The organism is Pseudomonas sp. fls2-241-R2A-110 (assembly GCF_030209165.1).
GTDB lineage: Bacteria > Pseudomonadota > Gammaproteobacteria > Pseudomonadales > Pseudomonadaceae > Aquipseudomonas.
On record NZ_JARVSN010000010.1, the window covers coordinates 168,197 to 282,654 of the forward strand.

Annotated in this window: 104 protein-coding genes and 2 pseudogenes (2 of these 106 running past the window's edge); 63 read left to right on the forward strand and 43 right to left on the reverse strand. The window is 58.7% G+C overall.

What is annotated here, in order from left to right; translation table 11 throughout:
• From QRN31_RS08985 to cfaB, 5 genes are all read left to right on the forward strand, one after another.
• A protein-coding gene (locus tag QRN31_RS08985) for a cation-translocating P-type ATPase (RefSeq protein WP_285431535.1) crosses the window boundary here: on the forward strand, positions 1–741 show its end. The gene continues 1,167 nt to the left of window position 1, outside the view; only the last 741 of its 1,908 coding nucleotides appear in the window; its start codon lies off the left edge, out of view; its stop codon occupies positions 739–741.
• A gap of 120 nt (positions 742–861) precedes the next feature.
• The gene (gene bufA2, locus QRN31_RS08990) at positions 862–1,116 is read left to right on the forward strand and encodes a BufA2 family periplasmic bufferin-type metallophore (RefSeq protein WP_090177703.1); all 255 of its coding nucleotides are present in this window, start codon (positions 862–864) and stop codon (positions 1,114–1,116) included.
• Positions 1,117–1,178: 62 nt separating this feature from the next.
• Positions 1,179–2,024, forward strand: a complete 846-nt coding sequence (bufB, locus tag QRN31_RS08995) for an MNIO family bufferin maturase (protein WP_285431536.1) — start codon at positions 1,179–1,181, stop codon at positions 2,022–2,024.
• Positions 2,015–2,803 carry an HvfC/BufC N-terminal domain-containing protein gene (locus tag QRN31_RS09000; protein WP_285431537.1) on the forward strand — a complete coding sequence of 263 codons (789 nt, stop codon included), beginning with the start codon at positions 2,015–2,017 and terminating at the stop codon, positions 2,801–2,803. Before bufB ends, QRN31_RS09000 begins: the two co-directional genes overlap by 10 nt.
• Before the next feature lie 84 nt (positions 2,804–2,887).
• Positions 2,888–4,075 (forward strand): C17 cyclopropane fatty acid synthase CfaB, encoded by a 1,188-nt coding sequence (gene cfaB / locus QRN31_RS09005; RefSeq protein WP_285431538.1) that lies wholly within the window; start codon positions 2,888–2,890, stop codon positions 4,073–4,075.
• On the opposite strand, the gene cls is transcribed toward cfaB, so the two are convergent.
• Entirely contained in the window at positions 4,072–5,511 is a 1,440-nt protein-coding gene (cls, locus tag QRN31_RS09010; RefSeq protein WP_285431540.1) for a cardiolipin synthase, read from the reverse strand. The genes cfaB and cls overlap by 4 nt on opposite strands.
• A gap of 131 nt (positions 5,512–5,642) precedes the next feature.
• Here cls and QRN31_RS09015 point away from each other — a divergent pair, with 131 nt between their 5' ends.
• Positions 5,643–6,164 carry a DUF3617 domain-containing protein gene (locus QRN31_RS09015; RefSeq protein WP_222589112.1) on the forward strand — a complete coding sequence of 174 codons (522 nt, stop codon included), beginning with the start codon at positions 5,643–5,645 and terminating at the stop codon, positions 6,162–6,164.
• Positions 6,165–6,225: 61 nt separating this feature from the next.
• Here QRN31_RS09015 and QRN31_RS09020 read toward each other — a convergent pair whose 3' ends face one another.
• The 7 genes and pseudogenes from QRN31_RS09020 to folE2 form a co-directional block, all read right to left on the reverse strand.
• Complete coding sequence (locus QRN31_RS09020; protein ID WP_285431542.1) at positions 6,226–7,131, reverse strand: His/Gly/Thr/Pro-type tRNA ligase C-terminal domain-containing protein; 906 nt, start codon at positions 7,129–7,131, stop codon at positions 6,226–6,228.
• Between the two features lie 32 nt (positions 7,132–7,163).
• Positions 7,164–7,499, reverse strand: a pseudogene (locus tag QRN31_RS09025) (amidohydrolase family protein); the annotation flags it as partial.
• A gap of 67 nt (positions 7,500–7,566) precedes the next feature.
• The gene (locus QRN31_RS09030) at positions 7,567–8,127 is read right to left on the reverse strand and encodes a gamma carbonic anhydrase family protein (protein WP_285431544.1); all 561 of its coding nucleotides are present in this window, start codon (positions 8,125–8,127) and stop codon (positions 7,567–7,569) included.
• Complete coding sequence (locus tag QRN31_RS09035; protein WP_285431546.1) at positions 8,124–8,999, reverse strand: metal ABC transporter substrate-binding protein; 876 nt, start codon at positions 8,997–8,999, stop codon at positions 8,124–8,126. The genes QRN31_RS09030 and QRN31_RS09035 overlap by 4 nt, the downstream gene beginning before the upstream one ends.
• An 11-nt stretch (positions 9,000–9,010) precedes the next feature.
• Entirely contained in the window at positions 9,011–9,877 is an 867-nt protein-coding gene (locus tag QRN31_RS09040) for a metal ABC transporter permease (RefSeq protein WP_285431548.1), read from the reverse strand.
• The gene (locus QRN31_RS09045; protein ID WP_285431549.1) at positions 9,877–10,545 is read right to left on the reverse strand and encodes a metal ABC transporter ATP-binding protein; all 669 of its coding nucleotides are present in this window, start codon (positions 10,543–10,545) and stop codon (positions 9,877–9,879) included. Before QRN31_RS09045 ends, QRN31_RS09040 begins: the two co-directional genes overlap by 1 nt.
• Positions 10,542–11,438, reverse strand: a complete 897-nt coding sequence (gene folE2, locus QRN31_RS09050) for a GTP cyclohydrolase FolE2 (protein ID WP_285431551.1) — start codon at positions 11,436–11,438, stop codon at positions 10,542–10,544. The genes QRN31_RS09045 and folE2 overlap by 4 nt, the downstream gene beginning before the upstream one ends.
• An 86-nt stretch (positions 11,439–11,524) precedes the next feature.
• On the opposite strand from folE2, the gene QRN31_RS09055 reads away from it, so the two are divergent.
• Positions 11,525–12,721, forward strand: a complete 1,197-nt coding sequence (locus tag QRN31_RS09055; RefSeq protein WP_285431553.1) for an N-acetylmuramoyl-L-alanine amidase — start codon at positions 11,525–11,527, stop codon at positions 12,719–12,721.
• Here QRN31_RS09055 and QRN31_RS09060 read toward each other — a convergent pair.
• Positions 12,718–13,095 (reverse strand): glutamine synthetase, encoded by a 378-nt coding sequence (locus QRN31_RS09060; RefSeq protein WP_285431555.1) that lies wholly within the window; start codon positions 13,093–13,095, stop codon positions 12,718–12,720. The two genes, QRN31_RS09055 and QRN31_RS09060, sit on opposite strands and share 4 nt — an antisense overlap.
• Positions 13,096–13,239: 144 nt before the next feature.
• Between QRN31_RS09060 and zigA the strand changes: the two genes are divergently transcribed.
• A complete protein-coding gene (gene zigA, locus QRN31_RS09065; RefSeq protein WP_285431556.1) occupies positions 13,240–14,448 on the forward strand; it encodes a zinc metallochaperone GTPase ZigA in 1,209 nt (402 codons plus the stop codon).
• A complete protein-coding gene (locus QRN31_RS09070) occupies positions 14,448–15,098 on the forward strand; it encodes a DUF1826 domain-containing protein (protein WP_285431558.1) in 651 nt (216 codons plus the stop codon). Before zigA ends, QRN31_RS09070 begins: the two co-directional genes overlap by 1 nt.
• Here the strand turns inward: QRN31_RS09070 and QRN31_RS09075 are convergent.
• Positions 15,095–15,451, reverse strand: a complete 357-nt coding sequence (locus QRN31_RS09075; RefSeq protein WP_285431559.1) for an NADH:ubiquinone oxidoreductase — start codon at positions 15,449–15,451, stop codon at positions 15,095–15,097. The genes QRN31_RS09070 and QRN31_RS09075 overlap by 4 nt on opposite strands.
• A gap of 27 nt (positions 15,452–15,478) precedes the next feature.
• Between QRN31_RS09075 and QRN31_RS09080 the strand changes: the two genes are divergently transcribed.
• Complete coding sequence (locus tag QRN31_RS09080) at positions 15,479–16,444, forward strand: CobW family GTP-binding protein (protein ID WP_285431561.1); 966 nt, start codon at positions 15,479–15,481, stop codon at positions 16,442–16,444.
• Here the strand turns inward: QRN31_RS09080 and QRN31_RS09085 are convergent.
• A complete protein-coding gene (locus tag QRN31_RS09085; RefSeq protein ID WP_285431563.1) occupies positions 16,441–16,854 on the reverse strand; it encodes a DUF3301 domain-containing protein in 414 nt (137 codons plus the stop codon). The two genes, QRN31_RS09080 and QRN31_RS09085, sit on opposite strands and share 4 nt — an antisense overlap.
• A 120-nt stretch (positions 16,855–16,974) precedes the next feature.
• Here QRN31_RS09085 and pdxY point away from each other — a divergent pair, with 120 nt between their 5' ends.
• A complete protein-coding gene (pdxY, locus tag QRN31_RS09090; RefSeq protein ID WP_285431564.1) occupies positions 16,975–17,847 on the forward strand; it encodes a pyridoxal kinase PdxY in 873 nt (290 codons plus the stop codon).
• Positions 17,848–17,960: 113 nt separating this feature from the next.
• Here the strand turns inward: pdxY and QRN31_RS09095 are convergent, their stop codons facing one another.
• A complete protein-coding gene (locus QRN31_RS09095; protein ID WP_208670802.1) occupies positions 17,961–18,443 on the reverse strand; it encodes an acyl-CoA thioesterase in 483 nt (160 codons plus the stop codon).
• 202 nt (positions 18,444–18,645) lie between these two features.
• On the opposite strand from QRN31_RS09095, the gene QRN31_RS09100 reads away from it, so the two are divergent.
• Positions 18,646–20,409: a cation:proton antiporter gene (locus tag QRN31_RS09100; protein ID WP_285431566.1), complete on the forward strand. Its 1,764-nt coding sequence runs from the start codon at positions 18,646–18,648 to the stop codon at positions 20,407–20,409.
• A gap of 18 nt (positions 20,410–20,427) precedes the next feature.
• On the opposite strand, the gene QRN31_RS09105 is transcribed toward QRN31_RS09100, so the two are convergent.
• The 4 genes from QRN31_RS09105 to uvrD form a co-directional block, all read right to left on the reverse strand.
• On the reverse strand, positions 20,428–20,835 hold the full coding sequence (locus QRN31_RS09105; RefSeq protein ID WP_008073570.1) for an SMI1/KNR4 family protein: 408 nt from the start codon (positions 20,833–20,835) through the stop codon (positions 20,428–20,430).
• A gap of 138 nt (positions 20,836–20,973) precedes the next feature.
• Positions 20,974–21,846: a Tim44 domain-containing protein gene (locus QRN31_RS09110; RefSeq protein ID WP_285431570.1), complete on the reverse strand. Its 873-nt coding sequence runs from the start codon at positions 21,844–21,846 to the stop codon at positions 20,974–20,976.
• A 178-nt stretch (positions 21,847–22,024) separates the two neighbouring features.
• Complete coding sequence (locus tag QRN31_RS09115; protein ID WP_285431571.1) at positions 22,025–22,465, reverse strand: EamA family transporter; 441 nt, start codon at positions 22,463–22,465, stop codon at positions 22,025–22,027.
• Positions 22,466–22,618: 153 nt separating this feature from the next.
• Positions 22,619–24,802 (reverse strand): DNA helicase II, encoded by a 2,184-nt coding sequence (uvrD, locus tag QRN31_RS09120; protein ID WP_285431572.1) that lies wholly within the window; start codon positions 24,800–24,802, stop codon positions 22,619–22,621.
• Between the two features lie 258 nt (positions 24,803–25,060).
• Here uvrD and QRN31_RS09125 point away from each other — a divergent pair, with 258 nt between their 5' ends.
• From QRN31_RS09125 to QRN31_RS09135, 3 genes are all read left to right on the forward strand, one after another.
• On the forward strand, positions 25,061–27,931 hold the full coding sequence (locus QRN31_RS09125) for an EAL domain-containing protein (protein ID WP_285431573.1): 2,871 nt from the start codon (positions 25,061–25,063) through the stop codon (positions 27,929–27,931).
• Between the two features lie 166 nt (positions 27,932–28,097).
• Positions 28,098–28,964, forward strand: coding sequence for a transcriptional regulator HexR (gene hexR, locus QRN31_RS09130; protein WP_008027445.1), 867 nt, complete (start codon positions 28,098–28,100; stop codon positions 28,962–28,964).
• A gap of 216 nt (positions 28,965–29,180) precedes the next feature.
• Positions 29,181–29,393, forward strand: a complete 213-nt coding sequence (locus QRN31_RS09135; RefSeq protein ID WP_090177774.1) for a PA3496 family putative envelope integrity protein — start codon at positions 29,181–29,183, stop codon at positions 29,391–29,393.
• On the opposite strand, the gene QRN31_RS09140 is transcribed toward QRN31_RS09135, so the two are convergent.
• Complete coding sequence (locus QRN31_RS09140; protein ID WP_285431576.1) at positions 29,335–30,297, reverse strand: LysR family transcriptional regulator; 963 nt, start codon at positions 30,295–30,297, stop codon at positions 29,335–29,337. The two genes, QRN31_RS09135 and QRN31_RS09140, sit on opposite strands and share 59 nt — an antisense overlap.
• Positions 30,298–30,487: 190 nt before the next feature.
• On the opposite strand from QRN31_RS09140, the gene QRN31_RS09145 reads away from it, so the two are divergent.
• On the forward strand, positions 30,488–31,903 hold the full coding sequence (locus QRN31_RS09145; protein ID WP_033059614.1) for an acetyl-CoA carboxylase biotin carboxylase subunit: 1,416 nt from the start codon (positions 30,488–30,490) through the stop codon (positions 31,901–31,903).
• Between the two features lie 11 nt (positions 31,904–31,914).
• Positions 31,915–33,738 (forward strand): sodium-extruding oxaloacetate decarboxylase subunit alpha, encoded by a 1,824-nt coding sequence (gene oadA, locus QRN31_RS09150; protein WP_285431578.1) that lies wholly within the window; start codon positions 31,915–31,917, stop codon positions 33,736–33,738.
• Positions 33,739–33,814: 76 nt separating this feature from the next.
• On the opposite strand, the gene QRN31_RS09155 is transcribed toward oadA, so the two are convergent.
• The 3 genes from QRN31_RS09155 to QRN31_RS09165 form a co-directional block, all read right to left on the reverse strand.
• Positions 33,815–36,034: an autotransporter outer membrane beta-barrel domain-containing protein gene (locus tag QRN31_RS09155; protein WP_285431757.1), complete on the reverse strand. Its 2,220-nt coding sequence runs from the start codon at positions 36,032–36,034 to the stop codon at positions 33,815–33,817.
• Positions 36,035–36,275: 241 nt separating this feature from the next.
• A complete protein-coding gene (locus QRN31_RS09160) occupies positions 36,276–37,112 on the reverse strand; it encodes an amino acid ABC transporter permease (protein WP_285431579.1) in 837 nt (278 codons plus the stop codon).
• Positions 37,109–37,930 carry an ABC transporter substrate-binding protein gene (locus QRN31_RS09165; RefSeq protein ID WP_285431580.1) on the reverse strand — a complete coding sequence of 274 codons (822 nt, stop codon included), beginning with the start codon at positions 37,928–37,930 and terminating at the stop codon, positions 37,109–37,111. The genes QRN31_RS09160 and QRN31_RS09165 overlap by 4 nt, the downstream gene beginning before the upstream one ends.
• Before the next feature lie 112 nt (positions 37,931–38,042).
• On the opposite strand from QRN31_RS09165, the gene QRN31_RS09170 reads away from it, so the two are divergent.
• Entirely contained in the window at positions 38,043–38,942 is a 900-nt protein-coding gene (locus QRN31_RS09170) for a homocysteine S-methyltransferase family protein (protein WP_285431582.1), read from the forward strand.
• Positions 38,943–38,976: 34 nt separating this feature from the next.
• On the opposite strand, the gene QRN31_RS09175 is transcribed toward QRN31_RS09170, so the two are convergent.
• From QRN31_RS09175 to QRN31_RS09185, 3 genes are read right to left on the reverse strand one after another with little or no spacing between them, the layout of a single operon-like run.
• The gene (locus QRN31_RS09175; RefSeq protein ID WP_285431584.1) at positions 38,977–39,648 is read right to left on the reverse strand and encodes a GNAT family N-acetyltransferase; all 672 of its coding nucleotides are present in this window, start codon (positions 39,646–39,648) and stop codon (positions 38,977–38,979) included.
• Between the two features lie 17 nt (positions 39,649–39,665).
• Positions 39,666–40,112 carry a GNAT family N-acetyltransferase gene (locus tag QRN31_RS09180; RefSeq protein WP_285431586.1) on the reverse strand — a complete coding sequence of 149 codons (447 nt, stop codon included), beginning with the start codon at positions 40,110–40,112 and terminating at the stop codon, positions 39,666–39,668.
• A 10-nt stretch (positions 40,113–40,122) separates the two neighbouring features.
• Positions 40,123–40,746: an FMN-binding negative transcriptional regulator gene (locus QRN31_RS09185; protein ID WP_285431588.1), complete on the reverse strand. Its 624-nt coding sequence runs from the start codon at positions 40,744–40,746 to the stop codon at positions 40,123–40,125.
• 91 nt (positions 40,747–40,837) lie between these two features.
• Here QRN31_RS09185 and pdxR point away from each other — a divergent pair, with 91 nt between their 5' ends.
• On the forward strand, positions 40,838–42,385 hold the full coding sequence (gene pdxR / locus QRN31_RS09190; protein ID WP_285431589.1) for a MocR-like pyridoxine biosynthesis transcription factor PdxR: 1,548 nt from the start codon (positions 40,838–40,840) through the stop codon (positions 42,383–42,385).
• A 12-nt stretch (positions 42,386–42,397) separates the two neighbouring features.
• Here the strand turns inward: pdxR and QRN31_RS09195 are convergent, their stop codons facing one another.
• From QRN31_RS09195 to aspA, 7 genes are all read right to left on the reverse strand, one after another.
• On the reverse strand, positions 42,398–46,915 hold the full coding sequence (locus tag QRN31_RS09195) for a dermonecrotic toxin domain-containing protein (RefSeq protein ID WP_285431590.1): 4,518 nt from the start codon (positions 46,913–46,915) through the stop codon (positions 42,398–42,400).
• 148 nt (positions 46,916–47,063) lie between these two features.
• On the reverse strand, positions 47,064–48,164 hold the full coding sequence (locus QRN31_RS09200; protein WP_285431592.1) for a polyamine ABC transporter substrate-binding protein: 1,101 nt from the start codon (positions 48,162–48,164) through the stop codon (positions 47,064–47,066).
• A gap of 12 nt (positions 48,165–48,176) precedes the next feature.
• On the reverse strand, positions 48,177–49,208 hold the full coding sequence (locus QRN31_RS09205) for a histone deacetylase family protein (protein WP_285431593.1): 1,032 nt from the start codon (positions 49,206–49,208) through the stop codon (positions 48,177–48,179).
• Between the two features lie 313 nt (positions 49,209–49,521).
• A complete protein-coding gene (locus QRN31_RS09210) occupies positions 49,522–50,514 on the reverse strand; it encodes an AraC family transcriptional regulator (RefSeq protein WP_285431594.1) in 993 nt (330 codons plus the stop codon).
• A 163-nt stretch (positions 50,515–50,677) separates the two neighbouring features.
• Positions 50,678–51,682: an asparaginase gene (locus QRN31_RS09215; RefSeq protein ID WP_285431596.1), complete on the reverse strand. Its 1,005-nt coding sequence runs from the start codon at positions 51,680–51,682 to the stop codon at positions 50,678–50,680.
• 104 nt (positions 51,683–51,786) lie between these two features.
• Positions 51,787–53,238, reverse strand: coding sequence for an alanine/glycine:cation symporter family protein (locus tag QRN31_RS09220; protein WP_285431597.1), 1,452 nt, complete (start codon positions 53,236–53,238; stop codon positions 51,787–51,789).
• 471 nt (positions 53,239–53,709) lie between these two features.
• The gene (gene aspA, locus QRN31_RS09225) at positions 53,710–55,134 is read right to left on the reverse strand and encodes an aspartate ammonia-lyase (RefSeq protein WP_222589076.1); all 1,425 of its coding nucleotides are present in this window, start codon (positions 55,132–55,134) and stop codon (positions 53,710–53,712) included.
• A gap of 180 nt (positions 55,135–55,314) precedes the next feature.
• Here aspA and QRN31_RS09230 point away from each other — a divergent pair, with 180 nt between their 5' ends.
• Positions 55,315–56,223, forward strand: a complete 909-nt coding sequence (locus QRN31_RS09230; protein ID WP_285431599.1) for a LysR substrate-binding domain-containing protein — start codon at positions 55,315–55,317, stop codon at positions 56,221–56,223.
• A 42-nt stretch (positions 56,224–56,265) separates the two neighbouring features.
• Here QRN31_RS09230 and QRN31_RS09235 read toward each other — a convergent pair whose 3' ends face one another.
• Both QRN31_RS09235 and QRN31_RS09240 read right to left on the reverse strand, forming a co-directional pair.
• Positions 56,266–56,940: a zinc metalloprotease gene (locus tag QRN31_RS09235; protein WP_285431601.1), complete on the reverse strand. Its 675-nt coding sequence runs from the start codon at positions 56,938–56,940 to the stop codon at positions 56,266–56,268.
• A gap of 320 nt (positions 56,941–57,260) precedes the next feature.
• Positions 57,261–57,968, reverse strand: a complete 708-nt coding sequence (locus QRN31_RS09240) for a zinc metalloprotease (protein ID WP_285431603.1) — start codon at positions 57,966–57,968, stop codon at positions 57,261–57,263.
• 478 nt (positions 57,969–58,446) lie between these two features.
• Between QRN31_RS09240 and purE the strand changes: the two genes are divergently transcribed.
• The 4 genes from purE to QRN31_RS09260 all read left to right on the forward strand — a co-directional run bounded on the left by purE (position 58,447) and on the right by QRN31_RS09260 (position 61,008).
• A complete protein-coding gene (gene purE, locus QRN31_RS09245; protein ID WP_017341565.1) occupies positions 58,447–58,938 on the forward strand; it encodes a 5-(carboxyamino)imidazole ribonucleotide mutase in 492 nt (163 codons plus the stop codon).
• Between the two features lie 11 nt (positions 58,939–58,949).
• Positions 58,950–60,032: a 5-(carboxyamino)imidazole ribonucleotide synthase gene (locus QRN31_RS09250; protein ID WP_285431605.1), complete on the forward strand. Its 1,083-nt coding sequence runs from the start codon at positions 58,950–58,952 to the stop codon at positions 60,030–60,032.
• A gap of 109 nt (positions 60,033–60,141) precedes the next feature.
• The gene (locus tag QRN31_RS09255) at positions 60,142–60,387 is read left to right on the forward strand and encodes a GlsB/YeaQ/YmgE family stress response membrane protein (RefSeq protein ID WP_285431607.1); all 246 of its coding nucleotides are present in this window, start codon (positions 60,142–60,144) and stop codon (positions 60,385–60,387) included.
• 84 nt (positions 60,388–60,471) lie between these two features.
• Entirely contained in the window at positions 60,472–61,008 is a 537-nt protein-coding gene (locus QRN31_RS09260) for a DUF3299 domain-containing protein (RefSeq protein WP_285431608.1), read from the forward strand.
• 68 nt (positions 61,009–61,076) lie between these two features.
• Here QRN31_RS09260 and QRN31_RS09265 read toward each other — a convergent pair whose 3' ends face one another.
• Together QRN31_RS09265 and QRN31_RS09270 are read right to left on the reverse strand one after the other, a co-directional pair.
• Positions 61,077–61,976 (reverse strand): D-hexose-6-phosphate mutarotase, encoded by a 900-nt coding sequence (locus QRN31_RS09265; protein ID WP_285431610.1) that lies wholly within the window; start codon positions 61,974–61,976, stop codon positions 61,077–61,079.
• Between the two features lie 56 nt (positions 61,977–62,032).
• Positions 62,033–62,437: an acyl-CoA thioesterase gene (locus tag QRN31_RS09270; RefSeq protein WP_007896491.1), complete on the reverse strand. Its 405-nt coding sequence runs from the start codon at positions 62,435–62,437 to the stop codon at positions 62,033–62,035.
• Positions 62,438–62,803: 366 nt separating this feature from the next.
• Between QRN31_RS09270 and QRN31_RS09275 the strand changes: the two genes are divergently transcribed.
• The 8 genes from QRN31_RS09275 (at position 62,804) to QRN31_RS09310 (ending at position 73,565) form a co-directional block, all read left to right on the forward strand.
• Positions 62,804–64,102 (forward strand): MFS transporter, encoded by a 1,299-nt coding sequence (locus QRN31_RS09275; protein WP_285431611.1) that lies wholly within the window; start codon positions 62,804–62,806, stop codon positions 64,100–64,102.
• 252 nt (positions 64,103–64,354) lie between these two features.
• Positions 64,355–65,356, forward strand: a complete 1,002-nt coding sequence (locus QRN31_RS09280; RefSeq protein WP_222589069.1) for a phosphate ABC transporter substrate-binding protein PstS — start codon at positions 64,355–64,357, stop codon at positions 65,354–65,356.
• A gap of 449 nt (positions 65,357–65,805) precedes the next feature.
• Positions 65,806–67,839, forward strand: a complete 2,034-nt coding sequence (locus QRN31_RS09285) for an ABC transporter permease subunit (RefSeq protein WP_285431758.1) — start codon at positions 65,806–65,808, stop codon at positions 67,837–67,839.
• Positions 67,840–67,854: 15 nt separating this feature from the next.
• Positions 67,855–69,525: a phosphate ABC transporter permease PstA gene (pstA, locus tag QRN31_RS09290; protein ID WP_285431612.1), complete on the forward strand. Its 1,671-nt coding sequence runs from the start codon at positions 67,855–67,857 to the stop codon at positions 69,523–69,525.
• Positions 69,526–69,682: 157 nt separating this feature from the next.
• A complete protein-coding gene (pstB, locus tag QRN31_RS09295; RefSeq protein WP_007942698.1) occupies positions 69,683–70,516 on the forward strand; it encodes a phosphate ABC transporter ATP-binding protein PstB in 834 nt (277 codons plus the stop codon).
• A gap of 71 nt (positions 70,517–70,587) precedes the next feature.
• A complete protein-coding gene (phoU, locus tag QRN31_RS09300) occupies positions 70,588–71,349 on the forward strand; it encodes a phosphate signaling complex protein PhoU (protein ID WP_090177873.1) in 762 nt (253 codons plus the stop codon).
• A 167-nt stretch (positions 71,350–71,516) separates the two neighbouring features.
• Positions 71,517–72,467, forward strand: coding sequence for a response regulator (locus tag QRN31_RS09305; RefSeq protein WP_285431613.1), 951 nt, complete (start codon positions 71,517–71,519; stop codon positions 72,465–72,467).
• Between the two features lie 201 nt (positions 72,468–72,668).
• Entirely contained in the window at positions 72,669–73,565 is an 897-nt protein-coding gene (locus tag QRN31_RS09310) for a peptidoglycan DD-metalloendopeptidase family protein (RefSeq protein WP_285431614.1), read from the forward strand.
• Between the two features lie 113 nt (positions 73,566–73,678).
• Here QRN31_RS09310 and QRN31_RS09315 read toward each other — a convergent pair whose 3' ends face one another.
• The 3 genes from QRN31_RS09315 to phoB all read right to left on the reverse strand — a co-directional run bounded on the left by QRN31_RS09315 (position 73,679) and on the right by phoB (position 77,200).
• On the reverse strand, positions 73,679–75,019 hold the full coding sequence (locus tag QRN31_RS09315; RefSeq protein ID WP_285431616.1) for a hemolysin family protein: 1,341 nt from the start codon (positions 75,017–75,019) through the stop codon (positions 73,679–73,681).
• A gap of 123 nt (positions 75,020–75,142) precedes the next feature.
• Positions 75,143–76,429 carry a phosphate regulon sensor histidine kinase PhoR gene (gene phoR / locus QRN31_RS09320; protein ID WP_285431759.1) on the reverse strand — a complete coding sequence of 429 codons (1,287 nt, stop codon included), beginning with the start codon at positions 76,427–76,429 and terminating at the stop codon, positions 75,143–75,145.
• Between the two features lie 81 nt (positions 76,430–76,510).
• A complete protein-coding gene (gene phoB / locus QRN31_RS09325; protein ID WP_008150066.1) occupies positions 76,511–77,200 on the reverse strand; it encodes a phosphate regulon transcriptional regulator PhoB in 690 nt (229 codons plus the stop codon).
• Positions 77,201–77,353: 153 nt separating this feature from the next.
• On the opposite strand from phoB, the gene QRN31_RS09330 reads away from it, so the two are divergent.
• Positions 77,354–77,737 carry a COG4315 family predicted lipoprotein gene (locus QRN31_RS09330; RefSeq protein ID WP_285431617.1) on the forward strand — a complete coding sequence of 128 codons (384 nt, stop codon included), beginning with the start codon at positions 77,354–77,356 and terminating at the stop codon, positions 77,735–77,737.
• 101 nt (positions 77,738–77,838) lie between these two features.
• Here the strand turns inward: QRN31_RS09330 and ubiA are convergent, their stop codons facing one another.
• Together ubiA and QRN31_RS09340 are read right to left on the reverse strand one after the other, a co-directional pair.
• Positions 77,839–78,729: a 4-hydroxybenzoate octaprenyltransferase gene (gene ubiA, locus QRN31_RS09335; protein WP_285431618.1), complete on the reverse strand. Its 891-nt coding sequence runs from the start codon at positions 78,727–78,729 to the stop codon at positions 77,839–77,841.
• Positions 78,729–79,292, reverse strand: coding sequence for a chorismate--pyruvate lyase family protein (locus tag QRN31_RS09340; RefSeq protein WP_285431620.1), 564 nt, complete (start codon positions 79,290–79,292; stop codon positions 78,729–78,731). The genes ubiA and QRN31_RS09340 overlap by 1 nt, the downstream gene beginning before the upstream one ends.
• Before the next feature lie 202 nt (positions 79,293–79,494).
• Here QRN31_RS09340 and QRN31_RS09345 point away from each other — a divergent pair, with 202 nt between their 5' ends.
• The 28 genes from QRN31_RS09345 (at position 79,495) to QRN31_RS09480 (ending at position 111,580) form a co-directional block, all read left to right on the forward strand.
• Positions 79,495–79,662: a rubredoxin gene (locus QRN31_RS09345; RefSeq protein WP_285431621.1), complete on the forward strand. Its 168-nt coding sequence runs from the start codon at positions 79,495–79,497 to the stop codon at positions 79,660–79,662.
• A gap of 20 nt (positions 79,663–79,682) precedes the next feature.
• Positions 79,683–80,831 carry an NAD(P)/FAD-dependent oxidoreductase gene (locus tag QRN31_RS09350; RefSeq protein WP_285431623.1) on the forward strand — a complete coding sequence of 383 codons (1,149 nt, stop codon included), beginning with the start codon at positions 79,683–79,685 and terminating at the stop codon, positions 80,829–80,831.
• 192 nt (positions 80,832–81,023) lie between these two features.
• Positions 81,024–81,299: an HU family DNA-binding protein gene (locus QRN31_RS09355; RefSeq protein ID WP_003213368.1), complete on the forward strand. Its 276-nt coding sequence runs from the start codon at positions 81,024–81,026 to the stop codon at positions 81,297–81,299.
• Between the two features lie 636 nt (positions 81,300–81,935).
• Positions 81,936–83,492 carry a type VI secretion system protein TssA gene (gene tssA, locus QRN31_RS09360; protein ID WP_285431625.1) on the forward strand — a complete coding sequence of 519 codons (1,557 nt, stop codon included), beginning with the start codon at positions 81,936–81,938 and terminating at the stop codon, positions 83,490–83,492.
• Between the two features lie 32 nt (positions 83,493–83,524).
• Entirely contained in the window at positions 83,525–84,028 is a 504-nt protein-coding gene (gene tssB / locus QRN31_RS09365; RefSeq protein ID WP_208670839.1) for a type VI secretion system contractile sheath small subunit, read from the forward strand.
• A gap of 28 nt (positions 84,029–84,056) precedes the next feature.
• Complete coding sequence (gene tssC / locus QRN31_RS09370) at positions 84,057–85,532, forward strand: type VI secretion system contractile sheath large subunit (protein WP_285431629.1); 1,476 nt, start codon at positions 84,057–84,059, stop codon at positions 85,530–85,532.
• Positions 85,533–85,545: 13 nt separating this feature from the next.
• On the forward strand, positions 85,546–85,953 hold the full coding sequence (tssE, locus tag QRN31_RS09375; protein WP_090177913.1) for a type VI secretion system baseplate subunit TssE: 408 nt from the start codon (positions 85,546–85,548) through the stop codon (positions 85,951–85,953).
• Between the two features lie 10 nt (positions 85,954–85,963).
• Positions 85,964–86,488: a PAAR domain-containing protein gene (locus QRN31_RS09380; protein ID WP_285431630.1), complete on the forward strand. Its 525-nt coding sequence runs from the start codon at positions 85,964–85,966 to the stop codon at positions 86,486–86,488.
• 11 nt (positions 86,489–86,499) lie between these two features.
• On the forward strand, positions 86,500–87,495 hold the full coding sequence (locus QRN31_RS09385; protein WP_285431631.1) for a DUF6402 family protein: 996 nt from the start codon (positions 86,500–86,502) through the stop codon (positions 87,493–87,495).
• Positions 87,492–87,875: a hypothetical protein gene (locus QRN31_RS09390; RefSeq protein WP_285431633.1), complete on the forward strand. Its 384-nt coding sequence runs from the start codon at positions 87,492–87,494 to the stop codon at positions 87,873–87,875. Before QRN31_RS09385 ends, QRN31_RS09390 begins: the two co-directional genes overlap by 4 nt.
• 67 nt (positions 87,876–87,942) lie before the next feature.
• A complete protein-coding gene (locus tag QRN31_RS09395) occupies positions 87,943–88,344 on the forward strand; it encodes a hypothetical protein (protein ID WP_285431635.1) in 402 nt (133 codons plus the stop codon).
• A gap of 24 nt (positions 88,345–88,368) precedes the next feature.
• Positions 88,369–90,156, forward strand: coding sequence for a type VI secretion system baseplate subunit TssF (gene tssF / locus QRN31_RS09400; protein ID WP_285431637.1), 1,788 nt, complete (start codon positions 88,369–88,371; stop codon positions 90,154–90,156).
• Positions 90,120–91,127, forward strand: a complete 1,008-nt coding sequence (tssG, locus tag QRN31_RS09405) for a type VI secretion system baseplate subunit TssG (protein WP_222589047.1) — start codon at positions 90,120–90,122, stop codon at positions 91,125–91,127. Before tssF ends, tssG begins: the two co-directional genes overlap by 37 nt.
• 13 nt (positions 91,128–91,140) lie before the next feature.
• The gene (gene tssH, locus QRN31_RS09410) at positions 91,141–93,789 is read left to right on the forward strand and encodes a type VI secretion system ATPase TssH (RefSeq protein ID WP_285431638.1); all 2,649 of its coding nucleotides are present in this window, start codon (positions 91,141–91,143) and stop codon (positions 93,787–93,789) included.
• A 10-nt stretch (positions 93,790–93,799) separates the two neighbouring features.
• Entirely contained in the window at positions 93,800–95,317 is a 1,518-nt protein-coding gene (locus QRN31_RS09415) for a sigma-54 interaction domain-containing protein (protein ID WP_285431640.1), read from the forward strand.
• 93 nt (positions 95,318–95,410) lie between these two features.
• The gene (locus QRN31_RS09420; protein WP_285431641.1) at positions 95,411–95,551 is read left to right on the forward strand and encodes a type VI secretion protein; all 141 of its coding nucleotides are present in this window, start codon (positions 95,411–95,413) and stop codon (positions 95,549–95,551) included.
• 17 nt (positions 95,552–95,568) lie between these two features.
• Positions 95,569–96,765, forward strand: a complete 1,197-nt coding sequence (gene tagH, locus QRN31_RS09425; RefSeq protein WP_285431642.1) for a type VI secretion system-associated FHA domain protein TagH — start codon at positions 95,569–95,571, stop codon at positions 96,763–96,765.
• A gap of 5 nt (positions 96,766–96,770) precedes the next feature.
• Positions 96,771–97,271, forward strand: coding sequence for a type VI secretion system lipoprotein TssJ (gene tssJ, locus QRN31_RS09430; protein ID WP_090177940.1), 501 nt, complete (start codon positions 96,771–96,773; stop codon positions 97,269–97,271).
• Between the two features lie 2 nt (positions 97,272–97,273).
• Positions 97,274–98,605, forward strand: coding sequence for a type VI secretion system baseplate subunit TssK (tssK, locus tag QRN31_RS09435; RefSeq protein WP_285431644.1), 1,332 nt, complete (start codon positions 97,274–97,276; stop codon positions 98,603–98,605).
• Positions 98,606–98,610: 5 nt separating this feature from the next.
• The gene (gene icmH / locus QRN31_RS09440; protein WP_208670851.1) at positions 98,611–99,486 is read left to right on the forward strand and encodes a type IVB secretion system protein IcmH/DotU; all 876 of its coding nucleotides are present in this window, start codon (positions 98,611–98,613) and stop codon (positions 99,484–99,486) included.
• A gap of 13 nt (positions 99,487–99,499) precedes the next feature.
• Positions 99,500–103,039: a type VI secretion system membrane subunit TssM gene (gene tssM / locus QRN31_RS09445; RefSeq protein WP_285431646.1), complete on the forward strand. Its 3,540-nt coding sequence runs from the start codon at positions 99,500–99,502 to the stop codon at positions 103,037–103,039.
• Positions 103,039–103,767: a PP2C family protein-serine/threonine phosphatase gene (locus QRN31_RS09450; protein ID WP_222589042.1), complete on the forward strand. Its 729-nt coding sequence runs from the start codon at positions 103,039–103,041 to the stop codon at positions 103,765–103,767. The genes tssM and QRN31_RS09450 overlap by 1 nt, the downstream gene beginning before the upstream one ends.
• Positions 103,764–104,780: a serine/threonine-protein kinase gene (locus tag QRN31_RS09455; RefSeq protein WP_285431647.1), complete on the forward strand. Its 1,017-nt coding sequence runs from the start codon at positions 103,764–103,766 to the stop codon at positions 104,778–104,780. Before QRN31_RS09450 ends, QRN31_RS09455 begins: the two co-directional genes overlap by 4 nt.
• Positions 104,781–104,808: 28 nt before the next feature.
• Complete coding sequence (locus tag QRN31_RS09460) at positions 104,809–106,881, forward strand: type VI secretion system Vgr family protein (RefSeq protein ID WP_285431649.1); 2,073 nt, start codon at positions 104,809–104,811, stop codon at positions 106,879–106,881.
• 11 nt (positions 106,882–106,892) lie between these two features.
• A complete protein-coding gene (tla1, locus tag QRN31_RS09465) occupies positions 106,893–107,699 on the forward strand; it encodes a toxin Tle1 chaperone Tla1 (protein ID WP_285431651.1) in 807 nt (268 codons plus the stop codon).
• Between the two features lie 74 nt (positions 107,700–107,773).
• Entirely contained in the window at positions 107,774–108,265 is a 492-nt protein-coding gene (gene tli1a / locus QRN31_RS09470) for a Tli1a family immunity protein (protein ID WP_285431653.1), read from the forward strand.
• 79 nt (positions 108,266–108,344) lie between these two features.
• Positions 108,345–108,965 (forward strand): Tli1a family immunity protein, encoded by a 621-nt coding sequence (gene tli1a, locus QRN31_RS09475; protein ID WP_285431655.1) that lies wholly within the window; start codon positions 108,345–108,347, stop codon positions 108,963–108,965.
• Complete coding sequence (locus QRN31_RS09480; RefSeq protein WP_285431657.1) at positions 108,950–111,580, forward strand: T6SS phospholipase effector Tle1-like catalytic domain-containing protein; 2,631 nt, start codon at positions 108,950–108,952, stop codon at positions 111,578–111,580. The genes tli1a (QRN31_RS09475) and QRN31_RS09480 overlap by 16 nt, the downstream gene beginning before the upstream one ends.
• 50 nt (positions 111,581–111,630) lie before the next feature.
• On the opposite strand, the gene QRN31_RS09485 is transcribed toward QRN31_RS09480, so the two are convergent.
• Positions 111,631–112,011, reverse strand: a complete 381-nt coding sequence (locus QRN31_RS09485) for a DUF6124 family protein (RefSeq protein ID WP_285431658.1) — start codon at positions 112,009–112,011, stop codon at positions 111,631–111,633.
• Between the two features lie 412 nt (positions 112,012–112,423).
• On the opposite strand from QRN31_RS09485, the gene QRN31_RS09490 reads away from it, so the two are divergent.
• Positions 112,424–112,807, forward strand: a complete 384-nt coding sequence (locus QRN31_RS09490; protein WP_222589035.1) for a helicase — start codon at positions 112,424–112,426, stop codon at positions 112,805–112,807.
• Between the two features lie 79 nt (positions 112,808–112,886).
• On the opposite strand, the gene QRN31_RS09495 is transcribed toward QRN31_RS09490, so the two are convergent.
• Both QRN31_RS09495 and QRN31_RS09500 read right to left on the reverse strand, forming a co-directional pair.
• The gene (locus QRN31_RS09495) at positions 112,887–113,651 is read right to left on the reverse strand and encodes a Fic/DOC family protein (RefSeq protein ID WP_222589034.1); all 765 of its coding nucleotides are present in this window, start codon (positions 113,649–113,651) and stop codon (positions 112,887–112,889) included.
• Complete coding sequence (locus QRN31_RS09500; protein WP_222589033.1) at positions 113,648–113,905, reverse strand: hypothetical protein; 258 nt, start codon at positions 113,903–113,905, stop codon at positions 113,648–113,650. The genes QRN31_RS09495 and QRN31_RS09500 overlap by 4 nt, the downstream gene beginning before the upstream one ends.
• Positions 113,906–114,006: 101 nt before the next feature.
• Between QRN31_RS09500 and QRN31_RS31545 the strand changes: the two are divergent.
• Positions 114,007–114,198 (forward strand): annotated as a pseudogene (locus tag QRN31_RS31545) (helicase); the annotation flags it as partial.
• 161 nt (positions 114,199–114,359) lie between these two features.
• Here QRN31_RS31545 and QRN31_RS09510 read toward each other — a convergent pair.
• Positions 114,360–114,458, reverse strand: partial view of an aminoacyl-tRNA deacylase and HDOD domain-containing protein gene (locus QRN31_RS09510; RefSeq protein ID WP_285431659.1) — the 3' portion only. It continues 1,302 nt past the right edge of the window; the window shows 99 of its 1,401 coding nt (coding positions 1,303–1,401); its start codon lies off the right edge, out of view — the gene reads right to left on this strand; its stop codon occupies positions 114,360–114,362.

Here is a 114,458-nt window from a genome sequence, read left to right on the forward strand (position 1 = left end):
CAAGGGCTAGGCGTAGTGGCGATGACGGAGCAGGGGGAAGCGGCACTCGGTCGCCCAGAGTTGTTTGCACAATTGGGCATTGTCACTTCGGCGGTTCCTGAACACGACGGCCCGATTGCCGGCTTGGCGCTCAACGGTGAATTCCTTGCCTGGTTGTTGCTCGCCGACAGTGTCAAACCTGAGGCACGATTCGCCTTGAGCGAGTTGCGAGAGTTGGGCTTGGGTCGTCAGTTGTTGCTCACCGGTGATCGGCAAAGTGTCGCGCATACGCTGGCTCGCGATGTCGGCATCAGCGATGTCGAAGCGCAGGCTTTGCCTGAGGACAAACTCAATCGTGTGCTGACGGAAATCGAAAACGGTTTCCGGCCAATGGTGGTGGGCGATGGCATCAACGACTCGCTGGCACTCAAGGCCGGGGTCGTGGGTGTGGCCATGGGCGCTGGCGGTGCGGACATCGCGCTGGCCTCTGCCGACATCGTGCTGATCGGCAGCGACCTGCGTCGGCTCGGCACCTGTGTGCGGTTGAGTCGCCAGTGTCGGCAGACGTTGCAGGTCAACGTGATCATCGGTCTGGGCTGGACCCTGGCGATTGTTGCCTTCGCGGCATTCGGCTGGCTCGGCGCCGCCGGGGCCATGATCGCTGCATTGCTGCATAACCTCAGCACGTTGCTGGTGCTCGGGAATGCCGGACGACTACTGCGTTTTCAAGAGCCACTGCTGAAGTTGGAGGAGGCGCCTTAAGCGGCCCGAAAACTTTTTTAATTCCTCTGTAACGCCGTTGGGGGCAGCGCGCTCTAGTGGTGTGTCGGGACTGAACAAACCGTCCAGCCGACCACCCTGACGATTACCGAGGATATAAATATGAACTTCAAAAACGCCACTGCCGGTGCCGCTCTCGCTTTCGCCGCAGCGACTTTGTTTGCCGGTGTTGCCACGCAGGCACAGGCTGCTGACGCTGTTCAAGTGCACTGCTACGGCGTGACATCGTGCGCAGGCATGAACGATTGCAAGACTGCGGAGAATGCCTGCAAAGGTCAGGGCGTTTGCAAAGGTCACGGCTTCAAGGCAATGACTCAGACCGAATGCATGAAAGCAGGTGGCAAGGTCGGCGAATAACCTACCTCCCGTGCCGCCGCAGTGGTGTGCGCCACTGCGGCTACTTTGCGAGGAGCCCGCAAATGTCTGCTTCCCTTCCTTGCCTGGGCTATGGCCTGGGTTTGCGCAGTGCCTACTATCAACAGATTCTTGAGCAGTCACCCGCCGTGGACTGGTTCGAGGTCGTCTCCGAAAACTTCATGGTTCAGGGCGGAAAAGCCTTGTACTACCTCGATGCAATTGCCGAGCGTTATCCGGTAGTGATGCATGGGGTGTCGTTGTCCATTGGCGGTCCCCATGCTCTTGATCCCGCGTATTTGAATCAACTCAAGCTTCTGGCTGAGCGAGTAAAGCCTGCGTGGATTTCCGATCATTTGTGCTGGAGCCGCGGCAACGCTCATCAGCTGCATGACCTGCTGCCGTTGCCCTACACCGAAGAAAGCCTTTACTACGTGGCTGAGCGGGTGCGCCAGGTTCAGGATGTTTTGCAACGGCCGTTGGTGCTGGAGAACGTCTCCAGCTATGTGCGCAGCGCCGACGATGACTTCAGCGAATGGCAATTCCTCGAAGCCCTCAGCCGGCTGAGCGGCTGCGAGCTGTTGCTGGACGTTAACAATGTGTACGTGAGCTCGCGCAATCACGGCTTCGATCCGTGGACCTTCATTCAAGGACTGCCGGCAAACAAGGTTCGGCAACTGCACCTGGCGGGCCACAGCGATTATGGCGATTACGTGATCGACACCCATGATCATCCCGTGAGCGATCCGGTCTGGGCGCTTTATCAACGTACGCTTGAGCATCTCGGCCCGGTGGCTACATTGCTGGAACGCGATGACCATCTGCCGCCCTTTGAAGAGCTGCTTGGGGAACTGCAAAAGGCTCGTGAACTGGGTGATGGCGTGCTGGCCCGGAGACTGAAATGCGCCTGAACGATTGGCAACTGGCCTTTGAAAGTTATCTGTTGGGGGAGCAGTCAGCAGCTTGTCCGGCATTGAGCGCCCACCTGATTGGCGGCCCGACACTGAACGTGAACACTGGCCTGGCGATTTATCACAACGCCTATCAGGCCCGGCTTTTGGAAGTGTTGCGTGGCGACTATCCGGTGATCTGGCATTGGTTGGGGGACGTTGAATTCGAAAAGCTCGCCGCTGCCTACATTCGTCAATCACCCTCAGCGCATTTCAGTTTGAGATGGCTAGGCGAAGGTTTTGAACATTTCATTCGCCAGCATCTGGTGCCAGAGCAAAGCGCGGCGCTCGCCGAGTTGGCAGCGCTTGAATGGGCATTCACCCTGGCGTTCGATGCACCCGAATGCGAACCGTTGACACTGCAAGACATGGCCAGTTTGCCGCCGCAGGAATGGCCGACGCTGCGGGTTTGTCCCAGCTCCACCGTGCAGTGGCTTGAATGTGCCTACAACAGTGTTGCGCTATGGCGCTCGGTAAAAGACGAAACCGGTTTTCCTGGCAGCGCCGCGTTGACAGGCCCTCATGTGGTGGTGATCTGGCGCAGCGAGCTGGTTTGTCATTACCGAAGCCTCGAATCTGGCGAGGCGAGGGCTCTAAAAGGCATGTTTGAGGATCACTGGAATTTTGCTGAACTGTGTTCCGATTTAGCAGTCACCTATGGTGAGGGCGCGCCACTTCAAGCTGTTACATGGCTGAAACAGTGGATTTATGACGGTTGGTTGAAGCGCCGCGAATCATAGAAAATGGCTATTAATTCGATAGGCAGCTAATTTTCTAGGATGGTCTACCCTCACATCAGACGTCTGAAACAAGGGGGATTCTCCATGCTCGCGCAACTTCCACCGGCCTTACAGAATCTGCAGTTACCGTTACGCCTGCGACTCTGGGACGGCCATGAATTCAATCTGGGGCCGACGCCCAGCGTCACAATTGTGGTCAAGGACCCACAAATGGTTACCCAGTTTACTCATCCAAGCCTCAACGCGCTCGGAGCGGCGTTTGTCGAAGGCAAACTCGAACTGGAAGGCTCAATCAGCGACGTGATTCGCGTCTGTGATGAATGGAGCCAGGCGTTACTCCGCGAGGACGGGGACAGTCAGCCTGTGCGCACTGTTCACGACAAGGAAACTGACGCCAAGGCCATTTCCTACCACTACGACCTCTCCAATGCGTTTTATCAGTTGTGGCTCGACAGCGACATGGCGTATTCCTGCGCGTACTTCGAGACCGGCAGTGAAAGCCTGGAGCAAGCCCAGCAAGCGAAATTCCGCCATCTGTGCCGCAAGCTACGGCTGCAACCAGGCGAATACCTGCTGGATGTCGGTTGCGGTTGGGGCGGCCTGGCACGCTACGCTGCACGAGAGTTCGGCGCGAAAGTGTTCGGGATTACCCTGAGTAAAGAGCAATTGCTACTGGCCCGTGAAAGGGTCTCCGCCGAAGGCCTCGATGATCTGGTCGAGCTGCAACTGCTCGACTATCGCGATCTGCCTCAGGATGGCCGCTTCGACAAGGTGGTCAGCGTCGGCATGTTCGAACATGTCGGGCACGCCAACCTCTCCGAGTACTGCAAGACGTTGTTCGGCGCAGTGAAGGAGGGCGGCCTGGTGATGAACCACGGCATCACCGCCAAACACACCGACGGTCGTCCCGTGGGACGGGGTGCCGGTGAATTCATCGAGAAGTACGTGTTCCCCAACGGCGAGCTGCCGCACCTGTCAATGATCTCCGCAGAGATCAGCGAAGCGGGGCTTGAAATCGTCGACGTCGAGAGTCTGCGTCTGCATTACGCGCGCACCTTGGACCACTGGAGTGAACGCCTGGAAGACAATCTGGAAGCTGCTTCCAGGCTAGTCCCTGAACAGGCTTTGCGGATCTGGCGCTTGTACCTGGCAGGATGCGCCTATGCGTTCGCCAGGGGCTGGATCAACTTGCACCAGATTCTCGCGGTGAAAGCTCATCCTGATGGCAGCCATGAACTACCGTGGACGCGTGACGACATCTACACGCCTTAAAGAATCGGTGAAATAAGCCGGGCGATCCGCATGCCAATGTGTTGCAGGCGATGGGTCTCCCGGCTTTCTTCTTTGGCGATTTCATGGGCCTGGGCAAAGTCGTCGTTAAGCATCTGTTCCACCTCGGCGGCAAACACGCTGTCGACCGTCAGCAGCATCACTTCGAAATTCAGGCGGAACGATCGGTTGTCCAGATTGGCACTGCCGATGGCGCTGATTTCGCTGTCGATCAACACTACCTTCTGATGCAAAAAGCCCGGCTGGTAGCGAAAAACCCGTACACCTGCACGCACGGCTTCGAAGGCGTACAGGCTGGAGGCCGCATAGACGATGCGGTGATCCGGCCGTGACGGCAGCAACAGTCGCACATCCACACCTCGCAAAACCGCCAGTCTCAAGGCGGCGAACACGGCTTCGTCGGGAATGAAATACGGGCTGGTAATCCATATCCGCTCTGTCGCTGCATGGATGGCTTCGACGAAGAACAACGAACAGGTTTCGTAAGAATCGGCCGGGCCACTCGCCAGCAATTGGCAGAGGACGCCGTCGTCTGGATAGGCGTCTGGCAGGATCAGCGGTGGCAACGAGCGTGCCGCCCAGAACCAGTCTTCTGCGAACGACTCCTGCATGCAGGCAACCACTGGCCCGCGCACGCGCACGTGGGTGTCGCGCCATGGCGCTAGCGGTGGTTTCTCGCCCATGTACTCGTCGCCGACGTTATGTCCGCCAACGAACCCCAGCACACCGTCGACCACGACGATCTTGCGGTGGTTACGGAAGTTGACCTGGAAGCGGTTGAGCCAGCCACTGCGGGTGGCGAAAGCTTTGACCTCAACGCCTGCATCGCGCAACGGTTGCACGTAGCTGTGGGGCAAGGAATGGCTGCCAATGCGGTCGTACAACAGATAAACCGCCACGCCTTCAGCCGCTTTCTTGATCAGCAGATTTTGCAGGCGTTGGCCGAGGCGGTCGTCGTGAATAATGAAAAACTGAATCAGCACCGCTTCCTTTGCGTTGTCGATGGCTGCGAAAATCCCGTCAAAGGTGGCTTGGCCATTGATCAGCAATTGCACTTCGTTGTTTGCCAGGCACGGCATGCGCCCTAATTTCGGCATGGCTCTCAAGGAGGCGTAAGCACTTGAAGCACGTGCGGTCAGCGCTTCTTCCACCCACGGACGCCAGTTAAGCTCGGAGATGGCTTTGCGCATTTCCTCGTTGGCCTGGCGCCGGGCCTTGATGTAACCATCGAAGGTGCTGCGGCCGAAGACCAGATACGGAACCAGCGTCAGGTAAGGAATGAATATCAACGACAGGGCCCAGGCGATAGATCCCTGGGCGGTCCGGACGGTGAGCACGGCGTGAATGGCAGCGATCAGGCCCAGCGTATGAAGCAGTGCAATCATGTAGCCGAAAATGTGCGGTCCAAAATAATCCATGGGGCAGCCTTGCTCCTGAAGATTCAATGCTTAACAGACCATGTTCCGTGCAGAATGTCGCTATTTAATTGGTCCATGAACCGAAGCCCATGGCTGACGTCTAACGGCCACTACTGATCAGGAGTTACTCGATGAACGTTCGTCTGCTGGGTTTGGCCCTGGCTTTTGGTTTAGCACTCCCCGTGGCCGCTCAGGCACAGATGCTGCAGCCAGGTTTGTGGGAGCTGACCACGAGCAACATGAAGGTCGATGACCAGAATCTGCCGGACTTGCAGCTGATCCTCGGCCAATTGCAGGGGCAGATGACGCCGCAACAGCGTGCGCAGCTGGAGAAGCAGGGCATCACCATGGGTGGGAAGGGGATTCGGGCTTGCCTGACGCCAGAGCAGGTGAAGTCAGACAACATTCCGTTGACTGACCCACAATCGGGCTGCAAACAGGAAATCACTGACCGCAACGGCAATCAGTGGAAATTCCGTTTCAGTTGTCCGAAAGCGCAGGGTGCCGGCGTAGCAACTTTCCTCAGCGACCGTGAGTTCACCACCAAGGTCAACGGCACATTCAACGCTACCGGCATTCAACAGAAGGGCAGTCTCGATACCCGTGCCGTCTGGTTGGGGCAGGATTGCGGAACAGTTAAGCCTAGAGCTTAAAAGCATCGCGGGCAGGCTCGCTCCCACACGGATAGTATGTATCTTGTGAGAGCGAGCTGGTTCAGGTGCTCGCAATGCCTGTCGACCTCAACCAGTCACACACCACCTCAATGGCCATCCTGCCGAAATCCTCACCCGTTCGGCTGCGCACACTGACAAACCCGCCTGCTTTTTCTTTCTCCCCGATTACCACCAGATACGGCACCTGCTGACTGTGCTCGCGTATCTTGTGGCGGACCTTTTCGTTGCGTAAGTCCGCACGAGCGCGCACGCCGCTTCGACGCAAGGACTCGGTCACCGATTGCGCATAGTCGACCTGACGATCATCCATGTTGACGATAATGACGTGTGGCGGCGCCAACCAGTCTTCGAGTTCCTGTTGGCAGGACCAGCAAGAGCCATAGATCCGCTGCGGCGCAGTTCCGCTGATGTGATCGAGGGCGAATGCCTGCAACACTCGGGTTGCTGGCACATGCGGGCCCACTGACACGCACTCGAAGTCCCCAATAAGGTAGGGAGACAACGTCTCAGTGGGCATCGACCGGGATGATGGATTGCAGCACCGGATTGAATGATTGGTTGCCGCCAGTATCTTCATGCGCGCTTCGATGCACGCAAGATCGATCAGGTCTAAGGGACGCTCAAACGTAAACTCATAAAAAAAGCCATCACCCAGTGCAGTTCCGGTCTGCAATTGCGCCTTTGGATAGAGTTGTCTGATGGACATCGCCAGCATCAGCGCGCAGGAGCGCCTTAAGATCTCCAGCCCATCAGGCTCTTGAGGCGTGACAATGCTGACGCGGGCGTCAGCCTCGATCATGAACCTGCAGTCCACCAACACCCCGTCGACCCGACCGGCCACTGCTGCTTTAGCCAAGCCCGCACCGATGCTCGCGGCGAATTCATACACCGACAAGGGTTGGTCGTATTCACGCAATGAACCATCGCTCAGGCTGATGTGGATCATGTCGGTGCACTCGAGGACAAAAGAAACGCGTTCTAGCGCATAAACGATAGGGGTAAACCCTGACAGCTGCCATTTAGACATTTGTCGTGCCAGGCAATTCGCCCCGATACGATCGTGGTGCTGACGCTGTTACGGAAAAACTGTCCGGCGAAGGGTGTCCAGCCGCATTGAGGCAGGACCGGTTGCCTGGAAACGGCAAAACCGTCGGGCTCGGGTTTGATCAGGACAAGGTCGGCCCAATAGCCTTCTCGAAGATAACCCCGGTCGGGAAGGGCGAACAGATCTGCCACGTGGTGACTGGTCTTGGCCACGAGGGTGGTTATCGGCAGGATTTCATCTTCCACCAGTTTCAAGAGCGCGGGCAAGGCAAATCCCCCTTAGATTCACGACCTTCATTCACCAGTCTGGCATTTCGAATCAATACGCTGCTCATGATCAGAACTCGTTCTGCAGGGCTTTGTAGCCGCGCACAAGGTCGACGTTGGTGCGGGCCACGTCCTCGGAAAACTCCGAGGCGCTGACACTCACAGGAGGGAACTGCGACAGGTCGGTATTGGGTCCGATGCGAGTGGTAGAGGGCACATAGAAGTCTTCGGGCAAATCGCGGCCATCGACCACCGAGTTGTGCCGCACCACGCAACCGTCGCCCACTGCGCAGTTGAACAGCACGCTGTTGAAACCGACGAACACCCGATCGCCCACCGTGCAGGGGCCATGGACGATGGAGCGGTGGGCGATTGAACTGAACTCGCCGATGGTCACTGCCGCACCGGACTTGGAATGGATCACCACGCCGTCCTGAATGTTCGAATTGGCGCCTATGGTGATCGGCTCCATTTCACCCGAAGCATCGACTTCGTCAGCGCGAATCACTGCGTAGGGACCGACAAAGACGTTTTCACCGATCACCACTTTGCCGCAAATAATTGCGGTTTTATCCACGTAAGCCGACTCGGCAATCAGCGGTAAATCACCCGATGGATTCTTGCGGATCATGGCTTACTCAACGCGTCGTACAGGGTATTGAGGTTGTATTGGAACAGGCCGGTGAAGGTGCTGGCTGGACCGGTCGCCGCCAACGCATCTGAGTACAACGTGCCACCGATGTGCGCGCCGCTTTCGTCCGCGATTTGTTTGAGCAGGCGCGCGTCCTTGATGTTCTCCATGAACACGGCCTTGACCTTGGCCTGACGAATCTGAGTGATCAGCGCAGCGACTTCGGTGGCCGAAGGTTCACGTTCGGTAGACAGACCTTGTGGCGCCATGAAGTCGATGCCGTAAGCCTGACCGAGGTAGCCGAAGGCGTCATGGGAGGTGACGATCTTGCGGTTGCCCGGTGGCAGTGAACCGAGCTTGGCCTTGGCTTGGGCAAGCAGCGCGTAGATCTGTTTCAAGTAAGCCTGGCTGTTGCGCTCGTAGTCGGCTTTGTTCGACGGGTCAGCCGCGATCAGCGCCTTGGAAATGTTGCTGATGTACAGCTCGGTATTGGCCAGGTTGTGCCAGGCATGAGGGTCCGGCACAGTCTCTCCGTCCTCGTCCAGGGAACGTGGGATAACGCCGTGGCTTGCGCTGATCACAGGCGCTTTGGTCTCGGTGCTGGTGACCAATCGGTCCAGCCAGGGCTCGAAACCTAAGCCGTTCTTGATGATCAGCCTGGCGTTGAGCAATGCCTTGGCATTGTCCGGAGTCGGCTCGTATGTATGGGCATCGGCGTCGGGACCGACCATGTTGGTGATCTGAATATGGTCGCCGCCGACCTGATGCGTCATGTCGGCGAGGATGCTGAAACTGGTAACCACCTGCAGTTTTTCCGCCGCCGACAATGACATCGATAGCATCAAACTGAACAGCACGAGTAGAGCGCGCATCGGGAAACACCTCATTGGGATGTGAGCAAAGGCGGGCGGCGCAGCAAACCGTGTACCGGTCCGAACACCACACAGAGCACATACAAACTGCCTGCGACCAAGACAATGGCCGGTCCGCTGGGCAGCGAGTAATAGAACGACAGCAGTAATCCGAGCCACACCGAGAGGCTGCCGAGCAGGGCAGCAATCCCCATCAACACCGGCAATCGGCGGCTGCAGAAACGCGAGGCGGCGGCGGGCAACATCATCAAACCGACGACCATTAGCGCGCCGATGGCCTGGAATCCGATCACCAGGTTGAGCACCACCAAGGTCAGAAATACGCCGTGTGCCAACGGGCCGAGGCGGCTGACGGTTTGTAGAAAGAGCGGGTCGAGGGTGTCCAGCAGCAGGGGTTTGTAGATGCAGGCCATGGCGATCAGGCTGAAGCCGGAGACCCAGAGCATCCCCGTTAATGTCGGTCCGTCGACTGCCAGTGCCGAGCCAAATAGCAGGTGGAGCAGGTCCAGGCGCTTGCCGGCGATACCAAGGATCAACACGCCGCCGGCGAGGGAAATCGGGTAGATCGCGGCGAGGCTTGCGTCTTCGCGCAAACCTGTACGGCGGGTAATCCAGGCCGCGATGCCGGCCATGCTCAGCCCCGCGCCAAGACCGCCGAGGGTCAGTGCCGGCAGACTCAATCCGGCGAACCAGAACCCGAGTGCCGCGCCAGGCAGGATGCCGTGAGCGACGGCATCGCCGATCAGGCTCATGCGGCGCAGGATCAGGAATACCCCCAGCGGTGCCGTGCTGCAGGCTAAAACCAATCCCCCGATCAGCGCCCGGCGCATGAACACGAATTCGTGGAACGGTTGCCAGAGTTGAGCGACAGCGAGCATCAGGCCACCTGCGTGTGTGGTTGCTGGTGAATCAGCGCGGTGCTCGGGCCAAGGACGCAGCCGCTGCTTTTGATCAACAAGGTTTGGGGAATGTGTTGGCGAACGGCGGCCAGGTCATGACACACAACCACCAGTGTTCGCCCTTCGGCGTGCCAGGCGTGGAGGTGTTTCCAGAGCAGCGACTGACCCAGTTCATCAAGTGCGGCATGGGGCTCATCGAGTAATAGAACTGGCGCATCGGCGAGGCTTAAACGGGCGAGCAGGGCGCGTTGCAATTCGCCGCCGGAGAGTGCCATCAGCGGGCGTTGCTCCAATCCTTTGAGGCACCAATCCTCCAGTACAGCTTTAAGGCGATCGCGGCGTATCTCTGGCGACTGGTTACTGCCCCAAAAACCGGCCGCCACCAACGCTTGGAGGCTGATCGGAAATTGCCGGTCCAGATGTTGTTGCTGGGGGAGAAAGGAGAGTGAACCCTTGCGTGGAACATCGAGGATGACCTTTCCGGTCAGCGGTTTTTGCAGCCCCGCGATGACTTTCAACAAACTGCTCTTACCTGAACCGTTGGCGCCGATCACGGCGGTCAGGCTGCCCTTCGGCAATTCAAAATCCACGGCGGGGGTGAGTGGTTGACCGGGTGCTCCCCAACGCAGCGCTTGGCAATGGATCATGCTGCCTCCCAGTTCCATCGGCTTTCGGCGACGGCGTCGTGAGCATGCAGACTCTCGGCGTGGACCACGCGCAGGTGGAAAGCAGTAAGACCTGGGGAGCGTTTCATCGCCAGATTCAAACGCCGAACGGCGTCTTCGCAGAACATCAGATTCTGTCCATTGGCCAAGGCAAAGGCCTGCTCATCGGCACGTTTCACTGCGGTTTGCACGGCGGTCCCGAGTGCGGCCTCGGCGTCGTTGATGAACGCGATTAGCGGAAAGTCATCCAGATAATCATCCAGGCGCAGGCACAATTGGGCAGTGCTCCGCTGGCTATGAGGCGTCGCAACGATGCCCTTTGTGGAACCAAGCCAGTCCAATACTTCAGCGTGCTGTAGAGATCTGTTGGCAAAGTCGTCGACGAATTGTTGCTGAATCAACTGCCGCGACAGGGCTGCAGAGCACGGGCAAGTCGAGGAATATGGAACATCGATTTTTAGTTCCACGTGGAACATCGCGTTTTTCAAACACGCTTCAATACTCACTGGATAAGTTTTCCAGCCAGCCAACGGGCTGATCAGCGCCGGTCTTTTGAGCAGCAAGTCGGTGTGAATTTTTACGTACGCGCTGTGCGACAGTCCTCCATGACTGTCCAGAAAACGTTGCAAGACTCGCCGTAATAGAGCGGGAGTCAGGGTTTCGTGCTCCAGCATTTCCAGCGCCAAATACAGCCGCGACATATGAATACCGCGCGCCTCGCCGTCGTCGAGACTCACGCCAGCGTCAGCCTTTGCACTCAGCCGTTGGCCATCGAACAGAACAGGAAGAGCAATGCCGCACATGCCCACCCAATCGAGCGGCAAGGCTTGGCGGGAGGCCTGCGCGGCGATATCCGGCAGAGTCAGCGCATTCATGAGCAGGTCCATCGTGGAAGTTGAATTTGCATGTTATGTTATTACATTAAATTCGACTACGCCTTTTTCATGAACGAGTCTTCAGCATGCACAGACGTCACTTGCTCAACTGGATTCTGGCCAGTGCGGCCTTCGCCTTACCGTTTGGCGTTTCGGCCACGCAAATCCGCAACGCGCGACTCTGGCGTTCGGATGACAAGCTGCGATTGGTGTTTGATCTGAGTGGGCCGGTGCACTACAAAACGTTTTCCCTGAGTGCGCCTGAGCGGCTGATCGTCGACTTGAGCGGGGCCAGTCTCAGCGGCGACTTCAGCCAGTTGGCAGTCGACAACACGGTGATTCGCTCGATCCGCTCCGGGCCTTTTGGCCAAGGTGATACACGGATCGTGCTCGATCTTGGCGGCCCGGTGCAGCTCAACAGTTTTCTACTGCCGCCACAGGATGGGCAGGGCCACCGGTTGGTGCTCGATCTGAAGACGGTTGCGCCGTTACAAATCGCCGTGGCGCCACAGCAGACCCTCCATAAGGCTCACAGCAAACGCGACATCATCGTGGTGGTCGATCCTGGCCACGGTGGCAAAGATCCTGGCGCGGTCGGCGCCAAAGGTGAGCGCGAGAAAGACGTGGTGTTGTCCATCGCTCAACTCTTGGCCAAAAGGCTCAAGCGCGAGAAGGGTTTCGACGTGAAGCTGGTGCGCAATGACGATTTCTTTGTTCCGTTGCGCAAGCGTGTAGAGATCGCCCGCAAGCACAACGCCGACATGTTCATTTCGGTACACGCGGACGCGGCGCCGCGTCTCACCGCTTCAGGCGCTTCGGTGTATTGCTTGTCTGAAGGCGGCGCCACCTCAGCCACTGCCCGTTTCATGGCGCAGCGTGAGAACGGTGCAGACCTGCTGGGCGCCACCCGTTTGCTCAATCTCAAGGACAAGGACCCGATGCTCGCCGGGGTGATTCTCGACATGTCGATGAACGCCACCATCGCTGCGAGCCTGCAACTGGGCAGCACCGTCCTCGGCAGTTTGGCGGGCATCACCACGCTGCATCAGAAACGTGTGGAACAGGCGGGATTCGCAGTGTTGAAGTCGCCAGACGTGCCGTCGATCCTGGTGGAAACGGGCTTCATTTCAAACGCTCGCGACAGCCAGCGCCTGGTCACTGCACGGCATCAGCAGGCGGTGGCGGATGGCCTGTTCGAAGGTTTGCAGCGTTACTTCCAGAAGAATCCACCGACCGACAGCTACATCGCCTGGCAACAATCGCAGAAGAAACTGCAGGCCTAACAACCGGCAATTCGGCTACACGTGAATTTGGCGCTGCTGCCGCCGGAGCTGGAGAAGCGATTGATCGTGGTCCAGCCAACCCGTCGGTTGTAGCCGACCCAGGCTTCGCCGTCGGAAGCGATACCGGTGAAAAATGTCAGTTGCCCGTAGCGGCTGTTGGTCTGCGCCCAATAGCGTTTACCGGTTTTTTCGAAGCCTCGCAGGTAGATCGTGCTGCCAACCGTGTTGACGCTATAGGCGTTGCCGTCGGCATCTGCGCAAACGAGCAAGTTGGCGCTTCGGGTGCATTTGGCCAGGCTCGGGATTTGCGCCCAGGCATTCATAGTCAGCAGCGACGCAACGCTCAGCAGCGCCAATTTCAGGGCGAAACGCATCGGATTTCCCTCAGGCTAAACGGGCTTCAGCATCGGTCCCTTTATCGTCATGAGCAAGAGGAAACTGGTCAGACTGAATTGTTATACTATAACATCAAATCAAGCCCGAGACTGCGACCGGGCATCCCTTGTGAGGAATCCCTGATGCCCAATCGTCTCCCCGTCACCGTCCTGTCGGGCTTTCTCGGTGCCGGTAAAAGCACGCTGCTCAATTACGTACTGCGTAACCGCGAGAACTTGCGCGTTGCTGTGATCGTCAACGATATGAGCGAGATCAACATCGATGGCAGTGAAGTCCAGCGCGATGTCAGTCTGAACCGCGCCGAGGAAAAACTCGTCGAGATGAGCAACGGCTGTATTTGCTGCACTTTGCGCGAGGACTTGCTCGAAGAAGTCAGCAAACTCGCCCGGGACGGTCGTTTTGATTACCTGTTGATCGAATCCACCGGCATTTCCGAGCCGCTGCCCGTGGCGGAAACCTTCACGTTTCGGGATGAAGAGGGGCAAAGCCTCGCTGACATCGCGCGCCTGGACACCATGGTCACTGTGGTCGATGGCATGAACTTCCTGCTCGACTATCAGGCCGCTGAAAGCCTCGCCTCTCGCGGCGAAACGTTGGGCGAAGAAGATGACCGGTCGATCACTGATCTGCTGATCGAGCAGATTGAATTCGCCGATGTGATCCTCATCAGCAAGATCGATTTGATCAGCAGCAGCGAGCGCCAGGAGTTGATTGCGATCCTTGAGCGCCTCAATGCCCAGGCCGAAATCATTCCGATGGTCATGGGTGAGATTCCTCTGGAAAAGATCCTCGACACAGGCCGCTTCGACTTTGACAAGGCCGCTCTGGCACCCGGCTGGCTGCAAGAGTTGCGGGGCGAACATGTGCCGGAAACCGAGGAATATGGCATCGCCTCGACGGCTTATCGCGCGCGTCGGCCGTTTCATCCGCAGCGCTTTTTCAGCTTCATCGACCGTCCGTGGGTGAATGGTAAATTGCTGCGCTCCAAAGGTTTCTTCTGGCTGGCCAGCAAGCACATGGATGCCGGCAGTTGGTCCCAGGCTGGTGGCTTGATGCGCCATGGTTTCGCTGGACGCTGGTGGCGCTTCGTGCCGAAAAACCAGTGGCCGCAAGACGAAGAAAGCACCGCCGCGATCATGCAAAACTGGACTGGCGCCACCGGCGATTGCCGCCAGGAATTGGTTTTCATCGGCCAGAACATCGACTTCGCACAACTTACCGTCGAGCTCGATAGCTGCCTGCTGACTGACGATGAAATGGCTTTGGGCGTCGAAGGCTGGCGATTACTCGCCGATCCGTTTGGCCCGTGGCACGAAGAGGTTGCGGCCTGATGTTGGCGCCCAGTCCGAAGCGGCAAACGATCGTTCAACAGGTTCAGGGTGAAACGCCACAGACACTCACCCGAATTCTCGAAGACGGCGTCAATCTCGCCGTCTGGAAACGCCAGATCCCCGTGCACATCGGCGATTTCGCCTGCTTGCTACTGTCCTTGAACGAGCCGCTGGCCGAGTCGCTGGTGCTGGAAATGCCCAATGATGAAACCGAGCCCAATCTGCATGGCCTGGCCGCAGGTTTCGGCGATCTCGAGGGGTATGAGGGTTTTATCGCCGACGTGTCCTGGCTGGTCAGCGCGTTCTCTTGCCTGTTGGGCGCCAAGCGCATTGGCTTGCGCGTACGGATTCTGGACAAGGCCATGTGCCCGCGCTTTCACGTCGATCATGTGCCGGTGCGATTGATCAGCGCCTACGCTGGCATTGGCAGTCAGTGGCTGAAAGAAGGGGTAATGGATCGTCGTCAATTGGGCAAGCCTGAGGCCGAACCTCTGGAAGATTCGCTGATCGAGCAAATTGCCAACGGCGAAGTGGCTTTGCTTAAAGGCGAGAAATGGCACGGCAATGAAGGTTTCGGTTTGATCCACCGTTCGCCGCAACCCGCGCCAGGCGAACGCCGTCTGATTCTGACCCTGGATTGGCTGGGTTAAGGCTTGAGCCAGGTGCCCTGGCTCTGGGATTCGCAGAACGGCTTTAGATACGCCGCGTCGGTGGCCACGCCGTAATAGTGAATATCCTGGCGGTAAGGCATATTGGCGACCTGGGCGTTGCTGCACACGCCAAAAGCGCCGGTGGGGCATTGGTCGACGTACTGCACCTCGACTTTCTGACCCGGTAGGTTCGGCTGGCAGAAGCCGTCTGCGAAGAGCTTTTCCGGGATGTTGCGGTTCTGCTGGCAGACTTTTACGTCGAGTCGCTCAGCTGTGCTATGTACCACGCAAGCCTGCGCTAGCGCCTCACCGGAACAGAGCGCCAAGAGCAACGATAATCCCGTCAACCGCATCCATTACCTCCCAAGAAAATAACGACCATGTTGCAGAACATTCCCACTCACGTCATTGCCGGCCCTTTGGGTGCCGGCAAGACCAGCCTGATCAAACACCTGCTGCTACAGCGGCCGATCGGTGAGCGCTGGGCGGTGTTGATCAATGAGTTTGGCCAGATCGGCCTCGACGCTGCGCTCCTGACCCAGGACGCCGATGGTATCGCACTGGGCGAAGTGGCCGGAGGCTGTTTGTGTTGCGTGAACGGTGCGCCGTTTCAAATCGGACTCGGGCGGTTGTTGCGCAAGGCGCGGCCGGATCGGCTGTTCATCGAACCCTCAGGCCTGGGGCATCCGGCGCAGTTGCTTCGCCAGTTGAGCGAGGCTCCGTGGGCGGGCGTATTGGCGGTTCAGCCGAGTGTTCTGGTGCTGGATGCCCAAGCCCTTGCCGTTGGCAAGCCGCTGCCGGATTCGCAGGAGGCCGCGCTGGGGAGCGCTGGTTTGTTGTTGCTGAACAAGTCTGAAGGCCTGGACGGCAATGATCGTCAGCGAATCGCCGAGCAGTTGCCTGATCGCAAGGTGTATTGGACGCAACTGGCTCAATTGCCGTTGAACGAATTGCCGGGTTACAGGGTTCAGGCGGTGGCGGGTGTGGATAACTTCATCGTACCCAAAGGATTGGCGCAGATGCCGGCGATCTGGACCGATCCAGCACTGCCGATATGCTTGAGCCAGCAACAGGAAGGCCTCTGGAGCATTGGCTGGCGCTGGCATCCGAGCCAGACGTTCGATGCCGCGCGCGTTGGAAAATGGCTCCACAGCCTTGCCTGGCGGCGGGCCAAGCTGATTATCCACAGCGTCGATGGCTGGGTTTCGGCCAATGCGCTGGATAACTCGCCATTGCAATGGCAGCCCAGCGAATGGCGTCAGGATTCGCGTCTCGAGCTGATTTTCAGTGAGCCGCAGGACATTGATTCACTGCAAAGCGCCTTGGCCGACTGTCGGTCGGATTAAGGACGCCATTTGGTGTGTTCCTGGCGCCACTGGCTCATCTCGATCACTTCAGCGCGCGGCTTCACGACGTCGACCACCGCTGGCGTGTCATCCAAGGGCATCGGGTACGGCGCCAGTTCGATCTGTGCGCTGTGGGCGCCGAATTGGGTGATGGTGCCGTTGTGGCGGGTTTCACCGGTCACGGTGAACTCAAAGTTATACACACGGGCCAGACGTCGGCGGCCGTTGGCGTCTTTGATGAACGCGATTTTTTTCAAGGCGACGTTGCCGTCCAGCAGCTCGACACCGAGCTTGGCGCAATGTTGCTTGACCCGCTCCAGCGCACGTTCGCGCAAGCCGTGGTTGTGCCACAGCCAAGCGCCACCGGTGGCGAGCAGCATCAGCACGAAGATATTTCCGAGGGTCAGCATCAACGGGTTGCTCCAACAAGGTAGTGCCAGCTTAACTGTGTCGCCGGTCTGTCGTACAGGCTGTGTTTAGTCGCATACTGCGTAGCTCGAATTTCAATCGTTTGACGGAAAAATCACCGCATGAAACGTACGCCCCATCTGCTCGCCATTCAGTCCCACGTGGTGTTTGGTCACGCTGGCAACAGCGCTGCGGTCTTCCCAATGCAGCGGGTTGGGGTAAACGTCTGGCCGCTTAATACGGTGCAGTTCTCCAACCACACCCAGTATGGGCAATGGACCGGTGAAGTGCTGGCACCTCACCAGATTCCCGATTTGATCGAAGGCATCGCGGCGATTGGCGAGCTGGGCAATTGTGATGCGGTCCTGTCCGGTTACCTCGGCAGCGCCGCCCAAGGCCGGGCGATCCTGACCGGCGTAGCGCGGATCAAGTCGGTGAACCCCAAGGCGCTGTATATGTGCGACCCGGTCATGGGCCATCCGGAGAAGGGTTGCAGCGTGCCGGGTGAGGTCAGTGATTTCCTGCTGGAGGAAGCAGCATCGGTGGCGGACTTCATGTGCCCGAATCAGCTGGAGCTGGACAGCTTCTCGGGGCGCAAGCCGCAGTCACTGTTCGATTGCCTGGCAATGGCGCGAGCGCTCCTGGCACGCGGGCCGAAGGCTATCCTGGTCAAGCATCTGGACTATCCCGGTAAAGCGGCGGATGGCTTTGAGATGTTGCTGGTGACGGCAGAAGGCAGCTGGCACCTGCGCCGCCCGCTGCTGGCGTTTCCGCGACAACCGGTGGGCGTTGGTGATTTGACTTCCGGGCTGTTCCTGGCCCGGGTGCTGTTGGGCGACAGTCTGGTGGCGGCCTTCGAATTCACCGCGGCGGCAGTGCACGAAGTGCTGCTGGAAACCCAGGCCTGCGCCAGCTACGAGCTGGAACTGGTGCGGGCGCAGGACCGGATTGCGCATCCACGGGTCAAGTTCGAAGCGACCGCGATCAGCCTCTGATCTGCGTTGACCGCCATCGCGAGCAAGCTCGCTCCCACATTGATCGGGTTGTTCACAAACCCCCTTTGAGAGCGAGCTTGCTCGCGATGGCTATCTGACGTTAACCGCAAGCCTCAAGCATCGCCCTTGATTTCCTGATAGCGCTTTTCCAGTTCCTGACGGATCTGGCGGCGTTGCTGTGCCTGGATGAAGCGGCGTTTGTCTTCACTGTTCTGAGGCTGCAGCGGCGGCACTGAAGCCGGTTTACGGTCGTCATCCACCGCCACCATGGTGAAGAAGCAGCTATTGGTGTGGCGCACCGAGCGCTCGCGAATGTTCTCCGTCACCACCTTGATGCCCACTTCCATGGACGTGTTGCCGGTGTAGTTGACCGATGCCAGAAAGGTCACCAATTCGCCGACATGAATCGGCTCGCGGAAAATCACCTGATCCACCGACAAGGTCACCACGTAGCGGCCGGCATAACGGCTGGCGCAGGCGTAGGCCACTTCGTCTAGGTATTTGAGCAGGGTGCCACCGTGGACATTGCCAGAGAAATTGGCCATGTCGGGAGTCATCAATACCGTCATCGACAGCTGGGCGTTTCCGGGTTCCATAGCGTTCTCACGGTTCAAGGCAGAATTTCGGAAGGGCGGCGCCTCTATGGGGGCCTGGTAGGTTTTTTCAAACCACAGTTATCGGGACGCCGGGCGGGTGATCGCCGTCACGCCGGATCGATCTGTTTCCATATATTGCACCGCCTTTCTGGCGGAAGTCGCGGTGTTACCCTCCAAAAGTCCACCTCAAGGAGCCCACACCATGCATGCCATCAGTTTTATTCAGGATCTGGCGGTGATCATGTTGGTCGCGGGCGTGGTAACCGTGCTGTTCCATCGGTTCAAGCAGCCAGTGGTGTTGGGCTACATCGTCGCCGGCTTCATCATCGGCCCGCACACACCGCCGTTCGGCCTGATTCACGACGAAGAAACCATCAAGACCCTCGCCGAACTCGGAGTGATTTTCCTGATGTTCTGCCTGGGCCTGGAGTTCAGTCTGCGAAAGCTGTTCAAGGTCGGTGCCACGGCGTTTATCGCGGCGTTTCTCGAAATTGTGCTGATGATCTGGATCGGTTACGAAATCGGCCGTTGGTTCGACTGGAACACCATGGATTCATTGTTCCTGGGCGCGATCCTGGCGATTTCCTCGACCACCATCATCGTCAAGGCGCTCAACGACCTGAAGATGAAGAACGAGCGCTTTGCGCAATTGATCTTCGGCGTGCTCATCGTCGAGGACATCCTCGGCATCGGCATCATTGCCTTGCTGTCGAGCATCGCCGTCAGCGGCACGGTCAGCTCCGGCGAAGTGTTTTCCACGGTGGGCAAGCTCTCGCTGTTCATGATCGTTGCACTGGTGATCGGTATCCTGCTGGTGCCTCGGCTGTTGGCTTATGTGGCGAAATTCGACAGTAATGAAATGCTGCTGATCACGGTCCTCGGGCTATGTTTCGGCTTCTGCCTGCTGGTGGTGAAACTCGAATACAGCATGGTCCTGGGCGCGTTCCTGATTGGCGCGATCATGGCCGAGTCCCGCCAATTGCTGAAAATTGAGCGTTTGATCGAGCCGGTTCGCGACTTGTTCAGTGCGATTTTCTTTGTCGCCATCGGGCTGATGCTTGATCCGATGATCCTGTTGCAATACGCCTGGCCGATCGCCGTGATAACTGTGGCGGTGGTACTGGGCAAGATGCTGTCCTGCGGTCTTGGTGCCTTTATCGCCGGCAATGACGGACGCACCTCTCTACGGGTCGGGATGGGTCTTTCGCAGATTGGCGAATTCTCCTTCATCATCGCCGCACTGGGCATGACCCTGCAGGTCACCAGCAACTTCCTGTACCCGGTCGCCGTGGCAGTTTCGGTGATTACCACGTTGCTGACACCGTATCTGATCCGCGCGGCTGATCCGCTGTCGATCAGGCTTGCCGCAGTGATGCCGCAGCGACTGGGTCGAGTGTTGGGAATGTATGGCGAGTGGTTGCGCAGCATTCAGCCTCAGGGCGAGGGCGCACTGCTGGCGTCGATGATTCGGCGGATTCTGTTGCAGGTGGGGGTCAATCTGGCGCTGGTGATTGCGATCTTCTTTTCAGGCGCGTTCTTCGCCGAACGGATGTCCACTTATTTGCAAGACTGGATCAGCGATTCGAGCTGGCAGAAGGCGTTGATCTGGGGTGGGGCGCTGCTGCTGTCGCTGCCGTTCCTGATCGCCGCCTATCGCAAGCTCAAGGCGCTGTCGATGTTGTTGGCGGAGATGGGCGTGAAGCCGGACGTGGCCGGCCGGCACACGCAGCGAGTGCGACGGGTGATCGCCGAAGTGATCCCGATCCTCTCGCTGCTGGTGATCTTCCTGCTGCTGGCAGCCTTGTCGGCCAGTATTCTGCCGACCAACAAGTTGCTGGTATTGATCGCCGTGGTCGCGGCCGCGGTGGCGGCCTTGCTCTGGCGTTGGTTCATTCGCGTGCACACGCGCATGCAGGTGGCCTTGCTCGAAACCCTGGACAACCACAAGGATTCATCCGGGCATTGACCCTGTGCCGCTGGTTACTCAGCTTTCCAGCCAGACGTCCCGCGCCCAGTGCCACACCGATTCCCAGGTTTCTTCGGCGAGCAGCTCTTCTTCTGCGAGCCACAACACTACGGTGCCGTCTTCTTCGACGAGGTAGTAGTTATCGCCGTCCTGGCAGATCGGGATCATGCTGCGGTCAACACCTGCGTCCCAGGCGTTGGCGGCAACGTCCGGCAGGTAGGTGTGGGATTGTGGATCGGTGACTGTCACCGGCTCCAGGCTGCCGTAGACCACATCGCTAACGGTCAGCAAGAACTCTCTGAAGACAAACGGGATGTCGATGAACAGTTGTTCCTCGATTTCTACGATCTGGTCTTCGTCTGGCAATTCCAAGGGGACCGGTACCGGTTCGTTGGCTTCACGCAGTTGTTCGATGATTTCTTCCACGTCCGGGATCCTCTTGCTTGATGGCGCGGTGTTTATATGGGGCGGTTTATACAGTAGCTCGCTATAGATGCAACTGCGAAATAGAAAACCCCGGACAAGTCCGGGGTTTTTATTACTGCCTGTTTAACGCAGAGGTGATCAGCCGTTCTGGCGGATACCAGCGACCAGCCAAGGCTGGTTCTCGCCTTGCGGACGTTCCATGTTCCAGCTTTCGCTGAACACTTCGCCCTGATCGAAACGTGAAGTCTTCGATACGCCGCTGAAGGTCAGGGTGGCGATGGTCTTGTCCGCACGGTCATCCACACCATCCAGTTGCACATGGAGGTTATCGATGTAGGTCGACTGGAAACCGTCGCCCAGGTCCGCGCGTTCGCGTTTGAGGAACTCCAGCATTTGCGGGGTCACGAACTCGGCGATCTTGTCCATTTCGTTGGCGTCCCAGTGCTGTTGCAGGGACTGGAAGTGGTTGCGGGCCGCTTCAATGAAGTTCTGTTCATTGAACCAGGCTGGAGCGTTGATTACCGGACGAGCGGCAGCAGGTGCTGGCGCGCCACCGAAGATCGAACCGCCAGCAGGCTTGTTCTCGAACACTTCACGCTGCATCGGTGCGTGGCCAGCCGGAGCCATGTGCTCCTGTTGCTTGCGACGACGGGCGGCGATGAAGCGGAAGATCAGGAAGGCGATGACCGCCATGATCAGGATGTCGAAAATCTGCATGCCCTGGAAGCCGCCGCCCATGAACATGGAGGCCAGCAGGCCGCCGGCTGCGATACCGGCCAGAGGGCCGAGCCAGCGCGAAGCACCGCCGGCCTTGGCCGCAGCGCCAGCGGCACCGGCAGCACCGGCGGTCGCCGCAGCGCCACCGGCAGCAGAAGAAGGGGCCATTTGGCTGGTCTGGTGGGTCGGCGCGGCGCCGACGCTTTTGCCGCCACCAAAGCGCTTGGCGTTGGCGTCGAGGCTCATCGTCAGGCCGATGCACAACGCCATGGCGATGCTAAGAAAACGTTTCATAAAGGGAATTCCCATTTGTGGATGGCACGCGCGCCATGTTGCACAGCGAATGTGTTACTGGCTAGCGGCAGAGTGTTTCGGGCTTTTGCCTGACAGCTTGTGTTCAGCTTCGGTCAGCGCAATAAGGCCTGTTAACTTTGGTCCGTAGGGTGAGTGGATAGTTTCTGTAGGACGATGCCTAGCGTCGCAACGCCAGCATGACCACGCCGGCTGTAATCAAGCCGATACCGCCCCATTGGCGCAGGTCGAGTTTTTCGCCCAGCAGGACCACGCTGAGCACCGCCACCAGCACCACGCTGAGTTTGTCCACCGGGGCGACCAATGAGGCCGGTCCCACTTTCAGTGCGCGGAAATAGCAGATCCACGAGGCACCGGTGGCCAATCCGGACAGCAGCAGAAACAGGTAGCTCCTGGCCGAGATCGATCCTAATGATTGATATTGGCCCGTGGCGTACAAAATCAAGGCCAGGCTGATGAGAACTACCACGGTGCGCAACAGGGTGGCGAAGTCGGAATTGACGTTTTCGATGCCAATCTTGGCGAATAGGGCGGTCATCGCAGCGAATGCCGCCGACATCAGGGCCCAGAATGTCCAAGAAGAAAAGAAACCTGAGCCCATGTTGTTGCGCCTTTCCTTTGTAGATAGATCGTTCCCACGTTCAGCGTGGTAACGCCGCCATGGACGCTCTGCGTCCCACTGTGACGCGGAGCGTCACGGGATGCATCCCACGCAGAGCGTGGGAACGATCAGACATAAGCTATTAAATAGCTTCTAAATAGCTTCCAGCTTCGCGTAACCCAACATCAGCCATTTGCTGCCTTCACTGAAGTTCACCTGCACCCGAGCTTGAGCCCCTGCGCCTTCGAAATTCAGGATCACGCCGTCGCCAAACACCGAATGCCGTACGGCCTGACCGAGGCTGAACCCGGTGTCCGGGATTTCACTACCGCCAAACAGGCTGCTGGAACTTTGTTGCTGACCGCCACCGAACGGACGGCTGACGCTGTTGGACAATCGCACTTCCTGGATCAGGCCCTTGGGCACTTCACGGACGAAACGCGAGACTTTGTTGTAGGTCTCGCTGCCGTACAGGCGTCGGGTTTCAGCATAGGTCATCACCAGGTTCTGCATCGCCCGGGTGATACCGACGTAGGCCAAACGACGTTCTTCTTCAAGGCGGCCGGGCTCTTCCAGGCTCATCTTGTGCGGGAACAGACCTTCTTCCATGCCCACCAGGAACACGTAAGGGAATTCCAGCCCTTTCGCACTGTGCAAGGTCATCAGCTGAATGCTGTCTTCATGCTCGTCGGCCTGAGTGTCTCCGGCCTCCAACGATGCGTGACCGAGGAACGCCGCCAATGGCGACAAGTCTTCGTCTTCTTCTGCGTTTTCGAAGTTGCGAGCGGCGCTGACCAGCTCCTCAAGGTTTTCTACCCGGGCCTGGCCTTTCTCGCCTTTTTCCGCTTCGTGGTAGGCAATCAACCCGGATTGCTCGATGACCGTCTGGGTCATCAAGTGCAGTGGCATGTCCATGCATTTGGCGGCGAGGGTCTCGATCAGCTCGATAAACGCCCCAAGCGCACCAGCTGCACGTCCGGTCAGGCCTTTATTGGCGACCAGCAAGCGCATGGCTTCCCACATCGACACATCGCTGTGGCGCGCATGATCTCGAATCGCTTCAACGGTTTTCTCGCCGATACCACGAGCCGGAACGTTAATCACCCGTTCCAGAGCTGCATCGTTGCCACGGCCTTCGAGCAAACGCAGGTAAGCCATGGCGTTCTTGATTTCCGCGCGTTCGAAGAAGCGCTGACCGCCATAGATGCGGTACGGAATGCGCTCGCGCAACAAGGCTTCTTCCAAAACGCGCGATTGGGCGTTGGAGCGGTACAAAATCGCGATATCACTGCGGGCCAAGCCGGTTTTCAGCGCGCTTTCAATGGTTTCCACCACATAGCGTGCTTCGTCATGTTCGTTGAACGCGGCGTACAAATTGATCGCTTCGCCTTCGCCGCCATCGGTCCACAGCTCTTTGCCCATGCGCCCGGTGTTGTTGGCGATCAGGGCGTTGGCAGCCTTGAGAATGCCGGCGGTGGAGCGGTAGTTCTGCTCCAGACGAATAGTCTCGGCATCCGGGAAATCGTCCGAATACTGATAGATGTTCTCGATCTTCGCGCCACGCCAGCCGTAGATCGACTGATCGTCGTCGCCCACCACCATCAGGCTGTCGCCGCCCTTGGCCAGCAGGCGCAACCAGGCGTACTGCACGGCGTTGGTGTCCTGGAACTCGTCCACCAGAATGTGCCGGAAGCGCTTCTGATAATGGGCAAGCAACCCAGGGTGATCGCGCCACAGGTCGAGTGCGCGCAGCAGGAGTTCGGAGAAATCGATCACGCCCGCTCGCAGGCACGCGGCCTCGTAGGCCTCATAGATGCTGCGCATGGTCGCCAGGAACAAGTCGCCGCTGGCTTGAATGTGTTGAGGGCGCAGACCTTCGTCTTTCTGCCCGTTGATGAACCACTGGGCCTGACGGGCCGGCCAGCGTTGTTCGTCCAGGCCCAGCTCGCGGATCACCCGCTTGACCAGCCGTTGCTGGTCATCACTGTCCAGAATCTGGAACGTCTGGCTCAGGCCGGCTTCCTGCCAATGCGCCCGCAACAAACGGTGCGCCAGGCCGTGGAAGGTGCCGACCCACATGCCGGCCGGGTTGATACCCATCAGCTGCTCGATGCGATGACGCATCTCGGCAGCGGCCTTATTGGTGAAGGTCACCGACAGGATCGAGTGGGGCGAGGCGTTCTCGACCTGGATCAACCAGGCGATACGGTGCACCAGCACTCGGGTTTTACCGGAACCAGCACCGGCCAGGACCAACTGACGACCCACGCGGGCAGCTACGGCCTGGCGTTGGGCATCGTTGAGGGAGTTCAGCAGAAGGGAGAGATCATCGCGCATCGGGGCATTCTAGGGTGCGCCGCCACACCGGGCAAACCGAGCTTTGCATTAGCCGATGAAAGAAGCATGGATGACGACCGGTCGGTCACTTGCTGCAGGCGTTGGCGGGGCTCGCTTCAAGGGTTTTCAGCGGGTGACGGGGGGCTGACGTTTTGTTGTATTTATGATCTGGAGCAGTTTGGTAAGGGCATTGGCTTGTGTATGCTCCGTCCACGTTTCGGGCTCATGCTCATCATTATAAGAACAAGAACATTGCCTATGACCCTCAGCTCCGACCTGTCGGGCCCCTCTGTGGAGCCCCGGGTTATCCGTAAACAGTACGCCATGGAAATGGCGGTCGAGCGCACACGCCTGCTTTACCAGGGTTCCCTGCTGCCTACGCTGTTCATGCTGATCAACGGTCTGGTCTGCGCCGCCTTGCTCTGGAGTCCGCAGCGCTACTTCCTGGTCAGTGTCTGGTTGGTCTGGCTGTTGTCGCTGGTGGCCTTGCGCGTGATTCAAGTCGCGGCCTTTGATTCAGCCATTCCCAACCGTCAGGCGCATCCGGTCTGGCGTCGCATGTTCCTGCTGGGTTCTGCCATGACTGGCCTGACCCTGGCTGGCGCCGGTATCGCTTTGGTGCCCGCGGACAATTTCATCCAGCAAGCCTGGGTGTTCGGCCTGATCGGCGCCGCCGCACTGTCGGCCAGCGTGGCCTATGCAGTCAGCCTTCCGGCGTTCCTGTCCTTTACCTTGCCTTGTCTGTTGCCGGCCATTGCCTACCTGTTCTGGGGCGGCGATGAGCAGGAGCACGGATGGGGCTGGTTCGGATTGATATTGTTGGGCGCGCTGAGCGTGGTTGCCTGGCAGGTCAATCGACTCATCGACAACGGTTTGCTGCGACGTTTCCAGAATCAAGCCTTGATCGAACATTTGCAGCAGGCCCAGAGCTGCGGAGACCAGCTCAATCACGAATTGGCCAAAGAGATCGATCAGCGTCGGTGTGCCGAGGACAAATTGCGCGAAGCCCAGGTCGAGCTGGAAAACCGCGTTGCCCAGCGCAGCCTTGAACTGGACGCTGCCAACCAGGCCTTGAGCAAGAGCGAAGCACGATTGGCGTTGGCGCTGAAGGCCAGTGAGCTTGGCTTGTGGGACTGGAACCTGCAAACCGATGAAGTCCATCACACCCAGCTTCAGGAGTTGTTTGGCCTGGCGCCGGAATTCGTGACCGCGATGCTCAGCCACCTCAAGCCGCGCCTGCATCCAGAGGACTTGCCGGCGCTTCGACGTGCCCTGGTCGAACATTTGAAAGGCCGCAGCGAGGATTACCAGATCGAATACCGCGTTCGGCATGGCGACGGCCATTGGGTCTGGATCGAGGACCGTGGCCGTGCGGTTGAGCGCAGCGAAAGCGGTCGGGTGATCCGCATGGTCGGCACCCGACGTGACATCAGCGCGAGCAAGGGCCAGGAAGAACAGCGCCAACTGGCGGCGACGGTGTTCGAGGCGGCCAGCGAAGGCATCGTGATTTTCGACCCCAATTACGCGTTGATCGCGATTAACCAGGCCTTCAGTCGTGTCACCGGTTACGACATCGAAGACATGCTCGGACGTAACGTTGTCGAGTTACCGTGCAGTCGGGATGCCCGCCGGCACTATAGCGCCATCCATCAGGCCCTGGAGCAGCACGGCACCTGGCAGGGTGAGTTGGTAGAGACGCGCAAGAACGGCGAGCTCTACCCGCAGTGGCTGCAACTTAACGCCGTGCGCGATGCGCGGGGAAATGTGAGTCATATTGTCGGCTTCTTCGCTGATTTGTCGGCCCGGCGCGAATCAGAAGAGCGCATGCGCTACCTGACTCACTACGACGAACTGACCGGCCTGGCCAACCGTTCGTTGTTCCGTGAACGGCTGCGAGACGCTCATCAGCGGGTGCGCCAGGGCGGACGTCGAAGTCTGGCGCTGCTGCACATCAACCTGGATCGTTTCAAGCTGCTCAACGCCAGTCTCGGCCATGAAGTCGCCGACCAGCTTCTGCAAAAAATGGCCCGTCGATTGGTCAATGCGCTGCCAGAAGCGGACACCATCGCCCGACTTTCCGGTGACGAGTTTGCAGTGCTGTTCGATGCCTATGGCAACCTGTCGAGCCTGGCGCGGGTGGCGACCCGCTTGTGCGCCAAACTGCGTTTGCCGATTACTGTCGACGGGCATGAACTGGTGGTCAGCGCGTCCATGGGCATCAGCATGTTGCCGGACAACGCCCGGGAAATTTCCGCGCTGGTCAGCCAATCCAACATTGCCATGCAACATGCCAAGCACTTGGGCGGCAACAACTTCCAGTTCTATACCGAAAGCCTGCAGGCCAGCACGCTCGAACGTCTGCAGCTGGAAAACCAGCTGCGCAAAGCCGTCGAAGAAAAGCAGCTGCAAGTCTATTACCAACCAAAACTCTGCCTCGCCACGGGCCGCCTGAATGCCGCGGAAGCGCTGGTGCGTTGGGACCACCCGACCATGGGCCGGGTGCCGCCGGGGGAGTTCATCGGTCTGGCCGAGGAAACCGGGTTGATCGGCCCAATCGGCGAGTTCGTCTTGCGCCAAGCCTGTTGGCAGGCCTGCGAATGGCAGCGCCAGGGGCTTGAGCCGATTCGCGTGTCGGTCAATTTGTCGGTGCATCAATTGCGCCAGGGCAAGCTGGTCAGCCTGGTGCGGCAGGTGCTGGAAGAAACCGGTCTGGCGCCGCATTGCCTGGAGCTCGAACTGACCGAAAGCCAGTTGCTCGACAGCGTCGAACACATCATCGCGACATTCCAGCAGTTGCGTGACCTGGGCGTGAAACTGGCGATTGACGATTTCGGCACCGGGTATTCTTCCCTGAGTTACCTCAAACGTATTCCAGTGGATTACGTGAAGATCGATCAGGCGTTCATTCGCGGTCTGGGGCAGGGCAGCGAAGATGCGGCGATCACTCGGGCAATCATTGCCATGGCGCATGGCTTGTCACTGAAGGTCGTGGCTGAGGGCGTGGAGCGGGCAGAGCAGCTGGAGTTTTTGAAAGCCGAGCACTGTGATGAAGTGCAGGGTTATTTGATCAGCCGCCCAGTAGAGGCTGATGACTTGGCCGCACTGTTGCGCCTTGACACGGCACTGTAAGAGCTTGCGGCAACTGCCAAAGGGTCCCGAAGGGCTACATGGAGCGCATGTGGCGTGGAATGGGGACATCGAGTTACGCATTGAGCAGGCAAAAAGCCGATTCATGTAGTATAACTACAAACTTGCTACATCCCCGGCACCTGCCAATAACAAAGAGTCCAGCCCTTTGAATCTGCTGCAACACATCGCCCAGTCACGCCACCTCTTACGCAAGTCGGAGCTCAAGGTCGCCGACCACGTGCTGCTTGATCCTGCGGCGGTGATGCACAGCTCCATGGCCGACCTGGCCCACAGCGTGGGCATCAGCGAGCCGACCATCGTGCGCTTCTGCCGTGCCATCGGTTGCTCGGGTTTCCAGGACTTGAAACTGAAGCTGGCGCAAAGCCTTGCGGCGGGCGCGAGCTTCGGCCAGTTCGCCATCCATGAAGACGATTCGGTCGCCGACTACAGCCTGAAAATCTTCGACACCACCCTGCACACCCTGATGGAGGTTCGCGAGAAGCTCGATCCGGTGGAATTGCAACGGGCCGTGTCGCTGATGTCCCAGGCCCAGCGCGTCGAATTCTATGGTTTTGGTGCTTCGGGTGCAGTGGCGGCGGATGCCCAGCACAAATTCTTCCGCTTGCTGCTGACGGCGGCGGCGTACTCCGATCCGCACATGCAGGCGATGTCGGCGGTGACGTTGAAGCCGACCGACGTGGCGATCTGCATTTCCCAGTCCGGTCGTTCCAAGGATCTGTTGATCACCGCTAACCTGGTGCGCGAAAGCGGCGCCTCGCTGATCACTTTATGCCCGAGCCAGACACCGTTGGCCGAGCTGTCGACCGTCAACCTGGCGATCGATGTGCACGAAGACACCGAAATCTACACCCCGCTGACGTCGCGCATTGCCCACCTGGTGGTGATCGACGTGTTGGCGATGGGCGTGGCCATGGCGCGCGGGCCGAGCTTGGTCAATCACCTCAAGAGCGTCAAGCGCAGCCTTCGCAGCTTGCGGCTGTCGCCAAAGTCGGTGAAAGCCCTCGACGACTGACGTCGTCGTAAGGTCGTTCCGACCTTAATCGCGAGCGGGCTCGCTCCCACATTTGACCGCGTTCTCCTGCCGAACGCTGTTCTCCTGTGTGCGAGCCTGCTCGCGATGGCGTCTTCGAGAGCACCGAAGATTCACATCCCTGTAATCCCTTCGCCGCCAAACCGTCATCCCCTGCGCCTATCTTGAAACTCCCGTAATCGCCTTGGGAGACTCGAAATGGCCCAGCCCTACGAAGAACGCAACAGCGCCGTCAAAACCCGTCGTCAGCAGGAAGATCAGCGCCGCATGGAGTTCCGTCGCGCTATCGAAGATCGCTGCGAACGCCGTCAGCTGCTGGCCGAGATCGGCGATCTTCCCGCCGATCTGGAACTCAACTACTGGCAGGCAGCTCCCGCAATTTCCCGTCGAAGCGCTCAACCAACGCGCTGATCTGCACCCGTTCGCTGCGGATAAACGCAAGGAATGCGTGGGCCACCGGCGACAGCCGTTTGGCCTTGGCCTGTACCAGGCACCAGCTGCGATACAGCGGCAGTTCTTCGACCGGCAGCTCGATCAATCCGCCGGTCGCCAACTCAAGGTTCAGGGCGTGGCGCGTCAACAGCGCGACGCCCAGACCCGCCAGTACACATTCACGCTGGGCTTCAGCCGAGGAAACCTCCTGCGTCTGGTTGAAGTGCACACGCTTTTCCTTGAAATATTCTTCGCACGCCAATCGCGTTCCTGAGCCGGGTTCGCGCAGCAACAACGTGTAAGGTTCAAGGTCCTGCAAGCGCAGAGGCCCCATGTGGCACAGCGGATGATCCGGCGGTGCCACGGCCACGATCGGGTTGTTGAGGAACGGCAGAAACTCCAGCCCCATGTCCTGCGGCACCATGGACATGATCACCAGGTCGTCGCGGTTATCAGACAGTCGACGGATTACCTGTCCTCGGTTGACCACCGTCAGTTGCAAATTCACTTCCGGATGCTGGCGCTTGAATGCGGCAAACAAGTGCGGCACGAAATACTTGGCGCTGGACTCGACCGCCAGTTTCAACTGACCCTGCAGCGAACCCTGCATATCCGAAAGCTGCATATCGAGGTTTTCCAGGCGTCCGAAAATGTCCCGACTGGCTCGCTGTAGTGCTTCTGCCGCCTCCGTCATGTAGAGTTTTTTGCCAACATAGTCGAACAGAGGCTGGCCAATCAGCTCTTCGAGTTGACGAATCTGTAGGCTGACGGCCGGTTGTGTGAGGGACATTTCGTCGGCCGCACGGCTGTAGGACCTCAAATCACAGACTTCATTGAAAATCTGCAATTGACGCAATGTCATACGCATCAAGGACTTACGCATTTTTTGTAGTCTCTGCTCGCAGGCTGATGACTCAACTATAAGTCTTTACTTATGCCTAACCCAATTATTAATCATTTTTGTTAATCCCTTGTGGGGGCTAGTGTGGGGCTGCGACTAAATTGAAACATTTAGTCACGCGTCGACCTGGTCTAGCAGGTTGTGGGTACCACCGGCTCAAGGGAACCTCCAAGTGATAAAAAAGATCCTGATCGCCAACCGTGGTGAGATTGCCGTACGAATCGTGCGTGCCTGCGCCGAGATGGGCATTCGCTCGGTCGCGATTTATTCCGACGCCGACCGCCATGCCTTGCATGTGAAGCGCGCGGATGAGGCCCACAGCATTGGTGCCGAGCCATTGGCTGGTTACCTGAATGCACGCAAGCTGGTGAATCTGGCGGTAGAGACCGGTTGCGATGCGCTGCACCCCGGCTATGGATTCCTTTCGGAAAACGCCGAGCTGGCAGACATCTGCGCCGAGCGCGGTATCAAATTCATTGGTCCATCGGCTGAAGTTATTCGCCGCATGGGCGACAAGACCGAAGCACGCCGCAGCATGATCAAGGCGGGCGTACCGGTCACTCCAGGCACCGAAGGCAACGTCGCGGATATCGAGGAAGCCTTGGTCGAAGGCGACCGTATCGGTTATCCGGTGATGCTCAAGGCGACTTCCGGTGGTGGTGGCCGCGGTATCCGTCGCTGCGACAGCCGTGAAGAACTTGAACAGGCTTTCCCCCGAGTGATTTCCGAAGCCACGAAGGCCTTCGGTTCCGCGGAAGTGTTCCTGGAAAAGTGCATCGTCAATCCGAAACACATCGAAGCGCAGATCCTCGGCGACAGCTTTGGCAACGTGGTGCACCTGTTCGAGCGTGATTGCTCGATCCAGCGCCGCAACCAGAAGCTCATCGAAATCGCCCCGAGCCCGCAACTGACCCCGGAACAGCGCGCCTATATCGGCGACCTGTCGGTGCGTGCAGCCAAGGCCGTGGGTTATGAGAACGCCGGCACCGTGGAGTTCCTGCTCGCCGAGGGCGAGGTGTACTTCATGGAGATGAACACCCGGGTCCAGGTGGAGCACACCATCACCGAAGAAATCACCGGCATCGACATTGTGCGTGAGCAGATCCGCATTGCGTCCGGCCTGCCGCTTTCGGTGAAACAGGAAGACATTCAGCACCGCGGTTTCGCGTTGCAATTCCGGATTAACGCCGAAGACCCGAAAAACAACTTCCTGCCGAGCTTCGGCAAGATCACCCGCTACTACGCCCCTGGCGGCCCTGGCGTACGTACCGACACGGCGATCTACACCGGCTACACCATTCCGCCGTTCTACGATTCGATGTGCCTGAAACTGGTGGTGTGGGCGTTGACCTGGGAAGAAGCGATGGACCGTGGCTTGCGCGCCCTCGACGACATGCGTCTGCAAGGGGTCAAGACCACCGCCGCGTACTACCAGGAAATCCTGCGTAACCCGGAATTCCGTAGCGGCCAGTTCAATACCAGCTTCGTTGAAAGCCACCCTGAACTGACCAACTACTCGATCAAGCGCAAACCCGAAGAGCTGGCCCTGGCCATCGCCGCCGCCATCGCCGCCCACGCAGGCCTGTGAGGAAAAGAACAATGAGCAACTCTCAACCTACAAAGCGTATCCACGTAACCGACACGGTCCTGCGCGACGCCCATCAATCGCTGCTCGCCACCCGCATGCGCACCGAAGACATGCTGCCGATCTGCGACAAGCTCGATAAAGTCGGCTACTGGTCGCTGGAATGCTGGGGCGGCGCGACCTTCGACGCCTGCGTACGCTTTCTGAAAGAAGATCCGTGGGAGCGCCTGCGCCAGCTGCGCGCTGCGCTGCCTAACACGCGTTTGCAGATGCTCCTGCGTGGCCAGAACCTGCTGGGCTACCGCCACTACAGCGATGATGTGGTCAGAGCCTTCGTCGCCAAGGCCGCCGTCAATGGCATCGACGTGTTCCGCATCTTCGACGCGATGAACGACGTGCGTAACCTGCGCGTGGCCATCGAAGCCGTGAAAGCCGCTGGCAAACACGCTCAGGGCACCATCGCTTACACCACCAGCCCGGTGCACACCATTGAGGCCTTTGTGGCTCAAGCCAAGCAAATGGAAGCCATGGGTTGCGACTCGGTCGCGATCAAGGACATGGCTGGCTTACTGACGCCGTACGCCACCGGCGAACTGGTCAAGGCATTGAAGTCCGAGCAATCGCTGCCGGTCTTCATCCACTCCCACGACACGGCTGGCCTGGCCACAATGTGCCAACTCAAGGCCATCGAAAACGGTGCTGATCATATCGACACCGCTATTTCCAGCATGGCCTCGGGCACCAGCCACCCCGGCACTGAGTCGATGGTTGCCGCCCTTAAAGGCACCGAGTTCGACACCGGTCTGAATCTGGAACTGCTCCAGGAGATCGGCCTGTACTTCTACGCCGTGCGCAAGAAGTACCACCAGTTCGAAAGCGAATTCACCGCCGTCGACACCCGCGTTCAAGTCAACCAGGTACCGGGCGGGATGATCTCCAACCTGGCCAACCAGTTGAAAGAGCAGGGCGCACTGAACCGTATGGGCGAAGTGCTGGCCGAAATCCCGCGCGTCCGTGAGGACCTCGGCTTCCCGCCGCTGGTGACCCCGACTTCGCAGATCGTCGGCACCCAGGCGTTCTTCAACGTGCTGGCCGGCGAGCGCTACAAGACCATCACCAACGAAGTGAAGCTTTACCTGCAAGGCGGCTACGGTAAAGCGCCGGGCACCGTGAACGAGAAATTGCGTCGCCAGGCGATCGGCAGCGAAGAGGTGATCGACGTCCGTCCAGCTGACCTGCTCAAGCCTGAAATGGCCAAGCTGCGCGCTGAAATCGGTGCCGTGGCCAAGTCTGAAGAAGACGTGCTGACCTACGCCATGTTCCCGGACATCGGCCGTAAGTTCCTCGAAGAACGCGCTGCCGGCACCCTGACTCCAGAAGTGCTGTTGCCGATTCCCGAAGCGGGCGGCGTGGCCTCGGTCGGCGGCGAAGGCGTGCCGACCGAATTCGTCATCGACGTCCACGGCGAAACCTACCGCGTCGACATCACCGGTGTTGGCGTGAAGGCCGAAGGCAAGCGTCACTTCTACCTGTCCATCGACGGCATGCCGGAAGAAGTGGTGTTCGAGCCGCTCAACGAATTCGTCAGCGGCGGCAGCAGCAAGCGCAAGCAAGCCACTGCACCGGGCCACGTCAGCACCACCATGCCGGGCAACATCGTCGACGTGCTGGTCAAGGAAGGCGACACCGTGAAAGCAGGGCAAGCCGTGCTGATCACCGAAGCGATGAAGATGGAAACCGAAGTCCAATCGGCCATCGCCGGCAAAGTCACCGCCATCCACGTGGCCAAGGGCGACCGGGTGAATCCGGGCGAAATCTTGATCGAGATCGAAGGCTGAGTTAACAGCCTCGATTGACCGCTTTAAACCTCGGGGGGGCATGTGCTCCCCTTTTTTTTTCGCCCGGATTTACGGCTTAGAAACTCATCCGCCATTGACCTGTTACGCCATGGTTTCGGCTGTCGGTGCCGAACTCACCATTAAGGCCGACGCCGAGCGTATGGTTAGCCGACAGCCCAAGGTCCAGCGCTGCATCGACCAGCAAGCTGTCCCGATCCAGTGGTGCACCGTGAACGCTGTAGTTTTTTCCGCCTGTTACCAATCGCTGACGGGTATCGCTGTAGAGGTCTCCGTAAGTGTGCTTCCAGCCGGCACTGAATCGCGGGGTCAGTTGCATGCCGTTATCCAGGGTGTTGAGCTTCGCCAGCCGCAAGCCGAATGTGCTGTTCAGGTTGTTTTGAGTCTGGCCCTGGACCTTCAATGCGGCGGCGCCACCTTTTTCGGTGTAGCCGTCACGCTGATAGCGTTGGTAACCCAGGCTGGCGAACGGTTCGATGCTGACGTTGGCACGACCCAGGTTGTAGCCCACTTCAGCGAAGGCCTGTTGGGTGCTGGCATCGTAGCGGCCTTGCGGACGGTCGCTGAAACCGTTGAAGGCAACACGGCGTTTGGTGCTGCCATCGTGATTGCTGTAGGTCGCGCCCAGGCGTAGCGCCACAGGACCGTTCTGGCGCTGGGCGTAGGCACCCAGATGCCAGCTGTCGAGATCGCCGTCGAGATCACGGCTGTCCAGGCGAGTGTCGGATTTGCCGGCCATCACGCCGATACGCCATTGCTCATCGATGCGCCAATCGGCGCCCATCACCAAGCCTTGGGTGGAATGTTTCAGAGGGTCGTTGTCGCGATCCAGCGTTCCGCCGTGACCTAGTGCTTGCAGCCAGATTCTGCTGTTTTGTTCACTGCCTGCTGCTACACGCGGCGAGTTCTTCTGGTTGCCGGAGCCTGCCGCGCTGTCCATTTGGCGCATGGCCGAGAGCAGGGTTGAGCTGATCGGGCTGTCGCTGTTGAGGGTTGCCTTCGCGAGGTTGGCGTTGTTGCTGCCGGCCAGTTGCTCGATTGCATGAGAGGCGGTTTGTATATCGGCGCCGAGCAGCGCGACGACAGCGGCATTGGTGGGCGTGGCGGGTTGTGCTGGCGAGGGGGCGGGGTTTGCTGCTGTCGCAGGAGCTGGGGCGGTGACAGGCGTATCAGCGCCTGTGGGTGGAGTCAGTGCGTCTGTGACGAGGGGCGCATTCTCAGGTGCAGTCTGTGCTTGCGGTATGTCGATCGGCTCCTCGATGCTTCGGGCGAGTTCTTCACCATTCTCGGTGATTGCGAAAGACTCGATAGGCACGTTGTTACGGGTAAGGATCAGATCGACTTTCTTCTCTTCGTATTCAACCTTGGGCGTTAAAAATGCAAGGTTATTGAGGACTTTTCCAAATTCCCCCTCGACTCTATCGGCTTCAAGGATGGTGTTTGCGCTGACGGTTGGATAGTCGCCCGGTGACGCAACGATGTTCAGCGTCGCGTCCCCCAGACTGGCAGTGCCGTCGACTACAACCGTTGCACTTTTGCGGTCGGCGTCGACCTCGTAGGTCAGCTCGGCCGTTTTGGAAAGCCTCAGATCGCCCGACACTGTCGGCGCACCGTGAATCTTGTCGACGGAGAAACGGCCGTTGACCTGCAAGGCCCCAACTCGACCATTGCCGGCAAAAACACCTTTTTCATCCACAAGGACCTCGCCCACGACAGTCCCCGAGTTGGTCAGGGTGCCACCTGATTGCACCGTTACGTTGCCCCAGATCTTGCCCGTGTTGACAAGAGAACCCTGGATCAACGCTCCTCCTTCGATACCCCCGTCATTGATGAGTGTTGCCCGGGAGCGCACCCATACACCCGTTTTGAAGTCATTTGGACTGTTCACGGTCCAGGTGCTTCGTTTGAGTTCCAGGCCTTCGAAGTTGCGACTCTCGCCCAGCGTGCCGCCACTTGCCGTATCAAGTTGCAGGAAATTGGTCCCGCCACGACCGTCAACAACGCCGGTAAGGGATCCTCGACCAGATACGGTGACAAGGTCGTTTCCTTCGCTGAAAGCCCGGTTAAATCCGTCTACTGCTCTGGTGATGGAAGTCTTGGTTGTGTCGGGGTGGTTGATAAAAGCCTCGAGCTGCGCGGTGAGCTGCTCCGGTGTTTCAGAAGAAGGAGTGCCGGCATTGACGACTGTCTGCTGGGCATATGAAAAATCAGTGCAACCCACTGCCAGCGCAATGGCCAGCGCCAAGTGATGTGGACGGTATCTGTGTTGAGCGAACATTGAGTTTTGCCTCTGTTGAAGGAGGAAAAACTCTAAAGTGAGCGCTTGATTGCCGATGTCAGGCGTTTCTGGTGGGTGTGCAGGTGGTGTCAAATAGTCGTGTCGAAAAGGGCGAGTCGCCGGGTAACAGCGGTTTTTTAGCCCGTCGAATCGACGACCTTTCTCACAACTCATCGAGACATTGCCGGCTATCGCAAAATCAGAAACTGATTTCTCGCTGCCCAATCACTTGGCGATACCCCTAGCTGCGTTGTAAATACGCCTTCCCGTAATGCCGCTCCATCCTCGCCTGAATCAGCTCCAGCCCAATCGACATCACCCAATAAATGATGGCTGCAGTCGTCAGCATCTCGATGTACCGATAGCTTGACCGTCCATACGACTGCGCCAAAAACATCACTTCCCAAACGCCCATCACCGAGATCAGTGACGAGTCCTTGAGCATGGAGATGAATTGATTGGTGGTCGGCGGAATGATGGTGCGCATCGCCTGGGGCAGGGTGACGCGCCAGAAAATCACGGTTTCGCGCATGCCCAGCGCCAGGGAGGCTTCGCGTTGGCCGTGGGGAACGCCGAGGATGCCGGCGCGGAAGATTTCGCTGAGGTAGGCGCCGTAGTTCAACGACAGGGCGATGATGCCAGCGGCGATGGCGCCTGGGACGATGCCCAGTTGTGGCAGGCCCAGGTAGATCAGCAAAATCTGGATCAGCAGCGGCGTGCCGCGAAAGAACGACGCGTAGAAACTTGCGATGCCGAAGGCCACGGCGCTTTTCGACAGTCGCGCCAGGGCGGTGATGAAACCCAGCAGTGACGACGTCACGATTGAGCACAGGCACAAAAACAGTGTCAGCGCCGCGCCTTGCAGGAAGCCGTTTGGCGCCAGGTGCAGGCCGATCAGGTTGGGCAGTTTGTCGAGGATGATCGAGAACTTCAGGTCGAAGCTCAGGAAGAAACTGGCGAACAAACCCAGCATCGCGGCCCAGGTCAGGTACAGCCGTGTGCGAAAGCCGAAAACTCGTTGCAGCCGGGATTCAGCCACCGGTTGCGGTGGCTGAGGAGGTGTCGGGAAAGAAGTCATTTGCTGATGTCGGCGCCGATCCATTTTTGCGAGAGCTTGCTCAGGGTGCCGTCCTGTTTCAGTTGCGCAAAGACTTCACGCACCTTGGCGTCCCACTGTGCATCGCCCTTTTCGATGGCGACCGAGTTGGGTTCCGAGTACAGCGGCTCGCCAGCCAGCTTGAAGCGCTTGTCTTCGGTCAGCCGTGGTTGCGCGGTAACGAGGTTGGTGAGGACCGCATCGAGTCGCACGCCAGTGCCCAGTGCCAAGTCCTGGAACGCTACGTTGTCGGTGTCATACGGTGCGATCTGCACATTTTCAAACGGATACTGCAACTGGGTGTCTTCGGCGCCTTCGATCACCAGGTTTTTGTTCAGATAGCTTTCGTAGCTGGAGGCGCTGGTCAGGCCGACTTTCTTGCCGCTCAGGTCTTTGGCGCTGTGGATACTGTCGTCCTTGGCGTTGACTACGATCACTGCTGGCGAAGCGTAGTACTCGACCGGGAAATCGAAAACTTCGGCGCGGGCCTTGCTCGGGGTCATGGAGCAGACGCAGATGTCGTAGCGCCCGCTCCAGCGGCCGGCGGCGATCACATCCCACGACGGGGTTTCGAGGCGCAGTTTGACGCCCAGTTTATCCGCCACGGCTTTGGCGACATCCACGTCGAAACCGGCGAGTTGGTTTTGCTCATTCAGAAACGAGAAGGGTGGATAACTCTCCATCAACACGCCCACGAGTTCTTTCTTTTGCTCGATGCGATCCAGCGTAGCGCCGCCAAAGGCTTGGGTGGAGGCAGCCAGAATCGTCAGGCCCAGGGCCAGTAGCGGTTGAATTTTCACAGTCGATCCCTGATAAAAAAATGGTTGTTATTAACCGGATGGTGCGTATTAAATAGTTATAAGGGAGACTCTGGTAGTGAGTTATTTTCATAAGCATATGAGAAAAAAGCATATGGACGCAGCGAATACAGTAATTCTGGATGGCGGCATGGGTCGTGAGTTGCAACGCCGAGGGGCGCCGTTCAGACAACCGGAATGGTCGGCACTGGCCTTGAGCGAAGCGCCGCAAGCGGTGGAAGCGGTGCATGCGGCTTATATCGACTCTGGTGCCGACGTGATCACCAGCAACAGCTATGCGGTGGTGCCGTTTCACATTGGCGAAGAGCGTTTTGCCGCTGAAGGTCAGGCCCTGGCAGCGCTCGCCGGTGAGTTGGCCCGACGTGCCGTCACTGCCTCGGGCAAGGCTGTACGGGTGGCGGGTTCATTACCGCCGCTGTTCGGTTCTTACCGCCCGGATCTGTTCGACGCTGCCCGGGTTAATGAATTGCTGGCTCCGCTGGTGACCGGGCTGGCACCGCATGTCGACCTGTGGCTGGCTGAAACCCAGAGCTCGATTGTCGAGGCGCGGGCGATTCACGCGGGTCTGCCGAAGGACGGCAAGCCGTTCTGGCTGTCGTTTACCTTGAAGGATGAAGACACGGACGAAGTGCCGCGTTTACGTTCCGGAGAACCGGTCGCTGAAGCGGCTGAAGTGGCTGCTGAGTTGGGTGTCGAGACGTTGCTGTTCAATTGCAGCCAGCCAGAAGTCATCGGCGCTGCGATTGATGCCGCGCGGGAAACCTTCGAGCGTTTGGGAGTGAAGATTCACATTGGCGCGTACGCCAATGCCTTCCCGCCGCAACCGAAGGAGGCCACCGCCAACGACGGTCTTGATCCGTTGCGCGAAGACCTCGATCCGCCCGGCTATCTGCACTGGGCGGCGGACTGGAAAGAACGCGGCGCCAGCCATTTGGGAGGCTGCTGTGGAATAGGGCCGGAGCACATCGCAGTGTTGGCCCAGAAACTCGCCTAAAGATCGTTCCCACGCAGAGCGTGGGAAACGCTCGTCAGGTGCGGCACTCGGCGAGAGTTTTCAGCTGCCCTGACTCTGTCTGATTCTCATCGCTCAACCAGCGCTCGAACCCGGCGCCAATCGCCGGCCATTCCGAATCCAGAATCGAGTACCACGCCGTGTCCCGGTTCTGTCCCTTGACCACCATATGCTGGCGGAACACACCTTCAAAACTGAACCCCAAGCGCTCCGCCGCGTACTTGGAGCGGGCGTTGCCGTTGTTGCACTTCCACTCAAGGCGTCGGTAACCCAGCGCGAAACACTCCTTGGCCAGCAAATAAATCGCCTCGGTACTTTTTGGCGAGCGCTGCATCGGCGCGCCGAAGGTTACATGGCCTATTTCGATGCGCCCCTGAGCAGGAACAATCGACATCAGACTGAGGATGCCCTGCACCTCACCACTGGCGCGGTCGATCACGCTGAAGAAATACGGGTCGCTGTTGGCCGCATGATTGTTCAGCCAGTCGTTGAACGCGCTGCGCTCAGGAAAAGGCCCGTACGGCAAATAGTCCCAGAGCTTCGGGTCTGAGCCCGGGCCTTGCAGGGCTTTCCACAAACCATCGGCGTGACGCGCCGGGTCGAGTTTCTCCAGGCGGATGAAACGCCCTTCGAGAATTTGGACCGATGGCGCCGGGACGCCTGTCCAGTTGGCGAGTGAAGTCGACATGTTGTTCTCCTTGAACCTTACAGGGCTTTGCGAAACTGGATAAAACCGGGGCGTTCGGCGATGCGCTCGTAGAGCTGGATCGCAGTGGCGTTGGTTTCGTGGGTCAGCCAATGGACTTTGCAGCAGCCATCCTCTTTGGCGGTGGCGTAAACGAATTCGATCAACTTTCGGCCGACGCCAGTGCCGCGGGTTTCCGGCACTACCAACAAGTCTTGAAGGTAGCAGGAATTTTCAATGCTCCAGTTCGAGCGATGGTAGATGAAGTTCACCATGCCGATCGCTTTGCCATCGAGCCACGCCAGCGCCGAATGAGTCGGTTCGTTGTGGCCGAGCATGCGCTGCCAGGTGCTGTGCGTAACCGTCTCTGGCAACTCGGTGTTGTAGAAGCGCAGGTAGGCTTGCCACAGCGGCAACCAGGCGGCGTGATCGTCGGCGCTGACCTGGCGAATTTCAATCTGACTCATGTTCATTTCCTTAACGCATCAAGTGGGCGAGGGCCTGGTCGTGGACGTCAGGGCTGGCGGCGAGGCCTTCGCGCACGCCGGCGATGTCTGCGGTGCTGCGGTTCTGGCTGAGCTTGCGTTTGCCTTCCAGGCGCTGGATCGGCAGGGCAAACCCGACGATGGCTTTGAGCATGCCGTCGATGTAGTCGGCGGGCGCGTCCGCCACTTTCCACGGCTGAGCGCGGCCGGCCTCGTGGCGATCGGTCAACGCGCTGACCAAAGCAAGCAGACGATCGGCATCGCTGAACACTTCCGCCGTGCCGTAAGCGTGTACGGCGACGTAGTTCCAGGTCGGCACGACTTTGCCGTGCTCGGCTTTGCTCGGGTAAAAACCTGGGCTGACGTAGGCATCGGCACCGGCAAAAATCACCAGCGCCTCAGCACCGTCCTGCAATTCTTTCCATTGCGAATTGGCCCTGGCGAAGTGGCCGTAGAGGGTGCCATTGGGGCCCTCGTCAGGACGAAAGAGCAACGGTAGATGACTGGCCTGCAGGCCTTGCGCGCCATGCGTGATCACCATCGCGAGGCGAGTGCCGAGTATCTGCTGCTGCAGTTCGTTCAAATCATTGATGGCAAAGCTGCTGGGGTTGTACATGGAAAAAATTCCTTGGCGAATGCGTCCATCCTAGGCAGGCTATTGGTCTGTTGTAAGAGCCATTAATGACCAATTTCATAGGTCCATTACCATGACCCAGGCGCCGCTTTCCCTTTCATTCAACCCCGCCGGTATCGAACTTGATCGTCGCCAGGGCTTGAGCCGCCAGCTCTATCAGGCCTTGCGCCTGCGGGTATTGGATGGACGACTGGCCAGCGGCACACGATTGCCAGCCAGTCGGGATCTGGCGACGGCACTGGCGATTTCCCGCAACAGCGTGGTCCGCGCCTACGATCAGCTTTATGCGGAAGGGTTTATCGAAGGGCGTGTCGGCGACGGAACTTACGTGGCGCGATTGCCGCAGACCGCGCTCCCGGCGAAAAAACTATCCACAAAAGTATCCACAGGGTTGTCAACAGGGTTATCCACAACCTTATCCACAAATTGGCTGGATTTGCCTGTGGTTCCATCCAGTAAAGTTATCCACAGCGGGCCTTTGGGGCGCGTTGAGAAGAACCATTTGGCGCTGCCGCCGAGTGGTCCTCCCCGGGCATTTCGGGTTGGTGTTCCGGCGTTCGATCTGTTTCCTTTCGAGGTTTGGGCCAAGCTGAATGCGGCTTTCTGGCGAAAACCGGATCTTGAGCAACTGTGTTACGGCGATCCGGCAGGGGATGAGCGTTTGCGCGGCATGATCGCCGCGTACTTGCGCAGCTCCCGGGGCATGCAGTGTTCGGCTGAGCAAATAGTGATCACCAGTGGTGCGCAGCAGGGGATTAGCCTTTGTGCACAGCTGCTGGTAGAGCCTGGCGATGGCGTCGCGATTGAAAATCCGGGGTATCGGGCGGCGGGGCATGCATTCGCGGTGGCCGGGGCGCGTTTGCACGGCGTGGCGGTGGACGCCGAGGGCATCGATTGCACCGAATTGAACGGACTTAACGATTGTCGTCTGGCTTATGTGACGCCGTCGCATCAATACCCGACCGGTGTGGTGATGAGCCTGGCGCGACGCCTTGAATTGCTGGCTTGGGCTGAACGCACCCAAGGGTGGATCGTCGAGGACGACTACGACGGCGAATACCGTTACAGCGGCGCGCCGCTGGCACCGTTGGCGGCACTCGATCGGCAGGGGCGGGTGCTGTATGTCGGGACCTTTGGCAAGGTTGCATTCCCCGCGTTGAGACTGGGTTATCTGGTGTTGCCGCCGGGCCTGGTTCAGGCCTTCTCGCAACGCCGGGCGGTGGATGTTCGACATTCCGAAGTGAGTACCCAGGCGGTAATGGCCGAGTTCATGGGCGCAGGGCACTTTCAGCGACACATCCGTCGCATGCGCCGTGCGGCCCTTGGCCGACGCAATACCTTGTTGGCCGGTTGGCCGCAGAACATCCCCGGCATCGGCAGCCTGCCGAGTGTCGCGGCAGGCTTGCACCTGACGGTGGCGGTCGACTCGCAGGCCCGCGAACGCGAACTGATCGAGCAAGCCGCCAGCGTCGATATCGAGATCAATGCATTGAGCAGCTACTGGCTGCCCGATACACAAATACCGGTGGACCAGCGCGCAGGCCTGGTCTTGGGATTCGCCGCAGTGCCCGAAGCGGCGATCAACGCAGCACTCGCGCGTTTGGAAAAGGTCTGGCGTTAATCACGCTGTACCTCAGGCCTCGGTCTGTGGTTCCAGATCCAGAAACAGTTGGCGCAGGTCGGGGTCGAGTAGTTTGCGCAGGACGCCATCAATCGGATCGACGTTGCTCAAGATGTGCTGCTGCTCAGGGGCGAGGGTCTTGAGAAAATCATCCGAGACTTTCAAATGTGCCGCCGTGGGGTTTTCCGCAGGGCTATCGAGCGCTTCATAGTGAAAATGCGCCACCCAAAATGCCTGGTTGTTTGCCTTGTCGAGAATCCGGTATTCCTGGAACACGTCGCCTAAGCCTTTGGTCTGGATGCGTCCTCGTTCGTCGCGACGGATCTCTACCTGTCGGTTCTCATGCAGCCATTTGAAAGCGCTTTGTGTCGGTTTGCGCTTTTGGTACAGGCGCGCTCGCACCTCAACACCTTCTTGACGCATTCGGCGGGCCGCCTCACGCAGTTCCAGGCTGAGCATGGCGATCGGAGGGGGCGTTCCCCCTGCTTTGTTGATGCGGATCATAACCTGATCCACCTGGCTGGCACCGTGCTCCAGTTTGAGTGCCTGTTGGTCAAATACATCCTGCATGTCGGCGGGGATGCGCCTTGGACGCAAGGCATCTTTGCGCGTCTGGGTGATGAACTCACGAGTATTGAGGTTCAGTTCAATGCCGGCCTCGATAATCCCGTTGTCATCGAGGACCGAGGGTGGCAATTGGCGGGTCAATGAGACGGGCTTGATGAGCTCGTCCGTGGTGTTCTCGACGTCAGTACGGTTGGGCGCGCGCGGTCGGGTCTTGCGCACTTTGACCGGTTGCCGTGTAGGGGCCTGCTGTACTCGCTCTGCCGGTTTTCGCACAAGCTGCGGCTCAGGCAACAACGCTTGAAGTCGGTCCTGTGCCAGTTGTTCGAACTCGGCAATAAGCGCTCGCAGATCATTAAGCCGGGGTTGCCTGACCAAGCCAGGGTAGGTGACGGGCAGTTCTTGAATACGCTGATCGGCATCGGCGAACGCCTCCACCAAACGGCTCATCGCTTCGACAGGCACCTGCAAAGGGTGGGGGGCATCAGCAGCTTTTATGAGCTCCACCACCTGATTCGCAGCGTGGGCGGCACTCACGACAATCTTGCCGACGGCGTCTCGAGCCTGGGACATCATCGGGCTGGCTTGCTCTTGAATGCACAACTCCTGCGCCATGCCGATTTCATTGGCTTTGAGATCCAGGGCGGTGAAGGAGGGTGTGAGTGTCCTTATTTTCAGTGATTGCTCAATACCGGCTCGTCCTGCCGCGCGCATCCCCTCAAGCGTCGAGCCCGACAGCGCCAGTTTCTCGACCATTTCGTGGCTCAAGTCGGTCGCTTGCTGGATTCTGCTGATGTAGGTCCCTAGCGGCAGCGGATCTGTCTGGCCGGAGTTGCTCAGCATGTGTGTGGCCTGGGCATACTGGTTTTTCTTGATCACAAACCACAACGCGAGATTCTTTTGCAGCAAGGTGCTCATGCGCAGCAGGTCGTAGACATAGTCCGTCGTTCCGCCCAACGTGCGCCATTCCTGCAGTTGTTCCAACACCTTCTGATACCCGGCGATGGTTGTATCCAGTTTTTGCGTGTAAGCCTCGCACAAGCGATCGTAGTCTTTGCTATCGGCTTTCTGAATGTCGGTCTGCATCGCTGTCAGTTCGGTTTCATTCAGCGTTTCCTGGCCTTTGAAGGTTTCCAGAACCATGTCCAATTCATGTTTGCGCAGTTCGCTGGCGGCGACCTGGGGTTTGCTGAACACATTCCCGGCTCCCCCTCGCAGGCGTAACCGCAGATCGATAAACCATTGCCCTTTGATGTTATGAGTCAGCGGCGGGCCGCTTCGGCCGGGGTGGCTGGGGTCGACGATACAAGCCTGTTCGTCCCCGTTGACCAGGACCTGGAACCATCGGTCGCCGACCTGGGCAAACTGTTTGTCGTCGAGCTGGTAGAGATGGGGAGGCGCTTCGTTCACCTGCGTCACATTCTCGGCCGTGATATCGATGGCCGGGACTTTGAGAGTATCGAGCCAGGCGCCCAGCGCCGCCGGTGTGCGACGTGGCACTGCACCCGCGACCTCAAGTGAGGAGTAGTGCTCCGGCGCAAGTTCCGAGGACAGCGGGACGGAGTTGAAGGTGATGGCGCCAGGCTCGATTTTCGACGGGACTTCTTTCTCCGCCCAACGCCGTGTTTTGCCTGATAACGTTTTGCGCCGCAGCACGGCGTGATGGCTGAGGATAATGCCCAGGGTCAGGAGAATGTCCGAGACGGAGGTCCACACGATAAAGCTGTCGCCCTTGTCACTGGCGTCGAGAGCTTCTTGAATCTCGTTGATGCTCTGCCATACCCAGACGGCCGTTCCAACGGCGCCGCTGAGGACATTCGATGCCGCGTTGAACAAAGCCCAACTGCTGTCTTTGAGCAGGCTCCAGCGTCGTTCGGCATTCGATTGCGACTGGCGGTCAGCCAGATCCACCAATGCCCGCGCATTGCTCTTGAACAGCGCCGACAGGACGTTGCCGGTGATTTCTTCACGCTCGAACACCACGCGTCCGAACCGATCCGCGCGCTGCAATGGATTGACCAGTTGTTCGGCCACCAGCCAAGGGGAAGGAAGGCCCACCGGGAAAACAGACTGAGCGTATTCAAAGCTCAGGGTTTTGTCCGGCAGCCATGCCAGTAACGAGTCCCTGAGTTCGCCGGGTTGGTGCAGCGCGTACAGTAGGTTTTGCCTGGAGGGAAACTGCAACAAGGGCTTGTCCAGCATCGGGCGATAAAGCAGACAAGGGCCGCTCCGGGCGTTTCGAGGGCTGATGATGAACATGTTGGCGACCGTGTCGCTGGTGCTGATCAAGCGATGTTGCGGCGTCAGCGTGAGGGGGTAGATGGCAATGGACCTGGTTTCTTCGCTGTCAGGATCAAGCAACTCCCTGACGTATCGATAGCCGTGTTCATCGATCCCTGCCTCTTGTTTGACTTTGCCCTCCAGCGCCAGCAGCGGTAGCAGCAAACGTAACTGATCGCAGTAGAACGTTTCCTGGCGACGGGATTCGACCGGGTCGTCGATCAGCTTGCGCTTGATGAGCATCGGGTACGCGTCGCCGACGTTGACCTGCGCCGCCAGGCTGGAGAGAAATGCTGGCGTCAGCCATTGCGGCAGCGGATGGTCGCGGATGAAAAAAACTGTCGCCATGTAAGGCGCCTCGTTTTCCAGCGCGAAGTCGGCCAGGGTTTCGATGCGCTGGTCGAGGGGATTGGGCAGTGTCAGATTGTCGGCGGTGAAGCTGCTGGTGACGCGGATCCGCAGATCATCCAGCGGCAGGCTCGCGGCCTCGATGGCACGTGTATCAGCGATGATCGCTTCACGCATCAGGCGTTGCGCATAGTCGGTAATGGAAGGTATTTCGGCTCTGGCGGCCTTACTGTGCGGTTCACGATAGAGCATGCCCAGCGCGCTGATGTAACGACCATAGTCTTGAATATCGGTTGTCGATGCTTCGCGTAACCAGTCGGGAATGGCCGAATCAAGTTGTTGAAAGCGAGCGTATTCGATTGTGTCCAGCCCGGTCTCGGGCAAAACGGCGCCACCGGCCGGCGCATCAAGGGATCTCATCGCGTCTATGGCGTCGAGTTGAGACGTCACTAACGCCCAGGCCATGTGGTCAAAGACGTTGCCGTCAGGCTCGAACAACTGCCACCTGAGGGCCCGTCCTGTGGGTGGGTCGTCCAGGCGAGCGGGCAGCGAGTCGCCCAGTTGCTCTATTGAAGCGAAGGACTCGTAACCGCGCTCGATCGTGTACATCACCAGCAAGTCGCGTTTACCGCTGGTGGCCCTGAGCACCAGGGCGCCACCGATCAACAGATGGCTGGCGACGTCGTTTGCAACGGTATCGATATCGATCAGGCATGCCTGGATGGCCGACAGCCCGCTGATTGAATGTTGACGAGTGGCTCGATCCGGATCGTTGAACACTTCACGCGCCATGGCGCATTCATCGGCGTCCCAGCCTTTGACCGATTGCACGTTCAGTGCTTTGCGCAATGAGTTGGAGAGCTCGAGCCAGCGAGCTATTTTCCTGCCCTTTTGGTTCCAGAATTCCAGTTGCTGACGTTGCAATTCGATAAACAGCAAGGGTGCTGTGTCGTTCAGCACCTTGGCAATTTCCTCGATGCTGACCGCGAGATGAACCGGGTTCTTGAGGTCGGGTTCCAGTGTCAGGAAATGCTGTCCTTCAAGGAAATTGGCTTTTGTTCCGAACAGGCTATTGCGCAAGAGTGTGGAGGTCAGTGACTGGAATTCGATCGGGCCTGCCTCGACCTGGTCGTTCACGATTTTCCATTGGGGTGTAGCGACGGTTGTCTGGTCCGGGTCGATGTTCAGTTGCGGATACAGCGTTCCCAATGCCTGGCGCAACAGCTGTGAGGCGACTTTGCTTGGCAAAGGGCCGTGACTGATCTGCCTGATCAGCTCACTTTTTTCTACTAAAGGAGTGGTGTCATCCAGGGACTCGGATGGGAGGAAATTGCTCATGATGGTTACCTTGGAGCAGGGAGGAGGACGATAAGAACCTCTTGGTTGCACCAACGGTAATGGGGCGCCGGGAGCCCGGGGTGGTAACTGTTTATGCCTTCAAAAAAAAGACCCGCCTTCGCGCGGGTCTTTGATCTTGGCAGGGCAATCAGGTCCCGGACTTGATTTTGGTCCAGGCCCGGGTCCGCGCGCGTTCGGCATCACGCGGCAGCGGTTGCAGGGTGTAGAGCGTGCCCATCGCTGCTTCGGTCGGGTACAGGTTCGGGTTGTTACGAATGGCCGGGTCGACCATTTCCGTGGCGTCCTTGTTCGGGTTCGGGTAGCCGACGAAATCGCTGACCGGCGCGATCACCTGCGGTTGCAGCAGGTAGTTGATGAAGGTGTAGGCATCGTCCGGATTCTTCGCGCCTTTAGGGATGGCGAGCATGTCGAACCAGATCGGCGCACCTTCTTTTGGCAGGCGCATGTCGACGATGACGCCGTTCTTGGCTTCCTTGGCGCGGTTGGCGGCCTGAGAGAAGCTGCCGGAATAACCGACCGCGACGCAGATGTCTCCGTTGGCGATGTCGGCCATGTACTTGGAGGAATGAAAGTAGGTGATGTATGGACGAATCTTCATCAGCAGCGCTTCAGCCTTGTCGTAGTCCGCTGGCTTCTTGCTGTTGGGGTCCAGGCCAAGGTGTTGCAGGGCCAGCGGCAAGATCTCCGATGGCGAATCGAGCAGGGCGACGCCGCACTGCTTGAGTTTGCTGATGTTCTCTTCCTTGAAGATCAGGTCCCAGCTGTTCACTGGCGCGTTGTCACCCAGGGCGGCTTTGACTTTGGCCGGGTTGAAGCCGATCAGGATGGTGCCGTACATGTATGGCACGGCGAATTTGTTGCTCGGGTCGTTGGCTTCGATCAGCTTCATCAGCTTGGGATCGAGGTGGTTCCAGTTCGGCAGTTTGCTGCGGTCCAGTGGCTGGAACACGCCGGCCTCGATCTGCTTGGCGAGGAACACGTTGGACGGCACCACCACGTCATAGCCCGAGTTGCCGGTCAGCAGTTTGGCTTCCAGCGCTTCGTTGGTGTCGAAGATGTCGTAGACCAGTTTGGTCTGAGTGTTCTGTGCCTTGAAGTCTTCCAGGGCTTTGGGCGTGATGTAGTCGAACCAGTTGTAGACGCGCAACGTTCGCTCTTCAGCATGGACGGCGCCACTGAGCACTGTGGCGCACAGTGCAGGGGCGATAAAACGCTTGAGTCTGTTCATTGTTCTAATTCCTCATTGGGCGCTTTCAAAACCTTCGAGAACATTCACGGCATTGATGCCGATTTCTTCCACGGCGTAGCCGCCTTCCATCACGAACAGCGTCGGCTTGCCGAGGCCCGCGATGCGCTCGCCCATCGCCAGGTAATCCGGGCTGTCGAGCTTGAATTGGGAGATGGGGTCATCCTTGAACGTGTCGACGCCCAAGGACACGACGATGATGTCGGCACCGTATTTCTCGATTTCCTTGCAGGCGTGTTCCAGCGCGGCGCTCCAGCTGTCCCATCCACTGCCGGCGGGCAAAGGGTAGTTGAAGTTGAAACCTTCGCCGGCGCCTTCGCCCAGCTCGTCTTCATAGCCGAGGAAGAACGGGAACTCGGCTTCAGGATGGCCGTGGATCGAGGTGAAGAGCACATCGCTGCGCTCATAGAAAATCGACTGCGTGCCATTACCGTGGTGGTAATCGACGTCGAGAATCGCGACCTTTTTATGGCCTTGGTCGAGGAAAGCCTGGGCGGCGATGGCGGCGTTGTTGAGGTAGCAATAACCGCCCATCAAATCGCTGGCGGCATGGTGTCCCGGCGGACGGCACAAGGCGAAGGCACTGCGGGCGCCGTTCTGGATGGCGGCTTGTGCGGTGAGGGCAACCTGGGCTGCGCTGTACGCCGCTTGCCAGGTGCCGGCGGTAATTGGAGCGCCACCGTCGAAGCTGTAATAACCGAGCTGGCCGTGCAGGCTGGTCGGCAGAATCCGGCGCAAGGTGCGGGCCGGCCAGGTGTAGGGCAGCAAGTCGCCGTCGGTATTGAATTCGGTCCAGCGTGCCCAGGCGCCTTTGAAGAAATCGAGGTAGTCGCGGCTGTGGATGCGCGCAATCGGATCGAGGCCGAAATCCTGCGGCGCCTGGACCGGGCCCAGGTTCTGGTTTTGCACACGTTGCAACACATGGTCGGCACGCGAGGGCATCTCGAAGCAGGGCATCAATTGCCCGTCCATCAATTCGCAACGGCCGTGGTGCAGGTGGTGATCGTCCGAGTAGATCGTCAGCATTTTCTTGTTCTCCGCAGGCTGATTCGGTTGAACACAGTCTTGCGGCGCGGCGCGATTCGGAGAACGGCAGGAAAGGCCAAAAGGGGATAAATATGGCCAAAATACATGACCGAAATTCGCCCCTTATTGGCGCGGGGGCGCTCAAGCTCGGGGCGCGAGTTTGTCCGTTATGTTGTTGGTGGTTTTTGAGGGCGTCATCGCGAGCAAGCTCGCTCCCACATTTGATTTCAGTAAACACTGACTTTGTGTACGACGCAGAACCACTGTGGGAGCGAGCTTGCTCGCGATACCGGTATTCCCGACAACGAATGACTCAAGGCCTGAACTGACTCGGCGCGACACCGCTCCAGCGCACAAAGGCATGGCGGAAACTGGCGGTCTCGCTGAAGCCCAGCGCCTCGGCGATCCGGTAGATCGGCATCTGGTCTTCACACAGCATATGTTTGGCCTGTTCAAACCGCAGCTCGTCGAGCAATTCCTGGTAACTGCAGCCCAGGTCCTTGAGATGCCGACGCAAGGTTCGCGCTGAACAATTCATCTGCTCGGCCAATCCCTCAAGGCCGGGCGCTGCATTGAGTTGGGCGCTGAGCAGATGGCGAATTCGTCCCAGCCACGCCTGACGCCCGGTGAACTCGGTGTTTTGTTTGCGGCAGCGTTCGGCCATGGCCTGGTGGGTGATGACGTCGGCGAGCGGCAGGGGAAGGTCGAGCCAGCGTTTGTCGAAGGCAAAGGCGTTGTCCCGCGCTTCGAAGTGCAGCGGGCAGTCGAAGTGCTGCGCGTAGGTCGCCTCGTAATCGGGTGCGGCATGTTCGAAGCGGGCCGCTAGCAACGGCAGCGGATGCCCGATCAAGTCGTCGCAGATGACTTTCAAGGACACCAGGCAAAATTCGGCATTGAAGACGGCCATCTCCGGGCTTTCCCGGTAATCGGCGGCCACGAACCAGACGCGCTCGCCATCGCTTTCCAGGCTCAACTCGAAAAGTGTTCCCAACAGCGCCGGATAACGCATCGCCAGCCGTAATGCGTCACCGAAGGTGGCACTGGTGAGCAGTGCATAACCGAGCATGCCGTAGGAGGAAACATGCATCCGCCGCCCCAGTTCCAGGCCGATGTCACGCTTGAGCGCGACCGCGTTGGCGCAGACCTGCATCTCCTGGTTGGTGGTGATGCGCGTGTCCGCCCGGCTCAGATCCGCCGCGCTGATGCCGCTTCCCGCGAGCAGCGCTTCGCTGGACAGGCCTTCGGCCTTGAAGGTGTTGAGCACCAGTGAGACAGCGTTGAGGGTGGTGAGGTGGGAGTGGAGCATGGGAGGTTCCAGCCGTGGAATGACGGGAACGCAGCAAGTTATATGCCGAGCAACAAACCTGTAGGCGTGAGCCTGCTCGCGATGGCGATGTATTAGTCAGCACCCATGTTGGATGGACGACCGCTATCGCGAGCAGGCTCACTCCCACAGGGGGTGTGGTGTTTCAGATGAGTTCGCCGCAGAGGTCGAGCTCAATGAGTCGGCGTACTTCCGAGGTTTCCAGTCCGGTACCCAGCAATCCATGCAATTTGCCGAACGCTGCCTCACGGGTCATGCCGCCACCCGACAACACGCCAGCACCGCGCAAGCGGCTGCCTGCTTCATACACGTCCAGCTCAACGCCACCTTCGTGGCACTGCGTCACCGCAACCACCACAACACCTTTGTCCCGCGCCCGCTCCAGGCTGGCGAGAAACTCGGGGTTGTCGCTCGGCCCCGTGCCACTGCCGTAACACTCCAGCACCAAGCCTTGAATGCCACTGTTCAACACGCCGTCCAGCTGCTCGGCGCCGATGCCGGGGAACAGCGGTAGCACGGCGACTTTGGCGAGTTGTTTCGGTTGGTTGTAGGTCAATTGCGTCGGCAGCGAAGTGGCCTTCACACCGCCACCCTGACGCTCAAGCCGCTTGAATGGATGACGCCCGAAACTGCGCACTTTCGCGCAGCGGGTCGGGTCCAGCAGTTCACCGTGGAAGTACAGATGAACGCCCGATGGCAGACCTTGGCCCAGCGCAACCAGCGCACCGCTGAGGTTTTCCCAGGCATCGCTGTCGGTCACGCCGGCAGGCAGCATCGAGCCGGTGAACACTACACGGGCATGCAAGCCGAGCAACTGAAAGCTCATGGCTGCTGCGCTGTAAGCCAAGGTGTCGGTGCCATGCAAAATCAGCACGCTGTCGCAGCCTTGAACATCAACGGCGTCGACCACCGCTTCACGCAGTTGCTGCCAATAGGCCGGAGACATGTTGGCACTGTCAATCAGTGGCGACATTTCACGAAAGCGCCACTGCGGCACCACCAGCTCAGGTTGGCTGTGCAGGTAGTCACGCATCCGCGCTTCAAAACCGGACGCCGGGGCCAGGCCATTGGCGCTGGCCTGCATGCCGATGGTGCCGCCGGTGTAGAGCACCATGACGTGCTGGGCGGCAGGAAAGGAATTGGCAACCATGGGGAAGTCTCCACAAGAGATGACATGTGGGAGCGAGCAGGCTCGCTCCCACAAGTTGTGCACTTTAACTGACGGGCGCAGGGGATGCGCCCGTCATTCACCGATCAGCGTTGCGCTGCGGGTACGCCTTGCGGCTGTGCTGCGGCCTTGGGAGTGGCAGCGGGCGGATTGGCAGGCCAGGCTTTCAAGTCCAGGTCCAGATCCGGGAACTTGCTCGAATCGAACACAGGCGTCTTGATGCCGGCTGCGCGCTGGTCATCGTAGTCACGCAGGATGCGCATGCCGACCTTGAACAGCAGGAACAGCGCGATCAGGTTCACGAACGCCAGCAGGGTCATGGTGATGTCGGCGAAGGCGAACACCGTGCCGAGGTTTTCAATCGCACCCCAGAAGATCAGCACCAGCACCAACGCGCGATAGCCGATCAGCGCCTTGCGGTTTTCACCGATCAGGAAACGCAGGTTGCTCTCGCCCAGGTAGTAGTTGTAGAGGATCGAGGTGAACACGAACAACGACAAGGCCACGGAGATGAAGCTGCGGCCCCAGTCACCGACCACGGCGGCCAGCGAGTTCTGGGTCAGGGCAATACCATCGCCTTCAAAGCCAGGTGTATAGAAACCCGACAAAAGAATCAGCAACGCGGTGCAGGTGCAGATCACGAAGGTGTCGAGGAACACGCTGAATGCCTGAACCACACCTTGCGCCACCGGGTGCTCGACCGAGGCTACGGCGGCCACGTTCGGCGCACTGCCCAAACCGGCTTCGTTGGCAAACACACCACGCTTCACGCCCATGACGATGGCGCTGCCGATCAGGCCGCCGAAGGCTTGATCCAGGCCGAAGGCGCTTTTGACGATGGTCATCAACATGCCCGGAACGTGATCGAATTGCAGCACGATCACGTAGAGGGTTACGCCGATGTACACCAGGGTTTTCACCGGCACCAGCAGGTCAGCGACCTTGGCGATACGCTTGATCCCGCCCACGAACACCAGGCCCAGCAACACGGCCAGGGCCAGGCCGGTCCAGGTGGTGTCGAGGCCGAACGCGTTGTTCAGCGAGTGCGTCACGGCGTGGGATTGCAGGCCATTGAAGGCAAACCCGAAGGTCACCAGCAACAGGAAGGCCATGATCATGCCCAACCAGCGTTTCTGCAGACCGTGCTGGATGTAATAGGACGGGCCGCCACGGTAGGTGCCATCGGCATCGGCGCGTTTATACAGCTGACCAAGGGAGCATTCGAAGAAGCTGCTGGACATGCCGACCAGCGCGGTCACCCACATCCAGAAAACTGCGCCCGGACCACCCAGGGTCACGGCGATGCCGACACCGGCGATATTGCCCGCACCAACGCGGCCGGCGAGGCTGAGCATCAGGGCCTGGAACGAACTGAGTTGCCCGGCGCTGCTTTTGAGGCTGTCGCGGAACACCGAGAACATGTGGAAGAAGTGACGCAATTGAACGAAACGCGAGCGGATCGTGAAGTAGCTACCGAGCCCGACAATGAGCACGATCAGTACTTTCCCTGAGAGGAAGTCGTTAATGACTTCGAGCATGGATTATTCCTCGCTGTTTTTTGTGTAGGCAAATGCTGGACGAGTCGAAATATCGCGTTACACCGGTCTGCACTTGGCAAGACAGGCGAGGCGAGCGTTCGTCCCGGTTTCATATTGCGGGTTTGTTATTAGTTCGGGTTTCGCATGGGTTTGGGCCTCGTTACCGACGACCGCTCACGCGAAGAGGGGCGGCACTATACCTACGAGAGTGACGTCCGTCTGCACGATTGTGGTGCAAGCGATGAATCGAAGCCTTTGAAACACCTGACTTTTTTTGAAGTCAGGCTTGTGTGGAAGGGCAAGAGCTCCAATTCCACAGAAGTCTTTTTTTCTGCCAAAGAGTTAAAAAAAAGGGCTTGGGGAATAAATCCCCAAGCCCTCAAAAGGTGAGAGGTGTCTAGTCCCTCGACCTGGTGAGCGTGGCTCCCGGTGCTCTTCGTTAAAAGAGCAGGAGCCGGCGTTGCGTTCGGTTTAAGCCTTCAAAGGCACCAGACGCGGAGCAATCATGTTTTCCGGGCGCAGGATGTCGGCGAGCATGTCTTCGTCGAGCAAGCCTTCTTCGCGCACCAGTTCCAGCACGCCGCGGCCGCTTTCCAGCGCGATACGGGCGATGCGGGTGGCGTTTTCATAGCCGATGTACGGGTTCAGCGCGGTGACCAGGCCGATCGAGTGCTCGACCAGTTCGCGGCAGCGCTCTTCGTTGGCCGTGATGCCGACGATGCAGTGCTCGCGCAGCATGTCCATGGCGCGTTGCAGCAGGCGGATCGAGTCGAAGATCTTGAACGCGATCAGCGGCTCCATCACGTTCAGTTGCAGCTGGCCGCCTTCGGCCGCGATGGTCAGCGCCAGGTCGTTGCCGATGATCTGGAACGCCACTTGGTTCACGGCTTCCGGGATGACCGGGTTGACCTTGCCGGGCATGATCGAGCTGCCTGGCTGACGCGCTGGCAGGTTGATTTCATTGATGCCGGTGCGTGGGCCGCTGGACAGCAGGCGCAGGTCGTTGCAGATCTTCGACAGCTTGACCGCGGTGCGCTTGAGCATGCCGGAGAACAGCACGAAGGCGCCCATGTCGGAGGTGGCTTCGATCAGGTCGGCTGCTGGAACCAGCGGTTGACCGCTGATCACGGCCAGGCGCTGAACGGCCAGGTGCTGGTAACGCGGGTCGGCGTTGATGCCGGTGCCGATTGCGGTGCCGCCCAGGTTCACTTCGGTCAGCAGCTCAGGTGCCAGCGTCTTCAGACGGGCCAAGTCTTCACCCAGCGTCGTGGCGAAGGCGCGGAATTCCTGGCCGAGGGTCATCGGCACGGCGTCTTGCAGTTGGGTACGGCCCATTTTCAGGACGTGAGCGAATTCCTGACCTTTGGCGGCGAACGCCTGGATCAGGCTGTCGAGGCTGGCCAGCAGCGCGTCGTGACCCAGCAGCAGACCCAGACGGATCGCTGTCGGATAGGCGTCGTTGGTCGACTGCGCCATGTTCACGTCGTTGTTCGGGTGCAGGTATTGGTACTCGCCTTTCTGGTGACCCATGGCCTCCAGCGCGATGTTGGCGATCACTTCGTTGGCATTCATGTTGGTCGAAGTGCCGGCGCCGCCTTGAATCATGTCCACCACGAACTCTTCGTGGAAATCGCCGCGGATCAATCGTGCACAGGCTTCGCTAATGGCAGCGTGCTTGGCTTCGCTCAGGTGACCCAACTCGCGGTTGGCGTCAGCGGCGGCCTGTTTGACCATTGCCAGGCCTACAACCAGTTTCGGGTAATGCGAAATCGGAACGCCGGAGAGACGGAAGTTATTCACCGCTCGCAGGGTCTGGATGCCGTAATACGCTTGAGCCGGTACTTCGAGTACGCCAAGCAGGTCTTTTTCTGTGCGGAAAGATGCAGCGGAGGACATGATAGAAATCATCTCGATATGGACCCGGTCTGTGCCGGAACGCTGCAAATGCTAGGCTTGTGGAGAATTTTCGGCCAATGCTGTTAAACACTGGCCTATGCACATTCGGCATAATGCCCATGTGACGCCACGTGTGTGGCGAGCGTGTGACCTAAATTGGTGCGTGTCCGGGAGGGCGTGATGAATCTGGAAAGTAAATGGCTTGAGGACTTCAGTGCCCTGGCCGCCACCCGCAGCTTCTCCCAGGCTGCCGAACGACGCTTTGTGACGCAGCCGGCCTTCAGTCGGCGAATCCGCAGCCTTGAAGCGGCGCTGGGGCTGCAATTGGTCAACCGTTCGCGCACGCCAATCGAGTTGACGGCGGCGGGACAACTTTTTCTGGTCACGGCGCGCACCGTGGTCGAGCAGCTTGGTGAAGTGCTGCGCCATCTCCATCACCTGGAAGGCGGGCAGGGCGAGGTGATGCAGGTGGCCGCTGCTCACTCGCTGGCGTTGGGTTTCTTTCCGCGCTGGATCGCCCAGTTGCGCAACGAGGGGCTGAACATTGCGACGCGCCTTGTGGCGACCAACGTCGGCGATGCGGTACACGCCTTGCGCGAAGGCGGTTGCGATTTGATGCTGGCGTTCTATGACCCTGACGCGGCCTTGCAGATGGACTCGGAGATTTTCCCGTCGCTGCACTTGGGCCATACCGAGATGCTGCCGGTTTGCGCCGCCGATGCCGACGGTAAACCGCTGTTCGATCTGGAGGGCGAAGGCAGCGTGCCGCTGCTTGCCTACAGTGCCGGCGCGTTTCTGGGCCGCTCGGTGAACATGTTGCTGCGCCAACGGGCGCTGCGCTTCACCACCATTTACGAAACCGCCATGGCGGACAGCCTGAAAAGCATGGCGCTGGAAGGGCTGGGCATTGCCTGGGTGCCGCAACTCAGCGTGCGCGCCGAACTGGCTCGCGGCGAGCTGGTCGTCTGCGGTGGCCCGCAATGGCATGTGCCGCTGGAGATTCGCCTGTATCGCTGCGCATTGGTGCGCAAGGCGAATGTACGGTTGTTGTGGCGCAAACTTGAAGGTGGCGCGGCAGCGAGCGCATAAAGAACCACAGGCGCGAGAGTCAACTCGCGCCTAGGGCAAGTTTCAATACCGGCTGTCGACATAGTCCTTTATGCGTTTTCTGTTGCCTTCGCTAAAGACGAAACAGTTCGATCGAAGGGGCAAGGGTTCGAGCATGAACGTTTCGCACCACCAGCCGTTATAAAGCACTTCGCCTTCTTCATGGATGGCATTGAAAGAATGTCCCAGCTCATGCCCGATCACCTGTTTGAAGTCAAGCGAAGCAATAGCGGCCGAGCCGGATTGATTTGCAATACCACCCACGCCGCCAAATGCCGGGCCGCCGTTAATGAAGTCGTTGGTGATCAACAGTATTCGGTCATTGCTTGAGAAGGGGAATTCATTGCGCTCATGCCGTAGTGTTCGATACTCCCACGCCAGCTTTTTCCAACCTTGGAACATATTGTTTTGGTCTGCGGATTTATAGTTGAAGTTGGTGAAGGGCGGTCTGTTTCGATCAAAGATAACGTGAATTTTCCGGCCGGTAATGTTCTCGAACTCAGTGGTGAAAGGGCGGATATGATCAACGTAGGTCGAGCTTCGTTTCGCGGCCGGCACGTCATCGTGGAAGATCGCAAAAAGTCGGATGGGGTTCGCAGGGTCATCGATAAGTTTGTCTGGAGTATCGACAGCGTGTGCACTCAGGTTAATCATGAGTGCGAGGATAAAAGTAATGATTGGTTTTAATAGTGCGTACATGGCTTTGTCTCATGGGGGATCGCTCTCGGTAAATTTAAGAGGGCAATATCTGTTTGTTGTTAGTGGTGCCGAAATAGGCTTGGCGTTACTGGGTGTTTTTTGCGAAGGCTGTACGTACTTGGCCTTCGAATAAATAACCAACGCTTCTTGATTTAAAGCAGCGGGTGACCTGGCGTTTCTGCCCGCAGAAGAGGGCAAGATTCGAGGTGGCCATCGCTCGCTCCGTCGCAAGCTGAAGGGCTGCGCTGCAGGCCTTGCTGCTGAGATAGATGAAAGGCAAGTCAATGCCTCTCAACCAGGGATAAATGATTTTGCGGATGTCAGTCGAATTGACTGAGATAGTTGCGAATATTGTCGCGGTTCTTTTCGCTGAAGTGGTAGTAATTACCTCGGACTGGAGAGTTGACGTCATACTTCATAATCGTGTCATGCCACCAGCCGTCGTAGACGATATCCGAATCTTCATGGGTGGCACCGAACATATGACCTATTTCGTGAGCAGGCGTCAGGTAGGAATCGATCGTAGCCATCGCGCTCTGACCTCTATTGGAAGCGATTCCCGCGACGCGGCTGTTCATCCCGTTACGAGTGAGTAACAGAAATTTGTCCAGGTTTGGGTTGAAAGGGAATGTTGTATCCGCTTTCGACTTCAGTTCTTTAACCTTGTTTTCCCAGCCCCGAAGGGCCTCGGCAGCGTTTTCATTTCTGTAGTTGTAATTTGTTATTTTCGGAGTTGTGGATTGAGAGTTGAAAATAACCGTAACCGCGCGGCCGGATATGTCTTCAAGCTCGGTCTCCAGCCAAGAAAAGTAGTTGTCGTAGAGCTTGCCTTTATCGTAATCATCAAGATCGTCGTGGATAAACACGAGTAAAAGAATGGGCTTTTTGAGGCGGTCAGGTTGCCCATTATTTAACAGCGAACGTCTGTGTCGCACTGGCGTCAGTGCATCAGTTTGCGCCACGTCATTGTTTTCAATTTGGCCGTCTTTCAGGTTTTCGATGATCTGACTTGCTTTATCTTTGTTCACGTCATAGTCCTTTATGTACTTTCCGCTGGAGGCGGCGGGTTGTTGTTTCTGTGTGAGTTAACGATGTTTACGGTTGTGGTGATACGGGATGTATAGCTTGTACGGTATTTCTATTTGAAGTTTTAAGTTAAGTTTGGTTGCTTGGCGTGGCAAGTTTCAAGTTGTTCTATAATGTGTCTGAAGTGTTATTGGTGTCCGAACCCGGAGCACAAAATAGTTATGGGCTTTTGCACTATAGAGGCCAGTGCTACTGCCACGGCTAAGCGTTTTTTGGGCTGACTTTCGAGTCAGTAACCCGGGCTTTTAGTGATCTATGACAGATGGTCGGCCAAGGGGCTGTTTATCTGCTTCATTGAGGTATACTGCGCGGCCTTCGGCCGGTTCGTCCGGCCATTTTTCGTACAATCAAGCCACGCATTTCTGCGTGGCTTGTTGTTTTTGACGCGCCTGCGGGCGCCCAGAGAGAAGAGGCACGACGATGAGTGCACTGGTTGGCGTGATCATGGGCTCCAAGTCCGATTGGTCCACCCTTAGCCACACCGCCGATATGCTGGAAAAGCTCGGCATTCCTTACGAGGTGAAAGTGGTCTCTGCCCACCGCACCCCGGACCTGCTGTTCCAGTACGCCGAAGAGGCCGAGGCGCGGGGCATCGAGGTGATCATCGCCGGTGCCGGTGGCGCGGCCCACTTGCCTGGCATGTGTGCGGCCAAGACCCACCTGCCAGTGCTGGGCGTCCCGGTGCAGTCGTCGATGCTTTCGGGCGTCGATTCACTGCTGTCTATCGTGCAGATGCCCGCTGGCATTCCGGTTGCGACCCTGGCCATCGGCAAGGCTGGCGCGATCAATGCCGCCCTGTTGTCGGCAAGCATCCTGGGCGCCAAGCACCCGCAGTTCCACGCGGTGCTGAAAACTTTCCGTGCTGAGCAGACAGACAGCGTCCTGGAAAATCCAGACCCACGCATCGCCTGAGGTTGTTGACGATGAAGATCGGTGTAATCGGTGGCGGCCAGTTGGGTCGCATGTTGGCGCTGGCGGGCACTCCGCTGGGCATGAACTTCGCTTTCCTGGACCCGGCGCCGGACGCTTGCGCAGCCGCATTGGGCGAACACCTGCGAGCCGATTACGGCGATCAGGATCACCTGCGTCAGCTGGCTGATGAAGTCGATCTGGTGACCTTTGAATTCGAAAGCGTCCCGGCTGAAACCGTGGCGTTCCTGTCGCAATTCGTCCCGGTCTACCCGAGTGCCGAAGCCCTGCGCATCGCTCGTGATCGCTGGTTCGAGAAAAGCATGTTCAAGGACCTGGGGATTCCAACCCCGGCGTTCGCCGACATTCAGTCGCAAGCCGACCTTGATGCCGCCGTGGCGTCCATCGGCTTGCCGGCGGTACTGAAAACCCGCACGCTGGGTTACGACGGCAAGGGCCAAAAGGTCCTGCGCAAACCGGAAGATGTCATTGGCACCTTTGCCGAGCTGGGCAGTGTTGCTTGCCTGCTGGAAGGCTTCGTGCCGTTTACCGGCGAAGTTTCTCTGATCGCGGTGCGCGCTCGCGATGGCGAAACGAAGTTTTACCCGTTGGTTCACAACACTCACGAAAACGGCATCCTCAAGCTGTCTGTGGCCAGCACCGACCACCCGCTGCAAGCGCTGGCTGAGGATTATTCCAGTCGCGTGCTCAAGCAATTGAATTACGTCGGCGTGATGGCGTTCGAGTTCTTTGAAGTCGACGGTGGCCTCAAGGCCAACGAAATCGCACCGCGTGTGCACAACTCCGGGCACTGGACTACCGAAGGCGCTGAATGCAGCCAGTTCGAAAACCACCTGCGGGCCATTGCCGGTCTGCCGCTGGGTTCGACGGCCAAGGTCGGCGAGAGCGCGATGCTCAACTTCATCGGCAAAGTGCCTGAGACGGAAAAAGTCCTGGCCATCGCCGATTGCCATCTGCATCACTACGGCAAGGCGTTCAAGGTCGGCCGCAAAGTCGGTCACGCCAACTTGCGTTGTGCAGACCGCGAGACGCTGGCGGCACAGATCCTCAAGGTCGAAGCGCTGATCGCCGAATAAATAGTTTCATGTGGCAGCGGCGGAACCATTCAGGGGCTACCGTTCTCTCATGGCAGGATGCGAAAGTCTGACTAGGCTTTTGCAAGGTGTCCAATCAGAGGGAAATGTCATGGGAATTATCGGAACCATCTTTATCGGCTTGATCGTCGGCCTGTTGGCCCGGTTCCTGAAACCGGGCGATGACAGCATGGGCTGGATCATGACCATCCTGCTCGGTATCGGCGGTTCGCTGGCGGCCACGTATGGCGGTCAGGCTCTGGGCATCTACCAGGCCGGTCAAGGCGCAGGCTTCATCGGTGCGCTGGTCGGTGCGGTGATATTGCTGGTGATCTACGGCTTGATCAGAAAGAACTGATTTAAGCGACAAAGCCCTCTCTGCGCGGCGCGCGGGGAGGGCTAGAATGCCCGGCGTTACAGTCCTTTCCTTACGAGCACTTCCATGCGCCGTCTTCTGTTGACTCTCCTCTTACTGGGCAGTGGCTTGGCCCACGCCGGCGAACTGCCGGAAACCGACTGGCTCGAACTGATGCCAAAGTCGGATCAGAAAGCCCTCGAGGCCATGCCCGAAATCGACCACAACTCTCCCGAAAGCAATGGCACCTTTACCCAAAAGGGTGGCATGAAGCAGAGCAAAGGCCTGCCGGCAGTGATGTATTCGACCAAAACCGTGCCTTCGATGAACGACAAGAACATCCGCATCGGCGGGTATCCGGTGCCGCTGGAGTCCGATGCCAAGGGCCGCAGTACTCTGTTCTTCCTCGTACCTTATCCGGGCGCTTGCATCCACGTGCCGCCACCGCCGCCTAACCAGTTGGTGCTGGTGCGATATCCGAAAGGGTTGAAGCTGAACGATATCTACACCCCGCTGTGGGTCACCGGCACGTTGAAGATCGAGAAGGTCAACAACGATCTGGCGGATGCGGCGTATGCGCTGGATGCGGCGAAGGTGCGGGTAGTCAAAGAGTCGGATCTGTAACAACGCCAGTGGGCCTGGCATAACAACTGTGGGAGCGAGCAAGCTCGCTCCCACATTGGTTTACGGTGTTAGAGCGATTTGCTGGCGATGGTCACGCCGAGGGTGTGGCTGGCACCTGGCGCCAGTGTCACCACGTCATCCATCACGTTCGCCGTCTCGATGCACAGCATGCGCTGCCAGCCATCGTCAGCCATGTCGCTGAACGCCGCGGCGCGATCAACCCACGGGTTCCAGATCACCGCCGAGCGCGATCCGCTGCTGGTCAGCTCTATGCGCCGCTCCCAGGCCGGATCAACGATGCTCAGTGTCGCCGGGACATTTTGATAGATGCGGTCGGTCTCGCCGCTAAACCGCAGATCGCCGCGCTGAGTGACGGTTTTCCAGTCGTCCAGCGTCTCGATGTAGCTCAAGCCATCCAGCCCTTCAACGTGCACGTTGCGCACATCGCTGACGGCGAAATAGCTGTGCAGCGCCTGACTGATGGTGACGTTGTCCGTGCCCTGATTGTGGCTGGTCAGGTTGATGTGCAGCTGTTCATCCAGGCGGATGCTCAGCTTCAAATCCACCTGATGTGGCCAACCCTCAAAGCCGCCTTCGGGATAGGGAAGGATGAATTCCACCTTCAGGCTTTCGCCCTCGGTTTCGATGCCGCCCAGTTCCCAATCCATCGCCCGCACAAAACCGTGGGCCGTCGGCGGTTCCTGGCTGACGCGCATGGCCTGGACGCTCGGCGGGTTGCGTGAAAAATTGCCGAACCACGGCCAGCACACCGGCACGCCGGCGCGGATGCTCTTGCCGGTCTTGAACACTGCCTCATCGTTGAGCCAGATCAGCGGCGGTTGGCCGGCCAATTGATAACTGAGGATGTGCGCGCCTTGCTGGGCGACCAGCAATTCGGCCTGCCCGTGGCGGATGCGCCAGCAGTTCAGTCCATCCAGTTTCACGGCTTCAACGTTGGGCGTGCTCATGGGGCAACTCTCGATCTTTAACAGGACTGCAATGGACCGCAAAACAGTCGCAGCGTTTAACGCGCTCGTGGTGGAACCGAGCGAGTGCGGCCGCTGCCGTCGATGGCGACGAACACGAATACAGCTTCAGTGACTTTACGCCACTCGCTGGACAGCGGATCGTCGCTCCACACTTCGACCATCATCTGAATCGAGCTGCGGCCGATTTCCAGGGCCTGTGTATAAAAGGAAAGCTGTGCGCCCACTGCGACAGGGACCAGGAACGCCATGCGATCGATCGCAACGGTCGCAACGCGTCCGCCAGCGACTTTGCTCGCCATTGCGGTGCCAGCCAAATCCATCTGCGCTACCAGCCAGCCGCCGAAAATATCGCCAAAGCCGTTGGTTTCGCGAGGGAGCGCGGTGATTTGCAGGGCAAGGTCGCCTTGCGGAATTGGATCTTCTTGTTCGAGCTCTATCATGCCGGGGGTGCCTCTGACCCGTGACTCTTCATAAGTACTTCAGGTGAATAGCCGTCTCCAGGAAAAACGATTCAACCCCGAACATACTCTGTTCGTCACGTTTTTCGTAAGGCGCCTAAAGGGAAACTCTGCGAAATCGGCTGACAGGTGCCAACGACGTTTTCGCACAGCAACCCCTTACAAGCAGGTCCAGGATTGCGAGTATATCGGTCGGTAGACTCCGAGACGACCGTCCGGTTCTCATTTTGACCGTCAAATACGCTCATCTATGTGCTTTTTCGAACAATTTGCTATCGTGCCGGACCTGCCCAAGCCTCCGCCAGCGTTGTTGGGGTTGCAGATCCGACTATAAGAGAAGCCCTTGCCATGACCACAGCGCCCTCGAGCATCGCGCAGCCAGCTCAACCCGCACGTCCGCTGACCCGCAACGACTACAAGACTTTGTCGCTGTCTGCCCTTGGTGGCGCGCTGGAGTTTTACGACTTCATTATCTTCGTGTTCTTCGCCACGGTGGTCGGCAAGCTGTTTTTCCCCGCCGACATGCCCGAGTGGCTGCGCCTGATGCAGACCTTCGGCATCTTCGCCGCCGGCTATCTCGCCCGCCCGCTGGGCGGCATCGTGATGGCGCACTTCGGCGACTTGCTGGGGCGCAAGAAGATGTTCACGTTGAGTATCTTCATGATGGCGGTGCCGACCCTGATCATGGGTTTGCTGCCGACGTATGCACAAATCGGCATGTGGGCTCCGATCCTGCTGTTGCTGATGCGGGTGATTCAGGGCGCGGCCATTGGTGGTGAAGTGCCGGGTGCATGGGTATTCGTTTCCGAACACGTACCGCAGCGGCACATCGGCTATGCCTGCGGCACGCTGACGAGCGGTCTGACCGCGGGCATCCTGCTGGGCTCGCTGGTCGCCACCGCGATCAACAGCATTTATACGTCGGTGGAAGTGTCGGATTACGCCTGGCGAATCCCGTTCCTGCTGGGCGGCGTATTCGGTTTGTTCTCGGTTTACCTGCGTCGCTGGCTCCACGAAACGCCAGTGTTCGCCGAGCTGCAGTTGCGCAAAGCGCTGGCCGAAGAAGTCCCGCTGCGTGCCGTATTGCGCGACCATCGCGGGGCGATCCTGATTTCCATGCTGCTGACCTGGCTGCTATCCGCCGGCATCATCGTGGTCATTCTGATGACGCCGACCGTGCTGCAAACCGTCTACCACTTCTCGCCGACCACCGCATTGCAGGCCAACAGCCTGGCGATCGTGTTTCTGAGCCTGGGCTGTGTCGCCTCTGGTGCCTTGGCTGACCGCTTTGGTGCCGGCCGTGTGTTCGTGTTTGGCAGTGCGGCGCTGTTAATCAGCTCGTGGACGTTCTATCACAGCCTGTTCAACCACCCGGACTGGCTGTTCCCGATGTATGCCTTGACCGGTTTGCTGGTCGGCACCATTGGTGCGGTGCCATACGTGATGGTCAAAGCCTTCCCGGCTGTGGTGCGTTTCAGCGGATTGTCGTTTTCCTACAACCTGGCCTACGCGATTTTCGGCGGCCTGACGCCGATGGTGGTGACGTTGCTGCTCAAGGAAAGCCCGATGGGGCCGGCGTATTACGTGGCGATCATTTGCGGTGTGGGGATTCTGGTGGGCGCCTATCTCTGGAAGAAGGGGCGTTAAGCCGATTTCTTTTGTCGAATTGCCCCTTGATCGTTCCCACGCTCTGCGTGGGAATGCATCCCGTGACGCTCCGCGTCACATCTAACAGCGGACGCAGAGCGTCCATGGCGGCATTCCCACGCAGAGCGTGGGAATGATCTGTCGCTGTATGCTGGCCTTTCATCCAATTGTCATATTTCAGCCATAGAGTGTTCACACGGCCTGCTAATACTTGGCCCCGACTTAACACACCCTATCTGCTAGGAGTAAGGCATGAAACTGAAGCGTTTGATGGCGGCAATGACTTTTGTCGCTGCTGGCGTTGCGACTGCCAACGCGTTCGCCGCTGTTGACCCGTCGATCCCGAGCTACACCAAGACCACTGGTGTGTCGGGCAACCTGTCCAGCGTCGGCTCCGATACCCTGGCCAACCTCATGACCCTGTGGGCTGAGAACTACAAAAAAGAATACCCGAACGTAAACATCCAGATTCAGGCCGCTGGCTCCGCCACTGCGCCACCTGCGTTGACTGAAGGCACCTCTAACCTGGGCCCGATGAGCCGCAAAATGAAGGACACCGAACTGGCTGCCTTCGAGCAGAAGTACGGCTACAAGCCAACCGCTATCCCGGTTGCCGTGGACGCCCTGGCCGTCTTCGTACACAAAGACAACCCGATCCAGCACCTGACCATGGAACAAGTCGACGCGATCTTCTCGTCCACTCGTCTGTGCGGCGCTAAAACCGAAGTCAAAACCTGGGGCGACCTGGGTGTGACCGGCGACCTGGCCAACAAGCCGGTTCAGCTGTTCGGTCGTAACTCGGTATCCGGCACCTATGGCTACTTCAAAGAAGAAGCCCTGTGCAAAGGCGACTACAAGCCAAACGTCAACGAACAACCAGGTTCGGCTTCGGTCGTGCAGTCGATCAGCTCCTCGCTGAACGGCATCGGTTACTCGGGCATCGGCTACAAAACCGCTAGCGTGAAAACCGTTGCTCTGTCGAAGAAAGGCAGCACCGAGTTCATCGAAGACAGCGAAGAAAATGCACTGAACGGCAAATACCCGCTGTCGCGCTTCCTCTACGTCTACGTCAACAAAGCCCCGAACAAGCCTCTGGCCCCGCTGGAAGCCGAGTTCGTGAAACTGGTTCTGTCCAAACAGGGCCAGGAAGTTGTAGTGAAAGACGGTTACATCCCGCTGCCAGCCAAGGTTGCTGCAAAAGCACTGGCTGACCTGGGTCTGGCGGAAGGCGGCGCTGAAGTCGCAAAAAAGTAACACCTTGAGTCCGGGTTAACCCGGACTCTTGTGGGAGCGAGGCTGCTCGCGATGGGGCCATCACCGGCACCGCAAAATTCGCGGACCAGCTCGCTCCCACACCCCAAATTTCCGATCCTCTGCCAGTTCCCGCTGGCGGCGGATTTGTTGCGTCACTGCACTGTCATCTTTCTGTCATACAGGATCGCTAGGGTGTGCGCATGAATGATCTGGCCAATTCCACCATGACTACGAATCCCCCCAAGCGAATTGACTTCAATACGCCTGAGCTGCAACGCAAGCGCCGCATCCGCGCGCTCAAGGATCGCCTGACCCGCTGGTATGTCCTCGTGGGCGGCCTCGCCGTTCTCGGTGCGATCACGCTGATCTTCTTTTTCCTCGCTTATGTTGTCGCGCCGCTGTTCCAGGGTGCCAGCCTGACCGCCAAAGACGCCATCACGCCCGCCTGGATGCAAGACGCCGGCAAGCCGTTGATGATCTCTCTGGAAGAGCAGAACCAGGTCGCCATGCGGGTTTCCGACAAGGGCCTGGCATTATTCTTCGACATCGACAGTGGCGCCGAACTCAAGCGCGTCGACCTGCCGATCCCGGTCGGCACCACGGTGACCTCCATCGCTGAAGACCAGCCAGGTCATCCATTGGTGGCGGTCGGCTTGTCCAACGGCCAGGCCCTGGTGTTCCGTCACACTTATAAAGTCAGCTATCCGGACGGCAAGAAGACCATCTCGCCAGCCATCGAATACCCGTACGGCGAAACCCCGATTGCGTTGAACGAGGCGGGTGGTGCCCTGGAGCACGTCAGCCTCAACGCCACCGATACGACGCTGATGCTGGTCGGTTCCACCGGTTCGCAACTCAATGTTTTGTCGCTGACCAGCGAAGAAAACATGATGACCGGCGAAGTCACCAACGAGCAGAAGCGTATCGATCTGCCGCAGATGACTGAGGCGGTGAAGAACATCTTCGTCGACCCGCGCCAGCAGTGGCTCTACGTGATCAATGGTCGCGCCCAAGCCGACGTATTCAGCCTGCGCGACAAGAGCCTCAATGGTCGCTACAAGCTGCTCGAAGATGGTGAGGCGCAAATCACTGCCAGTACTCAACTGGTGGGCGGTATCTCGTTGATTCTTGGCGACTCCAAAGGTGGCCTGGCCCAGTGGTTCATGGCCCGCGACCACGACGGCGAACTGCGTCTGAAGCAGATTCGTACCTTCCAGATGGGCACCACGCCAATCGTTGAAATCACCGCCGAAGAACGCCGCAAAGGCTTTATCGCCCTTGATGCGTCCGGCAAGCTCGGCGTGTTCCACAGCACCGCTCACCGCACCCTGTTGGTGGATCAGGTGGTCGATGGCCAAGGCGTCTTCGGTCTTTCGCCACGGGCCAACCGTGTGATTGTGGAGGCGGGCGGCAAGATTCAACCGCTGTTGCTCGACAACCCGCACCCGGAAGTGTCCTGGAGTGCGTTGTGGAGCAAAGTCTGGTACGAAAACTACGACGAGCCTAAATACGTCTGGCAGTCGACCGCCGCCAACACCGACTTCGAACCCAAGCTGAGCCTGTCGCCGCTGACTTTCGGTACGCTCAAAGCCGCGTTCTACGCGATGCTGCTGGCCGCGCCCCTGGCTGTTGCTGCGGCGATCTACACCGCTTACTTCATGGCTCCGGGCATGCGCCGCAAGGTCAAGCCGGTGATCGAGCTGATGGAAGCAATGCCGACGGTGATCCTCGGTTTCTTCGCCGGTCTGTTCCTCGCGCCGTATGTAGAAGGGCATTTGCCGGGCATCTTCAGCCTGCTGATGCTCGTGCCGATCGGCATTCTGGTGGCCGGTTTCATCTTCAGCCGCTTGCCTGAATCCATCCGCCTGAAGGTGCCGGATGGCTGGGAAAGCGCGATCCTGATCCCGGTGATTCTGTTCGTGGGCTGGCTCTCGCTGTACATGAGCCCGTACATGGAAACCTGGTTCTTCGGCGGCGACATGCGCATGTGGATCTCCCACGACCTGGGCATCACCTACGACCAGCGCAACGCTTTGGTAGTGGGTCTGGCCATGGGCTTCGCGGTGATCCCGAATATTTACTCCATCGCCGAAGACGCCGTGTTCAGCGTGCCGCGTGGCCTGACGCTGGGCTCCCTGGCTCTCGGTGCCACGCCGTGGCAGACCATGACTCGTGTGGTGATCCTCACCGCCAGCCCGGGGATCTTCTCGGCACTGATGATCGGCATGGGCCGTGCGGTCGGGGAAACCATGATCGTGCTGATGGCCACCGGCAACACCCCGGTCATGGAAATGAACCTGTTCGAAGGCCTGCGCACCCTGGCGGCCAACGTTGCGGTGGAAATGCCGGAGTCGGAAGTCGGCGGCAGCCATTACCGCGTGCTGTTCCTCTCGGCGCTGGTGCTGCTGTTGTTTACCTTCGTCATGAACACCCTCGCGGAACTGATTCGTCAGCGTCTGCGCAAGAAATACTCGTCGCTTTAAGAAAGGTAGAAGTCTGTGAAACAGAACTCCCTGAAAGGATGGTTCAAGAGCGGCGCCCCCGGCGTCTGGATCAGCGGTGGCGCGGTGTCCATCGCGGTCATCATGACCATTGGCTTGCTGGCAGTGATTGCCGTGCGCGGTCTGGGCCACTTCTGGCCGGCAGACCTGTTGCACGCCGATTACAACGTGCCGGGCCAAGCCAATCACCTGGTGATCGGCGAAGTGGTGCAGAAGGAAGAAGTGCCACGCGAGCGCCTGAAAACCGCTGGCCTGCCGGTGCCCGATCAGGGCCCCGAGTTCATGACCCGCGAGCTGATCAAAGTCGGTAACCGTGACCTGAACGGCAACGACTTCACCTGGATCGTCGGCGAGTGGTTGACCAACCAGAAGACGCCACCCGAGCTGATGACCATCGAGCGTCGCGAGTGGGGCAACTTCTACGGCTACCTGGTCAACGTCAAACAGGACGGCAAGGTCATCGCAGAAGGCGAAGCCGCATGGCCTGAGTTGCAAGCCCGTGTCGATCGCGTGAACAAGCTGGCCGCACAGCTCAAGAGCCTGGAAAAAACCGACATCGGCGCAATCAACGCCGGTCTGGAGCGGGTCCGCCTGCACGGTCGCAAACTCGAACTGGCCGGCCGGCTCGACGCCACGGCGCAAGCAGACATGGAGTCCGAGCGCGCCGAGCTGAATGCTCGTTATCAAGACATCGAAGCACGCCTGAACGACCTGCATGCCCAGTTCAACCGCGACAGCCTCACGGCCCGCGATGCGAACGGCAAAGAGATCGAGATCGGCATCGGCAAAGTGGTTCACGCCTACCAGCCGAACGCCATGAGCACCTTCACCAAGGTCGGCTTCTACTTCAGCAAGGTCTGGGAGTTCCTCAGCGACGATCCGCGTGAAGCGAACACCGAAGGCGGGATCTTCCCGGCGATTTTCGGCACCGTGATGATGACCTTGATCATGGCGATGATCGTGACCCCGTTCGGCGTGCTGGCGGCGGTTTACCTGCGTGAATACGCCAAGCAGAACGTGCTGACCCGGATCATCCGTATCGCGGTGAACAACCTGGCGGGCGTTCCGGCCATTGTTTACGGCGTGTTCGGCCTGGGCTTCTTCGTCTATGTACTGGGCGGCTCGGTTGACCGTATGTTCTTCCCTGAAGCCTTGCCGGCACCGACCTTTGGTACACCGGGCCTGCTCTGGGCGTCCTTGACCCTGGCGTTGCTGGCGGTGCCGGTGGTGATTGTGGCGACCGAAGAAGGTCTGGCGCGAATTCCTCGTACCGTGCGCGAAGGCTCGTTGGCCCTCGGCGCGACCAAGGCTGAAACCTTGTGGAAGATCGTGCTGCCGATGGCCAGCCCGGCGATGATGACCGGCATGATCCTCGCCGTGGCGCGTGCCGCGGGTGAAGTGGCACCGCTGATGCTGGTGGGTGTAGTGAAGCTGGCGCCGTCGCTGCCGCTGGACGGCAACTACCCGTACCTGCACCTGGACCAGAAGATCATGCACTTGGGCTTCCATATCTATGACGTCGGCTTCCAGAGCCCGAACGTCGAAGCTGCGCGACCGCTGGTGTACGCCACGGCGCTGCTGCTGGTGCTGGTGATCGCCACGCTTAACTTGTCGGCCGTCTACATCCGTAACCACCTGCGCGAGAAGTACAAAGCGCTGGATAGCTGATTTGCAGCACTGATTTCTATGTGGGAGCGAGCTTGCTCGCGATGGCATCACCGCGGTTTCACAGAGACACCGCGTTGGTTGAGCGCGACCCCTGCTGATCGCCAGCAGGCTGGCTCCCACAAAACCGAACCGAATTTGTTAGCACAGGGAGCCTCCCATGCAGCACGAAACACATACCCACGGCATCAACATGTCTGCCCTGGGCCGCGACAAACAGAGCCTGAGCCTTGAACAGGAAACCGTGGCCATTGAAGTGCCGGGCCTGAGCCTGTTCTATGGCGACAAGCAAGCGCTGTACGACGTCAGCATGAACATCCCGAAGCAGCGTGTGACCGCCTTCATCGGCCCGTCCGGCTGCGGTAAATCTACGCTGCTGCGTACTTTCAACCGCATGAACGACCTGGTCGACGGCTGCCGTGTCGAAGGCGCGATCAACCTCTACGGCAACAACATCTACCGCAAGGGCGAGGACGTGGCTGAACTGCGTCGTCGCGTCGGCATGGTGTTCCAGAAGCCGAACCCGTTTCCGAAAACCATCTACGAAAACGTGGTGTATGGCCTGCGCATCCAGGGCATCAACAAGAAGCGCATTCTCGACGAAGCCGTCGAGTGGGCGTTGAAAGGCGCTGCATTGTGGGACGAGGTCAAAGACCGTCTGCACGAGTCGGCGCTGGGCCTGTCCGGTGGTCAGCAGCAACGTCTGGTGATCGCCCGCACCATCGCCGTGGAGCCAGAAGTGCTGCTGCTCGACGAACCGTGCTCGGCACTCGACCCGATCTCCACACTGAAAGTCGAAGAGCTGATCTACGAATTGAAATCGAAGTTCACCATCGTCATCGTGACCCACAACATGCAACAGGCCGCTCGGGTGTCCGACTACACGGCGTTCATGTACATGGGCAAGCTGGTGGAATTCGGCGACACCGACACCCTGTTCACCAATCCGGCGAAGAAGCAGACCGAAGACTACATCACCGGTCGCTACGGCTAGGAAGCTGTTGTTGTTCACTGAACTGACGCTGCGGTCCACCGCACCTTACCGGACGCTCCAAGGACGCCAACATGATTAGCAAAGAAGGCCTTACCCATCACATCTCCGCGCAGTTCAACGCCGAGCTTGAGGAAGTGCGCAGCCACCTCCTGGCCATGGGCGGGCTGGTGGAAAAGCAAGTCAACGACGCGGTGACCGCGCTGATCGAGGCCGACTCGGGCCTGGCGCAACAAGTGCGTGATATCGATGACCAGATCAACCAGATGGAACGCAACATCGACGAAGAATGCCTGCGCATTCTGGCCCGTCGACAGCCTGCGGCGTCTGACTTGCGCCTGATCATCAGCATCTCCAAATCGGTAATCGACCTGGAGCGTATCGGTGACGAAGCGACCAAGATCGCCCGCCGCGCCATCCAGTTGTGCGAAGAAGGCGAAGCGCCGCGCGGTTACGTCGAGGTGCGCCACATCGGCGACCAGGTGCGCAATATGGTGCGCGACGCGCTGGACGCCTTTGCCCGTTTCGACGCTGACCTGGCGTTGTCGGTGGCTCAGTACGACAAAATCATCGACCGCGAATACAAGACCGCGCTGCGCGAGCTCGCCACTTACATGATGGAAGACCCGCGCTCTATCTCGCGGGTCTTGAGCATTATCTGGGTGCTGCGTTCGCTGGAACGCATCGGCGACCACGCGCGCAACATCTCGGAATTGGTGATTTACCTGGTGCGCGGCACCGACGTGCGTCACCTGGGGCTCAAGCGCATGAAAGAAGAAGTTGAAGGCACAAGTGGCGAAACCGCTAATGTTCCGGGCAAAGCTGACGATAAGTAAGACTGCCCAAGAAAAACGCCCGGTCCTTTGGCCGGGCGTTTTTGTGTGGGGTTGACGACTTTAAACGCAGCACCCGCGAACGAAAAGTCCCGGCGTGACTGAAGGTTTTTGGCAATGTGCCATCAGTAAGACGGTATGCTTGCCGGGATTTTTTCGAGGGGTGGTGGATGAGCAAGATCAGTGTGTTGGTGGTGGACGATGCGGCATTCATTCGTGACCTGGTAAAGAAGTGCCTGCGTAACTACTTCCCCGGTATCCGGACCGAAGATGCCATCAACGGCAAAAAGGCCCAGGCCCTGCTGACCAAGGAAGCGTTCGACCTGGTCCTGTGCGACTGGGAAATGCCGGAAATGTCCGGCCTGGAACTGCTGACCTGGTGCCGCGAGCAGGACAACCTCAAGACCATGCCTTTCGTGATGGTGACCAGCCGTGGCGACAAGGAGAACGTGGTTCAGGCGATTCAGGCCGGCGTCTCCGGGTACGTCAGCAAGCCGTTCACCAACGAGCAACTGCTGACCAAGGTCAAGCAGGCGCTGAACAAGGTCGGCAAGCTGGACGCCTTGATGAGCGGCGCACCGACCAAAATGAACTCGGCGTTCGGCAACGATTCCCTGAGCGCGTTGACTGGCGGCAAGGCTGCGGTGGTCGCGCCTGCGGCGGCACCGGCCAACCCGTTCGCCAAACCTGCCTCCGTCGCGCCTGCCCCGGCGGCTGCTGCATCCCGTGGCCTGCTCAATAGCCCGCCGATCAAGCCTGCAGCGTCCTCGACAGCGCCAGCTGGCGGTCGTGGCCAGGGTCAGTTGCGCCTGCCGAACGGCATTCAACAGTGCGTGATCAAGGCCTTGAGTCTCAAGGAAGCACTGCTGGTGGTGAAGCGCACCGATACCCTGCCGCAAGTGCTCGACAGCGCCGTGCTCGACCTTGAGCAGGGCGATAACGCCGAAACTGCCCGCCTGAACGGCTACCTGCACGCCATCGTTGCCCACGAGCAGAAACCCGACAGCGAATGGCTGCAGCTGACCTTCCGCTTCGTCGACCAGGATGCGCAGAAGCTCGATTACATCTCACGCTTGATAGCACGTGGTACGGCACAGAAGCATTTCGTACCGGGCGCGTAACGCGTACCACTGATCGTTCCCACGCTCTGCGTGGGAATGCCTCCCGGGACGCTCCGCGTCCGCTTCGGTGGGACGCGGAGCGTCCCTTGCTGCATTCCCACGCAGAGCGTGGGAACGATCATTTGAAACATCTGCCGACTCCCCGGGTCCATTGCAGCTGCTAGGCTCCTCCCCAGGCCTTACTCGACAGACTCTTTGCCCATGCTTGCGCGCCTGCTGTTTTTCTGTGGTCTTTTCATGGCCTCCACCTCGGCTGTGGCCATGACGATCTACAAGTCCAAAGACGCCAATGGCGTGGTCTCTTACAGCGACCGCCCCAGCAAGGGCTCCCAGGTGTTCGTTTTTCGTGATCGCATGGACGAGCACCTCGAGCGCCAGGTTTATCTGGACATCAAAAAGCAGAAGGGCGCGGACAGCGTGTTCGTGCGCAATGATCTCTATGCTCCCGTCGAAATCGAGTTGAGTTTCGCCGGGCTGAGTAATGTCAGTGGCGCACCGAGCCGGCCGATCCGTCGGGTGATGCCGGCCCGCAGCAACATTCGTCTGGCGCTGCTCACGGCGACGCAGTCTGGAAGACCGCTGGCGTACACCCCAAGGTTCGAATACTCCCTGGGCGACCCCTCAGGTGCCGCCATGGCCTATCGATACCCGTTGCCCTGGCGCGGCGGACCGTTTCGCCTGAGCCAGGGTGCCAACGGCCAATACAGCCATTTCGGCGCCAAGAACCGTTACGCCATGGACATTGCCATGCCCGAAGGCACCCCGATCATTGCGGCACGGGGGGGAGTGGTGGTGAAAACCGAGAATGCCCAGACTGGACGCGGCTCTGATCCATCGGGCAACTTCGTGCGAGTTCTGCACGATGACGGAACCATGGGCGTGTACCTGCACCTCAAGCAAGGTTCGGTCAGCGTTCGCGAAGGGCAGCGAGTATCGGTGGGCAGTGCGCTGGCACTGTCGGGCAATACCGGCAACAGCAGCGGGCCGCACCTGCATTTTGTGGTGCAGCGCAATACGGGGCTGGGGTTGGTGTCGATTCCGTACCAGTTCAATCAACCGGTCGGGTCGTTGCCCAACTTTGCGTTGGGCAAGCAATGATGGGTTGCCAGTCCTGACGCCATCGCGGGCAAGCCCGCTCCCACAGGGTTTACGTCGTCCTTGTGGGAGCGGGCTTGCCCGCGATGGGATCGACCCGGCTTCGGATCAGCCTATCAATCGAGCATCAACACCTTGGCCAGAATGATCTTCGGCCCTTTCATCTTCTTGATGATGATCCGCAAACCTTCGACTTCCAGCACCTCTTCCTCTTCCGGCACCCGCTTCAGGGTTTCGTAGACCAGCCCGGCGAGGGTTTCGGCTTCGACGTGGTCCAGGTCGATGCCCAGCAGGCGTTCAACCTTGAACAAGGGCGTGTCGCCGCGTACCAGCAATTTACCGGGCTGGTAGGCGAGGATCCCGCGTTCCGCCTTGCGATGTTCGTCCTGAATATCGCCGACCAGGACTTCCAGCACGTCCTCCATGGTCAGGTAGCCAATGATGTTGCCATCGGCCTCTTCGACCAGCGCGAAGTGCGAGCCGCCCTTGCGGAACTGCTCAAGCAGCTGCGACAGCGGCATGTGTCGGGATACGCGTTCCAGCGGGCGGGTCAGCTCGGCAAGGTTGAACGATTCGGGAATGTGGTCCAGGGCGGCCAGTTCCAGCAGCAGGTCCTTGATGTGCAGCAGGCCGACGAACTCCTGACGGTCGCTGTCGTACACCGGATAACGGCTGAATTTATGGCGACGGAACATCGCCAGGATTTCCTTGAGCGGTGCGTTGAATTCCAGCGTCACCAGGTCTTCCCGGGAGTTGGCCCAGTCGACCACTTCCAGCTCGCCCATTTCCACGGCGGACGCCAACACACGCATGCCTTGGTCGCTCGGGTCCTGGCCACGGCTGGAGTGCAGGATCAGTTTCAGTTCTTCACGGCTGTAATGGTGCTCGTGATGGGGGCCGGGCTCACCTTGGCCAGCGATCCGCAGGATCGTGTTGGCGCTTGCGTTGAGCAGGTAAATCGCCGGGTACATGGCCCAGTAGAACAGGTACAGCGGCACGGCAGTCCACAGCGACAGCAACTCGGGTTTGCGGATGGCCCAGGATTTCGGTGCCAGTTCGCCGACCACGATGTGCAGGTACGAGATGACAAAGAACGCCGCAAAGAACGACACGCCTTTGACCACTTCGGCCGACTGCACGCCGACGGCTTCAAGCAGCGGTTCCAGAATGTGTGCGAACGCGGGCTCACCGACCCAGCCAAGTCCCAGCGAGGCGAGGGTAATACCCAGCTGGCACGCCGACAGGTAGGCATCGAGCTGACTGTGAACGGTGCGCAGGATGTGTCCGCGCCAGCCGTTTTTCTCAGCGATGGCCTCGACCCGGGTCGAGCGCAATTTGACCATGGCAAATTCCGCCGCAACGAAAAATCCGTTGAGCAAAACCAGGATCAGAGCAAAAAGAATCATGCCGAAGTCGGCGAAGAGTGTCGCGAGGGTCAAGCCAGGGGAAGGGTCCATGATGGAGTTTTGCGGTTTCCGTGTATTCGAAAGGAAAGAAAAAAGTGCACCTGAAAGGCAGGCACAAGTCAGCCAATGTAGCGGCTGACCGGGCGATTGCCTAGGGGGGAGTGCTGGCCGGTATCAGTCGGCGGCGCTGACGACCCGGGATTTGGTGACCTGGGCCGGTGCAAAATGGCAGGTAAACGTGCTGCCATGCCCCGGCACGCTGCTGATTTCCATCCGCGCGCGATGTCTTAACAATACGTGTTTGACGATCGCCAGGCCGAGACCGGTGCCACCGGTATTGGAGTTGCGACTGGAATCGACGCGGTAAAAGCGTTCAGTCAGACGTGGCAGGTGTTTGCTGTCGATACCGATCCCCGAATCCTGGACGCTCAGGTGCGCACCTTGTTCGTCACCCCACCAGCGAATGCGGATGTTGCCTTCGGCTGGCGTGTATTTCACCGCGTTGAACACCAGATTGGAAAACGCGCTGCGCAACTCGGCCTCGCTGCCCTTGAGCAGAATCGTCGGATCGGCTTCCAGGGTGATGCGCTGGTTTTTCTGGCCTGACAACTGCTGGGCATCGCCCTTGATCGATTGCAGCAAGCCTTCGATGGCCACGGGCTGGTTGTCCGAGGGGTAATCGGTGGCTTCCAGTTTGGCCAGTAGCAGCAAGTCGTTGAGCAAGGTTTGCATGCGTCCCCCTTGCTGCTGCATTTGCTGCAGGGCACGGGTCCAGCGCGGGTTCACTTCCTCGACATTGTCGAGCAAGGTTTCCAGGTAGCCGCAGATGACCGTCAGTGGCGTGCGCAGCTCGTGGGAGACGTTGGCGATGAAGTCTTTGCGCATCTGTTCCAGCTGATGGATGCGCGTCACGTCGCGCACCAGCATCAAGTGCTCGTTGTTGCCGTAGCGGGTGATGTACAACTGAATGCGCAGGCGATCGTTGATCGGTGAAGGGATTTCCAGCGGCTCTGCGTAGGTGTCCTGCTCGAAATATTCCTTGAAGCGTGGATGGCGCACCAGGTTGGTGACCGGCTGGCCACTGTCTTGTGGTGTCTTGAGGCCGAGCAGGGTTTCGGCGGCGCGGTTCCACCATTCCAGGTTGCCGTCGCTGTCGAGCATGATTACCGCGTCTTTCAGCGCGGCCGTGGATTCCTGGACGCGGTCGATCACCGCTTGCAGACGCCCGCGTACCCGTTGGTCACGGCGTTGCAGGTGGTAGATGCTGTCGAACACTTCGCCCCACAACCCATAACCGTCGGGCGGTGCCTCATCGGGTTTGTGCAGGCGCAGCCATTCGTGCAACCGCAGCAGTTGCTTGAGGGTCCAGCCCAGGTAAATGCCTAATCCTGCCGCCAGGCTCCAGCCGTAGTAGCCGGTCATCAAGCCGATGACCAGGCAGCCGGTGACCAGCAACAGCATGTGACGGATCAGGGTGCCATGCCAGTTTTGGTTCACGAAAACATGCGTCCTTGTCAGCTTGTCGGGCGGGAAAGAACCGGGTCAGGCTTTGGTGGAAAAGCGATAACCGGTGCCGCGCACGGTTTGTACCAGATTTTCGTAGGCATCGCCGAGGGCTTTGCGCAGGCGACGGATGTGCACGTCGACGGTGCGTTCTTCGACGTAGACGTTGCCGCCCCAGACCTGATCCAGTAACTGGCCACGGGTGTAGGCGCGTTCCTGGTGAGTCATGAAAAATTGCAGCAAACGGTATTCGGTCGGGCCCATCTCGGCGGGTTTGCCGTCGATGGTCACGCGGTGGCTGATCGGGTCCAGCAGCAGGCCACCGACTTCGATCGGTGTTTCGCCATCAGTCGGGCCGGCGCGGCGCAGTACGGCTTTGAGGCGCGCAACCAGCTCACGTGGGGAAAAAGGTTTGGTGATGTAGTCATCGGCACCGACTTCCAGGCCCTGAATCTTGTTGTCCTCTTCGCCCTTGGCCGTGAGCATGATGATCGGGATGTCCCCGGTCAGCTCATCGCGCTTGAGGCGGCGGGCCAGTTCGATACCGGACGTGCCCGGCAGCATCCAGTCGAGCAGGATCAAGTCCGGCTTGCGGTCGACGATGATGGCATGGGCCTGCTGCGAGTTTTCCGCCTCCAGGCAGTCATAGCCGGCCATTTCCAACGCAACGGCGATCATTTCGCGAATGGGCGCTTCGTCGTCGACGATCAGAATGCTCCTGCCAACCATGCCTTTAATCCTCTTGTCATTTAACTGTCTTGCGCCGCATTAGATAACGGAATTATTGCAGTCGTGTGACAACAATTTAGCAGCCCGGCGATTGTCATGATCCTGAACTAAGCTCTAAGTCCGAATCCTGACAACCACAAAAGGAAGGTTTCCATGACTCAATACGCGTTTTCCCTTAAGGCTCTGATGTTGGCCGCTGCCCTTGCTTTACCAACAATGGCCTTCGCTGCCGAACCCGCCATGATGAAAGACGGGATGATGGTGGACCACAAAGGCATGACCGTTTATACGTTCGACAAGGACGCTGGCGGCAAGTCAATGTGTAACGGCGATTGTGCTAAAAACTGGCCGCCAATGATGGCTCCGGCGGGTGCCAAGGCCGAGGGCAAATGGAGCGTCATTAAGCGTGATGACGGCACGATGCAATACGCTTACGACGGCAAGCCGCTGTACACCTTTATGAAGGACGAAAAGCCTGGAGAAATGAAAGGTGACGGCATGAAAGACGTTTGGCACGTGATGCGCGAGCATAAGTAAGTGATTCACTGAAACCGTAAAAAGATCGCAGCCTGCGGTAGCTCCTACAGGACGTAAATATCAGGAGATGTCACGGGCTGCGATCTTTGCGCTTCATTACCTCAGCGCAGCGCGTAATCCAGCACAATCCCGACAAAAATTGCCAACCCGGCCCAGTGGTTGTGCAAAAACGCCTTGAAACAACGCATCGGGTCCTTGCCTCGGGTGTACCAGAACTCCCAGGCAAAACAGCCCGCCGCCGTCAGCAAGCCCAGGTGGAACCAGCCACCGAGCTGGAATCTCGACCCGGCCAGCAACAAGCAACCCAGCGCCAACCCTTGCAACGTCAGGATGATCACCCGGTCCGCATCGCCAAACAAAATTGCGGTGGATTTGACCCCGATCTTCAGGTCATCGTCGCGGTCGGTCATGGCGTAATAAGTGTCATAGCCGACCGTCCACAACAGGTTGGCGATCCACAGCAACCACGCCGCAGCAGGCAGCTCACCGGTTTCGGCGGTGAACGCCATCGGCATGCCCCAGGAGAACGCCGCGCCCAACACAACTTGCGGGTAATAGGTGTAGCGCTTCATGAACGGGTAAGTGAAGGCCAGCGCCAGGCCTCCGAACGACAACCAGACCGTTGTCGCATTGGTGCACAGCACCAGCAGGAAGGCCACTCCCATCAGCAACGCGAAGAACACCAAGGCTTCTTTTGAGCTGATCTTGCCACTCACCAGAGGCCGCTGTTCGGTGCGTTTCACGTGGCCATCGACCTTGCGGTCCGCCCAATCGTTGATCACGCAGCCGCCGGCCCGGGTCAGCACCACGCCCAACACGAAAATCACGATGTTGGCCAAGGACGGCGAACCTTTGCCGGCAATCCACAGCGCCCACAACGTCGGCCACAGCAACAGATAGATGCCGATCGGCTTGTCCATGCGCGTCAGTTGAATGAAGTCCCAAGCCCGTGGATTCAAGCGATTCAGGGACTTGAGCAGGCTCTGATACATCAGCAATTCTCCGGATGGGTGCGGGTGGCGAGCCACAAGGTCGGCAAGAAAATCTCGGCTACCAGCACGCTCAAGGCGCCTCGATCGAAGCGCGAGCGGCGTCCCCAAAGCTCCGGTGCGCGGGCCTCCATCGGCAGCCATTCCTGAGGATAGTGGCAAACCTCGATAGCCCGACGCTGGAACGCTTGATCGCAAAACAGCAATTCACCCAGCGAGCGACTGCCCAATTCGTCCATGTGCAAGCCATCGCCCTGCAGCGCACTGCGCGCTGCCACGCTGCGGGCAAACACCCACGCTTCGCCGTGGCCACGCAAATACACCTCGCGCACCCAGCCTTCACTGCCTTCATCAAGCTCCAGCGCGGCACATTCGTCGGCGCGCAGCGGTTGCCAGCCTTCAAACAGCGGCGTGACACTGAAAGCATTATTCGACAAACGGATCAGCCGTCGGGTCAGCGAGCCTTCGTCAAACAACCAGTCGAGGGTAGACGTGTCGGGGAGGGGCGTCAGTTGGCTTTGGGGGAGCCATAGCGAGGTCGCGAAGGGGGATTTTGAGTGCGGCACAGTGAGTCATTATTGGCAGCAAATGAGGCGGCGAGCTTAACATGTCAGCCAGCGATTTTGATTGATCCGGGCCGCCGTTGCGCCGAACACGCTTGCATCTGTCGGGCCCGATCAGTACAAAACGCCCCTGAGCCGAACGGCAACGCTGAATCTATCGACCGTTTGCGCCGGCATCAAGCCTGAATCCTGAGGAAGTACCTGAATGAAAAAGTGGCAATGTGTGGTCTGCGGCCTGATTTATAACGAAGCCGAGGGCTGGCCGGACGACGGCATTGTGCCGGGCACCCCTTGGCAAGACGTGCCGGAAGACTGGCTGTGCCCGGACTGCGGCGTGGGCAAGATGGATTTCGAAATGATCGAAATCAACTAAGACATTTAGAGGAGTAAGGAATGAACGCACCTGTCGTGATCGTCGGCACCGGGCTGGCCGGCTACAACCTGGCCCGGGAGTTTCGCAAACTCGATGGCGAAACTCCGCTGCTGCTGATTACCGCCGATGACGGGCGCTCCTACTCCAAGCCGATGCTCTCCACCGGTTTCGGCAAAAACAAAGACGCTGATGGCCTGAGCATGGCCGAACCTGGCGCGATGGCTGAGCAACTGAAGGCCGAAGTGCGCACCCACACGCGCATCAGCGGTATCGACCCTGGCCACAAACGCTTGTGGATCGGCGAAGAATCGGTGATTTACCGCGACTTGATTCTGGCCTGGGGCGCGGAAACCGTGCGAGTGCCGATCGAAGGAGACGCCGCCGACGCCGTTTTCCCGATCAACGATCTGGAAGACTACGCACGCTTTCGCGCCGCAGCGGCCGGCAAACGTCGGGTGCTGTTGCTGGGGGCCGGGCTGATTGGTTGTGAATTCGCCAATGACTTGATCCTGGGCGGTTACGAGGTGCAACTGGTTGCACCGTGCGAGCAAGTCATGCCGACCTTGCTGCACCCGGCGGCGGCCGCAGCGGTCCAGGCCGGGTTGGAAAGCCTGGGTGCGCGCTTCCACCTTGGCCCCGTGCTCAATCGCTTGCAGCGCGTGGATGATGGCCTGGAGGCGCATTTGTCCGATGGTCAGGTGATTCCTTGCGATGTGGTGGTGTCGGCCATTGGCCTGCGTCCGCGTATCGACCTGGCGGCGGCAGCCGGTGTGCAGGTCAACCGTGGTGTGGTGGTCGACCGTCACCTGAAAACGTCTCACGCCAATATCTACGCCCTGGGCGATTGTGCCGAGGTCGATGGGCTGAATCTGCTGTACGTCATGCCCCTGATGAGCTGTGCGAGAGCGCTGGCGCAAACCCTCGCCGGAAACCCTACCGCTGTGACCTATGGCCCGATGCCGATCACGGTGAAAACACCCGTCTGCCCATTGGTGGTTTCCCCGCCACCACGGGGTATGGAGGGCGTCTGGACAGTCGAAGGGCAGGGCGCCGACGTCAAGGTTTTGTGCCGCGATATCGGCGGAAAACTGCTCGGTTATGCCCTGACAGGCGCGGCGGTGATGGAAAAACTGGCCCTGAACAAAGAGCTTCCGGCGCTGCTGGCGTAAATACCGGTCGTTCTGTCGGAATCACCCCTCTTTTGCCCCTACAAAGGTCGCGCCTAGACTGGCGCGGCTCTTCCGTGCGTGCCATTCTCACTCCCGTCTGCCGCAGAGTAGAGCACCTGCGGCGCTTTGGGCGCTGTTCCAACGAGAACAGCACGGACATAACAACAAAAAACCGTCAAAGGGGCTTCACTAATGCGTAAACCAGAACTCGCCGCTGCAATCGCTGAAAAAGCAGATCTCACCAAAGAGCAGGCAAACCGCGTTCTCAACGCCGTTCTCGAAGAAATCACCGGCGCACTTCACCGCAAAGACAGCGTCACGCTGGTGGGCTTCGGTACCTTCCTGCAACGCCACCGCGGTGCCCGTACCGGCAAAAACCCGCAAACCGGTGAGCCCGTCAAAATCAAGGCCAGCAACACTGTTGCGTTCAAGCCAGGCAAATCGTTGAAAGACAGCGTTAATCCATAATTGCGGCGAACTCCCTGAATAAAGGGGAGAACCGTATTGAAAAATGGGCATGCCGATTAAATCGGGTGCCCATTTTTTATGGGCGTAATGCGGTTCTGTATTAAGTCTGGATTGGACTGATTAATACACTCTGGAAATTGATTATTCATTACCATGTTACGAGATTACCTTCATATATAAAGTGCCACCACGATAGTGGCACTTTCCTGATTCTTTGTTGTCACGCATCGCGCTGTTCCTAAGTGACCGCGACTTTCGGACGATTCCTACATTTATTCCTTCTGAATATTGGCATGCTGCGCGCCTGTCATCAAAAGGTCTTGTCCGGAATTGGGTAAAAGTTTGGCGGGGGCTCTGGCTCAATGGTTCTGGGCCTGTGTCCAGGCGGCTTCAATATTAAATCGACATCAGGGAATCCCCTTACACATATAGGGAGATCTCCTACGTGCAATAAAGATCACTTCGTCTTGTTGTTTAATCAGATGCTTGCTAGTGGCCATCATAGTGATTACGATGCGCGCACTTGAAAGAGCACGAACTCAATTGGATGAGACTCACTCGTAGCTCTTTGATACTGTCCTGGCCCCTTGAAATCTTCATTGGGCGTATGACCGTAATCCTAAATAAAGGCCATGGATGTCCTACTCAAGCAAACTTTCTGCTCATTACCTTGATCTCGCAAAAGCCTCTGTTTCCAAAGAGAATTTCGCGGGCGAGGACGTTCGTTTTTCGAGCGAATATGAGGCATTGGAAAGCGAGCTGGGCAAAGCCTCCTCGATGCATGAAAGCGGTCAGATCGACTGGCTGAAAATCCGCGAAAACAGCGAAAGCCTGCTGCGTACCCAGTCCAAGGACTTGCGGGTCGGCGCCTGGCTGACCTGGGCGTTGTACCAGCGCGAATCCTTTCAAGGACTGCTGGCGGGCCTTGGTTTGCTGCACTACCTGTGTGAAAGCCACTGGGCCGAAGTCCACCCGAACAAGGCCCGCACCCGCTCCGCAGCGATCAGTTGGCTGGTGCCGCGTCTCGAGCAGGTGTTGACCGAAAACATCGCGATCAAAGAGCAGTTGCCGATGTTCCGGCGCCTGGTTGAACACCTTGAAGGCCTCGACGCCGCCTGCACCGAGCACTTGGGTGACGATGCGCCGCTGCTGCTGCCGATCTCCCGTCGTCTGAAAAACATGGTGCAACGCGCCGCTGACAACCAGCCGGAACCCGGCGTGGTCGGCGCCGCAGTAGCCCAAGTCAAGCAAGCCGCCACGCAGTTGTTCACCCCTGGCGCACCGATCGATAACGAAAAAGAAGCCCACAAAGCCCTGCGCGCCCAACAGGAAAGCGCGCGGCCATTGTGTGCCTGGTGGCTCAAGCAAAAAGCCACCGACCTGCGCGCCCTGCGCCTCAATCGCACGCTACTGTGGTTGCCCATCGACGCTGTTCCCGAGCGCAACGCTGAACAAATCACCGTTCTGCGCGGCTTGCCCGCCGACAAGCTCAAGGCCTATCAGGATCGCTACGACCAGGCCAAGTACGCCGACCTGCTGGTGGAACTGGAGGCGAGCCTGGCGAAGGCGCCGTTCTGGTTTGATGGCCAGCGCATCGTCTGGGAATGCCTGCAGGGCCTGAACGCCGAAATGGCCATGCGCGAAGTTGAAATCCACTTCGCGCTGCTGATTCAGCGTCTGCCCGGCATCATCGAATTGCGTTTCCATGACGGCGTGCCGTTCGCCGATCCGGCCACCCGCGCCTGGATCAGCGCCCACGTCATGCCACACCTGCAAAGCGCCACTGCGCCGCGCAAGGTCGAGGTCGCCGACTCCCAGCCGGCCTGGGAAGTGGCCCTGGAAGAAGTCCTGCCGATTTTGCGCAAGGACGGCCTCAAGGCCGCCGTGCAGATCCTCAAGCAGGGCCTGCAAAGTGCCCACGGCGGACGCGTACGGTTTTTCTGGCAGTTCGCCCTCGCGCGGCTGTGCTTCATGGCCAAGAAATACGAACTGGCCAAGACCCAACTCGAAACCCTCGACCAAACATTACAGGACTCAGGCCTGAACGCCTGGGAGCCCGATCTTGCGCTGGAAGTGCTGCATTTACTGCATAGCTGCTGCGAGTTGTTGCCGCAGAACCATGCCGTACGTGAACGCAAGGAAGAGATTTATCGCAGGCTGTGCCACCTCGATCTCGAAGTGGTACTCGAATAGGCCCCCGGGCCACAACCGCAAGGAGAAAAGCCATGGCCAAAGAAGGCTCGGTAGCCCCCAAGGAACGCATCAACGTCACGTTCAAACCTGCCACCGGTGGTGCACAGGAAGAGATCGAACTGCCGTTGAAGCTACTGGCAATCGGTGACTACACCCACCGCAAGGACGAACGCAAAGTCGAAGATCGCAAGCCGATCAGCATCGACAAGACGACCTTTGACGAAGTGCTGGCCAAGCAAGAGCTGAGCCTGACGTTGAACGTGCCGAACCGCCTTCAGGAAGAGGGCAGCACTGAAGAGTTGGGCGTGCAACTGCGCGTCAACTCGATGAAGGACTTCAACCCGGCCTCGCTGGTCGAGCAAGTGCCCGAGCTGAAAAAACTGATGGAACTGCGCGACGCGCTGGTGGCCCTCAAAGGCCCGTTGGGTAACGCGCCTGCGTTCCGCAAAGCCATCGAAGGCGTTCTCGCCGACGACGAATCCCGCGGTCGCGTACTGGGTGAGCTGGGCCTGAACGCCGCAGCCCAGGACGCCTGAGTCTCCATCAGCCAAGGAAGCCAACACCATGAGCACGAGTGCAGCGCAGCAAAAAAGTAAAGAGAACGGCGAATACAGCATTCTCGACAGCATCATCGCCGAAACCCGCCTGACGCCGGACGACGAAGCCTACGACATCGCCAAGCGCGGTGTGTCGGCCTTCATCGAAGAGCTGCTCAAGCCGCAGAACAACGGTGAGCCGGTCAAGAAGGCAATGGTTGATCGCATGATCGCCGAGATCGATGCCAAGCTCAGCCGCCAGATGGACGAAATCCTGCACCACCCGGACTTCCAGTCCCTGGAATCGTCGTGGCGTGGCCTGCAGTTGCTGGTCGACCGCACCAACTTCCGCGAAAACATCAAGATCGAAATCCTCAACGTCTCCAAGGACGACCTGCTGGACGACTTCGAAGATTCGCCGGAAGTGATGCAGTCGGGCCTGTACAAGCACATCTACACCGCTGAATACGGTCAGTTCGGTGGTCAGCCTGTGGGCGCGATCATCGCTAACTACTTCATGTCCCCAAGCTCGCCGGACGTGAAACTGATGCAGTACGTGTCCAGCGTCGCCTGCATGTCTCACGCGCCGTTCATCGCGGCTGCCGGTCCGAAATTCTTCGGCCTGGAAAGCTTCACTGGCCTGCCGGACCTGAAGGATCTGAAAGATCACTTCGAAGGCCCGCAGTTCGCCAAATGGCAGACTTTCCGCCAGTCGGAAGACTCCCGTTACGTTGGCCTGACCGTGCCGCGTTTCCTGCTGCGTAACCCGTACGACCCGGAAGAAAACCCGGTCAAATCGTTCGTGTACAAAGAAACCGTCGCCAACAGCCACGAGCACTACCTGTGGGGCAACACGGCCTACGCGTTCGGCACCAAGCTGACCGACAGCTTCGCCAAATTCCGCTGGTGCCCGAACATCATCGGCCCGCAGAGCGGTGGCGCGGTTGAAGACCTGCCGTTGCACCATTTCGAAAGCATGGGCGAAATCGAAACCAAGATCCCTACCGAGGTTCTGGTCAGCGACCGTCGTGAATACGAACTGGCCGAGGAAGGCTTCATTTCCCTGACCATGCGCAAAGGCTCCGACAACGCGGCGTTCTTCTCCGCCAGCTCGGTGCAGAAGCCGAAGTTCTTCGGCATCAGCGCAGAAGGCAAGGCCGCAGAGCTGAACTACAAGCTCGGCACGCAACTGCCATACATGATGATCGTCAACCGCCTGGCTCACTACTTGAAAGTGCTGCAGCGCGAGCAACTCGGTTCGTGGAAAGAACGTACCGACCTCGAGCTGGAACTCAACAAGTGGATCCGCCAGTACGTGGCCGACCAGGAAAACCCAAGCGCCGAAGTCCGTGGCCGTCGTCCACTGCGCGCTGCCCAGATCGTCGTCAGCGATGTCGAAGGCGAGCCTGGCTGGTACCGCGTCAGCCTGAACGTGCGCCCGCACTTCAAGTACATGGGTGCCGATTTCACCCTGTCGCTGGTTGGCAAGCTGGACAAAGAGTAAGCGGAGCTAAGTCATGACTGGATACGGCAGCCTTTTCGAACGCCTGGGTGGCGACGCGGAAAAACGCGTCGGCTGGAGCCGCGAGGTCTCCGCCATGGCGTCCGTGGCTGCCCATCTGGCCAAGATGCTCAGCACCCGTGCGGGCAGCGTGCAAACGCTGTCCGACTACGGGCTACCCGATCTCAATGACATGCGTCTGAGCCTGCACGACTCCCTGAGTCAGGCCCGTCTGGCCATCGAAAATTTCATCGAAGCCTACGAGCCACGCTTGAGCAATGTGCATGTCATCTCCCTGCCGCGTGATCACGATCAGCTTCGCCTGTCCTTCAGCATCGAAGGCCTGCTGGAAGTTGATGGTTTCAAGCGTCAGGTCAGTTTCGCCGCGCGCCTGGATGGCAGCGGTCAAGTAAAGGTCAACTAAGGAGATTCGTATGTCCGGCAAACCCGCAGCCCGCGTATCCGACCCCACCGCTTGCCCGCTCCCCGGCCACGGCACCAACCCGATCGTCGCCGGTTCCGGCGACGTCTTCTTCGACGGCCTCGCGGCCGCCCGCCAAGGCGATGCCTCGGCGTGTGGTGGTGCGATGTCGGGCGGGTTGGCGACGACGGTTTTGATTAACGGCAAACCGGCTGCGACGGTGGATTCCGTCGGGACGCATGGCAACAAGGTTACGGCTGGGTCCGGCACGGTGATTATCGGGAACTCGCATTCGCCGGCGTCGTTTGTGGCGCCGTTGCCGGTAGTGCTGCAGTGGCCTTTCACTCAGCAATTTATAGTGCGTGATCCCAAAACGGGAGTTCCCATAGCTGAGCGTGCTTATACCTTGCGTACAGCCTCTGGAAAGGAACTTAAAGGGATCACGGATGCGCAAGGCAAGACGGCAGCGATGGCCTCTGACTCGGCGGAAAGCGTCACGCTCACGTTCGACCCACAGTCCTCTCTCGTGATTGCATAAGGGATTCTCACATGACAGCTCCAGCCCCTGTCACGGCACAACTCACTCCCTCGTCTGATACAAAATGCGTGGAAGCGACTGTTGAAGATTTCAAAATTACAGACATTCCCGGTGTGATGTCGAAGCTTGGCTGGAAGGAATCTGCTCGAATCATGCAGCGCTGGTTCGACGGTGATGGATTCGTCATGAGTTCAGACGAGAAAGAAGGACGTCTTGCACTTGACAAGATCACTTCGGAAAAACTCTTTGGGGATCTGGATTTTGATTGGCTAACCAGTGCATCTCCACACACCGGCGTGATTATTGATGAGTTAAATGCAAAGTTATCAAATGCAAGTCAATACAATGAGATTATTGGTCGAAAAAATGGTTTTCCGAGTCAGCTGACACGCGGCCTTCTGCAGTTTATGACTCGCATGCGAAAACTTGGAATATTTGATGAGCAAAATCAAGATCTCGTTATGGGGTTTCATGATTTTAGCGGGCTTGATGCGATAGGGTTGGAAACAACTACACAGGCTAATTTTAGACCCGTCGGATTAACGGTCACTGAGAAGAAAGATAATCCGATGGACGATGTATACGGTGCTCTCGGTGGTTTTATAGTAAAAATTGCAATCACCAAGTTTTCTACTGCACCTAAAACCAAAAATAGTGCTGCTTGTTTGCGTATTCATGAGGTCGGCTGCTATATCCGTGATACCTACGACTTCCTGAATGAAGATGGCAAGGATCAGTTGCTGGGGTACTGGAATTCGGAAGGTGTCGTGAAGCCTGACTACTACGAGTACCTCAGCGGGCCAGCTAGCGTAGAGCGTGAGGGAAAGAAATACTTCAAGGTTACTAACGATAGCTTTAACTGCTACCGGGCGCAGCATGGCAGAGGCGGGGATTTGTTTGTCTATTCCAACGTGAAAAAAATTCCGACTTCCATTCTTATCTATTTATCTACCGCAGATTTTGCTGAGTATATGCAAAAAACTAATCGCCCGCCGGTATCGCCATGAAGCTTATAGTTAGAAGGCTTATTCTGGTTTGTTTATTCGTCGTCATGATACTGGCTTTGATTTTTTTTGGATTGAAGCTGCAAAGCTCGTGGGTAGCACAGCCAGTAAAAAAATACTGGAGCCCTTCAGCGCAGTGCTATATCGCCAGATATATTCCGAATTATCAGGCAGTTGGTATGGTGGGTCGTGCTCTGGAAATGTTTAGCAGTCAGTATTTTTATCGTGTGTATACGAAGAATGGAGAACTACTCAAGACTTCTGAGTGGTATTTGTGGATGAGAGAGGGCAATGCAGGAGTTGCTCCTGAGTTTCAAGGAGAGATGGTGTTGTACCCCGGTGCAGATGGCTGGGAAAGTTGGATGGTTCCCGAATGTCGTTGAGGCTCGTAAATCAAGAAACCCCTTTTAGGTGTGATCGCCGTTGATCAGCCTAAATCGTTTCAGGTTCTTGAAGATTGCCCTGTGGGCCCCCGCTGTCGTGTCCGTGGTTCTGTTGTTCCTCGATTGGTCAGAGGGATATTCGAGGGTTGCAGGCTGGGAGCAGTTCTTGGCGATTTACGTCCTGACATTTGGCATCCCTGCCTACATCGCCTTTGCTCTGTGGGCAACGCGAGTAATGAACGGGAAAACCGAACAGCAAATTTTGAAAAATGTGTGGTGCGCACCGCTGACGTTCATCCCTTTTTACGCCGCCCCTTGGGTCATTTATGGATTGGCCCATGTGTTTTTGGGGAGCTTCGCCGGGTTCCCGATGATGTTTGGGTGGCTGGCTTTTTTACCGTACCTGCTCATCGCCGGTTACGTAGTTGCCGGTCTGACAGTCGCGCTCTACAGGACGTTTTTTTCATGAGTTCCACTACCAGGCAGGTAAACCGTGTCCTTTAACCACTACTACCAAAGCGAACTCACCGCACTGCGCCAGTTAGGCCGCCGTTTCGCCGAACGTAGTCCGGCGTTGGCGCCTTTCCTGGGTCAGGCCGGGCGGGATCCGGACGTGGAGCGGTTGCTGGAAGGTTTTGCATTCCTGACCGGTCGCCTGCGCCAGAAGCTCGATGACGAGTTGCCGGAGCTGAGCCATTCGTTGATGCACCTGCTGTGGCCCAACTACATGCGGCCGCTGCCGGCGTTCAGCATTCTGCAGTTCGACCCGCTCAAGCGTTCGGGTCCTGCGTTGATGGTCGAACGCGACACGCCCGTTGAGAGCGTGCCGATCGATGACGTGCATTGCCGCTTTCGCACCTGCTACCCGACCGAGGTGTTGCCGCTGGATCTGGCCGCGCTGAATTACTCGGTGAAGGGCGACGGTTCGTTGTTGAGCCTGCGTCTGGAGATGAGTGCTGACGGTCACCTCGGCGAACTCGAACTGAGCCGTTTGCGTCTGCACTTCGCCGGTGAGCGCTACATCAGCCAGATGCTCTACCTGAGCCTCCTGCGCAATCTGGAAGGCATCGAACTGATTCCGTTGGATGGCGCCGGCAAACCCATCAACGGCGTGAACGGCACGCCGATGGCGTTCAAGATGCCGGGCGACCGTGTGCAGCCGGTAGGTTTTGCCGAAGAAGAAGCGTTGATCCCCTATCCGCTGAACACCTTCCGTGGCTATCGCTACCTGCAGGAATACTTCGCCTTCCAGGACAAATTCCTCTTTGTCGATATCAACGGCCTGGACCTGCTCAAGGCGCTGCCGGAAGACACGCTCAAGCAGGTGCGCGGCCTCGAATTGCGTTTCGATATCCGCAAGAGCGGCATCCTGCGCATGCGTCCGACGCTGGACAACGTGAAGCTCTACTGCACGCCCATCGTCAACCTGTTCAAGCACGATGCACTGCCGATCCGCCTCGACGGCAAGCAAGACGAATACCTGCTGCTGCCCGCCGAATTCGATCTGCAAAACTGCGGCGTGTTCTCGGTGGAAACCGTCACCGGCTGGAAGCCCGGCGGCCTCGGTTACCAGGAATACGTGCCGTTCGAATCCTTCGAGCACGACCCGAGTTTCGACGTGCCCAACAGCCGTCCGCATTACAGCATCCGCCAGCGTTCGTCTTCGTTGCACAACGGCCTCGACACCTACCTGAGCTTCGGCATCCGCCACACCGAAGCGCATGAAACCCTGTCCATCGAGCTGATGTGCACCAACCAGAATCTGCCCAAAAAACTCAAGCTCGGCGACATCAGCCAGGCATGCGAAGACACGCCAGAGTTCCTGAGTTTCCGCAACATCACCCCGGCCACTCCAAGTTATGCGCCGCCGCTGAACCGTGACTTCCTCTGGAAGCTGATCAGCAACATGTCGCTCAACTACCTGTCCCTGGCCGACGTCAACGCGTTGAAGGTGATTCTCGAAACCTACGACCTGCCGCGCTACTACGACCAACACGCGGAAAAAGTCAGTAAGCGATTGCTGGGCGGGCTCAAGTCGATCAAGCACCAGCACGTTGATCGGTTGCACCGAGGGTTGCCGGTTCGCGGGTTGCGCACCGAGCTGACCATCGACCCGGAAGGGTATATCGGCGAGGGCGACCTGTTCGTTTTCGCCTCGGTTCTTAACGAGTTTTTCGCGCTTTACGCCAGTCTCAATTCGTACCACGAGCTGCGGGTAAAAAGCACACAGGGAGAGGTGTACCAATGGACACCACGTATGGGCCTTCAGCCGCTTCTTTAAGCGGACTGACCCGAGGAATACGCGAGTACTCGCTGTTTCAGGCCGTGCTGCTGGTAGTTGACCGGCTGCGCGAGGCCCACCCGCACCTGAGCCAGGACGATTTGTATGACCAGCTGGAATTCCAGGCCAACCCGAGCTTGGGTTTCCCGGGCAGCGATGTCGATCGCGTGGAGTTTTTCCATGAGCACGGGCAGATGCGTGCGCGCCTGCGATTCAACTTGATCGGCCTGGTCGGTTCTGGCTCGCCGCTGCCAGCGTTCTACGGCGAACAAGCCCTGGGCGACAGCGAAGACGGCAACCCGACCCGCAACTTCCTTGACCTGTTCCACCATCGCCTGCAACGGCTGATGCTGCCGATCTGGCGCAAGTACCGCTACCGCGCCAGTTTCGAAAGTGGCGCCCTCGACCCGTTCTCGGCGCAGCTGTTTGCGTTGATCGGTCTGGGCGGCGAAGAGATCCGCAAGGCTCAGGAACTGAACTGGAAACGCCTGCTGCCGTACCTCGGCCTGCTCAGCTTGCGCGCGCACTCGGCGGCGCTGATCGAAGCGGTACTGCGTTACTACTTCAAGCACGCCGAGCTGACCATCGAGCAGTGCATCGAGCGCCGAGTGGAGATTCTCGACGAGCAGCGCAATCGTTTGGGCCGCGCCAACAGCCTGCTTGGCGAAGACCTGGTGCTGGGCGAACACGTGCGCGACCGCAGCGGCAAATTCCGCATCCACATCCGCGAACTTGACTGGCAACGCTTCCACGAATTCCTGCCGATCGGTTTCGGCTACCAGCCGTTGTGCGCGCTGGTGCGGTTCACCCTGCGTGACCCGCTCGATTACGACATTCGCCTGGTGTTGCGCCAGGAAGAAATCCGCGAACTGCGCATCGGTGAGCAGAACGCCTGTCGCCTGGGATGGACCAGTTGGCTGGGCCGCGAAAAAGCGGACGGCGTGGTGACCCTGGGCAGCAAAATTCATTAAGGACAGATGACCAATGATCAACGTAGACCTGCAACAACTTATCCAGGCGCTGGACGCCGAAACCCGTCGTGATCTGGAAAGTTCTGCCGAGCGCTGCGTCGCCCGTGGCGGCAGCAAAATCCTTGTCGAAGACTTGCTGCTCGGTTTGCTGGAGCGCCCGCAAGGCTTGCTCGCACGCGCACTGCAAGACGCCGAAGTGGATGCCGGTGAACTGAGCGCCGCGTTGCAATCGCGGGTTGAGCACAGCGCTTCGCGCAACCCGGTGTTCGCCCCGGAACTGGTGCAGTGGCTGCAAGATGCGTTGCTGGTGGCCAACCTGGAACTGGGCCAGAGCCAGGTCGAGCAAGCCGCGTTGATTCTCGCGCTGCTGCGCAACCCGATGCGTTACGCCGGCAGCCGCTACCAGTCGTTGCTGGCCAAACTGAACATCGAGCGCCTGAAAGAATTTGCCTTGTCGCAGAAAGAGCAACCGGCCACCGGCAAACCGGGCGTGCAGGGCGAGTCGCTGCTGGGGCGCTTCACCCACAACCTGACCCAACAGGCCCGCGACGGCAAACTCGACCCGGTGCTGTGCCGCGATGGCGCGATTCGGCAGATGGTCGACATCCTCGCGCGTCGCCGCAAGAACAACCCGATCGTGGTTGGTGAAGCCGGTGTCGGCAAAACCGCCATCGTCGAAGGCCTGGCCTCTCGCATTGCCGCTGGTGAAGTGCCGCACGTGTTGAAAGGCGTCGAGTTGTTGTCCTTGGACATGGGCCTGTTGCAGGCCGGTGCCAGCGTCAAAGGTGAGTTTGAACGTCGTCTCAAAGGCGTGATCGACGAAGTCAAAGCCTCGCCGAAACCGATCATTCTGTTCATCGACGAAGCTCACACGTTGATCGGCGCGGGCGGCAATGCCGGCGGTTCCGACGCGGCCAACTTGCTCAAACCCGCCCTGGCCCGTGGAGAATTGCGCACCATCGCCGCCACCACCTGGGCCGAGTACAAAAAATACTTCGAAAAAGACCCGGCCCTGGCCCGTCGCTTCCAACCGGTGCAACTGCACGAACCGACCGTCAGCGAAGCGGTAACCATCCTGCGTGGCCTGGCTCAGGTTTACGAGAAGAGCCACGGCATCTACCTGCGCGATGACGCCGTGGTGGCGGCGGCTGAGTTGTCCGCGCGTTACCTTGCCGGTCGTCAGCTGCCGGACAAGGCCGTCGACGTGCTCGACACGGCCTGCGCCCGCGTACGCATCAGCCTCGCCGCCGCCCCGGAAAGCCTGGAACGTCTACGCGGCGAACTGGCCGAAGGTGGTCGTCAGCGCCAGGCTCTGCGCCGGGATGCTGAAGCCGGCTTGCTGATCGATCACGAAGCGCTCGACGCCTTGGAAGATCGCCTGGCCGACGCTGAAGACGAAAGGGCCGCGCTGGAAACCCTGTGGACCGAACAGAAAGAATTGGCCGAGCGCCTGCTGGACCTGCGTCAGCAACTGGCCAAGGCTCGCGAAGTGGCCGCCGCCCCGCCAACCCTCACGGTTGAGGAAGACGCCGAAGGCACCGTGATCGAATCGCTGCCGGTAGACGAAGCGCAGAGCGTCGAAACCCTGGAAGCGGCGCTCAACGAAACTCACAAAGCCCTGACCGAGCTGCAAGTCAAAGAGCGTCTGGTCAGCTTCGAAGTCTGCCCGCGTCTGGTCGCCGAGGTGATCAGCGCCTGGACCGGCGTGCCGCTGGCGCAACTGGCCCGCGAACACAACGCCAAGGTCGCCAGTTTCGCCACCGACCTGCGCACGCGCATCCGTGGTCAGGAACAAGCTGTCCACGCCCTGGACCGCTCGATGCGCGCCACTGCTGCCGGCCTGAACAAACCGGATGCGCCGGTCGGCGTGTTCCTGCTGGTGGGTCCGAGCGGCGTCGGCAAGACCGAAACCGCACTGGCCCTGGCCGACTTGCTGTACGGCGGTGATCGTTTCATCACCACCATCAACATGTCCGAGTTCCAGGAGAAGCACACCGTCTCGCGCCTGATCGGTGCGCCGCCGGGCTACGTCGGTTACGGCGAGGGCGGCATGCTCACCGAGGCGGTGCGCCAGAAGCCGTACTCCGTCGTGCTGCTCGATGAAGTCGAAAAGGCTGACCCGGACGTGCTCAACCTGTTCTACCAAATCTTCGACAAAGGCGTGGCCAACGACGGCGAAGGGCGCGAGATCGATTTCCGCAACACGCTGATCCTGATGACCTCGAACCTGGGCAGCGACCGCATCAGCGAACTCTGCGAAAACGGCGCACGTCCATCGGCCGAAGTCCTCGAAGAAACCATCCGCCCGGTCCTCAGCAAGCATTTCAAACCGGCGTTGCTGGCGCGGATGCGCGTGGTGCCTTACTACCCGGTCGGCGGCCCGGTGCTGCGCGAGCTGATCGAAATCAAACTCGGTCGTCTGGGCGAACGGCTGAACCGTCGTCAGCTGGAATTCACCTACTCGCAAGACCTCGTCGATCACCTGGCCGAACGCTGCACCCAAAGCGACAGCGGCGCGCGCCTGATCGACCATTTGCTCGACCTGCACGTCCTGCCGCTGGTGGCCGACCGCTTGCTGGATGCGATGGCCACCGGTGAAAGCCTCAAGCGTGTCCACGCGACGCTCGACGGCAACGCCAGCGTGAATTGCGAGTTCGCCTGAGGTGGGTGTGATGTTCACTCAAGTGCCACAGCCGCTGGTTTATGCCGAAGCCTTGCTGGCGCAATTCGCCAACCTGTCGCGAGCGGCGGACGGCGCTGCGCTGCTGGGTGACTTCGTGCGCGGGTTGGCCGAGCTCAGCGGCTGCGAATTGACGCAGTTGTACCTTCTGGACGCAACTCACACGTGCCTGGGGATGAACGCCGAGTGCCTCAACGGCATCCTGCAACCCCGGGAAGCGGCGAGTCTGCCGGCAGATTACAACGGTGAACAACTGCTGCAATTCGCCCTGTGCCAGAACCGTGTGGTGAGCCTCAGCGAACTGAGCGGCAGCCTGCACGAAACCAGTTTTCTGCCGCCCCAGGCCACGCCTTGGCAGTCGCTGCTGTGCGTGCCACTGGTCAATCAGCAGAAGGCCGTCGAAGGCTTGCTGCTGTGCGCCAGCCGACGGCACATCGATCTGCAAGGCTTTGCAGATTCCCTCGGTCAGCTGGGTTCGTTCGTGCTCGGTCAACTGCATTTGCTGCAGCGTTTGCGTCAGCCGACCGGGGAGTCTCGGCCGGTGAAGGCCAGTGTTCCGAGCGCCAGTGGCTACGGCTTGATTGGCAAGAGCAAGGCCATGCGCGAGACCTACTCGCTGATCAGCAAAGTCCTGCACAGCCCGTACACCGTGCTGCTGCGCGGCGAGACCGGCACCGGCAAGGAAGTGGTCGCGCGGGCAATTCACGACTGCGGCCCGCGCCGTTCCCAGGCGTTCATCGTGCAGAACTGCGCGGCGTTCCCGGAGAACCTGCTGGAAAGCGAACTGTTCGGCTACCGCAAGGGCGCCTTCACCGGCGCTGACCGCGACCGTGCCGGGCTGTTCGATGCGGCCAACGGCGGCACTTTGTTGCTCGATGAAATCGGCGACATGCCGTTGTCTCTGCAAGCCAAGTTGTTGCGCGTGTTGCAGGAAGGCGAGATCCGCCCGCTGGGTTCCAACGACACCCACAAGATCGACGTGCGCATCATCGCCGCGACGCACCGGGATTTGTCGGTGCTGGTCAGCGAAGGCAAATTCCGCGAGGACTTGTACTACCGCCTCGCGCAATTCCCGATTGAGTTGCCGGCCTTGCGTCAACGCGAAGGCGACATCCTCGATCTGGCCCGGCATTTCGCCGACAAGGCGTGCTCGTTCTTGCAGCGCGACGCGGTGCGTTGGTCCGATGCGGCGCTCGATCACCTGTCTGGTTACGCCTTCCCCGGCAACGTGCGCGAACTCAAAGGCCTGGTCGAGCGTGCGGTTCTGCTGTGCGAGGGCGGCGAGTTGCTGGCCGAGCATTTCTCCCTGCGCATGGAAGCCATGCCGGAAGACAACAGCCTCAACCTGCGCGAACGCCTGGAGCAGGTCGAGCGCAGTCTGTTGCTCGATTGCCTGCGCAAAAACGACGGCAACCAGACCCTCGCCGCCCGCGAACTCGGGCTGCCGCGCCGCACGCTGCTGTACCGCCTCGGCCGCTTGAATATCAACCTGGGTGACTTTGATGGGTAGGCAAATGACCGTCGATTTCACCTCAACCGCTTTTAACAGCGCCGCCCAAACGGGTCGGCGCTTTGTGCTTTGTCTATCCCTGGAGACCCTCTGATGCCTGTTCGTCACTGGCAAGCCGTCCTGCTGACCCTCGTCGTTCTATGCGGCCTCGGCGGCTGTAGCGGCAATTACAAATACAACGACAACATCTATCGCCCATTGGGTGATCCGCAGGCGGTCAATCGCGGCAAGTGACCGCAAGGAGTATCACCATGGAACTGGTTTTCGAAATGCTCAACACCAAGCAGTTCGTGCCCACGGATTTGTGCCAGAAGACCTTCAAGCAGGCCGGTGGCGTGATCGGCCGGGGCGAGGATTGCGACTGGATCATTCCCGACCGCAAGCGTCACCTGTCCAACCACCACGCGTTGATCAGCTACCGCGAAGGTACCTTTTTCCTGACCGATACCAGCAGCAACGGTATCCAGGACAGCGAAAGCGGCGCACGCCTGCGCAAGGGCGAAGCCATGCGCATCGAACACGGCAGCGTCTACGTGCTGGGTGATTTCGAGATTCGTGCGCGGCTGGTGCGTGACCCGGCGACCTTCGACGTGGAAGTCGGCCGTCCGCAAGCGGCGGGCAGCATTATTCCGGATGACGCGTTCCTCGATCTCGACCCGCTGAACGCCCTCGATCAGCAAGAGCGCGTGTACTCTGAAATCGATGAGCTGATCTCGCCAAACAACGCGCCACAGGACACCCGTCAGCGCGCCGACTATGCACGCATCGACATGGAAAGCCTTCTGGTCCCGGAGCTGATCAACGCCCCGGCCGAGCCAGCGCCCGCGCCACCACCTAAACCGGTCGAGCGTCAGAGCGAAGGTTTCTGGGAGCACTTCGGCGCGGCGCTGGGCGTGGACCTCAAAGGCCTCGACCACGACGCCCGCGAAGCCCTGGCGCTGAACGCTGCCCGTTTGCTCAAGCAAAGCGTCGGCGGTTTGCAGCAGAGCCTGCGCACTCGCAGCGAACTGAAAAACGAACTGCGCCTGGCCCAGACCACCGTGCAAGGCACGCAAAAGAACCCGTTGAAGTTCGCCGTCGATGCCGGTGAAGCGCTGGGCATCTTGTTGCAGCCGAACAAGCCGGGGCAGTTGCCGGCCGAGCAAGCGATCTCCCGCGCATTCCGCGATTTGCAGGCGCATCAAGTGGCGTTGCTGACCGCCAGCCGCGCCGCGGTTCGCGGCACGCTGGAACACTTCTCGCCACAGCAATTGACCTTGCGTTTCGAGCGCGACAACAAGCCGTTGCTGGCCACCTCCGGCAGCCGCTGGAGAGCCTACGGTCGTTATCACCAGGCCCTGCGTCAGGACGACGACTGGAGCGAGCGCCTGCTGGCCCGCGACTTTGCTCAGGCTTACGAAGAACAGATCCGCCTGATTTCCACCCTCCACACCGACCACCAAGGATGATGCGCATGTCTCGCTGCTCGACCGCTTTTTTCAAGACGCTGACGGCGTTCGCGGCCCTGGTGCTGCTGGCCGGCTGCTCGTCGCTGTCGCCGTACTCTCACGTCACCAAGCTCAACCTCAAACTCACCGCCAGCGATCAGTTGAACCCGGACCTCAACGGGCGTCCGTCACCGATTGTCGTGCGTCTGTTCGAACTCAAGCACCCGGTGACCTTCGAGAACGCCGACTTCTTCAGCCTGTACGAGCGCGCCAAGGAATCCCTGGCCCCGGACCTGGTGGCCAGCGAAGAAATCGAACTGCGCCCGGGTGAAACCGTGGAAATGAAACTCAGCGTGGAGGAGGGCAGTCGCTACGTCGGCATCCTCGCCGCTTACCGCGACCTGCCGGAAACCAAGTGGCGCTACACGGTGCAAGTGACCCCGGTGGAAGTCACCGACGCTGATTTGACCCTTGACCAGGCCGGCATCCGCAACAGCAACGAAAAGCTCGCCAAGGCGGATGACTGATCATGAATTCCCATAAAGTCATTTGGCAGGAAGGCATGCTGCTGCGTCCGCAGCACTTCCAGCATAACGACCGCTATTACGAACACCAGATGAAGACCCTCACCCAGTTGCTGGGCAGCTACACCTGGGGTTTTCTCAATCTGGAAATCGATTTGCAGTTCCTCAACATGGGCAAACTGGTGATCAGCCAGGCCTCGGGGATTCTGCCGGACGGCAGCCTGTTCGAACTCGGCGGCAACACAGAGCCGCTGGCGCTGGACGTACCGCCGAACACCGGTCACACGCCGATTTACCTGGCGCTGCCACTGGTCACCGGCAACCACATCGAAGCTCGTCGCCCGGAACAATCCGACGTGCTGGCGCGCTACACCGCGTATGAAGTGGAAGTCGCGGACTCCAATGCCGGCGACGATTCCGCCAGCCAAGTGAGCTGCGGTCGCCCGGACTTCAAACTGTTGCTCGGCGAACAGCAAAGCGATCAGGCCTACGTGAAACTCAAGGTCTGCGAAGTGCTCGACACCACGCCCGATGGCGTGATCAGCCTCGACCCTGACTTTGTGCCGACCTACATTCAGGCACATGCCTCCAGCTACCTGCTGTCGTGCCTGAAAGAAGTGATCAGCATGCTCGGCCACCGGGGCGACACCATTGCCGAACGGATTCGTTCCAACGGCAAGGTCGGTGGCGCCGAAGTCGGCGACTTCATGATGCTGCAACTGATCAACCGCACCGAAATGCTGCTGCGTCACTACCTCGGTCTGGAACAGGTTCACCCGGAAGAGTTGTACCGCACGCTGCTGACCATGCTGGGAGATCTGGCGACGTTCTCCAGCGACACCAAACGCCCGCGCCTGGACAGCCGTTACCAGCACAGCGACCAGGGCGCGAGCTTCCGCAAACTGATGGAAGCAATTCGTCAGGTGCTGTCGATGGTGCTCGAACAGCACGCCATCGAACTGGTCCTGCAAGCGCGCCAGTACGGGATCATCGTTTCGCCGTTGCACGACCACAAACTGCTGGGCTCGGCCTCGTTCGTGCTCGCTGCCAGTGCCAACTGCGATTCTGAAGAACTGCGCCACCGCTTGCCGGCGCACCTCAAGGTCGGCCCGGTGGAGCGCATCCGCCAATTGGTCAACCTGCACCTGCCGGGCATCAAGGTCAAACCGTTGCCGGTGGCCCCGCGGCAGATCGCGTTCCACTCCAACAAAACCTATTTCATTCTCGAACTCAGTTCCGAAGACCTGGCACAACTGGAGCGCTCCGGCGGCTTCGCGTTCCATGTGTCCGGCGAATTTGCCGAGCTTGAACTGAAATTCTGGGCCATCAGGAACTGACCGACATGATCAAGGACATGGAACATAACCAGGACGACAAAACCGTCCTGCTCGACCGCCAGGGCCACGGCCCGGCGCAGAGTCCGCTGACAGATTTCGCCGCACCGCCGCGCTTCGAACAACTCGAAGAACGGATGATCTACGCCGCGCGCCTGCGCCCGGCCGAAGCGTTCAACATCAGCCTCAATTCGCTGGTAGCCGCCGCCTCCGACCTGTTGTCGGAAGTGGTACGGCTCAAGCACAGCGACACCCGCGAAGACATGTACGCGCTCAACGAGCGACTGACTTCCGGGCTGAAACTGTTTGAAGTCCGCGCCCTGCACAACGGCGCCGAAAGCAGCCAGGTGATGGCCGCGCGTTACGTGCTCTGCACCGTGGTCGACGAAGCCGTCGTGACCACGCCGTGGGGCAACGAAAGCGAGTGGTCGCAGATGAGCCTGCTCAGCAGCTTTCACAACGAAACCTTCGGCGGCGAGAAGTTTTTCCAGCTGCTGGATCGCCTGTCGAAAAACCCGGTCAAGCACCTGCCGATGCTGGAGCTGATGTACCTGTGCCTGTCCCTCGGTTTCGAAGGCAAGTACCGCGTGCAAGCGCGCGGCATGCTCGAACTTGAAGGCATCCGCGACGCCTTGTATCGCCAGATTCGTCAACTGCGCGGCGACGTGCCGCGCGAGCTTTCGCCGCATTGGGAAGGCTTGAACGATCAGCGCCGCAGCCTGGTGCGTATCGTGCCGGCGTGGATGGTAGTGCTGTTCACCGTGGTCTGCCTGGTGGTGATGTATTCAGGTTTCGCCTGGGTGTTGGGCGAACAACGCGAAACCGTTCTGCAACCTTTTCAGCAGCTAGATCCGGCCGCGGTCCAGCCGCAGTCGCAGCCGTAAACAGGGACGTGTGATGAAAAAGTTTTTCAAGAAAGTCGGCGCATTCTTGCGCAAGACCTGGGTCTGGACCTTGCTGGTGGTGCTGTTTCTGGCGCTGCTGGTGTGGTTCGTCGGGCCACTGCTGGCCGTTGATGACTACAAATTCTGGGAGGGTTCGACCTCCCGTCTGCTGACCATCAGTGTGCTGTTCCTGATCTGGGGCCTGACCATGGTCTTCGTCAGCTGGCGCGCCGGTGTGCGTAAAAAAGCTGTCGAAGACACCGAAGATGGCCAGGACCGCATCCGCCGTGAAGAGCTGATCGACGAGGAGCAGAAAGAGCTTCGCGTGCGCTTCAAGGACGCGTTGAAAACCCTGAAGACGTCGAGCCTGTATCGCGGTCGCAGCGAGCGCTGGCGCAATGACTTGCCGTGGTACTTGCTGATCGGCCCACAGGGCAGCGGCAAGACAAGCTTGCTGGACTTTTCGGGCCTTGAGTTTCCGATCAACAAGATCGACCGCAAACTGACCCGCGACACCCTCGGCACTCGGCATTGCGACTGGTATTTCGCTGATCACGGTGTGCTGATCGACACCGCCGGGCGCTACCTGACCCAGCCGGACTCCGAAGTCGATGGCAGCGCCTGGAGCACTTTGCTCGACCTGCTGCGCAAGCGTCGCCGCAACCGTCCGTTGAACGGCGTGCTGGTGACCATCCCGGTGGAAATGCTGCTGGGCAACACCGAACAGGACCTCGACACCTTGGCGCGCCAGGTGCGTGCTCGCTTGCAGGACGTGCATCAGAAACTGCACGTCGATGTGCCGATTTACCTGGTATTGAGCAAGGCCGACAAGCTGCTCGGTTTCGACGAGTTCTTTGATCAGCTGACCCGCGAAGAAAGCGATCAGGTGCTCGGCACCAGCTTCCGCAAAGAGCAGAGCGGCACCGATGTCGCTGTCCTGCGCGCGGAGTTCGAAGAGCTGCTGCGTCGCCTGAACAGCCAGGTGATCATGCGCATGCACCAGGAACGCGACACCCAGCGCCGTGGCCGCATCCTCGACTTCCCGCATCAACTGGGGCAGATCGGTGAGCGCCTGTGCCTGTTCGTCGACATGGCGTTCACCGGCAACCGCTACCAGCGTGTCAGCCAGTTGCGCGGTTTCTACCTGACCAGCGCACCGCACCTGAACCAGGAAATGGACCAGACCACCGCTGGCATCGGCGCCAATCTGGGCATGAACGCCGGCGTGCTGCCGACCTTGCGCAGCGGCCGTTCGCGATTCATTCACCATTTGCTCAGCCGAGTGATTTTTCCCGAGGCCGATCTGGCCGGTCTGGACAAGCGCGAACGCAGCCGCATCCATTGGGGCCAACGTGCGCTGTACGTGGGCGCGCTGGCGGCATTGGCGCTGTTCGGCATGTTGTGGGCGGGCGGTTTCTCCGCCAACTACGAGCGCTTGGAAAACCTGCGCAGCCTGGCCACCAGTTGGACTCAACAACGTTCGGCGCTGACCGCGCGTGATGACTCCATGGCGGTGCTCAAACCCCTCGACAGCAGCTACGCGGCGACCCAGGTTTTCCCGAAAAAGGGTGACGTGTCGTATCACGAGCGCGGTGGTCTGTATCAGGGCGAAGAGGTCAATCCGGTGGTCAAGGACGCCTACGAGCGAGAGCTTGAAGCGCAACTGCTGCCGAAGGTCGCAACGCTGCTGGAAGGGCAGATCCGCGCCAACATGAATGACCGCGAGCGCCTGCTCAACAGCCTGCGCGCGTACCTGATGCTGAACATGAAGGATCGCCGCGACGGTCCTTGGCTCAAGGATTGGGTCGCCACCGAATGGTCCCAGCGTTACGCCGGCAACACCGCGGTGCAGAACGGTTTGAACACGCACTTCGAACGCTTGTTGAAGCAGCCGTTTATCTACCCGCTGAACGATCAACTGGTGGCCCAAGCGCGCCAGGTGCTGCGCAGCGAGTCGCTGGCCAACGTGGTTTACCGGATGCTGCGCGAGCAGGCCCGTAACCTGCCGGAATACCGTTTGAGCCAACACATCGGCCCACAGGCCTCGCTGTTTGTCGGCACCGATTACGTGATCCCGGGTTTCTACACCCAACAGGGTTACCAGCAGTATTTCTCGATCCAGGGCAGTGCGCTGGTCAGCGACATCCTGCGCGACAACTGGGTGCTGGGCGAAGGCTCGGGCATCAGCGGCATGGACTTGCGTCGCCTGATGGTCGAACTCGAGCAACTGTACTTCCGCGACTACGCCAACTTCTGGAGTGAAGCGGTCGGCCAGGTGGCCTTGCCTCCGATCAACGACGCGGGCGAGGGCGCCGAGCAACTGGCGGGCCTGACCTCGGCCAATTCTCCGGTGCTGCAACTGCTGGTGGAAGTGCGCGAGAACACCCGTTTCCCGGCAGAGGCCGAACCGGTTGATCAAGCGGCTGATGCCGCTGAAGCGCTGGCAGGTCAGAAAGGCAAGTTGGGCAAGCTGGGCAAACTGGCGTCTGCCGCTGCGGGCCAAGCCTCGGAAATGGCGGCGATCAAAAACCTGCCAGACACCGCGAAGAAATCCCTGCAACGTCGCTTCGAACCGCTGCACCGTTTGCTGGACGACAATAACGGCCCAGCCGCTGATTTGACCCCGGCACTCGCAGCGCTCAACGACCTGCAACTGCAATTGGCGAGCCTGGCGCGTGCCAGCTCGCCGGATCAGGCCGCGTTTGAAATGGCCAAGACCCGCATGAGCGGCCAGCGTGATGCGCTGAGCAACTTGCGCAATGCTTCGAACCGCCTGCCGCGTCCGGTCAGCGTCTGGTTCAACGTGCTGGCCGAAGACACCTGGCGTCTGGTGCTCAACGATTCCTACCAGTACCTGAATCAGCGTTATCAGAGCGAGCTGTACAGCTTCTACGGCAAGGCGATCAACAAGCGTTATCCGTTCAGCGCCCACAGCACCAGCGACGTTGCGATCAGCGACTTCCGCGAGTTCTTCAAGGCGCAGGGCATCAACGATCGCTTCTTCGAGACCTACATGCGTCCGTTCGTCAGTGGCGATCCGGGCAACTACCGCCTGCGCAGCATTGACGGTCACAGCATGCCGATCTCCAAGGTCTACCTCGACCAGATGGCCGCGGCCCAAGTGATTCGCCAGAGCTTCTTCTCGGTCAACCCGGCCGAGCCACAAGTGCAGTTCAAGCTGGAGCCGTACACCCTCGACCCCGCTGTCAGCCGTTCCGAGTTCAAGTTTGGCGACAAGACCATCGAATACCGTCACGGCCCGATCGTGCCGGTATCGTTCAAATGGCCGACCGACGCTGAAGACGGTCGCACCAGCCTGGTCCTCGACAAAATGGCTGGCCGCCCGATCGGCATCGAGAAGAACACGGGCCCTTGGTCGCTGTTCCGCTTGTTCGACCTGATGCAGACTGAATACCTGAACGGTCGCGACGTGATGGTGCTCAAGGCGGACGTGGGCGGCCTGCGCGCCAATTACCTGCTCAGCAGCCAGCGCACGCCGAACCCGTTCGACATGGGTGTGCTGCGTACCTTCCGTATGCCGGTGCAGCTCTGATGCTGGTTGCCAGTCCCTGGCGCAGCGCTGCGCGTACCGATGCCGGCAAGGTTCGGGCGCGCAACGAAGATGCTTTTCTCGACTGTCCACAGCAGGGACTGTGGGTGGTCGCGGACGGCATGGGCGGTCATCAGGGAGGCGACATCGCCAGCCAGTTGATCGTTGCCAGCCTGGCGGAATTGCCGGTGCAGGACGGCTTCGACGAACGACTCAAAGGCATTCGCCAGTGCCTGCACTGGCTCAACCGCCGCTTGGGCCAGGAGTTGACCGTCACCGCCGGGCGCCACGACAGCATCATGGGCAGCACCGTGGTGGCGCTGCTGGTGGAAGGCAATCGCGCGGCCTGTATCTGGGCCGGCGACAGCCGTTGCTACCTGTGGCGCGGCCAGCGTTTGTATCAGCTGTCCAAGGACCATTCGCTGCAACAGCAACTCATGGACGAGCAACAGATGAGCCTCGAAGACGCCCGTGCGCATCCTTCCGCCCATGCGCTGACCCGTGCAGTCGGCGCGGCTGATGTGTTGACGCTGGACGTGCTCGAACTCGAGGTTTATCCCGGCGATACGTTCCTGTTGTGCAGCGACGGTTTGTACCAAGGGCTCAGCAGCGATGCCCTGGGCAACGCCCTGAGCCTGACCGCGCCGCATGTTGCGCTGGAGCGTCTGTTCGACGGCGCTCTGCGTGGCTCGGCGCGGGACAACCTGACTGCCGTGGTGATCCGCCAATGACTGAACTCATGTCGCCGCTCGACGACCTGCTGGTGAGCGAAGAGCAAGACAGTAACCTGACTTACTTTGCGTTCGCCAAGTCTCTGAACGACAAGCCGCACAAGGCCGAACCCGCGCTGGCGCCAACCAAGGCCAGCCTCGGCGAAATGCCCGACGTGCTTGCGGGCCGTTACCGCATCGAACGTCTGCTCGGTGCCGGTGGCATGGGTGCGGTTTACCGCGCACGGGACTTGCTGAGCGAACAGTTCGGCGATCCCGACCCTTACATCGCGCTGAAAATCCTCAGCGAAGAATTTGCCGAATCGCCGGATGCCAGCGCCTTGCTCTACAGCGAGTTCGCCCTGATCCGGCGCCTGCGCCACGACAACGTGCTGCGCTTGCACAGCTTTGAAGTGGACACCGATTGCCAGCGCGCCTTCATCACCATGGAACTCATGCGTGGGCTGACCCTGGACAAACTGCTCTGCGAGCGGCCCCTGGGCCTGCCGTGGAAAGAACTGCGCGACATCGCGCTGCCGCTGCTCGACGCGCTGGCCTACGCCCACGCTCGCGGCGTGCTGCACGGTGACATGAAACCGAGCAACGTGATGCTCAGCGAAGAAGGCGTGCGCCTGTTCGACTTTGGCCTGGGCCAGGCCGAAGAGGGCATCCTGCCCGGCCTGCCACACCTGAGTCGCGACCGCTTCAACGCCTGGACCCCGGGCTACGCCGCCCCGGAACTGCTTGAAGGCCAACCGCTGACGGCCAGCGCCGACGTGTATGGCGTGGCCTGCGTGCTCTACGAACTGGCGGGCGGCAAACACCCCTTCCGCCGCATGTCGTCGGTGGAGGCCCGTGACGGTCAACTCGACCGCGAGCTGCACGCACCGCGCAATCTTCCGAAACACTGCTGGCCAGCCCTGCGAACGGCGCTGGCTTTCGATGCGGCCAAGCGCACCATCACCGCCGCTCAATTGCGTGACGCCATGGGCGCCACTTCGTCTTTGCTGCAACGCCTTCGACTGCGGGCGTAACGGATGACTACCGAACAGGGAGCAAGCAATGTTCAACTCAGCTAACGAAACGCATTTCAGCCTCACAGTCGAAGACTATGCCGGCGACCTGCAAGTGCTGTCGTTCACCGGCACCGAAGGCATCAGCCAGCCGTATCGCTTCGACCTGGAACTGGTCAGCGAAAACCCCGACCTGGACCTGGAAAAGCTCCTGCACAAGCAAGCGTTTCTGGCGTTCGATCCGAAAGGCAGCGGCATCCACGGCCAGATCTACCGCGTCGCTCAAGGCGACGCCGGCAAACGCTTGACCCGCTACAAAATCTCCTTGGTGCCGCAGCTGCAATACCTGCATCACCGCACCAACCAGCGCATCTATCAGCAGATGTCGGCACCGAAAATCATCGCGCTGATCCTCGATGAGCACGGCATCAAAGGCAACGCCTACAAATTCCAGTTGAGCCAGCCCTGCCCGGACCGCGACTACTGCGTGCAATACGACGAAACTGACCTGCATTTCGTCCAGCGCCTGTGTGAAGAGGAAGGCATTCATTACCACTTTCAGCACAATTCCAAAGGTCATCTTTTGGTATTCGGCGACGATCAGACCGTGTTCCCGAAACTCGGCCAGCCCACCGCCTACGTCCAAGGCAGCGGCATGGTCGCCGACGAGCCAGTGATCAAAGGCTTCAAACTGCGCCTGGAAACCCGAACCGGCCGCGTCACCCGCCGCGACTACGACTTCGAAAAACCACGCCTGCAACTCGAAGCCGGCTATAAACCCGACGGCGAAAGCACCGAGCCAGACCTCGAAGATTACGACTACCCCGGCCGCTTCCTCGACCGCGCGCGCGGCAAATTCCTCAGCCAACGCGCCCTCGAACGCCACCGCGCCGACTACCAGCAAGCCGAAGGCCGTGGCGACCAGACCACTCTCGTCAGCGGCCACTTCCTGGAAATGTCCGACCACCCGCGCACCGAGTGGAACGACCTCTGGCTGCTCACCGAAATCGTCCACGAAGGCAAACAACCGCAAGTCCTCGAAGAGTCCGTGACCAGCGACACCACTGACAACAAAGACGACTTCCACCAGGGCTACCGCAACCGCTTCCTCGCCACCCCGTGGAACGTGTTCTACCGCCCGGCGCTGCAACACCCCAAACCCCGCGTCCTCGGTAGCCAGACCGCCATGGTCACCGGCCCCAAGGGCGAAGAAATCCACTGCGACCAATACGGCCGCATCAAAGTGCAATTCCACTGGGACCGCGAAGGGTTGGCGGACGACAAAACCAGCTGCTGGATGCGCGTCTCTTCGAGTTGGGCCGGGGATCGCTATGGCGCCATCGTCATCCCGCGCATCGGCATGGAAGTCCTCGTCACCTTCCTCGAAGGCGACCCCGACCAACCGCTGGTGACCGGTTGCCTGTACCACAAGGAAAACCAGGTTCCCTACGAACTGCCGGCCAATAAAACCCGCACCGTCTTCAAAACCCTCAGCTCCCCGGGGGGCGGCGGGTTCAACGAACTGCGCATTGAAGACAAGAAAGGCGCCGAGCAGATCTTCATCCATGCCCAGCGGGATTGGGATGAAAACATTGAGCACGACCAGAAAATCCGAGTAGGTAACGAACGCCACGACACAGTGGTCAAGAACACCTACACCGAACTAAAAGCCGAAGAACACCGCACCACCATCGCCGACCGCAAGGTTGAAGCTCGGCTGGATGATCACCTGACGATTGGGCAGAACCAGCATGTGAAGTTGGGGACTGCTCAGCTGACCAGCGCTGGGAAAGAGATTCATCTGAAGGCTGGGGCGAAGATTGTTATTGAAGCTGGTAGTGAGCTCACCATTTTGGGGGGAGGGAGCTTTATCAAGCTGGATGCCGGTGGGGTGACGGTTGTTGGGCCGGTGGTGAAGATCAATGCGGGTGGTTCGGCGGGGAGTGGGACGGGGATTGGGATTAAACCGCCGCGTCTGCCGGGCGCTGCGGATTCAGACATCGCCGGCGCGGTACCGCCTCAGGCGCTGGGCAATGCGCCGATGCCGATGCCACCACCGCCAGTCTGCAAGGAATGCCTGGCCCGGGCCAAACGTAACGCCCAAGCCCTGGCCGCGAGATAAAGGACGACTTTATGTACACAAGCAACGTGCACTGGCTCGACGAGTTATGGGTCAACGCCCAGCAACTGCAACATCAGCACCTCGACCTATTGATCGACGCCACCAGCCTCGACTACCCACTGCTGCAAGAACTGGCGGAACGACCCGACGCGGCCAAACTGGCCAAGCTGTTCGAAAACACCCCGGAAGTTGCCATCGCCGATTTCGGCCCCCTACTGCTGCGCGTAGACAACGCCCAACGGCCCTGGCTGAAAACCTTCATCAGCGCCATCGACTGCAACAAACACGTCGTCGCACTGTTCAGCCCTTGGGCATTCGAAGCGCTGGCCGATCATCTGCGAGGCTTCCTCCAGGCGCAATGGAACCAAGGCCGGTCCGAAGGCGTTTTGCGTTACTACGACCCGCGCATGCTGCTACCGGTCGCCGAAACCCTGACTCCGACGCAAAGCAACGCCTTCCACGCCGCCGTGATTTCCTGGCACTGGCTCGACCGCGACCAACACCCACAAAGCCTGCCCGGCAACTACGTGCGCCACGCACCGGCACCGGCCAGCGGCCCCGTCATTTTCGACCACCCGCAAGTGGCCAACCTGCTCGCCTGGACAGAGGCTGATGCTTACCGGGTCGATCGCTGCGCTGTGCCGCAGCACTATGGCTTGAGCCGTAATGAGAGCCTTATTCGTCATTTGTACAGAAGCCAATTGGCGGCGAATCAGAAGGGGTTAAAAGAGCCGGAGGAACGGGAGCCGTTTATTGAACAGTGGCTGGTGGAGAACTCGCCGTTTGTGATTGATGAGCCGGTGAGGGCGTTGATTTGAATTTCACCCGAGATCCTGAATTATTAGCACTTGTCGGGAGGACATTGTCTGCTGGGTGGAGATGTGCGGGGGTTATGTTGGTTTTGGTGGTATTGAGCGGTTGCCATGCAGGCCCTGAAATGGTGTCAACACCTGTAACGGGCTTCAATCACACATCAGTCAGCATTATTCGATTCACCATTAACGGTTCCGGTGGACCGCACATTCCTCCGTATCAAGGCAGAGAGGCTCAAGTTTGTTGCAGCATACTTCCTGTTCAATGGAATTCAGGCCTCAGAGCAATTGTTGAGTGGGACAAAGATCCAAACCCATACGAAAAACTCGAGCGTGATCAAAACGGCCAAATTATAGAAGAGGCTGCTGTTCGTCACGCTGCTGGTTATTCTCATCATGCAGCGACGGTTGACATCCCTGCATACGCTAAGGGGTTGTGTGCTTTGCAAGTTCACTTTCTTCCTTGTGATCAAGTAAGGGTGTCAACCACTTGCTTTACCCCCGGGCATCCGGATTATCCCGATAAAGCCTATTTCCAAATCAAGGAGTCGATGACATGTTCGGCTATTTGATCAAGTGTGACTCTTTGCAAAAAAACTATATGTCTTGCCTATCCTACAACTACCCGATGAACATGGAGGAGCCGAAGGTATGTCAGTAATAATTGATGATGTTAAGAAGTTGAGCTGTTGCACCGTATTGATGCTAAAGGTGCTTATGCAAAAACTGCGCTTAGGGCAAAAAAATATTAGCCATAAGATAAGCGGAAGATTATTAGTCCTGTCAGTAAGTGTGATCTGCGTAAGCGCTTGTAACGCTGGCCCAGAAATGGTGTCTGCACCTATTACTGGTTATAACCATACCGCAGCAGAAATTATACGATTTAGTATCAATGGTGCAGGTGGTCCTAGTATTCCAGCAAATCAAGGGGGAGGTGAGGTTTGCTGCGGCGTACTTCCTGTTCAGTGGGCTCCGGGTATTAGAGCTATTATCGAATGGGACAAGGATCCAAATCCATACGAAAAACTTAAGCGTGATCAGTACGGCCAAATTGTAAAAGAGTCTGCAGTTCGCCATTCTGCTGGTTATTCTCACCATACAGCTACGGTAGAAATTCCTAAGTACGCTGAGAAGGTTTGTGCATTACAGGTTCACTTTCTTCCCTGTGATAAAGTGAAGGTGTCTACAACCTGCTTTACACCCGGAAACCCAAATTACCCAGATAAAGCTTACTTTCAAGTTAAGGAGCCGGCTTCATGTTCGAATCATTGATAGGGGCCGAAGCTCCTTCTCCGGAGAGTGCTTTGGTGGCACCAAAGTTTCCCCTGATGCGACGGCTTCCAAATGAACCAGGTCAGTTGTCGAAGAATATTCAACAACAAAAAAAAGACGAAACCAAATTCGGAAATAAGCAGCGTAAGCTTGCCCTCGCTAAGGGGCAAGCAGATAGTGGAGTGCCCTGCTGCAAAACGTTACATGTTACGCTAGCTTTTGATGGCACAAATAATAACGATCAAGCAGACAGTTCATCAACACCTAATTGTCGGAGTAATATTGCTCGCCTTTTTCTCGCAAGTTTAGGGTCGACCCCCGATATGGAGGAGGAAGGGTTCCAAAAATATTACTGTCCCGGCGTGGGTACAGTTTTTCCTGATGTCGATGAATATATTCCAAATCAAAATGGTCTTATTGCAGCAAGTGGTGGCGAAAACCGTATCAACTGGGCTCTTACGAGATTGCTTGATGCGTTGCAACAAAATTTAGGAGAGGACAGGCTAGATATCAATGCGACGAAAGCTTTGCTGAAAGGCATGGCAACTAATTGGCTTGGAAATGTTTTTAGTGCAGGTCTTTTAGAGGATGGTGAAAAAAAACGTGAAGCCACGTTGCGTCCAGAAATCCAAAAGCTGGAGAACAAGATAAAACAGAAAGTCGATTCCGAGGAAAAACCATACATATTGGCTATGCGGCTCTATGTCTATGGCTTCTCGCGGGGGGCCGCCGAAGCAAGGACTTTCGTCAATTGGCTGCAGACACTGGTTCGTTGTCAAGGTGAGGGTGGTGAAGTTGAATATCGCTTTGCAGGATTGCCGATTTCCGTAAACTTTCTAGGTGTATTTGATACCGTTGCGGCAGTTGGTCTTGCCGACAGTGCTCCATTTGCCGCGGGGCATATGGACTGGGCTGATGGCACCATGCGGTTACCTGATGAGGCTGCATCCGTTTGCCAAAACACGGCCTTGCCCGATGACTGTTCTTTTCTAAAGCGCTGCGTTCATCTGGTTTCTGGACATGAACAGAGAGCAAGCTTTCCTCTGGATTCAATCAGACGGCGACCCAAATCGCCTGATGGTAACCGTGATAAATGTAAAGCTTCAGGTTATCGGAAAGGAACGATTGAATACATCTATCCAGGTGTTCACTCGGACGTGGGCGGGGGCTACTCTCCGAATGATCAGGGTAAGGCCACTGCCGGCTCGGATCACGTGTTATCGCAAATAGCTTTACAGCACATGTACGCAGAAGCATTCATGGCTGGTGCACCATTATTAGTGCCCGAAACAGCAGTGAAGCAAGGGGTTCACGAGAAATGGCGAGCGATGAGTTCGGCGGTTGAACTTGAATTTTCAGTCTCGGAAACTCTCATCAATCGATTCAATGCATGGCAAGCGCAAGGCCAAAGTGGTCCGTTAGAAGAAATGATGAAGCGTGAGCACTCTCTAATCACTGGCTGGCGAATTGATCGATATGCTGGCGGTGTGGAAAAACAATCGTTCTTGAAGAATGCCGCTCCGGATATGCCACAGGCCAAGATTGATGCTTGGGAGGATCTCGAAAAACGCCACAATGCTGAAACTACTGCGGCTGCACAGGGCAAGCCAGCGCCAACATACACAGAGGCGCAGGAAAAAGAGCACCAACTGAATATTCAAATTGTCGGCAAAGACAAGTATGAAAATGCGCGTTGGGAAAAGGCGTTCGAGCCACCACTAGACCACCGGCAGTTGCTCGGTGCGGCGGCGGAATTCCGTCATGATTATCGAAGAGAGTGGGGCCTGGTGGGCGACGGTCATACGGATGTGGCCGTTATCGATATGTTGCTTGGCGGTACGGTGTATCTGATCAACGAAGAAGACGAAGCCGAGGAGTATGCGTACCTTTACAAAGAAGGGACGGCTAGTTACGAAAAAATGTTCAGCTCACCGAACAAACCGAGAACAGGTCAGGAAGAACTCGTAGCACTCTTCGATGATCAGGTTCACGACTCTCGTGCTTGGTTTATGAACACTTCCGGCGTTGTGCCCCGCGAACCCTTTACGGATTATTTCCGTATTCGTCTGGTGCATTTCGATAATGAGTCGAACAAACAATTGTCTCTGGTAGCCACAGCGGGTCGAGTGATTGGACTCGGTATTGCTGTCGCCAGTGTCGGCCTGAGCATCAAGAAAAAAGACCCTCGCATGCTGTTGGGTCTTTTCTTGCCGTCGTTAGCACTTCCAGTGCTCAGCGGCAAAGTAGGCGTGGGTATTTCAGAGTTGCCGCAAATCAGTGCCTTCGATCCGCTGACCGGGATTGCACTGCCAATGCTCGATAGCCTCAACTCGTTACGAGAGTTCACTAAAGAGCCTGGAGACATGGTCGCCAAAGTCGCAGCCTTGCCACCGCTGAAGCCGTTGACTGCAGCCACCGCTAACACCCCGGCCCTGCAGAAAATCCTGGTAGCCCATCAGGCGCTTGAAGCAGTGGAAGCGGCTCGCAAGAAGGACGCTGGTGCTTTGGCCAGTATGGTGGCGAAAGCGGCTAACGATGAGGACAAGCCCGGCGGCTGGCTCGACTTGGTGGCCGATCAGGCCGGTAACTTGAAGTCGTCTGAAAAGAACGTGTAATTGCAAAACGATAAAAGGGCGACTCTGAATGAGCCGCCCTTTTTTGTGGGCTACACCTTCGCCCGGTGCTCCGCCGGATTCGGCGAATCAATGTGATCCAGCGCTCGCTCCACCAACAACCGAACCCCATCCGCCAATCTGCTTAGCGCCAAGGCTAAGGAGCGTCGTGCGCCGTCAACATCGTCCGCCAGGTTAACGGCGATGGCGCTGATGGACAGCAGGTCTTCCGAGGCGTTGGCCAGGAGGGCTTCGGTGTCTATGTTGGGGGAGACGGCGAAGAGGTTGCCTTTGCGAGGTTTGGGTTTATCGCTGGATGGGGCGAAGTGGTGGTCGAGGGCGCGTTCGGCTGCTTCGTGGAATTTCTTCGAATCGCTGGATTCGTAGGGGGATGTGTCTTCGTGTTCTGGTGGGTTAGCTTTTGAAGTGGTCATAGGTGTAAATCCTCGGAGTTAATAAATACTCTCCCGGTTACGGACTTGCACATCCGTGTCACCGTTTTGTGGTGACGAACAAAAGGTTATCGGTAAAGCCAAGAATCGCCTAGTTCATGAACAGCCCTTCTTTTTGAAGGAAATGTCCGAGAGGTTTGTGGGTCGCAAGACGGAAGGGTGTGAGGCGCGTTTCGTCGGGAGCATTTGCAGTGGATGGTGTGACGCGGAGCGTCACGGGATGCATTCCCACGCGGAGCGTTGGAACGATCAGGTGAAAGTATTTCGTCAATGACTTGGTAGTCATCAGCGTCAAAAACTACTGCATCTTCCGCTATCACTGCACAACAGTGGCGTTCTCGTTTGAAGCCGCTACACTGCGCCGGCCGTTCACTTTTCTCTTGAGGCTGTGCGCATGAAATTTCGTTTTCTTCTGTGGATGCTGGGTTTGTTGATGGGTAAGGCCAGTCGGACTAATCCTGCGTTTCAGCAGCAGTTGGGTGACAAGGAATTGGTGTTCCAGCTACAGACCCTGGACGGGAAAGTGGCGCGGCATTTCTTTGTGAAGGACCAGCGCATCACCAGCAAGTCGGGCGTGTATGCCGAGCCGGCGTTTGCGATTGCGTTCAAGGATGCGGCGTATGGCTTTGCCACGATGCAGGCGAAGAACAAGCAACTGGCGTTTATGACGGGGATTCAAGACAAGTCGATTCAGATCAAGGGGAATCCGGCGCTGGTGATCTGGTTTCAGGGGTTGACCAAGTATTTGAAGCCGCGCAAGGCTAAAGCCAAGGTATGAAGTCTTTCAGGTAGACCGGGTTGGATTTCGCGAGCAGGCTCGCTCCCACAGGGTTTAGGTGATCCCCTGTGGAGCCTCTTCAGCCACTCGACTCAGGAGGCTTGCGGGCGCCAAGTGGCTGGCCTCGGTATGACTTGTAGATTTGCTGGACTTGCGGGTTGTCCAGGTTCTCGTAGGTGATGTCTTCCTTGTCCAGGCCATCCAGGCCTCTGATACCACCGATGGTCTCTGGCCACTCGTCACGACTGGATATATCGACTACGAACGGGTTGAGGTAATTATCGAGATGCCTCTCGCGAGGCTCTCGGATCTCGTCGCTGAGAGCCCGCAGGTAGTCGTCTTTGCTCGTCCTTGACCAGTCGATGGCGAACTCGGCGCGATAACAGAGTTCCATGAAGACTAATAGAATCGTGCGCCCATTGCCGTCCAGGAATGGGTGTGCGAAAGCCAGCTGACCCATCACCCCGCCGGGGTGGTCTCTGAAGCGTTTCTTGTCAGCGGCTAGCTTAAGCGCATAGTCGACAGACATTTTGATGGAGTCCGGGCGCTCGAAAACGGTGCTGCGGGGATCGTCGAGGGAGCCCTTGAAGACTGCCAGATGAGGGACAAGCTCGTTCCGGTCTTTTCCTGCCCAGTGATAGAAGCCGGAGAACAGGATTTCGTGAACTTTGAGTACAGTCTTGTAATCGATGGGCTTTTTCTTGGCTAAATAGGCAAGCGCTTCTTCGATACTCAATTCGAACGAAAGATGCTCTGATTCTTTTACTTCAGTGGGATCTTTCAGTTGCAGCGAGTTTTGAAGATATCCAGCAGCTTCAAAGTCGCCGAACGGATCAAAAGTCATGCGCTACGTTTCTGTGCACGCCTTTCCTGAAGATAACGCCCTTGGAGCGCCAGGATTTCAGCTTTGCTCAGAACGCCTTTTCTCTTGAGATTGACGAGCAACTGCTCGATGCCATCTAGCTCGACGACGTCGCCAGCCAAACGGGTAATGCTCACGGCCATACGACTCATGCCATCACGTTCGGCGGTGACCTTGTTTTCTTTCGCAAGCTTACGGACTTGGCTTGCAACACTGACAGCAGCTGATTGGGTCATCGGAAAGCCCTCTATTTGCCGTCAAATCATAGCAGGGCGCCTGCCTATTGTCCTCGCTGGCTCATAGCCAACGATCAGATGAAAAGTGTGCCTTCCATATCACCGAGCCGGCGTTTGCGATTGCGTTCAAGGACGCAGCGTATGGCTTCGCCACGATGCAGGCGAAGAACAAGCAACTGGCGTTTATGACGGGGATTCAGGACAAGTCGATTCAGATCAAGGGGAATCCGGCGCTGGTGATCTGGTTTCAGGGATTGACCAAGTATTTTAAGCCGCGCAAGGCTAAGGCTTGAGTTTCGTGTGAGGGGGTGACGCGGAGCGTCACGGGATGCATTCCCACGCAGAGCGTGGGAACGATCTAAAGCTGAAAGACCGAGTTGGATTTATTGCGGGCAAGCCCGCTCCCACAGGATTTAGGTGATCCCTGTGGGAGCGAGCTTGCTCGCGATTGCTTTTAGCTCTGAGTGAACTGCGAAGCCAGTTCGCGCAGCAGCACTTCAGCCTCAAGCACTTTGCTGACGACGTCGTTGGCTTTGTCGCGACTCAGTCCAAG

Excerpts from the sequence above, each read along its gene's own strand:
- bufA2 (WP_090177703.1), top strand. The coding sequence starts at position 862 with ATGAACTTCAAAAACGCCACTGCCGGTGCCGCTCTCGCTTTCGCCGCA.
- bufB (WP_285431536.1), top strand. The coding sequence starts at position 1,179 with ATGTCTGCTTCCCTTCCTTGCCTGGGCTATGGCCTGGGTTTGCGCAGT.
- QRN31_RS09000 (WP_285431537.1), top strand. The coding sequence starts at position 2,015 with ATGCGCCTGAACGATTGGCAACTGGCCTTTGAAAGTTATCTGTTGGGG.
- cfaB (WP_285431538.1), top strand. The coding sequence starts at position 2,888 with ATGCTCGCGCAACTTCCACCGGCCTTACAGAATCTGCAGTTACCGTTA.
- cls (WP_285431540.1), bottom strand. The coding sequence starts at position 5,511 with ATGGATTATTTTGGACCGCACATTTTCGGCTACATGATTGCACTGCTT.
- QRN31_RS09015 (WP_222589112.1), top strand. The coding sequence starts at position 5,643 with ATGAACGTTCGTCTGCTGGGTTTGGCCCTGGCTTTTGGTTTAGCACTC.
- QRN31_RS09020 (WP_285431542.1), bottom strand. The coding sequence starts at position 7,131 with ATGATCCACATCAGCCTGAGCGATGGTTCATTGCGTGAATACGACCAA.
- QRN31_RS09030 (WP_285431544.1), bottom strand. The coding sequence starts at position 8,127 with ATGATCCGCAAGAATCCATCGGGTGATTTACCGCTGATTGCCGAGTCG.
- QRN31_RS09035 (WP_285431546.1), bottom strand. The coding sequence starts at position 8,999 with ATGCGCGCTCTACTCGTGCTGTTCAGTTTGATGCTATCGATGTCATTG.
- QRN31_RS09040 (WP_285431548.1), bottom strand. The coding sequence starts at position 9,877 with ATGCTCGCTGTCGCTCAACTCTGGCAACCGTTCCACGAATTCGTGTTC.
- QRN31_RS09045 (WP_285431549.1), bottom strand. The coding sequence starts at position 10,545 with ATGATCCATTGCCAAGCGCTGCGTTGGGGAGCACCCGGTCAACCACTC.
- folE2 (WP_285431551.1), bottom strand. The coding sequence starts at position 11,438 with ATGAATGCGCTGACTCTGCCGGATATCGCCGCGCAGGCCTCCCGCCAA.
- QRN31_RS09055 (WP_285431553.1), top strand. The coding sequence starts at position 11,525 with ATGCACAGACGTCACTTGCTCAACTGGATTCTGGCCAGTGCGGCCTTC.
- QRN31_RS09060 (WP_285431555.1), bottom strand. The coding sequence starts at position 13,095 with ATGCGTTTCGCCCTGAAATTGGCGCTGCTGAGCGTTGCGTCGCTGCTG.
- zigA (WP_285431556.1), top strand. The coding sequence starts at position 13,240 with ATGCCCAATCGTCTCCCCGTCACCGTCCTGTCGGGCTTTCTCGGTGCC.
- QRN31_RS09070 (WP_285431558.1), top strand. The coding sequence starts at position 14,448 with ATGTTGGCGCCCAGTCCGAAGCGGCAAACGATCGTTCAACAGGTTCAG.
- QRN31_RS09075 (WP_285431559.1), bottom strand. The coding sequence starts at position 15,451 with ATGCGGTTGACGGGATTATCGTTGCTCTTGGCGCTCTGTTCCGGTGAG.
- QRN31_RS09080 (WP_285431561.1), top strand. The coding sequence starts at position 15,479 with ATGTTGCAGAACATTCCCACTCACGTCATTGCCGGCCCTTTGGGTGCC.
- QRN31_RS09085 (WP_285431563.1), bottom strand. The coding sequence starts at position 16,854 with ATGCTGACCCTCGGAAATATCTTCGTGCTGATGCTGCTCGCCACCGGT.
- pdxY (WP_285431564.1), top strand. The coding sequence starts at position 16,975 with ATGAAACGTACGCCCCATCTGCTCGCCATTCAGTCCCACGTGGTGTTT.
- QRN31_RS09095 (WP_208670802.1), bottom strand. The coding sequence starts at position 18,443 with ATGGAACCCGGAAACGCCCAGCTGTCGATGACGGTATTGATGACTCCC.
- QRN31_RS09100 (WP_285431566.1), top strand. The coding sequence starts at position 18,646 with ATGCATGCCATCAGTTTTATTCAGGATCTGGCGGTGATCATGTTGGTC.
- QRN31_RS09110 (WP_285431570.1), bottom strand. The coding sequence starts at position 21,846 with ATGAAACGTTTTCTTAGCATCGCCATGGCGTTGTGCATCGGCCTGACG.
- QRN31_RS09115 (WP_285431571.1), bottom strand. The coding sequence starts at position 22,465 with ATGGGCTCAGGTTTCTTTTCTTCTTGGACATTCTGGGCCCTGATGTCG.
- uvrD (WP_285431572.1), bottom strand. The coding sequence starts at position 24,802 with ATGCGCGATGATCTCTCCCTTCTGCTGAACTCCCTCAACGATGCCCAA.
- QRN31_RS09125 (WP_285431573.1), top strand. The coding sequence starts at position 25,061 with ATGACCCTCAGCTCCGACCTGTCGGGCCCCTCTGTGGAGCCCCGGGTT.
- QRN31_RS09135 (WP_090177774.1), top strand. The coding sequence starts at position 29,181 with ATGGCCCAGCCCTACGAAGAACGCAACAGCGCCGTCAAAACCCGTCGT.
- QRN31_RS09140 (WP_285431576.1), bottom strand. The coding sequence starts at position 30,297 with ATGCGTAAGTCCTTGATGCGTATGACATTGCGTCAATTGCAGATTTTC.
- oadA (WP_285431578.1), top strand. The coding sequence starts at position 31,915 with ATGAGCAACTCTCAACCTACAAAGCGTATCCACGTAACCGACACGGTC.
- QRN31_RS09155 (WP_285431757.1), bottom strand. The coding sequence starts at position 36,034 with ATGTTCGCTCAACACAGATACCGTCCACATCACTTGGCGCTGGCCATT.
- QRN31_RS09160 (WP_285431579.1), bottom strand. The coding sequence starts at position 37,112 with ATGACTTCTTTCCCGACACCTCCTCAGCCACCGCAACCGGTGGCTGAA.
- QRN31_RS09170 (WP_285431582.1), top strand. The coding sequence starts at position 38,043 with ATGGACGCAGCGAATACAGTAATTCTGGATGGCGGCATGGGTCGTGAG.
- QRN31_RS09175 (WP_285431584.1), bottom strand. The coding sequence starts at position 39,648 with ATGTCGACTTCACTCGCCAACTGGACAGGCGTCCCGGCGCCATCGGTC.
- QRN31_RS09180 (WP_285431586.1), bottom strand. The coding sequence starts at position 40,112 with ATGAGTCAGATTGAAATTCGCCAGGTCAGCGCCGACGATCACGCCGCC.
- QRN31_RS09185 (WP_285431588.1), bottom strand. The coding sequence starts at position 40,746 with ATGTACAACCCCAGCAGCTTTGCCATCAATGATTTGAACGAACTGCAG.
- pdxR (WP_285431589.1), top strand. The coding sequence starts at position 40,838 with ATGACCCAGGCGCCGCTTTCCCTTTCATTCAACCCCGCCGGTATCGAA.
- QRN31_RS09195 (WP_285431590.1), bottom strand. The coding sequence starts at position 46,915 with ATGAGCAATTTCCTCCCATCCGAGTCCCTGGATGACACCACTCCTTTA.
- QRN31_RS09200 (WP_285431592.1), bottom strand. The coding sequence starts at position 48,164 with ATGAACAGACTCAAGCGTTTTATCGCCCCTGCACTGTGCGCCACAGTG.
- QRN31_RS09205 (WP_285431593.1), bottom strand. The coding sequence starts at position 49,208 with ATGCTGACGATCTACTCGGACGATCACCACCTGCACCACGGCCGTTGC.
- QRN31_RS09210 (WP_285431594.1), bottom strand. The coding sequence starts at position 50,514 with ATGCTCCACTCCCACCTCACCACCCTCAACGCTGTCTCACTGGTGCTC.
- QRN31_RS09215 (WP_285431596.1), bottom strand. The coding sequence starts at position 51,682 with ATGGTTGCCAATTCCTTTCCTGCCGCCCAGCACGTCATGGTGCTCTAC.
- QRN31_RS09220 (WP_285431597.1), bottom strand. The coding sequence starts at position 53,238 with ATGCTCGAAGTCATTAACGACTTCCTCTCAGGGAAAGTACTGATCGTG.
- aspA (WP_222589076.1), bottom strand. The coding sequence starts at position 55,134 with ATGTCCTCCGCTGCATCTTTCCGCACAGAAAAAGACCTGCTTGGCGTA.
- QRN31_RS09230 (WP_285431599.1), top strand. The coding sequence starts at position 55,315 with ATGAATCTGGAAAGTAAATGGCTTGAGGACTTCAGTGCCCTGGCCGCC.
- QRN31_RS09235 (WP_285431601.1), bottom strand. The coding sequence starts at position 56,940 with ATGTACGCACTATTAAAACCAATCATTACTTTTATCCTCGCACTCATG.
- purE (WP_017341565.1), top strand. The coding sequence starts at position 58,447 with ATGAGTGCACTGGTTGGCGTGATCATGGGCTCCAAGTCCGATTGGTCC.
- QRN31_RS09250 (WP_285431605.1), top strand. The coding sequence starts at position 58,950 with ATGAAGATCGGTGTAATCGGTGGCGGCCAGTTGGGTCGCATGTTGGCG.
- QRN31_RS09255 (WP_285431607.1), top strand. The coding sequence starts at position 60,142 with ATGGGAATTATCGGAACCATCTTTATCGGCTTGATCGTCGGCCTGTTG.
- QRN31_RS09260 (WP_285431608.1), top strand. The coding sequence starts at position 60,472 with ATGCGCCGTCTTCTGTTGACTCTCCTCTTACTGGGCAGTGGCTTGGCC.
- QRN31_RS09265 (WP_285431610.1), bottom strand. The coding sequence starts at position 61,976 with ATGAGCACGCCCAACGTTGAAGCCGTGAAACTGGATGGACTGAACTGC.
- QRN31_RS09270 (WP_007896491.1), bottom strand. The coding sequence starts at position 62,437 with ATGATAGAGCTCGAACAAGAAGATCCAATTCCGCAAGGCGACCTTGCC.
- QRN31_RS09275 (WP_285431611.1), top strand. The coding sequence starts at position 62,804 with ATGACCACAGCGCCCTCGAGCATCGCGCAGCCAGCTCAACCCGCACGT.
- QRN31_RS09280 (WP_222589069.1), top strand. The coding sequence starts at position 64,355 with ATGAAACTGAAGCGTTTGATGGCGGCAATGACTTTTGTCGCTGCTGGC.
- QRN31_RS09285 (WP_285431758.1), top strand. The coding sequence starts at position 65,806 with ATGCAAGACGCCGGCAAGCCGTTGATGATCTCTCTGGAAGAGCAGAAC.
- pstB (WP_007942698.1), top strand. The coding sequence starts at position 69,683 with ATGCAGCACGAAACACATACCCACGGCATCAACATGTCTGCCCTGGGC.
- phoU (WP_090177873.1), top strand. The coding sequence starts at position 70,588 with ATGATTAGCAAAGAAGGCCTTACCCATCACATCTCCGCGCAGTTCAAC.
- QRN31_RS09305 (WP_285431613.1), top strand. The coding sequence starts at position 71,517 with ATGAGCAAGATCAGTGTGTTGGTGGTGGACGATGCGGCATTCATTCGT.
- QRN31_RS09310 (WP_285431614.1), top strand. The coding sequence starts at position 72,669 with ATGCTTGCGCGCCTGCTGTTTTTCTGTGGTCTTTTCATGGCCTCCACC.
- QRN31_RS09315 (WP_285431616.1), bottom strand. The coding sequence starts at position 75,019 with ATGGACCCTTCCCCTGGCTTGACCCTCGCGACACTCTTCGCCGACTTC.
- phoR (WP_285431759.1), bottom strand. The coding sequence starts at position 76,429 with ATGCTGTTGCTGGTCACCGGCTGCCTGGTCATCGGCTTGATGACCGGC.
- phoB (WP_008150066.1), bottom strand. The coding sequence starts at position 77,200 with ATGGTTGGCAGGAGCATTCTGATCGTCGACGACGAAGCGCCCATTCGC.
- QRN31_RS09330 (WP_285431617.1), top strand. The coding sequence starts at position 77,354 with ATGACTCAATACGCGTTTTCCCTTAAGGCTCTGATGTTGGCCGCTGCC.
- ubiA (WP_285431618.1), bottom strand. The coding sequence starts at position 78,729 with ATGTATCAGAGCCTGCTCAAGTCCCTGAATCGCTTGAATCCACGGGCT.
- QRN31_RS09345 (WP_285431621.1), top strand. The coding sequence starts at position 79,495 with ATGAAAAAGTGGCAATGTGTGGTCTGCGGCCTGATTTATAACGAAGCC.
- QRN31_RS09350 (WP_285431623.1), top strand. The coding sequence starts at position 79,683 with ATGAACGCACCTGTCGTGATCGTCGGCACCGGGCTGGCCGGCTACAAC.
- QRN31_RS09355 (WP_003213368.1), top strand. The coding sequence starts at position 81,024 with ATGCGTAAACCAGAACTCGCCGCTGCAATCGCTGAAAAAGCAGATCTC.
- tssA (WP_285431625.1), top strand. The coding sequence starts at position 81,936 with ATGTCCTACTCAAGCAAACTTTCTGCTCATTACCTTGATCTCGCAAAA.
- tssB (WP_208670839.1), top strand. The coding sequence starts at position 83,525 with ATGGCCAAAGAAGGCTCGGTAGCCCCCAAGGAACGCATCAACGTCACG.
- tssC (WP_285431629.1), top strand. The coding sequence starts at position 84,057 with ATGAGCACGAGTGCAGCGCAGCAAAAAAGTAAAGAGAACGGCGAATAC.
- tssE (WP_090177913.1), top strand. The coding sequence starts at position 85,546 with ATGACTGGATACGGCAGCCTTTTCGAACGCCTGGGTGGCGACGCGGAA.
- QRN31_RS09380 (WP_285431630.1), top strand. The coding sequence starts at position 85,964 with ATGTCCGGCAAACCCGCAGCCCGCGTATCCGACCCCACCGCTTGCCCG.
- QRN31_RS09385 (WP_285431631.1), top strand. The coding sequence starts at position 86,500 with ATGACAGCTCCAGCCCCTGTCACGGCACAACTCACTCCCTCGTCTGAT.
- QRN31_RS09390 (WP_285431633.1), top strand. The coding sequence starts at position 87,492 with ATGAAGCTTATAGTTAGAAGGCTTATTCTGGTTTGTTTATTCGTCGTC.
- tssG (WP_222589047.1), top strand. The coding sequence starts at position 90,120 with ATGGACACCACGTATGGGCCTTCAGCCGCTTCTTTAAGCGGACTGACC.
- tssH (WP_285431638.1), top strand. The coding sequence starts at position 91,141 with ATGATCAACGTAGACCTGCAACAACTTATCCAGGCGCTGGACGCCGAA.
- QRN31_RS09415 (WP_285431640.1), top strand. The coding sequence starts at position 93,800 with ATGTTCACTCAAGTGCCACAGCCGCTGGTTTATGCCGAAGCCTTGCTG.
- QRN31_RS09420 (WP_285431641.1), top strand. The coding sequence starts at position 95,411 with ATGCCTGTTCGTCACTGGCAAGCCGTCCTGCTGACCCTCGTCGTTCTA.
- tagH (WP_285431642.1), top strand. The coding sequence starts at position 95,569 with ATGGAACTGGTTTTCGAAATGCTCAACACCAAGCAGTTCGTGCCCACG.
- tssJ (WP_090177940.1), top strand. The coding sequence starts at position 96,771 with ATGTCTCGCTGCTCGACCGCTTTTTTCAAGACGCTGACGGCGTTCGCG.
- tssK (WP_285431644.1), top strand. The coding sequence starts at position 97,274 with ATGAATTCCCATAAAGTCATTTGGCAGGAAGGCATGCTGCTGCGTCCG.
- icmH (WP_208670851.1), top strand. The coding sequence starts at position 98,611 with ATGATCAAGGACATGGAACATAACCAGGACGACAAAACCGTCCTGCTC.
- tssM (WP_285431646.1), top strand. The coding sequence starts at position 99,500 with ATGAAAAAGTTTTTCAAGAAAGTCGGCGCATTCTTGCGCAAGACCTGG.
- QRN31_RS09450 (WP_222589042.1), top strand. The coding sequence starts at position 103,039 with ATGCTGGTTGCCAGTCCCTGGCGCAGCGCTGCGCGTACCGATGCCGGC.
- QRN31_RS09455 (WP_285431647.1), top strand. The coding sequence starts at position 103,764 with ATGACTGAACTCATGTCGCCGCTCGACGACCTGCTGGTGAGCGAAGAG.
- QRN31_RS09460 (WP_285431649.1), top strand. The coding sequence starts at position 104,809 with ATGTTCAACTCAGCTAACGAAACGCATTTCAGCCTCACAGTCGAAGAC.
- tla1 (WP_285431651.1), top strand. The coding sequence starts at position 106,893 with ATGTACACAAGCAACGTGCACTGGCTCGACGAGTTATGGGTCAACGCC.
- tli1a (WP_285431653.1), top strand. The coding sequence starts at position 107,774 with ATGTTGGTTTTGGTGGTATTGAGCGGTTGCCATGCAGGCCCTGAAATG.
- tli1a (WP_285431655.1), top strand. The coding sequence starts at position 108,345 with ATGTCAGTAATAATTGATGATGTTAAGAAGTTGAGCTGTTGCACCGTA.
- QRN31_RS09480 (WP_285431657.1), top strand. The coding sequence starts at position 108,950 with ATGTTCGAATCATTGATAGGGGCCGAAGCTCCTTCTCCGGAGAGTGCT.
- QRN31_RS09485 (WP_285431658.1), bottom strand. The coding sequence starts at position 112,011 with ATGACCACTTCAAAAGCTAACCCACCAGAACACGAAGACACATCCCCC.
- QRN31_RS09490 (WP_222589035.1), top strand. The coding sequence starts at position 112,424 with ATGAAATTTCGTTTTCTTCTGTGGATGCTGGGTTTGTTGATGGGTAAG.
- QRN31_RS09495 (WP_222589034.1), bottom strand. The coding sequence starts at position 113,651 with ATGACTTTTGATCCGTTCGGCGACTTTGAAGCTGCTGGATATCTTCAA.
- QRN31_RS09500 (WP_222589033.1), bottom strand. The coding sequence starts at position 113,905 with ATGACCCAATCAGCTGCTGTCAGTGTTGCAAGCCAAGTCCGTAAGCTT.